The sequence below is a fragment of the Streptomyces sp. STR69 genome (genome assembly GCF_024519455.1).
GTDB lineage: Bacteria > Actinomycetota > Actinomycetes > Streptomycetales > Streptomycetaceae > Streptomyces.
Window position 1 is genome coordinate 1 of record NZ_JALJRY010000033.1, and the last position, 111,652, is coordinate 111,652.

Annotated in this window: 107 protein-coding genes and 1 pseudogene; 45 read left to right on the forward strand and 63 right to left on the reverse strand. The window is 70.4% G+C overall.

What is annotated here, in order from left to right; all coding sequences use genetic code 11:
- Positions 1 to 647 precede the first annotated feature (647 nt).
- The gene (gene trpS / locus OC490_RS40570) at positions 648 to 1,643 is read left to right on the forward strand and encodes a tryptophan--tRNA ligase (protein ID WP_262063061.1); all 996 of its coding nucleotides are present in this window, start codon (positions 648 to 650) and stop codon (positions 1,641 to 1,643) included.
- A 292-nt stretch (positions 1,644 to 1,935) separates the two neighbouring features.
- Here trpS and proC read toward each other — a convergent pair whose 3' ends face one another.
- From proC to OC490_RS40585, 3 genes are all read right to left on the reverse strand, one after another.
- Positions 1,936 to 2,745 (reverse strand): pyrroline-5-carboxylate reductase, encoded by an 810-nt coding sequence (proC, locus tag OC490_RS40575; protein ID WP_262063062.1) that lies wholly within the window; start codon positions 2,743 to 2,745, stop codon positions 1,936 to 1,938.
- A 109-nt stretch (positions 2,746 to 2,854) separates the two neighbouring features.
- Complete coding sequence (locus tag OC490_RS40580; protein WP_262063063.1) at positions 2,855 to 3,634, reverse strand: ABC transporter permease; 780 nt, start codon at positions 3,632 to 3,634, stop codon at positions 2,855 to 2,857.
- Positions 3,631 to 4,434 (reverse strand): ABC transporter ATP-binding protein, encoded by an 804-nt coding sequence (locus tag OC490_RS40585; RefSeq protein WP_262063064.1) that lies wholly within the window; start codon positions 4,432 to 4,434, stop codon positions 3,631 to 3,633. Before OC490_RS40585 ends, OC490_RS40580 begins: the two co-directional genes overlap by 4 nt.
- 271 nt (positions 4,435 to 4,705) lie before the next feature.
- Between OC490_RS40585 and OC490_RS40590 the strand changes: the two genes are divergently transcribed.
- Positions 4,706 to 6,223 carry a SulP family inorganic anion transporter gene (locus OC490_RS40590; RefSeq protein WP_262063065.1) on the forward strand — a complete coding sequence of 506 codons (1,518 nt, stop codon included), beginning with the start codon at positions 4,706 to 4,708 and terminating at the stop codon, positions 6,221 to 6,223.
- 642 nt (positions 6,224 to 6,865) lie between these two features.
- Here OC490_RS40590 and OC490_RS40595 read toward each other — a convergent pair.
- The 4 genes from OC490_RS40595 to OC490_RS40610 all read right to left on the reverse strand — a co-directional run bounded on the left by OC490_RS40595 (position 6,866) and on the right by OC490_RS40610 (position 9,128).
- The gene (locus OC490_RS40595; protein WP_262063066.1) at positions 6,866 to 7,648 is read right to left on the reverse strand and encodes a class I SAM-dependent methyltransferase; all 783 of its coding nucleotides are present in this window, start codon (positions 7,646 to 7,648) and stop codon (positions 6,866 to 6,868) included.
- A 218-nt stretch (positions 7,649 to 7,866) separates the two neighbouring features.
- Positions 7,867 to 8,394, reverse strand: a complete 528-nt coding sequence (locus tag OC490_RS40600) for an EamA/RhaT family transporter (protein ID WP_262063067.1) — start codon at positions 8,392 to 8,394, stop codon at positions 7,867 to 7,869.
- 46 nt (positions 8,395 to 8,440) lie between these two features.
- The gene (locus OC490_RS40605) at positions 8,441 to 8,731 is read right to left on the reverse strand and encodes an SH3 domain-containing protein (RefSeq protein WP_262063068.1); all 291 of its coding nucleotides are present in this window, start codon (positions 8,729 to 8,731) and stop codon (positions 8,441 to 8,443) included.
- Between the two features lie 85 nt (positions 8,732 to 8,816).
- Positions 8,817 to 9,128, reverse strand: coding sequence for an SH3 domain-containing protein (locus OC490_RS40610; RefSeq protein WP_262063069.1), 312 nt, complete (start codon positions 9,126 to 9,128; stop codon positions 8,817 to 8,819).
- Positions 9,129 to 9,310: 182 nt separating this feature from the next.
- On the opposite strand from OC490_RS40610, the gene OC490_RS40615 reads away from it, so the two are divergent.
- A complete protein-coding gene (locus tag OC490_RS40615; RefSeq protein ID WP_262063070.1) occupies positions 9,311 to 11,419 on the forward strand; it encodes a serine/threonine-protein kinase in 2,109 nt (702 codons plus the stop codon).
- Positions 11,420 to 11,684: 265 nt separating this feature from the next.
- Here OC490_RS40615 and ilvD read toward each other — a convergent pair whose 3' ends face one another.
- From ilvD to OC490_RS40635, 4 genes are all read right to left on the reverse strand, one after another.
- Entirely contained in the window at positions 11,685 to 13,538 is a 1,854-nt protein-coding gene (gene ilvD / locus OC490_RS40620) for a dihydroxy-acid dehydratase (RefSeq protein WP_262063071.1), read from the reverse strand.
- 109 nt (positions 13,539 to 13,647) lie between these two features.
- Complete coding sequence (locus OC490_RS40625; protein ID WP_262063072.1) at positions 13,648 to 14,253, reverse strand: TetR/AcrR family transcriptional regulator; 606 nt, start codon at positions 14,251 to 14,253, stop codon at positions 13,648 to 13,650.
- On the reverse strand, positions 14,250 to 15,074 hold the full coding sequence (locus OC490_RS40630) for a sugar phosphate isomerase/epimerase family protein (protein WP_262063073.1): 825 nt from the start codon (positions 15,072 to 15,074) through the stop codon (positions 14,250 to 14,252). The genes OC490_RS40625 and OC490_RS40630 overlap by 4 nt, the downstream gene beginning before the upstream one ends.
- Positions 15,075 to 15,877: 803 nt before the next feature.
- On the reverse strand, positions 15,878 to 16,810 hold the full coding sequence (locus OC490_RS40635) for a Ppx/GppA phosphatase family protein (RefSeq protein WP_262063074.1): 933 nt from the start codon (positions 16,808 to 16,810) through the stop codon (positions 15,878 to 15,880).
- A gap of 83 nt (positions 16,811 to 16,893) precedes the next feature.
- Here OC490_RS40635 and OC490_RS40640 point away from each other — a divergent pair, with 83 nt between their 5' ends.
- The gene (locus OC490_RS40640) at positions 16,894 to 17,760 is read left to right on the forward strand and encodes a hypothetical protein (RefSeq protein ID WP_262063075.1); all 867 of its coding nucleotides are present in this window, start codon (positions 16,894 to 16,896) and stop codon (positions 17,758 to 17,760) included.
- A 4-nt stretch (positions 17,761 to 17,764) separates the two neighbouring features.
- On the opposite strand, the gene OC490_RS40645 is transcribed toward OC490_RS40640, so the two are convergent.
- Positions 17,765 to 19,465 carry a BACON domain-containing protein gene (locus OC490_RS40645; protein WP_262063076.1) on the reverse strand — a complete coding sequence of 567 codons (1,701 nt, stop codon included), beginning with the start codon at positions 19,463 to 19,465 and terminating at the stop codon, positions 17,765 to 17,767.
- Positions 19,466 to 19,662: 197 nt separating this feature from the next.
- Here OC490_RS40645 and radA point away from each other — a divergent pair, with 197 nt between their 5' ends.
- Positions 19,663 to 21,072 carry a DNA repair protein RadA gene (gene radA, locus OC490_RS40650; protein WP_262063077.1) on the forward strand — a complete coding sequence of 470 codons (1,410 nt, stop codon included), beginning with the start codon at positions 19,663 to 19,665 and terminating at the stop codon, positions 21,070 to 21,072.
- 82 nt (positions 21,073 to 21,154) lie between these two features.
- The gene (gene disA / locus OC490_RS40655; RefSeq protein WP_262063078.1) at positions 21,155 to 22,279 is read left to right on the forward strand and encodes a DNA integrity scanning diadenylate cyclase DisA; all 1,125 of its coding nucleotides are present in this window, start codon (positions 21,155 to 21,157) and stop codon (positions 22,277 to 22,279) included.
- 15 nt (positions 22,280 to 22,294) lie between these two features.
- Here disA and OC490_RS40660 read toward each other — a convergent pair whose 3' ends face one another.
- Complete coding sequence (locus OC490_RS40660) at positions 22,295 to 23,095, reverse strand: hypothetical protein (RefSeq protein ID WP_262063079.1); 801 nt, start codon at positions 23,093 to 23,095, stop codon at positions 22,295 to 22,297.
- 321 nt (positions 23,096 to 23,416) lie between these two features.
- Here OC490_RS40660 and OC490_RS40665 point away from each other — a divergent pair, with 321 nt between their 5' ends.
- The 5 genes from OC490_RS40665 to cseC all read left to right on the forward strand — a co-directional run bounded on the left by OC490_RS40665 (position 23,417) and on the right by cseC (position 28,038).
- Positions 23,417 to 24,337: an A/G-specific adenine glycosylase gene (locus OC490_RS40665; RefSeq protein WP_262063080.1), complete on the forward strand. Its 921-nt coding sequence runs from the start codon at positions 23,417 to 23,419 to the stop codon at positions 24,335 to 24,337.
- A gap of 299 nt (positions 24,338 to 24,636) precedes the next feature.
- Positions 24,637 to 25,176, forward strand: a complete 540-nt coding sequence (locus OC490_RS40670; protein ID WP_019064956.1) for a SigE family RNA polymerase sigma factor — start codon at positions 24,637 to 24,639, stop codon at positions 25,174 to 25,176.
- A complete protein-coding gene (locus OC490_RS40675) occupies positions 25,164 to 25,823 on the forward strand; it encodes a hypothetical protein (protein WP_410099241.1) in 660 nt (219 codons plus the stop codon). Before OC490_RS40670 ends, OC490_RS40675 begins: the two co-directional genes overlap by 13 nt.
- 158 nt (positions 25,824 to 25,981) lie before the next feature.
- Positions 25,982 to 26,686 carry a two-component system response regulator CseB gene (gene cseB, locus OC490_RS40680; protein WP_262063081.1) on the forward strand — a complete coding sequence of 235 codons (705 nt, stop codon included), beginning with the start codon at positions 25,982 to 25,984 and terminating at the stop codon, positions 26,684 to 26,686.
- Between the two features lie 44 nt (positions 26,687 to 26,730).
- A complete protein-coding gene (gene cseC / locus OC490_RS40685) occupies positions 26,731 to 28,038 on the forward strand; it encodes a two-component system sensor histidine kinase CseC (protein WP_262063082.1) in 1,308 nt (435 codons plus the stop codon).
- A 91-nt stretch (positions 28,039 to 28,129) separates the two neighbouring features.
- Here the strand turns inward: cseC and OC490_RS40690 are convergent, their stop codons facing one another.
- The 4 genes from OC490_RS40690 to OC490_RS40705 all read right to left on the reverse strand — a co-directional run bounded on the left by OC490_RS40690 (position 28,130) and on the right by OC490_RS40705 (position 31,802).
- The gene (locus tag OC490_RS40690; protein WP_262063083.1) at positions 28,130 to 28,987 is read right to left on the reverse strand and encodes a class I SAM-dependent methyltransferase; all 858 of its coding nucleotides are present in this window, start codon (positions 28,985 to 28,987) and stop codon (positions 28,130 to 28,132) included.
- The gene (locus tag OC490_RS40695) at positions 28,984 to 29,418 is read right to left on the reverse strand and encodes a VOC family protein (protein WP_262063084.1); all 435 of its coding nucleotides are present in this window, start codon (positions 29,416 to 29,418) and stop codon (positions 28,984 to 28,986) included. The genes OC490_RS40690 and OC490_RS40695 overlap by 4 nt, the downstream gene beginning before the upstream one ends.
- The gene (locus tag OC490_RS40700) at positions 29,415 to 29,900 is read right to left on the reverse strand and encodes a helix-turn-helix transcriptional regulator (protein ID WP_262063162.1); all 486 of its coding nucleotides are present in this window, start codon (positions 29,898 to 29,900) and stop codon (positions 29,415 to 29,417) included. Before OC490_RS40700 ends, OC490_RS40695 begins: the two co-directional genes overlap by 4 nt.
- A 309-nt stretch (positions 29,901 to 30,209) precedes the next feature.
- On the reverse strand, positions 30,210 to 31,802 hold the full coding sequence (locus tag OC490_RS40705) for an MDR family MFS transporter (RefSeq protein WP_262063085.1): 1,593 nt from the start codon (positions 31,800 to 31,802) through the stop codon (positions 30,210 to 30,212).
- Between the two features lie 138 nt (positions 31,803 to 31,940).
- On the opposite strand from OC490_RS40705, the gene OC490_RS40710 reads away from it, so the two are divergent.
- A complete protein-coding gene (locus OC490_RS40710) occupies positions 31,941 to 32,549 on the forward strand; it encodes a TetR/AcrR family transcriptional regulator (RefSeq protein ID WP_262063163.1) in 609 nt (202 codons plus the stop codon).
- Here the strand turns inward: OC490_RS40710 and OC490_RS40715 are convergent.
- Positions 32,546 to 33,127, reverse strand: coding sequence for a M23 family metallopeptidase (locus OC490_RS40715; RefSeq protein ID WP_262063086.1), 582 nt, complete (start codon positions 33,125 to 33,127; stop codon positions 32,546 to 32,548). The genes OC490_RS40710 and OC490_RS40715 overlap by 4 nt on opposite strands.
- A 443-nt stretch (positions 33,128 to 33,570) precedes the next feature.
- Here OC490_RS40715 and OC490_RS40720 point away from each other — a divergent pair, with 443 nt between their 5' ends.
- A complete protein-coding gene (locus OC490_RS40720; protein WP_262063087.1) occupies positions 33,571 to 34,179 on the forward strand; it encodes an HAD family acid phosphatase in 609 nt (202 codons plus the stop codon).
- Between the two features lie 47 nt (positions 34,180 to 34,226).
- Positions 34,227 to 37,268, forward strand: a complete 3,042-nt coding sequence (locus OC490_RS40725) for an NACHT domain-containing protein (protein ID WP_262063088.1) — start codon at positions 34,227 to 34,229, stop codon at positions 37,266 to 37,268.
- A 75-nt stretch (positions 37,269 to 37,343) separates the two neighbouring features.
- Here the strand turns inward: OC490_RS40725 and OC490_RS40730 are convergent, their stop codons facing one another.
- On the reverse strand, positions 37,344 to 39,872 hold the full coding sequence (locus tag OC490_RS40730; protein WP_262063089.1) for an ATP-dependent Clp protease ATP-binding subunit: 2,529 nt from the start codon (positions 39,870 to 39,872) through the stop codon (positions 37,344 to 37,346).
- 442 nt (positions 39,873 to 40,314) lie between these two features.
- On the opposite strand from OC490_RS40730, the gene OC490_RS40735 reads away from it, so the two are divergent.
- Positions 40,315 to 40,974, forward strand: a complete 660-nt coding sequence (locus tag OC490_RS40735) for an SCO3374 family protein (RefSeq protein WP_262063090.1) — start codon at positions 40,315 to 40,317, stop codon at positions 40,972 to 40,974.
- On the opposite strand, the gene OC490_RS40740 is transcribed toward OC490_RS40735, so the two are convergent.
- The 10 genes from OC490_RS40740 to OC490_RS40785 all read right to left on the reverse strand — a co-directional run bounded on the left by OC490_RS40740 (position 40,953) and on the right by OC490_RS40785 (position 49,080).
- Entirely contained in the window at positions 40,953 to 41,288 is a 336-nt protein-coding gene (locus OC490_RS40740) for a histone-like nucleoid-structuring protein Lsr2 (protein ID WP_019075461.1), read from the reverse strand. The two genes, OC490_RS40735 and OC490_RS40740, sit on opposite strands and share 22 nt — an antisense overlap.
- Positions 41,289 to 41,512: 224 nt before the next feature.
- The gene (locus tag OC490_RS40745; RefSeq protein WP_200715432.1) at positions 41,513 to 42,046 is read right to left on the reverse strand and encodes an amino-acid N-acetyltransferase; all 534 of its coding nucleotides are present in this window, start codon (positions 42,044 to 42,046) and stop codon (positions 41,513 to 41,515) included.
- Between the two features lie 9 nt (positions 42,047 to 42,055).
- A complete protein-coding gene (locus OC490_RS40750) occupies positions 42,056 to 42,469 on the reverse strand; it encodes a BlaI/MecI/CopY family transcriptional regulator (RefSeq protein ID WP_262063091.1) in 414 nt (137 codons plus the stop codon).
- Between the two features lie 121 nt (positions 42,470 to 42,590).
- Positions 42,591 to 42,770, reverse strand: coding sequence for a hypothetical protein (locus OC490_RS40755; RefSeq protein ID WP_262063092.1), 180 nt, complete (start codon positions 42,768 to 42,770; stop codon positions 42,591 to 42,593).
- A gap of 48 nt (positions 42,771 to 42,818) precedes the next feature.
- The gene (locus OC490_RS40760) at positions 42,819 to 43,466 is read right to left on the reverse strand and encodes a hypothetical protein (RefSeq protein WP_262063164.1); all 648 of its coding nucleotides are present in this window, start codon (positions 43,464 to 43,466) and stop codon (positions 42,819 to 42,821) included.
- A gap of 191 nt (positions 43,467 to 43,657) precedes the next feature.
- Positions 43,658 to 44,455, reverse strand: a complete 798-nt coding sequence (locus OC490_RS40765; RefSeq protein WP_043685374.1) for a type III pantothenate kinase — start codon at positions 44,453 to 44,455, stop codon at positions 43,658 to 43,660.
- Positions 44,456 to 44,457: 2 nt separating this feature from the next.
- Positions 44,458 to 45,435 (reverse strand): carboxylating nicotinate-nucleotide diphosphorylase, encoded by a 978-nt coding sequence (gene nadC, locus OC490_RS40770; RefSeq protein ID WP_262063093.1) that lies wholly within the window; start codon positions 45,433 to 45,435, stop codon positions 44,458 to 44,460.
- Between the two features lie 5 nt (positions 45,436 to 45,440).
- A complete protein-coding gene (locus OC490_RS40775) occupies positions 45,441 to 47,159 on the reverse strand; it encodes an L-aspartate oxidase (protein WP_262063094.1) in 1,719 nt (572 codons plus the stop codon).
- The gene (panC, locus tag OC490_RS40780) at positions 47,156 to 48,163 is read right to left on the reverse strand and encodes a pantoate--beta-alanine ligase (RefSeq protein WP_262063095.1); all 1,008 of its coding nucleotides are present in this window, start codon (positions 48,161 to 48,163) and stop codon (positions 47,156 to 47,158) included. The genes OC490_RS40775 and panC overlap by 4 nt, the downstream gene beginning before the upstream one ends.
- On the reverse strand, positions 48,160 to 49,080 hold the full coding sequence (locus tag OC490_RS40785) for a Rossmann-like and DUF2520 domain-containing protein (RefSeq protein ID WP_262063096.1): 921 nt from the start codon (positions 49,078 to 49,080) through the stop codon (positions 48,160 to 48,162). The genes panC and OC490_RS40785 overlap by 4 nt, the downstream gene beginning before the upstream one ends.
- Positions 49,081 to 49,264: 184 nt before the next feature.
- Here OC490_RS40785 and OC490_RS40790 point away from each other — a divergent pair, with 184 nt between their 5' ends.
- Positions 49,265 to 50,461: a threonine aldolase family protein gene (locus OC490_RS40790; RefSeq protein WP_262063097.1), complete on the forward strand. Its 1,197-nt coding sequence runs from the start codon at positions 49,265 to 49,267 to the stop codon at positions 50,459 to 50,461.
- Positions 50,462 to 50,493: 32 nt separating this feature from the next.
- Here the strand turns inward: OC490_RS40790 and OC490_RS40795 are convergent, their stop codons facing one another.
- The gene (locus OC490_RS40795) at positions 50,494 to 50,709 is read right to left on the reverse strand and encodes a hypothetical protein (protein ID WP_262063098.1); all 216 of its coding nucleotides are present in this window, start codon (positions 50,707 to 50,709) and stop codon (positions 50,494 to 50,496) included.
- A gap of 98 nt (positions 50,710 to 50,807) precedes the next feature.
- On the opposite strand from OC490_RS40795, the gene OC490_RS40800 reads away from it, so the two are divergent.
- On the forward strand, positions 50,808 to 51,917 hold the full coding sequence (locus OC490_RS40800) for a DUF5937 family protein (protein ID WP_262063099.1): 1,110 nt from the start codon (positions 50,808 to 50,810) through the stop codon (positions 51,915 to 51,917).
- 16 nt (positions 51,918 to 51,933) lie between these two features.
- Here OC490_RS40800 and OC490_RS40805 read toward each other — a convergent pair whose 3' ends face one another.
- A complete protein-coding gene (locus OC490_RS40805; RefSeq protein WP_262063100.1) occupies positions 51,934 to 52,605 on the reverse strand; it encodes a response regulator in 672 nt (223 codons plus the stop codon).
- A 116-nt stretch (positions 52,606 to 52,721) separates the two neighbouring features.
- Positions 52,722 to 53,927 carry a sensor histidine kinase gene (locus OC490_RS40810; RefSeq protein WP_262063101.1) on the reverse strand — a complete coding sequence of 402 codons (1,206 nt, stop codon included), beginning with the start codon at positions 53,925 to 53,927 and terminating at the stop codon, positions 52,722 to 52,724.
- Positions 53,928 to 54,045: 118 nt separating this feature from the next.
- On the opposite strand from OC490_RS40810, the gene OC490_RS40815 reads away from it, so the two are divergent.
- Entirely contained in the window at positions 54,046 to 55,065 is a 1,020-nt protein-coding gene (locus OC490_RS40815; protein WP_262063102.1) for an SAM-dependent methyltransferase, read from the forward strand.
- 7 nt (positions 55,066 to 55,072) lie between these two features.
- On the opposite strand, the gene OC490_RS40820 is transcribed toward OC490_RS40815, so the two are convergent.
- On the reverse strand, positions 55,073 to 56,224 hold the full coding sequence (locus OC490_RS40820; RefSeq protein ID WP_262063103.1) for an NADH-quinone oxidoreductase subunit D: 1,152 nt from the start codon (positions 56,222 to 56,224) through the stop codon (positions 55,073 to 55,075).
- Positions 56,225 to 56,255: 31 nt separating this feature from the next.
- On the opposite strand from OC490_RS40820, the gene OC490_RS40825 reads away from it, so the two are divergent.
- Both OC490_RS40825 and OC490_RS40830 read left to right on the forward strand, forming a co-directional pair.
- Positions 56,256 to 56,756, forward strand: coding sequence for a PH domain-containing protein (locus OC490_RS40825; RefSeq protein WP_262063104.1), 501 nt, complete (start codon positions 56,256 to 56,258; stop codon positions 56,754 to 56,756).
- A complete protein-coding gene (locus tag OC490_RS40830) occupies positions 56,753 to 58,108 on the forward strand; it encodes a PH domain-containing protein (RefSeq protein WP_262063105.1) in 1,356 nt (451 codons plus the stop codon). Before OC490_RS40825 ends, OC490_RS40830 begins: the two co-directional genes overlap by 4 nt.
- Before the next feature lie 44 nt (positions 58,109 to 58,152).
- On the opposite strand, the gene OC490_RS40835 is transcribed toward OC490_RS40830, so the two are convergent.
- Both OC490_RS40835 and OC490_RS40840 read right to left on the reverse strand, forming a co-directional pair.
- Positions 58,153 to 59,442, reverse strand: coding sequence for a hypothetical protein (locus OC490_RS40835; RefSeq protein ID WP_262063106.1), 1,290 nt, complete (start codon positions 59,440 to 59,442; stop codon positions 58,153 to 58,155).
- Between the two features lie 94 nt (positions 59,443 to 59,536).
- Positions 59,537 to 60,667, reverse strand: coding sequence for an alpha/beta hydrolase (locus tag OC490_RS40840; protein WP_262063107.1), 1,131 nt, complete (start codon positions 60,665 to 60,667; stop codon positions 59,537 to 59,539).
- Positions 60,668 to 60,891: 224 nt separating this feature from the next.
- Between OC490_RS40840 and OC490_RS40845 the strand changes: the two genes are divergently transcribed.
- From OC490_RS40845 to OC490_RS40870, 6 genes are all read left to right on the forward strand, one after another.
- Entirely contained in the window at positions 60,892 to 62,703 is a 1,812-nt protein-coding gene (locus tag OC490_RS40845) for a phosphatidylglycerol lysyltransferase domain-containing protein (protein ID WP_262063108.1), read from the forward strand.
- Positions 62,704 to 62,822: 119 nt separating this feature from the next.
- Complete coding sequence (gene folP / locus OC490_RS40850) at positions 62,823 to 63,731, forward strand: dihydropteroate synthase (RefSeq protein ID WP_262063109.1); 909 nt, start codon at positions 62,823 to 62,825, stop codon at positions 63,729 to 63,731.
- Complete coding sequence (locus OC490_RS40855) at positions 63,728 to 64,231, forward strand: nuclear transport factor 2 family protein (protein WP_262063110.1); 504 nt, start codon at positions 63,728 to 63,730, stop codon at positions 64,229 to 64,231. Before folP ends, OC490_RS40855 begins: the two co-directional genes overlap by 4 nt.
- Positions 64,232 to 64,499: 268 nt before the next feature.
- Positions 64,500 to 64,859, forward strand: a complete 360-nt coding sequence (gene folB / locus OC490_RS40860; RefSeq protein ID WP_019070215.1) for a dihydroneopterin aldolase — start codon at positions 64,500 to 64,502, stop codon at positions 64,857 to 64,859.
- Positions 64,856 to 65,467: a 2-amino-4-hydroxy-6-hydroxymethyldihydropteridine diphosphokinase gene (gene folK, locus OC490_RS40865; protein ID WP_262063111.1), complete on the forward strand. Its 612-nt coding sequence runs from the start codon at positions 64,856 to 64,858 to the stop codon at positions 65,465 to 65,467. The genes folB and folK overlap by 4 nt, the downstream gene beginning before the upstream one ends.
- Positions 65,468 to 65,558: 91 nt before the next feature.
- On the forward strand, positions 65,559 to 66,047 hold the full coding sequence (locus OC490_RS40870; protein WP_262063112.1) for a DUF3180 domain-containing protein: 489 nt from the start codon (positions 65,559 to 65,561) through the stop codon (positions 66,045 to 66,047).
- A gap of 83 nt (positions 66,048 to 66,130) precedes the next feature.
- Here the strand turns inward: OC490_RS40870 and folE are convergent, their stop codons facing one another.
- The 6 genes from folE to dacB all read right to left on the reverse strand — a co-directional run bounded on the left by folE (position 66,131) and on the right by dacB (position 73,854).
- The gene (gene folE / locus OC490_RS40875; protein ID WP_262063113.1) at positions 66,131 to 66,736 is read right to left on the reverse strand and encodes a GTP cyclohydrolase I FolE; all 606 of its coding nucleotides are present in this window, start codon (positions 66,734 to 66,736) and stop codon (positions 66,131 to 66,133) included.
- Positions 66,737 to 66,868: 132 nt separating this feature from the next.
- Positions 66,869 to 68,902 (reverse strand): ATP-dependent zinc metalloprotease FtsH, encoded by a 2,034-nt coding sequence (ftsH, locus tag OC490_RS40880; protein WP_262063114.1) that lies wholly within the window; start codon positions 68,900 to 68,902, stop codon positions 66,869 to 66,871.
- Between the two features lie 186 nt (positions 68,903 to 69,088).
- Positions 69,089 to 69,649: a hypoxanthine phosphoribosyltransferase gene (hpt, locus tag OC490_RS40885; protein ID WP_019070220.1), complete on the reverse strand. Its 561-nt coding sequence runs from the start codon at positions 69,647 to 69,649 to the stop codon at positions 69,089 to 69,091.
- 65 nt (positions 69,650 to 69,714) lie between these two features.
- On the reverse strand, positions 69,715 to 70,755 hold the full coding sequence (gene tilS, locus OC490_RS40890; protein WP_019070221.1) for a tRNA lysidine(34) synthetase TilS: 1,041 nt from the start codon (positions 70,753 to 70,755) through the stop codon (positions 69,715 to 69,717).
- A gap of 193 nt (positions 70,756 to 70,948) precedes the next feature.
- The gene (locus OC490_RS40895) at positions 70,949 to 72,070 is read right to left on the reverse strand and encodes a zinc-dependent metalloprotease (RefSeq protein WP_262063115.1); all 1,122 of its coding nucleotides are present in this window, start codon (positions 72,068 to 72,070) and stop codon (positions 70,949 to 70,951) included.
- An 80-nt stretch (positions 72,071 to 72,150) separates the two neighbouring features.
- On the reverse strand, positions 72,151 to 73,854 hold the full coding sequence (dacB, locus tag OC490_RS40900) for a D-alanyl-D-alanine carboxypeptidase/D-alanyl-D-alanine-endopeptidase (protein WP_262063116.1): 1,704 nt from the start codon (positions 73,852 to 73,854) through the stop codon (positions 72,151 to 72,153).
- Between the two features lie 79 nt (positions 73,855 to 73,933).
- On the opposite strand from dacB, the gene OC490_RS40905 reads away from it, so the two are divergent.
- On the forward strand, positions 73,934 to 74,425 hold the full coding sequence (locus OC490_RS40905; RefSeq protein ID WP_019070224.1) for an inorganic diphosphatase: 492 nt from the start codon (positions 73,934 to 73,936) through the stop codon (positions 74,423 to 74,425).
- Positions 74,426 to 74,531: 106 nt separating this feature from the next.
- Entirely contained in the window at positions 74,532 to 76,169 is a 1,638-nt protein-coding gene (locus OC490_RS40910) for a threonine/serine exporter ThrE family protein (protein WP_262063117.1), read from the forward strand.
- Between the two features lie 104 nt (positions 76,170 to 76,273).
- Here OC490_RS40910 and OC490_RS40915 read toward each other — a convergent pair whose 3' ends face one another.
- On the reverse strand, positions 76,274 to 77,167 hold the full coding sequence (locus tag OC490_RS40915; RefSeq protein ID WP_410099243.1) for a DedA family protein: 894 nt from the start codon (positions 77,165 to 77,167) through the stop codon (positions 76,274 to 76,276).
- A gap of 144 nt (positions 77,168 to 77,311) precedes the next feature.
- Between OC490_RS40915 and OC490_RS40920 the strand changes: the two genes are divergently transcribed.
- The gene (locus OC490_RS40920) at positions 77,312 to 77,677 is read left to right on the forward strand and encodes a YbjQ family protein (protein ID WP_043685301.1); all 366 of its coding nucleotides are present in this window, start codon (positions 77,312 to 77,314) and stop codon (positions 77,675 to 77,677) included.
- A 47-nt stretch (positions 77,678 to 77,724) separates the two neighbouring features.
- Here the strand turns inward: OC490_RS40920 and OC490_RS40925 are convergent.
- From OC490_RS40925 to OC490_RS40935, 3 genes and pseudogenes are all read right to left on the reverse strand, one after another.
- A pseudogene (locus OC490_RS40925) lies at positions 77,725 to 79,016 on the reverse strand (IS701 family transposase).
- Positions 79,017 to 79,094: 78 nt separating this feature from the next.
- The gene (locus tag OC490_RS40930; RefSeq protein ID WP_262063119.1) at positions 79,095 to 79,511 is read right to left on the reverse strand and encodes a DUF5958 family protein; all 417 of its coding nucleotides are present in this window, start codon (positions 79,509 to 79,511) and stop codon (positions 79,095 to 79,097) included.
- Between the two features lie 78 nt (positions 79,512 to 79,589).
- Positions 79,590 to 80,372 carry a MerR family transcriptional regulator gene (locus OC490_RS40935; protein WP_262063120.1) on the reverse strand — a complete coding sequence of 261 codons (783 nt, stop codon included), beginning with the start codon at positions 80,370 to 80,372 and terminating at the stop codon, positions 79,590 to 79,592.
- A gap of 124 nt (positions 80,373 to 80,496) precedes the next feature.
- Here OC490_RS40935 and OC490_RS40940 point away from each other — a divergent pair, with 124 nt between their 5' ends.
- Entirely contained in the window at positions 80,497 to 81,780 is a 1,284-nt protein-coding gene (locus tag OC490_RS40940; RefSeq protein WP_262063121.1) for an ion channel protein, read from the forward strand.
- 42 nt (positions 81,781 to 81,822) lie between these two features.
- Entirely contained in the window at positions 81,823 to 83,229 is a 1,407-nt protein-coding gene (locus OC490_RS40945) for a glutamate decarboxylase (protein WP_262063122.1), read from the forward strand.
- Positions 83,230 to 83,287: 58 nt separating this feature from the next.
- Here OC490_RS40945 and OC490_RS40950 read toward each other — a convergent pair whose 3' ends face one another.
- The 6 genes from OC490_RS40950 to OC490_RS40975 all read right to left on the reverse strand — a co-directional run bounded on the left by OC490_RS40950 (position 83,288) and on the right by OC490_RS40975 (position 88,873).
- Positions 83,288 to 84,049, reverse strand: coding sequence for an ABC transporter permease (locus OC490_RS40950; protein WP_262063123.1), 762 nt, complete (start codon positions 84,047 to 84,049; stop codon positions 83,288 to 83,290).
- Positions 84,046 to 85,068 carry an ATP-binding cassette domain-containing protein gene (locus OC490_RS40955; protein WP_262063124.1) on the reverse strand — a complete coding sequence of 341 codons (1,023 nt, stop codon included), beginning with the start codon at positions 85,066 to 85,068 and terminating at the stop codon, positions 84,046 to 84,048. Before OC490_RS40955 ends, OC490_RS40950 begins: the two co-directional genes overlap by 4 nt.
- A gap of 84 nt (positions 85,069 to 85,152) precedes the next feature.
- Positions 85,153 to 85,794 carry a PadR family transcriptional regulator gene (locus OC490_RS40960; RefSeq protein WP_262063125.1) on the reverse strand — a complete coding sequence of 214 codons (642 nt, stop codon included), beginning with the start codon at positions 85,792 to 85,794 and terminating at the stop codon, positions 85,153 to 85,155.
- Positions 85,795 to 85,818: 24 nt separating this feature from the next.
- Positions 85,819 to 86,367 carry a DinB family protein gene (locus tag OC490_RS40965; RefSeq protein ID WP_262063126.1) on the reverse strand — a complete coding sequence of 183 codons (549 nt, stop codon included), beginning with the start codon at positions 86,365 to 86,367 and terminating at the stop codon, positions 85,819 to 85,821.
- A 130-nt stretch (positions 86,368 to 86,497) separates the two neighbouring features.
- Entirely contained in the window at positions 86,498 to 87,958 is a 1,461-nt protein-coding gene (locus OC490_RS40970) for an aldehyde dehydrogenase family protein (protein ID WP_262063127.1), read from the reverse strand.
- Between the two features lie 90 nt (positions 87,959 to 88,048).
- Entirely contained in the window at positions 88,049 to 88,873 is an 825-nt protein-coding gene (locus OC490_RS40975) for a helix-turn-helix domain-containing protein (protein WP_051105973.1), read from the reverse strand.
- Positions 88,874 to 89,228: 355 nt separating this feature from the next.
- On the opposite strand from OC490_RS40975, the gene OC490_RS40980 reads away from it, so the two are divergent.
- Entirely contained in the window at positions 89,229 to 89,741 is a 513-nt protein-coding gene (locus tag OC490_RS40980; protein WP_410099242.1) for an ATP-binding protein, read from the forward strand.
- A 66-nt stretch (positions 89,742 to 89,807) separates the two neighbouring features.
- On the opposite strand, the gene OC490_RS40985 is transcribed toward OC490_RS40980, so the two are convergent.
- The 5 genes from OC490_RS40985 to rpmG form a co-directional block, all read right to left on the reverse strand.
- Entirely contained in the window at positions 89,808 to 90,026 is a 219-nt protein-coding gene (locus OC490_RS40985; RefSeq protein ID WP_051105974.1) for a DUF397 domain-containing protein, read from the reverse strand.
- A 290-nt stretch (positions 90,027 to 90,316) separates the two neighbouring features.
- Positions 90,317 to 90,550 (reverse strand): 30S ribosomal protein S18, encoded by a 234-nt coding sequence (gene rpsR / locus OC490_RS40990; protein WP_262063129.1) that lies wholly within the window; start codon positions 90,548 to 90,550, stop codon positions 90,317 to 90,319.
- Positions 90,551 to 90,552: 2 nt separating this feature from the next.
- Complete coding sequence (locus OC490_RS40995) at positions 90,553 to 91,683, reverse strand: CobW family GTP-binding protein (protein WP_262063130.1); 1,131 nt, start codon at positions 91,681 to 91,683, stop codon at positions 90,553 to 90,555.
- Positions 91,684 to 91,685: 2 nt separating this feature from the next.
- Complete coding sequence (locus tag OC490_RS41000; protein WP_262063131.1) at positions 91,686 to 91,934, reverse strand: type B 50S ribosomal protein L31; 249 nt, start codon at positions 91,932 to 91,934, stop codon at positions 91,686 to 91,688.
- Positions 91,935 to 91,939: 5 nt separating this feature from the next.
- Positions 91,940 to 92,104 carry a 50S ribosomal protein L33 gene (rpmG, locus tag OC490_RS41005; RefSeq protein WP_030361075.1) on the reverse strand — a complete coding sequence of 55 codons (165 nt, stop codon included), beginning with the start codon at positions 92,102 to 92,104 and terminating at the stop codon, positions 91,940 to 91,942.
- A 74-nt stretch (positions 92,105 to 92,178) separates the two neighbouring features.
- On the opposite strand from rpmG, the gene rpmB reads away from it, so the two are divergent.
- The 4 genes from rpmB (at position 92,179) to OC490_RS41025 (ending at position 93,900) form a co-directional block, all read left to right on the forward strand.
- Positions 92,179 to 92,415 carry a 50S ribosomal protein L28 gene (gene rpmB / locus OC490_RS41010; RefSeq protein WP_262063132.1) on the forward strand — a complete coding sequence of 79 codons (237 nt, stop codon included), beginning with the start codon at positions 92,179 to 92,181 and terminating at the stop codon, positions 92,413 to 92,415.
- The gene (gene rpsN, locus OC490_RS41015) at positions 92,415 to 92,720 is read left to right on the forward strand and encodes a 30S ribosomal protein S14 (protein WP_262063133.1); all 306 of its coding nucleotides are present in this window, start codon (positions 92,415 to 92,417) and stop codon (positions 92,718 to 92,720) included. Before rpmB ends, rpsN begins: the two co-directional genes overlap by 1 nt.
- 74 nt (positions 92,721 to 92,794) lie before the next feature.
- Positions 92,795 to 93,319, forward strand: a complete 525-nt coding sequence (locus OC490_RS41020) for a hypothetical protein (protein ID WP_262063134.1) — start codon at positions 92,795 to 92,797, stop codon at positions 93,317 to 93,319.
- 56 nt (positions 93,320 to 93,375) lie between these two features.
- Positions 93,376 to 93,900 (forward strand): DUF4232 domain-containing protein, encoded by a 525-nt coding sequence (locus tag OC490_RS41025; protein ID WP_262063135.1) that lies wholly within the window; start codon positions 93,376 to 93,378, stop codon positions 93,898 to 93,900.
- A 6-nt stretch (positions 93,901 to 93,906) separates the two neighbouring features.
- Here OC490_RS41025 and OC490_RS41030 read toward each other — a convergent pair whose 3' ends face one another.
- Positions 93,907 to 95,019: a DUF2786 domain-containing protein gene (locus tag OC490_RS41030; protein ID WP_262063136.1), complete on the reverse strand. Its 1,113-nt coding sequence runs from the start codon at positions 95,017 to 95,019 to the stop codon at positions 93,907 to 93,909.
- 163 nt (positions 95,020 to 95,182) lie between these two features.
- On the opposite strand from OC490_RS41030, the gene OC490_RS41035 reads away from it, so the two are divergent.
- From OC490_RS41035 to OC490_RS41045, 3 genes are read left to right on the forward strand one after another with little or no spacing between them, the layout of a single operon-like run.
- Entirely contained in the window at positions 95,183 to 95,908 is a 726-nt protein-coding gene (locus OC490_RS41035) for an ABC transporter ATP-binding protein (RefSeq protein WP_262063137.1), read from the forward strand.
- The gene (locus OC490_RS41040) at positions 95,902 to 98,064 is read left to right on the forward strand and encodes an ABC transporter permease (RefSeq protein ID WP_262063138.1); all 2,163 of its coding nucleotides are present in this window, start codon (positions 95,902 to 95,904) and stop codon (positions 98,062 to 98,064) included. The genes OC490_RS41035 and OC490_RS41040 overlap by 7 nt, the downstream gene beginning before the upstream one ends.
- Positions 98,065 to 98,095: 31 nt before the next feature.
- Entirely contained in the window at positions 98,096 to 98,812 is a 717-nt protein-coding gene (locus OC490_RS41045) for a Clp protease N-terminal domain-containing protein (RefSeq protein WP_262063139.1), read from the forward strand.
- A 2-nt stretch (positions 98,813 to 98,814) separates the two neighbouring features.
- Here OC490_RS41045 and OC490_RS41050 read toward each other — a convergent pair whose 3' ends face one another.
- Entirely contained in the window at positions 98,815 to 99,354 is a 540-nt protein-coding gene (locus OC490_RS41050) for a Uma2 family endonuclease (protein ID WP_262063140.1), read from the reverse strand.
- Positions 99,355 to 99,597: 243 nt separating this feature from the next.
- Here OC490_RS41050 and OC490_RS41055 point away from each other — a divergent pair, with 243 nt between their 5' ends.
- Positions 99,598 to 101,289 (forward strand): bifunctional 3'-5' exonuclease/DNA polymerase, encoded by a 1,692-nt coding sequence (locus OC490_RS41055; protein ID WP_262063141.1) that lies wholly within the window; start codon positions 99,598 to 99,600, stop codon positions 101,287 to 101,289.
- Between the two features lie 19 nt (positions 101,290 to 101,308).
- On the opposite strand, the gene OC490_RS41060 is transcribed toward OC490_RS41055, so the two are convergent.
- The 4 genes from OC490_RS41060 to OC490_RS41075 form a co-directional block, all read right to left on the reverse strand.
- Positions 101,309 to 104,362 carry a BTAD domain-containing putative transcriptional regulator gene (locus OC490_RS41060; protein WP_262063142.1) on the reverse strand — a complete coding sequence of 1,018 codons (3,054 nt, stop codon included), beginning with the start codon at positions 104,360 to 104,362 and terminating at the stop codon, positions 101,309 to 101,311.
- Between the two features lie 405 nt (positions 104,363 to 104,767).
- Positions 104,768 to 105,661 carry a glycosyltransferase family 2 protein gene (locus tag OC490_RS41065; protein ID WP_262063143.1) on the reverse strand — a complete coding sequence of 298 codons (894 nt, stop codon included), beginning with the start codon at positions 105,659 to 105,661 and terminating at the stop codon, positions 104,768 to 104,770.
- Between the two features lie 106 nt (positions 105,662 to 105,767).
- A complete protein-coding gene (locus tag OC490_RS41070) occupies positions 105,768 to 106,214 on the reverse strand; it encodes a DUF3052 domain-containing protein (protein WP_262063144.1) in 447 nt (148 codons plus the stop codon).
- Between the two features lie 109 nt (positions 106,215 to 106,323).
- A complete protein-coding gene (locus OC490_RS41075; RefSeq protein WP_262063145.1) occupies positions 106,324 to 106,785 on the reverse strand; it encodes a DUF5707 domain-containing protein in 462 nt (153 codons plus the stop codon).
- Between the two features lie 207 nt (positions 106,786 to 106,992).
- On the opposite strand from OC490_RS41075, the gene OC490_RS41080 reads away from it, so the two are divergent.
- The 3 genes from OC490_RS41080 to OC490_RS41090 are packed head-to-tail and all read left to right on the forward strand — an operon-like array spanning position 106,993 to position 110,426.
- The gene (locus OC490_RS41080; RefSeq protein ID WP_262063146.1) at positions 106,993 to 109,353 is read left to right on the forward strand and encodes a histidine kinase; all 2,361 of its coding nucleotides are present in this window, start codon (positions 106,993 to 106,995) and stop codon (positions 109,351 to 109,353) included.
- Positions 109,350 to 110,057 carry a response regulator gene (locus OC490_RS41085; protein WP_262063147.1) on the forward strand — a complete coding sequence of 236 codons (708 nt, stop codon included), beginning with the start codon at positions 109,350 to 109,352 and terminating at the stop codon, positions 110,055 to 110,057. The genes OC490_RS41080 and OC490_RS41085 overlap by 4 nt, the downstream gene beginning before the upstream one ends.
- A gap of 36 nt (positions 110,058 to 110,093) precedes the next feature.
- On the forward strand, positions 110,094 to 110,426 hold the full coding sequence (locus OC490_RS41090; protein ID WP_262063148.1) for an SCO4225 family membrane protein: 333 nt from the start codon (positions 110,094 to 110,096) through the stop codon (positions 110,424 to 110,426).
- Between the two features lie 23 nt (positions 110,427 to 110,449).
- On the opposite strand, the gene OC490_RS41095 is transcribed toward OC490_RS41090, so the two are convergent.
- Positions 110,450 to 110,839, reverse strand: a complete 390-nt coding sequence (locus OC490_RS41095) for a hypothetical protein (protein WP_262063149.1) — start codon at positions 110,837 to 110,839, stop codon at positions 110,450 to 110,452.
- A 186-nt stretch (positions 110,840 to 111,025) separates the two neighbouring features.
- On the opposite strand from OC490_RS41095, the gene OC490_RS41100 reads away from it, so the two are divergent.
- Together OC490_RS41100 and OC490_RS41105 are read left to right on the forward strand one after the other, a co-directional pair.
- Entirely contained in the window at positions 111,026 to 111,352 is a 327-nt protein-coding gene (locus OC490_RS41100) for a hypothetical protein (RefSeq protein WP_262063150.1), read from the forward strand.
- Between the two features lie 7 nt (positions 111,353 to 111,359).
- Positions 111,360 to 111,611: a hypothetical protein gene (locus OC490_RS41105; protein ID WP_262063151.1), complete on the forward strand. Its 252-nt coding sequence runs from the start codon at positions 111,360 to 111,362 to the stop codon at positions 111,609 to 111,611.
- Positions 111,612 to 111,652 lie beyond the last annotated feature (41 nt).

Here is a 111,652-nt window from a genome sequence, read left to right on the forward strand (position 1 = left end):
CTCAAGGAACGGACGCTTCCTTTGTACTCACCCTCTCGGGCTTTCCTCCGGGCTTCCCTTCGGTCTTGCGTTTCCGACTCTATCAGACCGTTTCCGGTCCCGATTTCCTCGGTGCTTTCCAGGTTCCCGCTTCCGCGTTTCCCTTTCCGGCGACTCCGACTCTATCAGATCCTTTCGGGCCTGACTCCCAGTCAGAGGGGGCTGCCATCCCGGCCCTTGGGCCGTTCCGACGAGTGAGACTTTAGCGGATTCCTGAGTCCCGAGCGAATCGGGGGTGCGTCCTTTCGAACGCGGATTCCTCATTTCGCAAATACGCATGCCAATACAACGCGACGACGGATCGCCGATTGTTTGTAGGTACCTGCGGAATGGCTGTCCGGGGACCGACCGGGGTCGGCGCTCACGTCGGACAACTCGGAGAACACTACGTACGCGGTAGGGGCGTGTCAACTCCGCTCCGGAGAGCACTGCGGAGGCGTACGCTGGGTGACGTGACTTCGCATACGTGCACCCAACAGTGGTGGGCCGCCTGACGGCGGCCGTACACACGTATGTACTCAACGGCCGCCGCATCGGCGGCCGTTCGCGTTTCTCCCTCCAGAGGGTCGGCCGGCCGGGTGCGGCGGTCTCGACCAGGAGGTGGAGAGATGACACGGGTCTTCAGTGGGGTCAAGCCGACCGGGCACCTGACGCTGGGGAACTACCTGGGTGCCGTGCGGCGCTGGGTCGATCTGGATCAGCGGCAGAGCGACGCCCTGTTCTGCGTGGTCGATCTGCACGCGCTGACCGTGGACCACGATCCGGCGCGGGTGCGCAGGCTCACCAGGCAGGCGGCGACACTGCTGCTGGCGGCGGGGCTGGATCCCGAGTTGTGCACCGTGTTCGTACAGAGTCATGTGGACGAGCACACACGGCTGTCGTACGTCATGGAGTGTGTGGCGACCGACGGCGAGATGCGGCGAATGGTGCAGTACAAGGAGAAGGCCGCGCGTGAGCGGGAGCGGGGCGGGAGTGTGCGGCTGTCGTTGCTGACGTATCCCGTGCTGATGGCGGCGGACATCCTGGCGTACGGGACGGACGAGGTGCCGGTCGGGGACGACCAGACGCAGCATGTGGAGCTGGCCCGGGATCTGGCGGTCAGGTTCAACCAGCGGTACGGCCATACGTTCGTGGTGCCCCGGGCCACCCGGCCGGGGGTGGCGGCGCGGGTGATGAATCTGCAGGAGCCGACTTCGAAGATGGGGAAGTCGGACGACTCCGGGCCGGGGACCGTCTATCTGCTGGACGAGCCGGACGCCGTACGGAAGAAGGTCATGCGGGCCGTGACCGACAGTGCGGCGGAGGTCGTCTACGACCGGGAGGAGCGGCCGGGGGTCGCCAATCTGCTGGAGATCCTGGCCGCTTGCGAAGGTGGGAACCCCGAGGACTTGAGCGGTGTATATGAGTCGTACGGAGCGTTGAAGAAGGACACCGCGGAGGCAGTGGTGGAACTGCTCAGGCCGATGCAGGAGCGGCACAAGGCGTTGTGCGCGGATCCCGCTTATGTGGAAGGGGTGTTGCGGGATGGGGCGGAGAAGGCGAGAGGGATGGCGAAGCCGACGGTCGATACCGCGTATCGGGCCATCGGGCTTCTGCCTGCGTAGCCGCCCGGCCGTCGGCCGGCCGTTTCGACCGGCTTGCCGCCTGTCCGGTTAGGGCCTCTCCGGCGGATCAGGGCGCAGGAAGCCAGCGGCAACTGATCAGCGCCGGTGAGCGGGGTGTGGTGCGTGCAGTTGCAAGGCGGAGGACGGAGGCGGCGCGGTGAGAGCACCTCCCGGCCGAAGGCTGGGGGATGTCAACGACCGACCACAAGGCCGCTGGGGTCCCCCACGCCTTTAAGGCAGTGGGGGAAGGCGTGCCAGACCCGCGTCTGCGACAGGATCCGCCGGACAGGTCCTAGCTGTTGCCGGAGGCCAGTTCGCGGCTGCGGTCGCGGGCTGCCTCCAGGGCTGCGATGAGGGCGGCGCGTACGCCGTGGTTCTCCAGTTCGCGGATGGCGTTGATCGTCGTGCCGGCCGGCGAGGTGACGTTCTCCCGGAGTTTGACCGGGTGTTCGCCGCTGTCGCGGAGCATGACGGCGGCGCCGATCGCGGACTGGACGATGAGGTCGTGGGCCTTGTCGCGCGGCAGGCCGAGCAGGATGCCCGCGTCCGTCATGGCTTCGACCAGGTAGAAGAAGTACGCCGGGCCGGAGCCGGAGAGGGCGGTGCAGGCGTCCTGCTGGGACTCGGGGACACGGAGTGTCTTGCCCACGGCGCCGAAGATCTCCTCGGCGTGCGCGAGGTGGGCCTCGGTGGCGTGGCTGCCGGCGGAGATGACGGACATGGCCTCGTCGACGAGCGCGGGGGTGTTCGTCATGACCCGGACCACCGGGGTGCCCGCGGCCAGCCGCTCCTCGAAGAAGGAGGTGGGGATGCCCGCCGCGCCGCTGATGACCAGGCGGTCGGCGGGCAGGTGCGGGGCGAGTTCGTCGAGGAGGGTGCCCATGTCCTGCGGCTTGACCGTGAGGATCAGGGTGTCGGCGCTCTTCGCGGCCTCGGGGTTGGTGACCGGGGTGACTCCGTGGCGGGCGCGGAGTTCCTCGGCGCGCTCGGGGCGGCGGGCGGTGACCAGGAGGTCGGCCGGGGCCCAGCCCGCTCGGATCATTCCGCTGAGCAGGGCTTCGCCGATCTTGCCGGTGCCGAGGACTGCGACTTTCTGGGTCATGGGGTCATCCTCGCACCGGCGGTGGGGAGGGGTGGAGGCTGTCCGGCTGGCGGAACACCGCCGGCATACCGCGAACACCGCCGATATACCGCCGATATGCGGAACACCTCTATGCCGTACGCCTCCTCAGGGTCGCCGCGCCCAGGCACAGGACCAGCAGGGCGCAGCCGGCCACGATCAGGGTGTCGCGGACGAAGGTGGTGGTCATGTCGGTGTGCTTGAGCACCTCGTTCATGCCGTCGACGGCGTACGACATGGGCAGGACGTCGGACACGGCCTCCAGGACGGGGTGCATGTCGGAGCGCGGGGTGAAGAGGCCGCAGAGGAGGAGCTGGGGGAAGATCACGGCCGGCATGAACTGGACGGCCTGGTATTCCGAGGCGGCGAAGGCCGAGACGAAGAGGCCGAGCGCGGTGCCGAGCAGGGCGTCGAGGAGGGCCACGAGGAGCAGGAGCCAGGGGCTGCCGGTGACGTCGAGGCCCAGGAACCAGACGGCGAGGCCGGTGGCAAGGGCCGACTGGATGACCGCGAGGAAGCCGAAGGCGAGGGCGTAGCCGGCGATCAGGTCGCCCTTGCCCAGGGGCATGGATAGGAGGCGTTCGAGGGTGCCGGAGGTGCGTTCGCGCAGGGTGGCGATCGACGTGACCAGGAACATCGTGATGAGCGGGAAGATCCCGAGCAGTGAGGCGCCGATGCTGTCGAAGGTGCGCGGGCTGCCGTCGAAGACATAGCGCAGCAGGACGAGCATCAGGCACGGGATGAGGATCAGCAGCGCGATCGTGCGGGGGTCGTGGCGGAGCTGGCGCAGGACGCGGGCCGCGGTGGCGGTGGTGCGGGCGACACTGAGGGCCCTGGGTGCCGTAGGGACCGTGGTGGTGGTCGTGCTCATCGGGTCGTCTCCTTCTGGTGGGCGGTGGCCACGGCCTCGTCGACCAGGTGCAGGAAGGCGGCTTCGACCGTGTCGGAGCCGGTACGGGTACGGAGGGCGTCGGGGGTGTCGTCGGCGAGGACCTCGCCCTCGCGCATCAGGAGGAGGCGGTGACAGCGCTCGGCCTCGTCCATGACGTGGGAGGAGATGAGGAGGGTGGCGCCGCGGGAGGCGGCGATGTCGTGGAAGAGGGTCCACAGGTCGCGGCGGAGGACGGGGTCCAGGCCGACGGTGGGTTCGTCGAGGACGAGGAGTTCGGGGGTGCCGAGGAGCGCGACCGCGAGGGAGACGCGGCTGCGCTGGCCGCCGGAGAGGTTGCCGGCGAGGGCGTCGGCGTGGGTGGCGAGGTCGACGTCGGTGAGGACGCGGTCGACTTCGTGGCGGCGGGTGGCGGCGGTGCGGCCGGGGTCGAGGATCGCGGCGAAGTAGTCGATGTTCTGACGGACCGTCAAGTCGTTGTAGATGGAGGGGGCTTGGGTGACGTAGCCGATGCGGGTGCGGAGGGTGGGGTGGCCGGCGGGGCGGCCGAGGACGTTCAGGGTGCCGGTGACCTTGGCCTGGGTGCCGACGATCGAGCGCATGAGGGTCGACTTCCCGCAGCCGGAGGGGCCGAGCAGGCCGGTGATCTGGCCGCGCGGGACGGTGAAGTCGATGCCGCGCAGGACGGTGCGGGGGCCTCGGACGACGGTGAGGGCTTCGGCCTGGACGGCGGGCTCGGGGGCGGGGGTCGTGCCGGGTGGCTCGGCGACATAATTCATCATGTGATGAATAATGCTCTCGCTGGGCGGAGCCGTCAAGCGGGTTCGGCGGCCCGGTCGCATCGGTGCGCGGGACGGCGCAGGCGCGTGTCGGCGTGATCGGAGTGGGGGGCTCCGGTATGGACGCCTCCGCGTTCACGGGGTGGTCACACGAATCGCGTGCGCAATCAACTCCCTTTCCCGACAATGGATTTCAGTTCGCCATGCCCTCCCCCGGTGCGGCGCCCACGCATCTCCCGTCCGGCTTTGTCCTGTCTACGGAGGTGCCGTTGTCATGCGTGTCATGGGTGTCATGCGCTGTGGTGTGAGCAGGGCCGATCTGTTTGCTTCTCTAGTCGTCTTTCTCGTCGCGCTCCCGCTGTGCGTGGGCGTGGCGATCGCCTCCGGGGTGCCGGCCGAACTGGGGCTGGTCACCGGGATCGTCGGCGGGCTGGTGGTCGGGGCGCTGCCCGGCAGCAGCCTCCAGGTGAGCGGTCCGGCCGCCGGACTGACGGTGCTCGTGTACGAGGCCGTGCGAGCGTACGGCGTCGAGGCGCTCGGGGTGCTGGTGTTCGGGGCCGGGGTGGTGCAGTTGGGGCTCGGGGTGCTGCGGCTCGGGCGGTGGTTCCGGGCCGTGTCCGCGGCGGTGGTGCAGGGGATGCTCGCCGGGATCGGGCTCGTGCTGGTCGCAGGGCAGGTGTACGCACTCGGCGATGTGGCCGCGCCGGCGGACGGGCTCGGGAAGCTCGCGGGGTTGCTGTCGCTGCCGGGGCTGGTGGATCCGGTGGCGTTGTCAGTGGGCGGTGCCACCATTGCCGTACTGGTGCTCTGGCCTCGGTGGCGGCGAGGGGCTCGGCTGGTGCCGGGGCCGTTGGTGGCGGTGGGGCTGGCGGCGGCGGTGACCGGGGTGTGCGACCTGTCGGTGCGGCGGGTGGAGGTGCGGGGGCTGGTCGGTGCCGTGCGGGTGCCGGAGTGGGGGGATTTCGGGCGGCTCACGGAAGTGGGGGTGATCGGGACGGTCGTCGCGTTCGCGTTCATCGCGTCGGCGGAGTCGTTGTTCAGCGCGGCGGCGGTGGACCGGCTGCACCGGAGTCCGCGGACGGACTACGACCGGGAGTTGATCGCACAGGGCGCGGGGAACGCGTTGTGCGGGGCGCTCGGGGCGCTGCCGATGACCGCGGTGATCGTGCGGAGCGCGGTGAACGTGCAGGCGGGGGCCAGGACCAAGGCCTCGCGGGTGCTGCACGGTGGGTGGCTGTTGCTGTTCACCGCGCTGCTGCCCGGGGTGCTGGGGCTGGTGCCGGTCGCGGCGCTGGCCGGGCTGCTCGTTCACGCCGGGTGCAAGCTCGTGCCTGTACGGCAGGTGCGGGGACTGTGGGCCGGGCATCGAGGTGAGGTGGTCGTGCTCGGGGTGACCGCGGTGGCGATCGTGGTGGGGAATCTGTTCGAGGGGGTGCTGGTCGGGCTGGCGCTGGCCGTGGCGAAGACCGCGTGGGACATCAGCCATGTCCACGTGGAGACGGAGGACCTCGGCGACGCGGGGATCGTCGTACGGGTCCTGGGACATGCGACGTTTCTACGGCTGCCGAAGCTGCTGGACGCGTTGGAGGCTCTGCCGTACGACCGGGAAGTGCGGCTGGAGTTGGGCGGGTTGCGGCATGTGGATCATGCGTGTGCGGCGGCGTTGGAGGGGTGGGTCATCGCGCGGGGAGGGGATGGCGGGGGCGGCGGGAGTGACGGGAGCGGTGGAAACGACGGAGGTGGCGGGAGCAGCGAGGGTGGCGCGGGGGTGATCGCGGTCAAGGGGGTGTGACGGGGGGTTAGGGGGTGGGGGCTGGGGTTGTCGGAGGTTGGCCGCCTGGGCAGCTGGCGGTTGTACCGCCGGAGCAGCCGGGGGTTGCCCCAGCGCCCAGGCTGTCGGAGGTTGGCCGCCCGGGCAGCCGACAGTCGCGCCGCCGAGGCAGCCAACGGTTGACCGCCGGAGCCGTCGAAGATCGTTTCGTTGGGACGCCGGGGGTTGACCGCTGGGCCGTCAGAGGTCGCTCCACTGAGGCAACCGGCGGCCGTCCCGCCGAGGTTGTCAGGAAAGTCGTGTCGCTGAGGCGACCGGAGGTCGCGCCGTCAGGGCCGCCAGACGTTGACCGGCCGGGCGGCCGGCAGCCAGGCCGCCGGGGCACCAGGGGTTGACGCCAGAGCCGTCAGAGGTCGCGCCGGGGGTTGACCGCCGGGGTCGCCAGAGGTCGCGCCGCTGACGCAATCAGCGGTCGACCGCTCGGCAGGCGGAGGCTGTGTGGGCTGAGGCAGGCGGAGGTCGGGGCGTTGGGGCTGTCGGAGGTCGTACCGCCGAGGCGATCAGCAGTCGTGCCGGCGAGGTCGTCAGCGGTCGTGTCGGTGACGCAACCAGCGGTTGGCTGCTCCGGCAGTCGGAGGGCGTGTCGCTGGGGTCGTCAGGAGGTCATGGTGCGAGGGCTACGACGAGTTCCACGACGTAGGTCTCCTCCACCGTGCCGTCGGGGAACGCGGTGAGCAGGTGGGTTCGCTCCTCGGTGAGGAAGGTGTTGGTGGCCTGTTCGTCCTGGACCAGGAAGACCGAGTGGCTGCTGATGTTGGCCAGGTGGGTGTCGACCGGGACGCGGCGGCTCCAGCGGACCCTGCGGTGGGCGAAGTCGAGTCGGCCGGTGGGGTCGGCGAGTGCGGTGCGCAGGCCGCTGCCGTTCTGCTCCACGACGGGGTCGATGCCGAAGTGGATCCTGATGCGTTCCGACTGCTCGGCGATCCACGGGACGTCGACAGCGCTGGTGTTCCACCACAGTGCGAGCGCGCCGCCCGGGCGCAGTACGCGCAGGGCCTCCGGGACCGACTTGGTGGTGTCGGTCCAGTGCCAGGCCTGGGCGTAGGTGAGGAAGTCGGCACAGTCGTCGGCGAGGGGGAGCGCGTCGCCGCTGCCCCGGACGATCGGGACGTCGGGGAGGGTGCGGCGGAACTGGGCCGCCATGCCGTCGCCGGGTTCGATCGCGATGACTTCGGCGCCGCGGGCGTGCAGGAGGGTGGTTGCGATGCCGGTGCCGGCCCCGACGTCCGCGACACGGGCGCCCGCGAGGGGGTGGGCGGCCAGTTCCTCGATGGCGTCGAAGAGTGCAGGTGGGTAGGAGGGGCGGTTCTCGGCGTACTGGGCCGCGGCGGCGTTGAAGGAGTGGGCTCGGGCGGTGTGCGAGGGCGGCTTCGACGAAGTGGTCATACGGCCATCGTTGCCCGGGTGAGTGCAGGATGCAGGTGGATTTTGGTGAGAAATGGGGGTGGGGAGGGGAGAGGGGCGGAGGTAGGGATGGGGACGGGGACAGGGACCGGGACGGGAGCTCGGCTCGGTCGGTTGGGGTGCGGGGCCTGGGTGGTGGGGCCGGCGTGAACCTTCTGGAAGCAACGAGGCACCGGAACGCGTGCCTGCCCCCGCCCTGGTCAGGACCGGCGGCGCTTCTTCGACGGGTTGCGGGTGCGGCGAGTTGTGCGCTTCTCGTGCTGGGCCACGGCCGTCTCGTACTCCTCGCGGTGGAGTTTCTCGCCGGGCGCCTCGGTGAGGGAGCGGAAGAAGTAGGCGACGAGGGAGCCGACGAAGCCGATGCCCAGGAGGCCGCGGAGGGAGGCCTGCCGGTCGGGGTCGGGGCGTTTCCTGAACGCTTCCCAGGTGTGGCCGAAGGCTAGGGCGCTGCAGACCGCGAACATCACGATGACGAGGAGGGTGACGAAGCTGCCGACGTCCGCGATCTGGAGGCCCTGGTAGGCGAAGCGGAGGATCAGGCAGGAGGCGACGGCGGCGGCGAGGGAGCCGGCTGCCGCGGCGATGCGGCGCGGGGCGTAGCCGTTGTCGTGGTTCACCCAGGTGGTGCCGAAGAAGCGGAGGGGCTCGGGGCGGGGGCCTGTGCCTGCGCCTGCGTCTGTGCCTGGGGAGCCCGCGGGGGCGTCCTGGGTGCCGGTCTCGTCGTTCACGGGACGATTATGGCTCTGAGGGCGGGCGCGGGCTCCCGTTGGGGGCTCAGGAGCAGCGGGCGGCTATGTAGCCGTCGCTGCCGGTGTTCACGTAGGTGTCCGAGATGTACTCGCCGTCGTCGATGTTGTCCCAGATGTTCGACGTGCCGTAGTAGCCCGAGACCGTGGTGCCCGGTGACTGGCAGTAGATCAGGACCTGCGAGCCGGCGGCCAGAACGCGGACGATGGTGTAGTTGGTGCCGGGACCGCTGCGGACGTTGACGCTGGTACCGGGCGCGATCGCGTAGTAGTGCAGCGTTGGGGCGGCGCTGGCCGGAGCCGGTGCACCCATCACCATGAGAAAAGCGCCGGCAGCACCCGCAAGCAGGACGGATCTGCGCCTTCGCGATGACATGCGTGTCCTTTGAGTCGGGGTCGTGGGATCAGGAGCAGCGGGAGGCCACGTAGCCGTCGCTGCCGGTGTTCACGTACGCGTCGGACACGAACTCGCCGTTGCTGATGTTGTCCCAGATGTTCGACGTGCCGTAGGTGCCGGTGACCGTGGTGCCCGGTGACTGGCAGTAGATCGGGACCTGCGAGCCCCCCGGCAGGGTGCCGACGATGCTGTAGCTCGTGCCGGGGCCGCTGCGGATGTTGAGACGGACGTCGGCGGTTGTGTAGTAGTGCACGGCCGCTGCCGTGGCCACGGCCTCGGACTCGCTGCCCTCAGCCTCTTGCGCGCGGTCAACAGACATGAAAAACCTCCCCCGTTGGACCCCATGACTGCCATGGGGCAACGATGATTCCCCTAAAACACGCCATGAAACACATGTACGCAACTCGCACTCGGAAGCCAGCAAGCCGTCTCTGTCCCGTACGGGTCATCGACTAGGCTCCGTGCGTCGCGCGCGCGAACGATCAGCACGGGGGTGGTTCCATGGCGCCACAGCACGACACCGGAGCGGGCGCGGAAGCGGAACTTCCCGAGTACGCCGGTCACTACCGCCTGGAGTCATGTCTGGGCTCAGGCGGCATGGGGGTGGTGCATCTGGCGCAGAGTACCTCCGGGATGAAGGTCGCCGTGAAGGTGGTTCACGCGGAGTTCGCCCAGGATCCCGAGTTCAGAGGGCGGTTCCGGCAGGAGGTGGCTGCCGCGCGGCGGGTGAGCGGGGCCTTCACCGCGCCGGTGGTCGATGCCGATCCCGAGGCCCGACGGCCTTGGATGGCGACGCTGTTCATTCCCGGATCGACCCTGTCCGAGCACGTGAAGCGGAACGGGCCCATGGCGCCCGGCGAGTTGCGCCGGCTGATGGCGGGACTGGCCGAGGCGCTGCGCGACATCCATCGGGTGGGCGTCGTACACCGGGATCTGAAGCCAAGCAACGTGCTGCTCGCCGAGGACGGTCCGAAGGTCATCGACTTCGGTATTTCTCGGCCAAAGGACAGCGAACTGCGCACCGAGACCGGGAAGTTGATCGGGACGCCGCCCTTCATGGCACCGGAGCAGTTCCGGCGGCCCAGGGAGGTCGGGCCCGCCGCGGACATCTTCGCGCTCGGGTCCGTGATGGTGCATGCGGCGACCGGGCGAGGGCCGTTCGACTCGGACAGCCCGTACGTCGTGGCCTACCAAGTCGTGCACGACGAACCCGACTTGGCCGGGGTGCCGGACAATCTGGCACCGCTCGTCATGCGTTGTCTCGCCAAGGAACCCGAAGACCGGCCCACGCCGGACGAGTTGATGCGGGAGCTGCGATCCGTGGCGGCCTCGTACGACACTCAGGCGTTCATACCGGAGCAGCGGACAAGTGGTGCACCGGCTCCCGAGCCGAACCCGGTGGAAAAGCCCGCGCGCACACCCCGGCGACGTCGGACGGTGTTGCTGGCGGCCGCGGCCGCCGGGCTGGTCGTCTGTGGCGTCCTCACCTCGGTTCAGCTGGCCGGAGGCGCTGACACCTCGCCGACCGGAGGGGCCGACGCCCCGCCGAGGAGCACCGGCACGAGGACCTCACCGGCCGCGTTCAAGGCCTGGGCGACGAAACCCGCGGCCAAGGCCGGGGGCGTGCCCCAATGCGCCTACGGCGCAGGTGAGTTGCTGTGCGCGCAGCCCGGAGTCGTCTACGCCCTCGCACCGGCCGACGGCACCCTGCTGTGGCGGCATTCGGTGACCGAGGAGAGACCCGATGGCGCACCCGTCATCGCCGGTGGGCTGGTGCACCCGTACGGCGGTGGGAGCCGGCGCCTGGAGGCGCTCGATCCGTCCTCGGGCACGCGGATCTGGCAGCGGAACACGCCGGGGTACGACTCCGTGCGCTATGTCGGCGGTATGGCCCTGCTCAGCCGTGCGGACGGCACGGTCACGGGCGTCGACGGCGCGTCGGGCGAGACGAAGTGGAGCCGCCGGATTCCTGGTGTCACGTCCTTCGTCTCGTTCGCCGGGAACCCACTGGCGTACGCGACGAGATCGTCCGACGACGGGTCGAGCACCAAGGTCACCGCGGTCGATCCGGATACCGGCGACATTCGGTGGGAAGCGCGGTTGCAGGGGATGCTGAGGCCCGTCGGCGTCCAACGCGGATCCGTGTTCTTCCTCTCCACCGACTGGAGTTCCGGCGACACCAAGGCCGTCGTCCGCTACGTCCCCGGGACAAGGGCGACGAGCCGGGTGGAGCTGCCCGTACCGCGTCAGGACCCCGTGGCCACCATGCGCGGAAACGTCATGTACGTACTGGCAACCGGCGGTTCACTGGAGGCGATCGACACGGACACCCAGAAGCGGTTGTGGCATCTGGAGACGTCCGTGAGCCGCGGTTCGGTGCCGGTCGCCGACGACAAGCACGTGTACGTGACCGCCCCTGACGGGCGCCTCTTGGCGGTCGACGCCGACAACGGGCGACTCGTCGGGCAGACGGCCGCTCGGCTCGGCACGGACTCCGGCCAGGTTGTCGCCACGCTCCCCGAACCCGTCATAGCGGACAACCGCGTCTACGCCGCCGCCCCCGACGGCACGGTCTTCGCCGTCAACTCCCTTACGCCCGGGGCCTGGTAGCCGTAACAAGGCGAACTGCCTTAGACCCGGGGCCCGGTGGCCGTAGCAAAGCGAACTCCCCTACGCCCGAGTCCCAGTGGCCGTAGCGAGGCGAACTGCCGTAGGCCCGGCGCCCGGTGGCCGTAGCAAAGCGAACCCCCTTGCGCCCGGCGCCCGGTGGCCGCAGCGAGGTGAACTCCCGTGCGCCCGCTGCCTGGTGGTGGCACGCGGAAGGGCCGCCCCCGTCGGAACGGAGACGGCCCCACGTCGGGCGACGGGCGCTACCTCAGCCGAGCTTGCTGACGTCCCGCACGGCGCCGCGGTCCGCGCTGGTGGCCATCGCGGCGTAGGCGCGCAGGGCGGCCGAGACCTTGCGCTCGCGGTTCTTCGGGGCGTAGCGGCCGTCGAGCGCGGCCTCGCGGCGGGCCAACTCGGCTTCGTCGACGAGGAGTTCGATGGTGCGGTTCGGGATGTCGATGCGGATGCGGTCGCCGTCCTCGACGAGGGCGATGGTGCCGCCGGACGCCGCCTCGGGGGACGCGTGGCCGATGGACAGGCCCGAAGTGCCGCCGGAGAAGCGGCCGTCGGTGATCAGGGCGCAGGTCTTGCCGAGGCCGCGGCCCTTGAGGAAGGACGTCGGGTAGAGCATCTCCTGCATGCCGGGGCCGCCCTTGGGGCCCTCGTAGCGGATGACGACGACATCGCCGTGCGTCACCTGCTTGTTGAGGATCTTCTCGACGGCCTCTTCCTGCGACTCGCAGACGACCGCCGGTCCCTCGAAGGTCCAGATGGACTCGTCGACACCGGCCGTCTTCACGACGCAGCCGTCGACGGCGAGGTTGCCCTTGAGGACGGCGAGGCCGCCGTCCTTGGAGTAGGCGTGCTCGGCGGAGCGGATGCAGCCCTCGGCGGCGTCCTCGTCCAGCGCGGCCCAGCGCTCGGACTGGGAGAAGGCCTCGGAGGAACGGACGCAGCCGGGCGCCGCGTGCCACAGCTCCACGGCCTCCGGGGACGGGGAGCCGCCGCGCACGTCCCACGTCTTCAGCCAGTCCGCGAGGGACGGGCTGTGGACGGAGTGGACGTCCTCGTTGAGCAGGCCCGCGCGGTGCAACTCGCCCAGCAGAGCCGGGATTCCGCCGGCGCGGTGCACGTCCTCCATGTAGTACGTGCGGTTCTTCGCGACGTTCGGGGCGACCTTCGCGAGGCACGGCACGCGGCGCGAGACCGCGTTGATCTCGTCCAGGCCGAAGGAGACGCCCGCCTCCTGGGCCGCGGCCAGCAGGTGCAGGATCGTGTTGGTCGAGCCGCCCATCGCGATGTCGAGGGCCATGGCGTTCTCGAAGGCCGCGAAGGTGGCGACGTTGCGGGGCAGGACCGTCTCGTCGTCCTGCTCGTAGTAGCGGCGGGTGATGTCCATCACCGTGCGGGCCGCGTCCTGGTACAGGCCCTTGCGAGCGGTGTGCGTGGCGAGGACCGAACCGTTGCCCGGCAGCGAGAGGCCGATGGCCTCGGTCAGGCAGTTCATCGAGTTGGCGGTGAACATGCCGGAACAGGAGCCGCAGGTCGGACAGGCGTTCTCCTCGATGTTGAGGACATCCGCGTCCGAGACGCTGTCGTTGGCGGCCTCGACCATCGCGTCGATCAGGTCCAGCGTGCGGACGGTGCCGTCCTGCAGCGTGGCGCGCCCGGCCTCCATGGGACCGCCGGAGACGAAGACCGTCGGGATGTTCAGGCGGAGCGCCGCCATGAGCATGCCGGGCGTGATCTTGTCGCAGTTGGAGATGCAGATCAGGGCGTCGGCGCAGTGCGCCTCGACCATGTACTCCACGCTGTCCGCGATCAGGTCGCGCGACGGCAGGCTGTAGAGCATGCCGCCGTGGCCCATCGCGATGCCGTCGTCGACCGCGATCGTGTTGAACTCGCGCGGGATGCCCCCGGCCGCGGTGATCGCCTCGCTGACGATCCGGCCGACGGGCTGCAGGTGGGTGTGGCCGGGCACGAACTCGGTGAAGCTGTTCGCCACCGCGATGATCGGCTTCCGGCCAATGTCCGCACCGGGTACACCGGAGGCGCGCATAAGGGCGCGTGCGCCCGCCATGTTGCGGCCGTGGGTGACTGTGCGGGACCTCAGCTCGGGCATCGTCGCTCGCTCCTTCAGACAGATAGGGCTGCTATTGAGCGTACGCCGGTCATCCAGGGGGCGGACACGGTGTCCGCATCGCGGGATGCCCGTCTCGGGGTACGGCGGCTCAGGGCCCCGTCAAGTGCCCCTGCACCACGGGGGCCACCCGCGCGATGATCTGCTCCGGGTCGGCCGAGGCCAGCGGCTCCACCTTGATCACGTAGCGCAGCATCGCCGTACCCACCAGCTGCGCCGCCGCGAGCTCGGCGCGCAGTTCCGCGTCCGGGAGGTCCAGCCGGGCGGCGACCCGGCTCAGCACCTGGGAGACCACGAGCCGGCGGAAGACGGCCGCGGCGGCCTCGTTGTTGACGGCGGACCGGACGATCGCCAGCAGCGGCGTGCGGGTGGCCGGGTTCTCCCAGACACCGAAGATGAAGCGGGTCAGCCGCTCGCCGACCCCGTCCAGCGGCCCCTCGGCGACCGCGTCCGGCGCGTTCGCCGCCGGGGCGAAGGCGACCTCGATGGACGCCTCGAAGACCTGCTCCTTGGTACCGAAGTAGTGATGAACGAGCGCCGAGTCGACCCCTGCCGCCTTCGCGATGCCACGCACGGACGTCTTCTCGTACCCCCGCTCGGAGAACTCCTCCCGGGCCGCGGCCAGGATGCGGTCGCGGGTGTCGGCGGACTCCGTACGAGGGGGTCGGCCCCGGCGCTTGGCGGTGGCGTCGGTCACAGCCGGGGCACCTTCACGGCCGAGGCCAGATGCAGCCGCGTGAAGGCGAGCGCCTCCGCGAGATCGGCCTCTCGTTCGGCGCCGGACATCGCGCGCCGGGTGTTGACCTCGATGACGACATGGCCGTCGAAGCCGGTCGTCGCGAGCCGTTCCAGCAGCTCGGCGCAGGGCTGGGTGCCGCGCCCGGGGACGAGGTGCTCGTCCTTGTTCGAGCCGTTGCCGTCCGCGAGATGGACATGACCGAGACGATCACCCATCCGCTCGATCATCTCGGTCGCGTCGGTGCGGGCGGTCGCGGTGTGGCTGAGGTCGATCGTGAAGTGCCGGTAGTCGTCCTGCGTGACGTCCCATTCGGGGGCGTAGGCGAGCATCTCGCGGTCGCGGTAGCGCCACGGGTACATGTTCTCTACGGCGAACCGCACATCCGTCTCGTTCGCCATCCGCCAGATCCCGCTGACGAAGTCCCGCGCGTACTGGCGCTGCCAGCGGAAAGGCGGATGCACGACGACCGTGCTCGCGCCGAGCTTCTCGGCGGCGGCCTGGGCGCGCTGGAGCTTGATCCACGGGTCGGTGGACCACACCCGCTGCGTGATGAGCAGGCACGGCGCGTGCACGGCGAGGATCGGGACCTGGTGGTAGTCGCTGAGTCTGCGCAGCGCCTCGATGTCCTGGCTGACCGGGTCGGTCCACACCATGACCTCGACGCCGTCGTAACCGAGGCGCGCGGCGATCTCGAAGGCCGTCGCCGTCGACTCCGGATACACGGACGCCGTGGACAGCGCGACCTTCGCATCCGGGATGCGCACGACTGGTTCTGCCACGGAGGACAGACTACGGGGCGGCGCTTTGCGCGGGGGAGCCGGTTGCTGTGCCCGCCCTGTGCGGGGTACTGCAACCGGCCATCTCCGGCGCGGGGCCGCGTTGTGGCGATACTTCATGCGGGTCTGATACGTCGGGTGCCGGGTGGGTGTTCAGTCGGGGCGGGCGTGGGGGGAGTTGGCGCGGGCGGGGGCGCGGGCCATGGGTGGCGCGTGCGCGGGCGTTCGGCAGCGCCGGACGTGTGGTCCAGCAGCGGGTACGCGCGCGTGCACTGTGGACGCGGAAGGGGAAGCGGAAGGGCCGGGCGCCACGGCCAAGCGGGCGCCGCGGATGGCACCACGCGCGGGCACCGTGCACGCGGAAGGGCACGGGCGCCACGGCCAGGCGGCGCCGCGGATGGCACCGCGGATGGCCCTGCGCGCAGGCACCACGACAGAGCGGGCGGAGGTTCGACCAGCGCTGTCGGACAGCCACGCGGGTACGTCACGACCACCACGCGCGCGTGCACCACGGACAGCCACGCGCGCGTGCACCACGGCTACGCGCTCGCCCCGCCGCTACGGCCACGCGCGCGTGCGTCGCGGCCGGGACCTGCGGGGGTACGGCCGGCCCCGACGCTGTGCGGACCCGCAGCCCCACCCGCGTACGGCACGGCCGAGCCGGCGGGTCTACGGCCGGCGCCCGACACCTCGCCGACCGGCAGCCGCGCGGGCACGTGACGGCCACACGCCCTCCCCCCGCCCGCTGCCCCGCCTACGCCCACGCCCACGCCCACGCCCACGCCCACGACAGCCGGTGCGGCCGTCTACGCCGAAGGCATCTGATCCAGCCGCCGCAAAATCACGCCCTCCCGCAGCGCCCACGGGCAGACCTCCAGCGTCTCCACCCCGAACAGATCCATCGCGCCCTCGGCCACCATCGCGCCGGCCAGGAGTTGCTCGGCGCGGCCCTCGGAGACGCCGGGGAGGACGGCGCGCTGGGCGGTGGTCATGCCGCCGAGGCGGGGGACCCAGGCCTCCAAGGACTCGCGCTTCAGTTCGCGCTGGACGTAGAGGCCGTCGGCGGAGCGGGCGGCACCGGCGAGGCGGGCCAGCTGCTTGAAGGTCTTCGACGTGGCGACGACGTGGTCGGGGGCGCCGAAACGGCTGAACTCCCCCACCGTACGGGCGATCTGGGCGCGCACATGGCGGCGCAGGGCCCTTATCGCGGCCGGTTCCGGCGGGTCCCCGGGCAGCCAGCCGGCGGTGAGGCGGCCCGCGCCGAGCGGCAGTGACACGACCGCGTCGGGCTCCTCGTCGATGCCGTACGCGATCTCCAGGGAGCCGCCGCCGATGTCGAGGACGAGAAGCTTGCCCGCCGACCAGCCGAACCAGCGGCGGACGGCGAGGAAGGTCAACCGGGCCTCCTCGGCGCCGGTGAGGACCTGGAGTTCGACGCCGGTCTCGGTCTGCACGCGCGCGAGGACCTCGTCCGCGTTGCTGGCCTCGCGGACGGCGGAGGTGGCGAACGGGAGGAGCTCCTCGACGCCCTTGTCCTCGGCGGCCTGCAGCGCCTCGTGGACGACGCCGATGAGTTTGTCGACCCCTTCGGGTCCGATCGCGCCATCGTCGTCGAGGAGTTGGGCAAGGCGGAGTTCCACCTTGTGCGAGTGCGCGGGCAGGGGGCGTGCGCCCGGGTGTGCGTCCACCACCAGCAGATGCACCGTGTTCGATCCCACGTCGAGGACACCGAGTCTCATATACGGAACGCTACTGCCACCTGCGCCGATCTCCGTCTTCGGTGCGGTTCCTGGGGCCGCCTCGGGCGACTTACCCTGGACGCGTGCCAAAGACGAAAAAGGCGAAGAACGACAAGGCGGCCAAATCACCCGGCGATTCTTCGCCGGTGAAGTCGGCCAGCTCCCCGAAGACGTCTCTGATGTCGAAGAAAGCCCTGAAGGCCGACGAGAAGGGGCTCGACTTCGCGCGCGCGTGGGTGGAGTTCCCGGATCCGGCGGACGAGGAACAGCTCTTCCGCTGCGATCTGACATGGCTGACCTCTCGCTGGAACTGCGTCTTCGGAAGCGGCTGCCAGGGCATCCAGGCGGGCCGCGCGGACGACGGATGCTGCACCCTGGGCGCGCACTTCTCCGACGAGGACGACGAGAAACGGGTCGCCGGGCATGTGGCGAGGCTCACGCCGGACATCTGGCAGCACCACGACGAGGGCGTGGCGAACGGCTGGACCTCGGAGGACGAGGACGGCGACCGCCAGACCCGCCCCTACAAGGGCTCGTGCATCTTCCAGAACCGCCCCGGTTTCGCGGGCGGCGCGGGCTGCTCGCTGCACATCCTCGCCGTGAAGGAGGGTCGCGAGCCCCTGGAGACCAAGCCGGACGTCTGCTGGCAGCTGCCGGTGCGGCGGACGTACGAGTGGATCGACCGGCCGGACGACACGCGGGTGCTCCAGGTGTCGATCGGCGAGTACGACCGCAGGGGCTGGGGTTCCGGCGGTCACGACCTGCACTGGTGGTGCACGTCGGCGACCTCGGCGCACGGCGCGGGCGACCCGGTCTACGTGTCCTACCGCCCGGAGCTGACCGAGCTGATGGGCAAGGCCGGCTACGACCGGCTGGCCGAGCTGTGCGAGGAGCGTCTGGCCTCGCAACTCCCGCTGCTGGCACCGCATCCGGCGGACCCGGTCGGCTGACCGGTCAGGACGGGCCCGGGCCGCCGCCGCCGTCGGACGGCGGCGCCGAGCCCCCCGGGTCGGCGGAGGACGAGTCCGTCGGAGTGGGATCCGGATCGGCGGACGAGGGCGGCGGGTCGCTCGGCGTCGGGCCGGTGGGAGCCGTCTCCGTGGGTGTCGGGTCCGGACCGGACGAGGGCGTCCCGCCGGGATGCGACGGATCACTCGGCGCGGTCGGCTCGGTCGGGACGGGCGCGGTGCCGTAGCCCTCGATCGAGACGACGGCACCGGCCGGCGAGACGGCCACGCGCGCGGTCCAGTGGCCGGAGGGCTCGCGCAGATGGTCGACGTACACCTTGATCGTCAGCGATTCGCCCGGGGCGAGGGTTCCCGAGGACTGGCTGAAGTAGAGCCAGGGTGCCGTGGTGGTCGCGGACCAGCGGACCGGGGCCGCGCCGGACGCGGTGAGGGTGACGAGCGTGGTGTCGGCGCTGTTGGCGGCCGAGACGGCGAGGTGCCCGGCCCCGTTGCCGCCGGTGCCGACGACGCTGATGACCTCCACGGAGACGTCGTTCTTGCCGCCCTTGCCGACCCGCGCGCGGGGCCCGGCACTGGCATCGCCGGTGTTCTCGTAGCCGCCGCTCGCGACCTCGCCCTCCAGGCTGCCGGAACCGTGCTGCTCGCTCGCGGAGGCGGCCCTTCCGTCGACGCCCTCGCCGGTCGGCGTGGACCGGTAGGCGGCCCACAGGGCGAGGACGGGGGCCGCGATGACGGTGGCGACGACGGTCGTCGTGACGGCACGCGCGCGTAGCCGGTCCCTGCGGGCCGCGCGGTCCTTGGGGTCCAGTGGGAAACCGCGCCGGTCGAAGCGCGGCGCCGCGGCTCCACGCGCGCGCGGGAGGTGCGCCATGGCGACATGCAGGGCCGCGCGGGGCGCCTCCAGGACGGGCAGTTCGGCGGGCGTGACACCGGCGCCGGGCCAGGTGCCGGGCACCGCACACTCGGCCGTACGGCGGCAGCGCGGGCAGTCGTCGACGTGCCGGACCAGTTCGCGGCGCAGCGCGCTGCTGAGCACGAGCTGATGGTCGCCGGTGAGCCGGGCGACGCTCGGGCAGATCCCGGTCTCCACGACGGCAAGGGCGGCACGCGTGCGTTCCACCTCACAGGCGGCGGAGGCCAACAGCTCCCGCGCGGTGGCGAGATCCATCCCGAGGACGGCGGCGACCTCGTGGGCGGCGAGCCGGTGGCGCACGGCGAGTTCGAGCGCCTCGCGCTGCTCCGGGGTGGTCCCGGCGGCCTCCGGCCAGGCCAGCAGCCCGAGTTCACGCCGCCGCGACTCACGCAGTTCCTCGGATACGGCAGGTTCCTCGGCCTCGACCCGGCCCACAGCGTGGGTGCCCTGACGTTTCTGCTTGGCCTCGGCCAGCTTGCGCAGGCACGCCCAGCGGGCCAGCGCGTACAGCCAGGCCCTGCGGTCCCCGGCCGCCTCCGGCACGCGCGCACCCCGGCGCTCGGCGAGCGCGAGCACGTCCCCCAGGGCCGCCGTCGCCGAGCCGTGGTCGCACAGCACGGACAGGCAGTACGTGAACAGGCCGTCCAGATAAGGCTCGTAGCGCGCGGGCGGGCGTTGCGCCAGCGTGCGCGCCGCAGCGCGGTCGCGCGCCTCCCGGTGCGCCCGGTGCGCGCCGGTGGTGCGGGTCGAGGTCTCCGGGCTGCTGCTCATCACCCGTGCGACCGTAGGCGGCGGGCGATGCCCCCTTCCGCCCCCTTGAGCTCTTTTAATCCGTACGGGTGAAACGATCCCTCAATAGGGGACAGGAACCCCCGCGTCCGTGGCTCGATCCCGACTTCGCTGGCCGGATACCGAACCACACCCCTCCGTCCCCCGACCGCGTTGTCAGTCCCGCCGGTTACGGTTCACGCATGGCTGCCCGTACGAAGACCACCAAGGACCGTCCGTCCTATCGCTGCACCGAGTGCGGCTGGCAGACGGCCAAGTGGCTCGGCCGCTGCTCCGAGTGCCAGGCCTGGGGCACAGTCGAGGAGTACGGCACGCCCGCCGTCCGTACGACGGCCCCGGGCCGCGTCACCACCTCCGCGGTGCCCATCGGCGAGGTCGACGGCCGCCAGGCCACCGCCCGCTCGACCGGCGTGCCCGAGCTGGACCGGGTGCTCGGCGGCGGACTGGTCCCCGGCGCGGTCGTCCTGGTCGCCGGCGAGCCCGGCGTCGGCAAGTCGACCCTCCTCCTGGATGTGGCGGCCAAGGCGGCGAGCGACGAGCACCGCACGCTCTACATCACCGGCGAGGAGTCGGCGAGCCAGGTCCGCCTGCGCGCCGACCGCATCAAAGCGATCGACGACAACCTCTACCTCGCCGCCGAGACCGATCTGGCCACGATCCTGGGCCACTTGGACGCGGTGAAGCCCTCACTCCTGATCCTGGACTCCGTCCAGACGGTGGCCTCCCCGGAGATCGACGGCGCCCCCGGCGGCATGGCCCAGGTCCGCGAGGTGGCCGGCGCCCTGATCCGCGCCTCCAAGGAGCGCGCCATGTCCACCCTCCTGGTGGGCCACGTCACCAAGGACGGCGCGATCGCGGGCCCCCGCCTCCTGGAACACCTGGTGGACGTAGTGCTGTCCTTCGAGGGCGACCGCCACGCCCGCCTGCGCCTCGTACGGGGCGTCAAGAACCGCTACGGCACCACGGACGAGGTCGGCTGCTTCGAGCTGCACGACGAGGGCATCACGGGCCTGGCCGACCCGAGCGGCCTGTTCCTGACCCGCCGCGCGGAGCCGGTTCCCGGCACCTGCCTCACCGTCACCCTGGAGGGCCGCCGCCCCCTGGTGGCCGAAGTCCAGGCGCTCACGGTCGACTCCCAGATCCCTTCCCCCCGCCGAACGACCTCGGGCCTGGAAACCTCCCGAGTCTCGATGATGCTCGCGGTCCTGGAACAACGAGGCAGAATCAGCGCACTGGGCAAACGGGACATCTACTCCGCAACGGTCGGCGGAGTAAAACTCTCCGAACCGGCGGCAGATCTGGCCATCGCCCTGGCCCTGGCCTCCGCGGCGAGCGACACCCCCCTCCCCAAGAACCTGGTCGCGATCGGCGAAGTGGGCCTCGCGGGCGAGGTCAGACGGGTCACGGGCGTCCAGCGCAGACTCTCCGAAGCACACCGTCTGGGCTTCACCCACGCCCTCGTTCCGAGCGACCCGGGCAAGATCCCGCCCGGCATGAAGGTCCTCGAAGTGGCCGACATAGGAGACGCCCTCCAGGTCCTTCCGCGCTCCCGTAAACGAGAGGCCCCACGGGACGGCGAAGACCGCCGGTAGACTTTGCCCTGGTCTCGCCCGTCCGTACGAACCAACTGTGCGAAACGGGAGCGCCTGAAGAACCTGCGACCCGAGGAGTGCAGTGGCAGCCAACGACCGGGCGTCAGCTCCCGGAAAGTCCGGCGGGAGCTCCGCGGCCGATGGCCTGATGCGCGCCTCACTGAGCGCCGTGGCACCCGGCACGGCCCTGCGCGACGGCCTGGAGCGAATTCTCCGCGGCAACACGGGCGGACTCATCGTGCTCGGCTCCGACAAGACCGTCGAAGCGATGTGCACAGGCGGTTTCATCCTGGACGTGGAGTTCACGGCCACCCGCCTACGCGAACTCTGCAAGCTGGACGGCGGCATCGTGGTGTCGTCCGACCTCTCCAAGATCCTCAGAGCGGGCGTCCAGCTGGTCCCGGACCCCACGATCCCCACAGAAGAGACGGGCACCCGCCACCGCACAGCGGACCGAGTGAGCAAGCAGGTGGACTTCCCCGTCGTATCGGTCTCCCAGTCCATGCGCCTGATCGCCCTCTACGTGGACGGCCAGCGCCGCGTCCTGGAGGACTCGGCGGCGATCCTGTCCCGCGCGAACCAAGCACTCGCCACCCTGGAGCGCTACAAACTCCGCCTGGACGAAGTGGCGGGAACCCTCTCCGCCCTGGAGATCGAGGACCTGGTAACAGTCCGAGACGTCTCAGCAGTGGTCCAACGCCTCGAAATGGTCCGCCTGATCGCCACCGAAATCGCGGAGTACGTAGTCGAGTTGGGCACGGACGGCCGCCTCTTGTCCCTCCAACTCGAAGAGCTGATCGCGGGCGTACACCCGGAACGCGAGTTGGTGGTCCGCGACTACGTCCCCGAACCCACGGCCAAACGCTCCCGCACGGTGGACGAGGCACTGGCGGAACTGGACGCCCTCTCCCACGCCGAACTCCTCGAACTCCCCACCGTGGCCCGCGCGTTGGGCTACACCGGCTCCCCCGAGGCCCTCGACTCGGCGGTCTCCCCCCGAGGCTTCCGCCTCCTGGCCAAGGTCCCGCGCCTCCCCGGCGCGATCATCGACCGCCTGGTGGAACACTTCGGCGGCCTCCAAAAGCTCCTGGCGGCAAGCGTCGACGACCTCCAGACGGTCGACGGCGTAGGCGAGGCAAGGGCAAGAAGCGTACGAGAGGGCCTCTCCCGCCTGGCAGAGTCCTCAATCCTGGAACGCTACGTCTAGAAAGACGAACTGCCCTCAGTCACTGGCCAGAACGAACGAGGTCTGCGCCTTGGCGAACCCGGAAGCAGCCGCCTCCACCAGATAGGTCCCCGCACCGGCCGAACCGGCCGGAGGCGTCGCACACTCGGGCGCACTCGGCTTGCGGTCCCACTTCAGCGTGTACGTGACGCTCCCCCCGGCGGACACCCGGTAGTACACACTCCCAGCACTCTTCGGGCAGTCGGCGGAGGACCAGTAGTCGGCGGCACCCCCCGCCTCAGTGATCGTCAACACCGCACTCTTGGGCCCGAGATCAACCTTGCAGTCACTGCTCGACGAGTTCTTGGCGGTCAGCACAAAAGTCGGCGTCTGATCCGGCGAGTAGGAGTTGTGCAGACTCCGCAGACTCAACTGCACAGCACTGGCAGTGCAGTTGGGCAAGGTCGAATCGGCAGGAACCGTAGTCCCCGTACCACTCCCACCACTACCGTCCCCACCGGCGGAACCACTACCACCCGCCCCGGCACCGGAGGACCCACTACCCCCGCCACTAGCACCACCACTCGCCCCACCGCTCGCACCGCTGCTCGACTCATCGCGCCCGCCGGGGTGTTGACTGATCGCGGGCCCAGTACCGGACGGACCGGCAGTGATCGTGGGCGCGGGAGTCCTCCCGTTCTTCGCCCCATCGGCACCGTTCTTGCTGCCCCCGCCACCCGACGTGACGATCCAGGTGATCAGCAGCGCCAACAGGGCGACCACGGACACCATGAGGACCCTCCGTCGCCAGTAGATGGAGGAGGGAAGCGGCCCGACCGGATTGCGCAGAGATCCCACGGCTCAAACCTTACGAGACAACGGGGAGTTACCTCGCCCCACCCGCCGCGCCGGCCCCAACTTTTCCGGATCATCATCCCGGCAACCCCGCCTGGAATCAGGCGGAATGGACCACGAGCCCGCACCCGCCGACGCACGGGAGCGGGTCGTTGCGGTACGGCGCAGCCCGCCGCTTGGCTGGTCCCCACGCGTTGGACTGTGGCAACACCAGAGGGGCGCAACCGCGGCGGGCTGCGCCGTACCGCCACGACCCCGACCCCACCCACCACCCGCGGGCGAAAGCACCGCAACCACCCACGACCATGGCAGGATCGAAACGCCATGACTGCGCCCACGAACCCCCCGCACACCACGTCCACCAACGGCGAGCACCTCCACGCTCCCGTCATCGACTGGTTCGAAGACAACGCCCGCGACCTTCCCTGGCGCCACCCCGACGCCGGCCCCTGGGGCGTAATGGTCAGCGAGTTCATGCTCCAGCAGACCCCGGTCAACCGAGTCCTCCCTGTATACGAACAGTGGCTCGCCCGCTGGCCCCGCCCCGCCGACCTCGCCGAGGACGCCCCCGGCGAGGCGGTCCGCGCCTGGGGCCGCCTCGGCTACCCCCGCCGCGCCCTGCGCCTGCACGGCGCGGCCACCGCCATAACGGAACGGCACGGCGGCGACGTCCCCACCGACCACGCCCAGCTCCTCGCCCTCCCCGGCATCGGCGAGTACACGGCCGCCGCCGTCGCCTCCTTCGCCTACGGCCAGCGCCACGCCGTACTCGACACCAACGTCCGCCGAGTGTTCGCCCGCGCCGTCACCGGCGTCCAGTACCCGCCGAACGCCACCACAGCCGCCGAACGCAAACTCGCCCGCGCCCTGCTCCCCCCGGACGAGCAGACCGCCGCCCGCTGGGCCGCCGCCTCCATGGAACTCGGCGCACTGGTCTGCACGGCAAAGAACGAGACCTGCCACCGCTGCCCGATCACCGCCCAGTGCGCCTGGAACCTGGCCGGCAAACCGGACCACGAGGGCCCGGCCCGCCGCGGCCAGACATACGCGGGCACGGACCGCCAGGTCCGCGGCAAACTCCTGGCCGTACTCCGCGAAGCGCACACCCCCGTCCCACAGGCAGCACTGGACCGCGTATGGCACGAACCGGTACAGCGGGCCAGAGCACTGGACGGCCTGGTCGCGGACGGCCTCGTAGAACCCCTCCCGGAGGGCCTGTACCAACTCCCCGCGACCCGTACCTGACACACGGTCAATTCACAGCGATCCACCTCACCCCAAGCCACGTCACAGCGAACACCCAGCCCCCGCAACACTCCGGCAACGACCAAACCACCCCATACCCACCCCAAAAACCCCGCCCCCTTACCCCGGACCTACTTCCGTTACACAACCGACGGACAGCCGAGCGCTCCCCGCAGGCTGCTCCGCACAGTGCCGTGACAACCCCTCCGTAGCTTCATTCCTGTGCCGCAGACCGGCGGGACGCAGCAAAGGACAACCGGCAGCAGGTGGGTCGGAAACGGGGATGGAGGCGGTTGATCATGGCGCAGGGCGAGGTGCTCGAATTCGAGGAGTACGTCCGCACCCGACAGGACGCGCTGCTGCGCAGCGCCCGCCGGCTGGTGCCGGACCCGGTCGACGCCCAGGACCTGCTGCAGACCGCGCTGGTGCGGACGTACGGCCGCTGGGAGACCATCGAGGACAAGCGCCTCGCGGACGCCTACCTGCGCCGCGTCATGATCAACACCCGCACCGAGTGGTGGCGGGCCCGCAAGCTCGAAGAGGTCCCCACCGAGCAGCTGCCGGACGCGAGCGTCGACGACGCGACCGAACAGCACGCGGATCGGGCGCTTCTTATGGACATCATGAAAGTTCTCGCTCCGAAACAGCGCAGTGTTGTCGTCCTGCGACACTGGGAGCAGATGTCCACAGAAGAGACGGCCGCGGCCCTGGGCATGTCGGCCGGTACGGTCAAGAGCACGCTGCACCGGGCGCTCGCCCGGCTCCGGGAGGAGCTGGAAGCCCGCGATCTGGACGCACGCGCGCTGGAGCGTGAGGAGCGGGAGCGTTGCGCGGCCTGAGCGACACCCCAGGACCCAGCAGGGTCCGCGGCGGCTTCGAGGCGGCGTTCACGGCGATGGCCGTGCTCGCCGCCCTCGCCCTGTTGGTGTCCGGCTGCGCCACGGGCGGCACCGGCGCCCGTGACGAGGGCCCGGCGCACTCCGACTCGGTGGGTGTCGCCGAGGTGCCCTCCCCCACCCCGTCCGCGACGGTCGACGACCACGTGGACGCGGTGAAACTCGTCAAGGACGACCCGAAGGTCTCGGCGGCGGTCAAGCACGAACTGAAACCGTGCGTCGCCGACGAGTACGCGGTCGACGTGTCCTACGGCGAGCTGACCGGCGGTACCGTCAACGACGTCGTCGTCAACGTGATGACCTGCGGCGACGCGGTCGGCATCGGCTCGTACGTGTACCGCGCGACGGGTGGGACGTACGAGAATGTCTTCAAGGCCGAGGAACCCCCGGTCTACGCGGAGATCGACCGCGGCGATCTGGTCGTCACCAAGCAGGTGTACGAGAAGGGCGACCCGGTGTCGAGTCCGTCAGGCGAGAACGTGATCACGTACCGCTGGACGTCGGGCCGTTTCGTCCAGGAGTACAGCACCCACAACGAGTACAGCAACGCGGTCGGAGGCGACGCCTCGCCCGCACCGAGCGGAAACTGAACGGAACAGATCCGAGCGGGCCCGGACCGAAACCGAACGGAATCCGATCGGGGGCGAACCGATCGGCCCCCCCCCGATCCGATGCTTCAGTGAACGCGGACGCCCCTTCGGGCGTCCCATGCTTGAGAACGACCCACACGAGGACTGAGAGCACCGGGATGGCAGACCAGACCCACGTCCTGTTCGTCGAGGACGACGACGTCATCCGTGAGGCCACCCAACTCGCCCTGGAGCGGGACGGCTTCGCGGTCACGGCGATGCCCGACGGACTGTCGGGCCTGGAGGCGTTCCGGGCGAACCGCCCCGACATCGCGCTCCTGGACGTCATGGTCCCCGGCCTGGACGGCGTGAGCCTGTGCCGCCGCATCCGGGACGACTCGACGGTTCCGGTGATCATGCTGTCGGCACGCGCCGACTCGATCGACGTGGTGCTGGGCCTGGAGGCGGGCGCGGACGACTACGTCACGAAGCCCTTCGACGGCGCCGTCCTGGTCGCCCGCATCCGCGCGGTCCTGCGCCGCTTCGGCCACGCGAGCGGCGGCGACCGTACGGACGCGGACACAACCCCGGTCGACGGCGGGGTGCTCACCTTCGGCGACCTGGAGATCGACACCGAGGGCATGGAAGTGCTCCGGGCCGGACAGCCGGTGGCACTGACGCCGACCGAGATGAGGCTGCTCCTGGAGTTCTCCTCGGCACCGGGCACGGTCCTGTCCCGCGACAAACTGCTGGAGCGGGTGTGGGACTACGGCTGGGGCGGTGACACCCGGGTCGTGGACGTCCATGTGCAGCGGCTGCGCACGAAGATCGGCCAGGACCGGATCGAGACGGTCCGCGGCTTCGGCTACAAGTTGAAGGCCTGAGCAGGGGTATGCGGGGGAATTCACGGCGCAGGGTCCCGTCGTTCATGGACAGAGCGGGCATCCGTACCGGCCTGAGATGGAAGCTCAGTGCGGCCATCGCACTGGTCGGCACGCTGGTCGCTATCGCGCTCAGCCTGGTCGTGCACAACGCGGCCCGGGTCTCGATGCTGGACAACGCGCGCGACCTCGCGGACGAGCGGGTCCAGATCGCCCAGCGCAACTACGAGCTGTCCGGGCGGCCCAACTTCCCCAGCATCAAGATCGACGACCCGAGCCTGCCGCCGGCGCTGCGCCAGAAGGTCGAGGAGGGCCGCAGGGCCACCTACGTCACCGACCGGCCGCACGGCATCCCGGACATCTGGGCGGCCGTACCGCTCAAGGACGGCCATGTGATGTCGCTGCACACCGGGTTCACCGACCGCAGCACGGACATCCTCAAGGATCTCGACCAGGCCCTGGTGATCGGTTCGATCGCGGCGGTGCTGGGCGGCAGCGCGCTCGGTGTGCTGATCGGCGGCCAGCTCTCGCGCCGACTGCGCAAGGCGGCGGCTGCGGCGAACCAGGTCGCGAAGGGCGAGACGGACGTACGGGTACGGGACGCGATCGGCGGGGTCGTACGGGACGAGACCGACGACCTCGCGCGCGCGGTGGACGCGATGACAGACGCGCTGCAACAGCGACTTGAGGCCGAACGCCGGGTCACCGCGGACATCGCACACGAACTGCGCACCCCGGTGACCGGCCTGCTGACCGCGGCCGAACTCCTCCCACCGGGCCGCCCCACCGAACTCGTCCTGGACCGCGCGAAGGCGATGCGCACTCTCGTCGAGGACGTCCTGGAGGTCGCCCGTCTCGACGGGGCCTCCGAGCGGGCCGAGCTGCAGGACATCATGCTGGGCGACTTCGTGAGCCGCCGGGTGATCGCGAAGGACCCGGACGCGGTGGTACACGTCGTCCACGAGTCGGCCGTCACCACCGACCCGCGCCGGCTGGAGCGCGTGCTGTTCAACCTGCTGGCCAACGCGGCCCGGCACGGCAAGCCGCCGATCGAGGTCTCGGTCGAGGGCCGGGTGATCCGGGTCCGCGACCACGGCCCCGGCTTCCCCGAGGAACTCCTCGCGGAGGGCCCGAGCCGCTTCCGCACCGGCAGCAAGGACCGCGCGGGCCACGGCCACGGCCTGGGTCTGACCATCGCGGCCGGCCAGGCCCGGGTCCTCGGCGCCCGGCTGACCTTCCGCAACGTCCGCCCCGCGGGCGCGCCCGACCACATCCCGGCGGAGGGCGCGGTCGCGGTGCTGTGGCTGCCGGAACACGCACCGACGAGCACGGGCAGCTATCCGGTGCTGCCGTAGATCTTCAGGAAAAAACCTACAGGGCAAGGTCGATAGAGAGGTCTAGAGGGAGAGATCTACAGGGAAGGTGCCCACCCCCCTGAACCACCTCTCACGTGCTCGCCACCATCACCTCCTCCCCCCGAGACGGCCCCACCCCGTCCGTCCTCCCCCCGAAGTACCGCTCGGCGAGATCCGTGGCCGACACATGCCGCACCTCCCGGAACCCGCACTCCCGCCCCAGCGCCAGCACCTGCTCCGGCGTGAAGAAGCTCAGGAACGGCGTGCCCGCGGCACGAGCCCCCCGCACCGCGACCTCCAACTGCGCGCGCTGCTCCGGCTCCACCTCCTCGACCGGCCGCAGGAAGGTCGTGACCAGGGTGGAGCCAGGGGCAAGTCCGGCGACAAGGCGGAACATGGTGGTGATCGCGTCCAGGGTGAGATACATCGTGACGCCGGTCGCGGCCACCACGGCGGGCCGCCCGGTGTCGAGGCCGGCGGCGGCCAGTTGCCCCCACCAGTCGCCCTCGAAGTCCACCGGAACGAACCGCAGCCAGTCCGGCGCGTCGTACCCGAGCTCGGTCAGCCGCCGCCGCTTCCAGGCCTGGGTGCCGGGCCGTTCGACCTCGAACACCCTTAGTTTCGCGCCCAGTTCGGGCCGCCGCTGGGCGAAGGTGTCCAGCCCGGCGCCGAGCACGACGTACTGTTCCACGCCCTTCGCGGCCTGTTCCACGACCACGTCCTCGACGAACCGGGCCCGCGCCACGATCGACGCACGGATCCGGCGCGTGGCCTCGACGTCCATGTCGGGACGCTTCCGCCAGTCGTCCCCGGGGTCCACGAGCCGCAGCCCGACCTCGTCCTCGATGACATGCGGTGACGGATCGACCTGGGCGTGCAGGGCCCGCCACAACGCGACCCGCACCGCCGTGTGATCCGGCTCGACCTCCGCCACCGGTCCCCCGCTCACCCGAAGTCCTTGGAGAAGTCGAGCTCTTCGCGGCGCTCGGTCAGCGAGTACCAGTTGCCGCTGTCGTCGCGGAAGATCGCCTCGACGCCGTACGGCCGCTCCGTCGGCTCCTGGATGAACTCGACGCCACGTGCCTTGAAGGTCGCGTAGTCACCGCGGCAGTCGTCCGTACGGAACGCACCGGCGCCCAACACCCCCTTGCCGACCAGCTTCTTCAGCGCCTCGGCGGACTCGGGGTCGAGGCCGGGACCGTCGAGGCTCATCAGCGCGAGCTCGACGCCCGGCTGGTTCTTGGCACCGACGGTGACCCACTTCATGTCCCCCATCGAGATGTCGTCCCGGACCTCGAAGTCCAGTTTCTCGGTGAAGAAGGCCTTGGTGCGCTGTTGGTCGAAGGTCCACACGGTGGTGATGCCCAGCCCTTGGATCATGGCTCCGCTCTCCTGTCGGACGAGGTAGAGATCGAGGTGGCTTCCTGTTCCTCTTCCTCACCGTAGGCAGGGCGGGCAGCGGCACGCTTCTTCAAAGTTGCGGAGGGGAAACCGCCGGCCCAGAGCATCGCGTAGCACCCGGGGATGAGGGCAGCCCCGCGGCCCACGTGTTCGGTCCGGTACTCGCTCGGGGTCAGCCCGGTCCGTGCCTTGAACCGGGCCGAGAAGGTACCGAGGCTGCTGAAGCCGACGAGATGACAGATCTCCGTGACCGAGAGATCGGCGCTGCGGAGCATCTCCTCGGCCCGCTCGATTCGGCGATGGGTCAGATACTGGCCCGGCGTCTCGCCGTAGGCCTCCTTGAAGGCGCGGATGAAGTGGTACCGCGAATATCCGGCATGCGCGGCCACCGCGCCCAGATCGAGCTCCGGCTCGGCCCAGTCGCGGTCCATGGCGTCCTTGGCAAGACGCAACTGCCGCATTTTGTCCATGCCCCCGATGGTGACACGCCCCACTGACAACGACCCCGCCGATACTTCTGGACACCGGCAGCCACCCACCGACTCGTCCGGTACTTCCGGACACCGGCCGCCATCAATCAGCCCGTCCGGCGTTTGAGGACGAGGCCGTCCAGGCCGAAGCGGGGGTCTGGGGGCGGCAGCCCCCAGGGACGGGACGGGTAGGGGCGGCGGGGGCGAGAACCCACAAAGAAGGCCCCCCGGGGCGGACACCGACCGGGGGACCTTCAGTTCATGACCAGCGGATCATGACCAGCGGAAATGACCAGCGGATCAGACGGCCTCGACGACCGACACCGGCGCCGCAGCCTCCGTACCCTCACCAGGCTTAGGCGCAGCCGACCCCGCCCCCTTCAGCGGAACCTCCTTCACGAACACCGCCGCCACCAGCGCCAGCACCGTCACCACGGCCCCCAGCAGGAACGCCGAGTGGACACCGGCCGACACCGCGTGCTGATACGCCTCACGCGCCACCGCCGGCAGCTTCGCCAGGCTCTTCGCGTCCAGCTGCGCGGACTGCTCGGTCACCTTGGCCCCCAGCGCCCCGGCCTTCTGGCTCATGACGTCCTGGACCCGGTTGTTGAACAGCGCGCCCATGATGGCGACACCGAACGAGGAACCGAGCGTCCGGGACAGCGTGCTCGTGGAGGACGCGACGCCCATGTCCTTCATCTCGACGCTGTTCTGCGCGACCAGCATGGTGATCTGCATCAGGCAGCCCATGCCGAGACCGACGACGGCCATGTACACACCGGACATGAACCGGGTCGTGTCGACGTCCATCGTGGAGAGCAGGTACAGACCGACACCCATCAGAACGCTGCCGGCGACCGGAAACACCTTGTAGCGGCCGGTGTTGGTGGTCACCCGCCCCGCGACCATGGAGGTCACGAGCATCGCGCCGAGCATCGGCAGGAGCAGCAGACCGGAGTTGGTCGCGGACGCGCCCTGCACGGACTGCTGGTAGAGCGGCAGGAACAGGGTCGCGCCGAACATCACGAAGCCGGTGATGAAGCCGATGACCGCCATCAGGCTGAAGTTGCGGCTGCGGAAGATGTGCAGCGGCACGACCGGCTCGGTGGCCTTGGTCTGCCAGAACACGAACCCGACGAGCGCGGCCACACCGAGCGCGATCAGCTCCATGATCCGCACGGAGCTCCAGGCGTACTGCGAACCGCCCCACGTGGTCACGAGCACGATGGAGGTGATGCCGACGGTGAGCAGTCCGGCGCCCAGGTAGTCGATCCGCGCCTGCGAGCGCTTCTTCGGCAGGTGCAGTACGGCGCTGATCGCGGCGAGCGCGATCACACCGAGGGGGAGGTTGATGTAGAAGGACCAGCGCCAGCCCCAGTTGTCGGTGATGGTGCCGCCGACCAGCGGTCCGCCGATCATCGCGAGCGCCATGACGCCGACCATCATGCCCTGGTACTTGCCCCGCTCACGCGGCGGGATGAGGTCGCCGATGATGGCCATGACGCCGACCATCAGACCGCCGGCGCCGAGGCCCTGGATGGCGCGGAAGCCGATGAGCTGGCCCATGTTCTGTGCCATGCCGCTGAGCGCGGAGCCGGCCAGGAAGATCACGATCGACGTCATGAAGGCGCCCTTGCGCCCGTACATGTCACCGAGCTTGCCCCACAGGGGAGTCGAGCTGGCGGTGGCGAGCGTGTACGCGGTCACGACCCACGACAGATGCTCGAGCCCGCCCAGCTCACCGACGATCGTCGGCATGGCCGTACCCACGATCATGTTGTCGAGCATCGCGAGCATCATGGTGATCATCAGGGCGAGCAGGACGACCCGCACACTCCTGGGCTGTTTCTCGGTCTCTCCCGACCCCTTGTCGACCGTCTGTGTGTCCGCCATCGTTCCCACTCCCCTAGCTACCGCTGGATACCGCTACCGTCCGGCTACTTACTTGCCGCCCGGCTAGTTGACTACACTCAGGGAAAGTAGACCCGCAACTAGCCGGGCGTCAAGTAAGTTTGCTGGGGCATGAGACGAATGGGCGGCACCATGGACGGCACCAAGCGGCAGCGTCGGGGAGACACCCGCCAGCGCATCCAGGACGTGGCGCTCGAACTCTTCGCCGAGCAGGGCTACGAGAAGACCTCGCTGCGCGAGATCGCCGAGCACCTGGACGTCACGAAGGCCGCGCTCTACTACCACTTCAAGACCAAGGAAGAGATCCTGGTCAGCATCTTCGAGGACCTCACGAAGCCGATCGAGGACCTGATCGAGTGGGGCCGCGACCAGCCGCACACCCTGGAGACCAAGCAGGAGATCGTACGGCGCTACGCCGACGCGCTCGACGGCGCGACCCCGCTGTTCCGCTTCATGCAGGAGAACCAGGCACAGGTACGGGACCTGCGCATCGGCGAGCGCTTCAAGGACCGCATGCGCGGCCTGCGGGAGATCGTGATCGACCCCGAGTCGCGACTGGTCGACCAGGTCCGCTCGCTCAGCGCCATCTTCACGCTGCACGCCGGCATGTTCGCCGTACAGGACCTCGAAGGCGACCCCGAGGACAAGCGCAAGGCCGTCCTGGAGGTCGCCACCGACATGATCACCCAGGCCCACGCGGGCACGAAACCCGCGCGGAACGAGTCCTAGACGGTCACACCCTTGCCCCGCAGGAACGCGACCGGGTCTATGGCAGAGCCGTAGTTGGCGGTCGTGCGGATCTCGAAGTGCAGGTGGGGGCCGGTGGAGTTGCCGGTGTTGCCGGACAGCGCGATGTGCTGGCCGGTGCTGACGACCTGGCCGACCTTCACGTCGATGCGCGAGAGGTGGGCGTACTGCGAGTACGTGCCGTTGCCGTGCTTGATGACGATGGCGTTGCCGTACGCGGCCCCGTCACCGGCGCCGTTGCCGCCGGCCTTGACGACCGTGCCGCCGTGCGCGGCGACGACGTTGGTGCCGCTGGCCACGGCGAAGTCCTGACCGCTGTGGGTGGACTGCCACAGGCCGCCGGCCTGGGCGAAGCTCGCGGACAGCGTGTACTTCTTCACCGGGTCGACCCAGGAGGCGGCGGTCTTCGCGCTGACCGTCTTCGGCGCCACGCTCGCGGTGGCGGCGCTCGCGACCCCGGTGCCCAGAACGGCGGTGGCTCCCAGTCCGACGGCCAGGACGGCCACCCGGGTGCGGAGCGGAGTCGTACGGGAAGAGCGGGAAGCGGAGCGCTGGAACATCGGAACCTCACGGGGGACGGGGACAGAAAAGCCACCCGGCGCACAGACGGCCACCGGATGACACGTCCCTTGGTAACCCCCGGACGCCCCGACCCCCAAACAGCCCATCTACGACGGAAGCTAGTACTTCACCGCAAAACTTCCGACTCCTTGACAGGGCACCCGTTCGCCATAAATCGCCCCCCTGATGGCAAAATCACCCATCTGGTTCCATGTAAAAAGTCCTTTTTGCCCCGAACGAGGCTTACGACTACCCGCCCTAGTAGGGGTCGAATCACCTGTGCGGCTTGTCACCGGCCGGCGCGATCACCGACCGCGGGAATGTGGCGCAGACCTCTATACACCTACCGTCCAGTAACCTTACGGTTCCCCTCACGCCACCCTCGCCCGCGATCATGCCTTCCGCACCGGCACCGCACAGACGTGAGAGGACCCCCACCCCCATGACGAGACGACGCCCCTGGGCCCGCCGTACCGCCACCGTCGCCGTAACCGCGATCGCCCTCGCGGCGCTGACCGGTCCCGCGGAAGCCGCGACGACCACGAGCACCACCGCGGCCGTCGACTACACCACCTGGCAGCAGGACTGCCAGACGGTCATGAACCAGGCCCTGCCCTACCTGGAGCAGCGCATCGCGGCGACCAGGCCCGGTGAGAAGCAGGCGATCGTCTTCGACATCGACAACACCACCCTGGAGACCGACTTCGGCTTCAGCTGGCCCCAGCCGGCCAACAAGCCGGTGCTCGCGGTCGCCAAGTACGCCCAGGAACACGGCGTTTCGCTGTTCTTCGTCACGGCCCGCCCCGGCATCATCTACCTGCCGACCGAGTACAACCTCGAACACGACGGCTACGACGTCGACGGCCTCTACGTCCGCGGCCTCTTCGACCTCTTCGAGGACGTCGCAACCTACAAGACCGCGCAGCGCGCCGACATCGAGTCGAAGGGCTACACGATCATCGCGAACATCGGCAACAGCGCCACCGACCTGTCGGGCGGCCACGCCGAGAAGACCTTCAAACTGCCGGACTACGACGGCCAGTTGTCGTAACCGGTTAGGCTCCGTCCGTTCGCGCGACGACGGGGGTGAGGCGGCCGATGGAGCCCGCGGTACTCGGTGGCAAGCTGGCATCCGGCCTGATCACACCGCTGCTGAAGAAGCTGTTCGTACCCGACGCCCCCGGTGCGGGCCTGGTCGACAGACCGATCCGCCTCTCCTCCCTCGTCTCCTTCAAGGGCGAGAAACGCATCCTGACGGAGAAGGACGTCCACAAGCTCGCCGACCGCCTGGTCGCGCGGGCGGTGGACTCTCCCGGTGAAGCGCCCTTCCCGCCCGACGAACAGACCGCGGTGGCCGACGCGTTGGCCCGCCGCCTGCTCGCCCTCGGCGACCTGGACATGGACGACGTACAGGCCGTCCGCCTCGGACACCGCGAACTGGCACGGCAGTTGGAGTACGACGCCCCGCCCCCCGCCGGACTGTCCACCGACGCGCGCTACTTCCTCGACAACGCCACCGAGTGGGCCTGCCTGCAGATCCTGGAGTTCTTCACCCGCCGGTCCACCTTCGTGGCCCGCACGCTCGTCGAGCAGACCCGGTCCCAGGCCGAACTCATCGCACGCATCGACGAGTTGATCGCCCGCACCCCACGCCCCGGCACCCAGGACCGCGCCTTCGAACGCCGCTACCTGTCCCACGTCGCCGAACGCCACAACCACATCACCATCTACGGCATCGACCTGCGCGACTCCCCGGACCGCTGGCCCCTCGAAGTGGCGTACCTCAGCCTGGAGGCGACGGAGGAACACCCCCTGTCCGAGGAGCACCCCGGCGCCCGCTACGATCGCCAACTCCCCGCCGAGGAAGCCCTGTCGACCCACGACCGGGTCCTGCTGCGCGGTGACGCGGGCTCCGGCAAGACGACCCTGGTGCAGTGGCTGGCGGTGACGGCGGCCGGGGACGGCGACCGCGTCCCGTACGTCCTCCCCCTGCGCACCCTGCTCCGCACCGGCCAACTCCCCTCCCCCGCCGCCTTTCTGACGGCGACCGACTGCCCCCACTCCCCGCCCGAGGGCTGGACCGAGCGCGTCCTGACCGCCGGCCGGGGCCTGATCCTGGTCGACGGCCTGGACGAGATCCCCTCCGCCGACCGCCACCGCACCCGCGACTGGCTCCTCGCCCTGATCCGCGCCTTCCCCGGCAACCGCTGGCTCCTGACCTCCCGCCCCACCGCGGTACGCCCCGACTGGCTGGCCTCCGAGGGCTTCCACGAACTGACCCTGGCCCCGATGCGCCGCCCCGAGGTGAGGACCTTCGTCGAGCGCTGGCACAGGGCGGCGCAGGCCCCGGAGTACGAGGGCCCACTCCTGGACTCCCTGCACACGAAACGGGACTTGGCCCGCCTCGCCACCAACCCCCTGATGTGCGGCCTGATCTGCGCCCTGCACCGCGAACGCCGGGGCTATCTCCCCACCGGCCGCAAGGAGTTGTACGACGCCGCCCTCACGATGCTGCTGGCCCGCCGGGACCGCGAGCGGGGCACGGGGGCACTGGAGGGGGCGGAACTGGGCGAGGAGGCCCAGCTGGAGATCCTTCAACGCCTCGCGTACTCCCTGGTGTTGAGCGGTCGCACGGAGATGGACGCCGAGACGGCCGAGGGCATCGTGGAACGGTGTCTGCCCACGGTCGCCTCGGCCGCGGGCCAGGGGAACGCGAGGACGGTCCTGCGGACGCTGCTCCTGAGAAGCGGCCTGCTGCGCCAACCCGCCGTGGACGTACTGGACTTCGTGCACCGCACCTTCCAGGACTACCTGGGCGCGCGGTACGCGGTAGAGGAGGGTCACCTCGGCGTCCTCGCCTCCCATGCGGACGACGCCCAGTGGGAGGACGTGATCCGCATGGCCGTCGCCCATGCCAGACCGCGCGAACGGGTCGTACTGCTGCGGGACTTGCTGGCCCAGGACGAGCCCCGGCTGACGCTGCTCGCACTGGCGTGCCTGGAACACGCGACGGCGTTGGATCCGAGGGTGCGCGGGGAGGTCGAGACCCGCGCGTCCACACTGATTCCGCCGCGTACGACGGAGGACTCGCGCGCGTTGGCGGAGGCGGGACCGCTGGTTCTGGAACTGCTGCCGGGGCCAGACGGACTGACGGACGCGGAGGCGAGGGCCGTCACGGTCACCGCCTCGGTCCTGGGCGCGGAGGAACCCGATGGCGCACTGGCGGTACTGCGCCGCTTCCGCGGCCATCCGTCCCTCGACGTACGGCGTCAACTCGCGGGCACCTGGGACCGGTTCGACGCCCGGGAGTACGCGGTCGAGGTGCTCGACCATCTGCTCCGGGACGACGATCTCTTCCTGCGTTGCTCGACCCAGGAACAGTTGGACGCACTGCGGTTGATGCGGCCCTGGCACGGGCTGACGATCGAGGGTTCACCCACGTGGGCCGAGATCGTCGAGGTCATCGACGATCCGGACGCGGTCACCGTTCTGGGTCTTGAGCGGAACATCAGTCTCCAGGTCCTGGACGGGCTGCCGGCCTTCCGGTCCCTGAGCGGACTGCGGCTCCAGGACTGCCACAACATCCAGTCCCTCGAACCACTGTCCGAACTGCCCCTGACCGAGCTGACGTTCAACGACCTCGCCGGGACGAAGGGCCTGCGAACCCTGCACGAACTCACCCGCCTCTCCCTGGACCAGGTGTTCCCGGGCGGGCACCTGCACGCCCACCTGCCGTTGAACGCGCGCCTGGAGTATCTGCACCTGGGCCGGAACACCCTCGTTTCCGCGGACCTGCGCGATCTGGATCAGTGGCCGACCCTCACCACCCTGAGCCTCGGCCGGACGGACGGCGCCCTGAGCCTCGGGGACTGGCAGGAAGTGGGCCGCCTGCCCGCCCTGCGGAACCTCGTCCTCACCACGTCTCTCGACCGCTATGCCGTGGACGAGATGCCTGTCATCCCCTCCGTCGAGTCCCTCCGCCTGCCGGCCCAGGGCGCCACCCGGGACCAGCTCCTCACCCTGGCCTCGCGCCTCCCCGGCCTGCGGACGGTCAGGGTCAAGACGTACGGCCTGAAGGCCCCGGTCGACCGCTTCGCCGCCGCGTTCCCCACCGCCGAAGTAACCGACGACCGCCGCTGATCCGTGCCCGGGCACGCGAAAGGGGCCGGTGCCAGAAGGCACCGGCCCCTTTCCGAGTCGTAAAGCCCTGAAGCCTTACGCCTCCTTGCTCAGATTCGGACCCGCGCCACCAGCAGCGGCATCCTCGATCGGCGGGACGTCCGGCAGTGCCGACTTCTCCTCACCCCGGAAGGTGAAGGTCTTGGTCTCGCCCTCGCCCTCGACGTCCACGACCACGATGTGACCGGGACGCAGCTCGCCGAAGAGGATCTTCTCCGAGAGCGTGTCCTCGATCTCGCGCTGGATCGTGCGACGCAGCGGACGCGCGCCCAGCACCGGGTCGTAACCCTTCTTGGAGAGGAGCTCCTTGGCGGCCTGGGAGAGCTCGATGCCCATGTCCCGGTCCTTGAGGCGCTCGTCCACCTTGCCGATCATCAGGTCGACGATCTTGAGGATGTCCTCCTGGGTGAGCTGCGGGAAGACGACGACGTCGTCCACGCGGTTGAGGAACTCGGGGCGGAAGTGCTGCTTGAGCTCGTCCGAGACCTTGTTCTTCATGCGCTCGTAGTTGGACTTCGTGTCACCCGTGGCCGCGAAGCCCAGGTTGAAGCCCTTCGAGATGTCCCGCGTGCCGAGGTTGGTCGTCATGATGATGACCGTGTTCTTGAAGTCCACGACCCGGCCCTGGGAGTCGGTCAGGCGACCGTCCTCCAGGATCTGCAGCAGCGAGTTGAAGATGTCCGGGTGGGCCTTCTCGACCTCGTCGAAGAGGACGACCGAGAACGGCTTGCGGCGGACCTTCTCCGTCAACTGGCCGCCCTCTTCGTAGCCCACGTATCCGGGGGGCGAACCGAAGAGACGCGACACCGTGTGCTTCTCGCTGAACTCCGACATGTCGAGGGAGATCAGCGCGTCCTCGTCACCGAAGAGGAACTCGGCGAGCGCCTTGGACAGCTCCGTCTTACCGACACCGGACGGGCCGGCGAAGATGAACGAACCACCGGGACGCTTCGGGTCCTTGAGGCCCGCACGCGTACGACGGATCGCCTTCGAGAGCGCCTTGACGGCGTCCTTCTGGCCGATGACCCGCTTGTGGAGCTCGTCCTCCATGCGCAGCAGACGCGAGGACTCCTCCTCGGTCAGCTTGAAGACCGGGATGCCGGTGGCGGTCGCGAGGACCTCGGCGATCAGCTCGCCGTCGACCTCGGCGACGACGTCCATGTCGCCGGCCTTCCACTCCTTCTCCCGCTTGGCCTTGGCGGCCAGGAGCTGCTTCTCCTTGTCGCGGAGGGAGGCGGCCTTCTCGAAGTCCTGCGAGTCGATCGCGGACTCCTTGTCGCGGCGGACGCCGGCGATCTTCTCGTCGAACTCGCGCAGGTCCGGCGGCGCAGTCATCCGGCGGATGCGCATCCGGGAACCGGCCTCGTCGATCAGGTCGATCGCCTTGTCCGGCAGGAAGCGGTCCGAGATGTACCGGTCGGCCAGCGTGGCGGCCTGCACGAGCGCCTCGTCCGTGATGGAGACACGGTGGTGCGCCTCGTAGCGGTCGCGCAGACCCTTGAGGATCTCGATGGTGTGCGGCAGGGACGGTTCCGCGACCTGGATGGGCTGGAAGCGGCGCTCGAGAGCGGCGTCCTTCTCCAGGTGCTTGCGGTACTCGTCCAGCGTGGTGGCGCCGATGGTCTGCAGCTCACCGCGGGCCAGCATCGGCTTCAGGATCGAAGCGGCGTCGATGGCGCCCTCGGCGGCACCCGCACCGACCAGCGTGTGCAGCTCGTCGATGAACAGGATGATGTCGCCGCGGGTGCGGATCTCCTTGAGGACCTTCTTCAGGCGCTCCTCGAAGTCACCGCGGTAACGGGAGCCGGCGACCAGCGCGCCGAGGTCCAGGGTGTAGAGGTGCTTGTCCTTGAGGGTCTCGGGCACCTCGCCCTTGACGATGGCCTGGGCGAGGCCCTCGACGACGGCGGTCTTGCCGACGCCGGGCTCACCGATCAGGACCGGGTTGTTCTTCGTACGACGGGACAGCACCTGCATGACCCGCTCGATCTCCTTCTCGCGCCCGATGACCGGGTCGAGCTTGGACTCACGAGCGGCCTGGGTGAGGTTCCGGCCGAACTGGTCGAGGACCAGGGACGTCGAGGGGGTGCCCTCCGCAGGGCCGCCGGCGGTGGCGGTCTCCTTGCCCTGGTAACCGGAGAGCAGCTGGATCACCTGCTGCCGCACACGGTTGAGATCAGCGCCCAGCTTGACCAGGACCTGGGCGGCGACGCCCTCGCCCTCACGGATCAGGCCGAGCAGGATGTGCTCCGTGCCGATGTAGTTGTGGCCCAGCTGAAGGGCCTCGCGGAGCGACAGCTCCAGGACCTTCTTGGCACGGGGAGTGAAGGGGATGTGACCGGACGGCGCCTGCTGGCCCTGTCCGATGATCTCCTCAACCTGCTGGCGGACCGCCTCAAGCGAAATGCCGAGGCTCTCCAGGGCCTTTGCGGCGACACCCTCACCCTCGTGGATGAGACCCAGGAGGATGTGCTCGGTGCCGATGTAGTTGTGGTTGAGCATCCGGGCTTCTTCCTGAGCCAGGACGACAACCCGCCGCGCGCGGTCGGTGAACCTCTCGAACATCGTTAATCGCTCCTCAGAGCGGTCAGGCAGTAAGGGGACGCTCCCCTCCCTGTCCTTCCGCAGCTTAGTCCCGCAAGCGGGGACCGCTCATTCCAACTGCCGACACCGGACCGAGAACCAACACTGCCTCCTGAACCGTAACGCCGACATCTGCTCCAACCTGATGGTGCGAGACGATGTTCCCGCAGGCCAGGCAGTTACCCTCACCATGAGTACGCCGATGGCGAACGTGAGACGCCCTTTTCTGCGTGTCGCCCCCTCCCACTAGGGATTGTCTTACCCGTACGGACCGACACTCCATGCCGAGCGCACCGGTTCCCTCCGCTACGGGCGAACAACCCTTGCGCGGTCCGGCGCCCCGAACGCCCCCTTTTCCAGGACCCTGCGCAATCACCTGACCACCCAGCGTAACTCCCGGGCCGGTTCGGCGGTTGCACTTGGCATGGTTGGCACAGTCCCCCCGGTCACCACGGTCCCCTCCCCCCGTCGCCCGCTCGATCCGGACGACCGGCGGCGGCACTGGTACGAGAACGAACTCGGGTGGCGGACGGTGCCCGGAGAGCCGCTGCGGCTCGTCACGGGGCTGCGTTTCGACGTCCTGGACGTGCCGGTCGAGGCCGGCGTCGCGGCGCTGTGGCGGCTGGGGCCGGACTCTCCGGTGGCCGTACGGGGCGACCGGATGCGGCTGCTGGTGGCCGCGGGCAGCGCGGAGGAGCTGCCGGGGCTGCTGGACTGGCTGGAGTGGGGCGCTCTGGCGTCGGCGCTGGATCTGGTGGCGCTGGGCGACGGCGGGCACATGGAGGCGCCGCCGGTTCCTGGCGCGGGGCCCGTGAAAGTGCCACCGCTCTCTGGCGCGGGGCCCGCGAAGGGGCACCCCGGGAAGTCGCTTCCCGCGGGTCGCCCGGATCCCTTGCAGGGGGCCGCCGTATGGCTGCGGCCCCCCGAGCCGGGATGCGAGGTCGAGGCCTCGCTGCCGACGCTGTCGGCCCTGGGGGGCGCTGGGGGCGCCCCTGATCTCGTACGACTGGTGGACACGGTGGCCACACAGTGCCACCGGGTCCGGCTGCGGCGCTCGTGCGCTCAGCCGTTGGCCTTCTCGTAGGCCTCGCGAATGGACGCGGGAACACGGCCGCGGTCGTTGACCTCGTAACCGTTCTCCTTGGCCCACGCGCGAATCTGCGCCGTGTCCTGGCTGCCACCGGTAGCGGCGCGCGCCTTTCCACGACCACCCGAAGCACGGCCGCCGGTACGGCGTCCGCCCTTCACGTAAGCGTCGAGAAGACCACGGAGCTTGTCCGCATTCGCGGTGGTGAGATCGATCTCGTACGTCTTGCCGTCCAGTGCGAACGTCACCGTCTCGTCCGCCTCGCCGCCGTCGAGGTCGTCGACAAGAAGGACCTGAACCTTCTGTGCCACCGGATTTCCTTTCATCGATAACTTGCGGGCCTGGGGTCTGCGGCGTCCGCCGTTTCGCCGTCCCCTGTTATATGCAGTACTGCAGTACGTCGGAAAGCAAACCGCTTTTGCTGGAAAAACACAAACCCCTGGGAGAGACCGAGTGACCTCCCCGGTCCGGAAAGATGCGCGTTTCGGACATAGGGAACCTGGGCAGGGCCTCCGGGCCGAATTGAGCGCAGCGATCACAGATGCAGAAGCATCCGACTGTTGCCCAAGGTGTTCGGTTTCACTCGTTCGAGACCCAGGAACTCCGCCACGCCCTCGTCATAGGAACGCAACAGCTCCGCGTAGACATCGGTGTCAACAGGTGTCTCACCGATCTCCACGAAGCCGTGCTTGGAGAAGAAGTCCACTTCGAAGGTGAGACAGAAAACGCGACGAACGCCTAGCCAACGGGCCGTGTGCAGCAACTTCTCCAGCAACTGATGACCTACACCGGCACCCTTCAACCCGGGCTTCACGGCGAGAGTACGGACTTCCGCGAGGTCTTCCCACATGACGTGCAGTGCGCCGCAGCCGACGACCTCGGCGTTGTCGTCGCGTTCGGCGACCCAGAACTCCTGTATGTCCTCGTAAAGAGTCACGGTCGCTTTGTCGAGCAGGATGCGACCGCGAACGTAGGCGTCAAGGAGTCGGCGCACCGCCGGGACATCACCGGTCCGGGCCCGCCGGACGGTGATGGCTTTCGCGGTGACTTCTGGGTGCTCTGCTGACATGAGCGGACGCTATCGCCCGCCGCCGGAGGGCGGGGAGCCGGGGTTCTCGACGCGATCCGCGGGTTCGGGTGTTTCCGGTCCCTGGACGATGCGTACGGCGCTGCGCAGGGCCTCACGCTGTTCGTCGCTCATCATCCCGAAGAAGGCGACGAGAGCGGCTGCGGGGTTGTCGCTCTGGGACCAGGCGTCGTTCATCAGGGCCGCCGAGTAGGCCGCCCGCGTGGAGACCGCCTCATATCGATACGCCCGGCCTTCCGCCTCGCGACGCACCCAGCCCTTCTGATGGAGATTGTCCAAAACGGTCATCACCGTGGTGTACGCGATCGACCGTTCCTGCTGAAGGTCTTCCAGGACTTCTCGAACGGTCACCGGACGGTTCCACTTCCACACCCGCGTCATGACCGAGTCTTCGAGTTCTCCCAATGGGCGAGGCACAGCTCAGAACCATAGTGGAAAAGGCACAAAAAGGGCGTACGACTCGGAAAGCACGCGCATGCGTGAGGGAGTCGTACGCCCTTGAAGGCGCCGCCGAAAAGGCGGGGGGTCAGGCTTCGGTGGTCGGAGAGGCCTGGCGGGCACTCTCCGCGCGCGCGATGGCGGCGTCGACGGCCGCGTCCTCCTTGGCCTTCATGGCCCCGCCCTGGGTCTTCACGATGACCCGGATCAGTCCGATGAAGAACACGGCCATGACGACCGGGGGCACGAGCGCGGAGACATAGTCCATGTCCTCCAGAGTAGCCACGGGCCCTGGAGGGGACGGGGCGGGGTCGGTTCAGCCGGCGGCGAGCTGCTGCGGCGGGTTCGCCGGGGGCGGTGCCGGTTTGCGCCGGGGGAAGACCTCGCCCGGGGTGGGGATCGGCCGGGACGGCTTCGGGGCCGCGGGCGCGGGTGTGGGCGCCGGCCGCTCCACGGGCTTGCGTACGGGCTCCTTGGCGTCCTCCCCGGCCGGATGCCCGGCCGTCACGGAAAGGCCGCCGGAGCGGCCTCCGGGGAGCGCCAGGAGGCGGGTGCGGGACGCGGGGACGGTCGGGGCGGGGCGGGCGGTCGTACGGCGGGCGAGGCGGGCGCGTACGTCCTGTTCGGCGAGCGTGAGGCAGCGGTCGAGGAGGGCTGCGGCGGCCGGGTTCCCGCGCAGCGCACGCAGCGCGGAGAGGTCGTCGACGTCCGGGCGGTACCCGGCGCCGAGCGCCTCCTCCAGGAGCGTGAGGTAGCCGGCGGTGGTGCCGGGCAGGGCGGCGCGGTACCGGGCGAGGTCGGCGACCAGGAAGGCGCGCAGCCGGACCCCCTCGCATACCGCTTCGTCGAGGGATTCGGCGAGCCGTAGACAGTCCTTGACGTCCTCGGCGGAGGCGGTTCGGGGCTGGAGGGCGAGGGCGAGGGCGCGACGGAGCACACGCAGCTCCTCCGCACCGAACGCCATGCCGCCGCGGGATCCGTATGGCGTGGGCATGCGGCGACGATACGCGCTAATCAGACAAATTCGACATAGGGGGCGGGTGTGGCGCGGAGGTTTCCGCAGCGGCTGCCGTCGGTGCGGCGGCATCTCGTGGGCACGCGCGCGTGCGACACCGCCCTGCGCCGGGAGGTCTCGTCCCGGCGCAGGGCACCGGCTCACATCCGCGACACGTTCCGCTCGTAGACCAGCCGCAGGCCGATCAGGGTCAGCCAGGGCTCGTGCTCGTCGATCACCGACGCCTCGCCCAGGACCATCGGGGCGAGGCCGCCGGTCGCGATCACCGTCACGTCCTCCGGGTCGTCGGCCAGCTCCTTGGCCATCCGGGTGACGACTCCGTCGACCTGTCCTGCGAACCCGTAGACGATGCCCGACTGCATCGCCTCGACGGTGTTCTTGCCGATCACGCTGCGCGGCCGGGCCACCTCGATCTTGCGCAGCTGGGCGCCCTTGACGCCGAGCGCCTCGACCGAGATCTCGATACCGGGGGCGATGACACCGCCGACGTACTCCCCGCGCGCGGAGACCGCGTCGAACGTGGTCGCCGTACCGAAGTCGACGACGATCGCGGGGCCGCCGTAGAGCTCGACCGCGGCGACCGCGTTGATGATGCGGTCCGCGCCGACCTCCTTGGGGTTGTCGGTCAGGATCGGCACGCCCGTCTTGACGCCGGGCTCGACGAGGACTGCGGGCACGTCTCCGTAGTAGCGGCGCGTCACCTCGCGCAGCTCGTGCAGGACGGACGGCACGGTGGCGCAGATCGCGATGCCGTCGATGCCGTCGCCCAGTTCCTCTCCGAGGAGCGGGTGCATGCCCATCAGGCCCTGGAGGAGGACGGCGAGTTCGTCGGCGGTGCGGCGCGCGTCCGTGGAGATGCGCCAGTGCTCGATGATCTCTTCGCCGTCGAACAGGCCCAGAACGGTGTGGGTGTTGCCCACGTCGATCGTGAGGAGCATGACTACTGCGCCTCACGGAGGTCGAGGCCGATGTCCAGGATCGGCGCGGAGTGGGTCAGGGCGCCCACGGAGAGGTAGTCCACCCCGGTGTCGGCGTACGCCTTGGCGTTGTCCAGGGTGAGCCGTCCCGACGCCTCCAGGGCGGCGCGACCGTGGACGATGCCGACGGCCTCCGCGCACTCGCCGGGCGTGAAGTTGTCGAGCAGGATCAGGTCGGCGCCGGCGTCCAGGACCTCGCGGAGCTGGTGCAGGGTGTCGACCTCGACCTCGATCGCCACGTCCGGGAAGGCCTCCCGTACGGCCTTGAAGGCCTGGGCGACGCCGCCCGCGGCGACCACGTGGTTGTCCTTGACGAGGGCCGCGTCCGACAGGGACATGCGGTGGTTGACACCGCCGCCGCAGCGGACCGCGTACTTCTCCAGGGAGCGCAGTCCGGGCGTCGTCTTGCGGGTGTCGCGGACCTTCGCCTTCGTGCCCTCCAGGGCGTCCGCCCACGCGCGCGTGGCGGTCGCGATGCCGGAGAGGCGGCACAAGAGGTTGAGCGCGCTGCGCTCGGCGGTCAGCAGGTCACGCGTGCGCGTGGTGACCGACAGGAGCTTCTGCCCGGCCTCCACGCGGTCGCCGTCCTCCGCGTGCCGCTCGACCTCGAACTCGTCGGTGCAGACCACGGAGATCACCGCTTCGGCGACCCTGAGGCCCGCCACGACACCGGCCTCGCGCGCGGTGAAGTCGGCGGTGGCGACGGCCTCTTCGGGGATGGTCGCCAGGGTCGTCACGTCGACACCGCCGTCGAGGTCCTCCTGGACGGCGACGTTGGCGATGTCCTCGACCTCCACGGGATCGAGGCCCGCGTCGGCCAGGAGCTCGGCGAGCGCGGGGTCCAGGCCGCACTCCAGGTACTCCGCGTCGGCGCCCGCGCCACAGGCACAGCCGTCGCCGCAGCCGCCGCTGTCGGCGAGGGGAAGGTCGGGGGTGCTCACTTCTGTCACTGCTCCTGGGGACGGTGCTGCCGGGTCGGGGGGAAGTCTGCGGTGTCCGTGGTGTGCACGGCCAGCGTGCGGTCGGGATTCAGCCGTACGACGATGTGGCGGCGCCAGGCGCTGTCGTCGCGCTCGGCGTGGTCCTCGCGCCAGTGGCAACCGCGGGTCTCCTCGCGCAGGGCGGCGGCGGTGACCAGAGCGCGGGCCACGCACAGGAGGTTGGTGGCCTCCCAGGTGTCGACGCCGGGCTCGGCGGTCTTGCCGTTCTCGTCGAGCGCGTCACGGGCGTCGGTGTGCAGCTGCTGGAGCTGTCCGGCGGCCCTGGCGAGGGAGTCCGCTGAGCGCAGGACGCCTGCGCCCTCGGTCATGATCCGCTGGATCGCGAAGCGGGCCTCGGGGGCGAGCAGCGGGTGCGCGGGCTTCTGGGGGTGCGGGACCGGTTCGGGCACGCGCGCGTGGAGGGCGTTCCCCGCCTGGCTCGCGGTGATGTCGGCGACGATGCGCTCGGCGTAGACGAGGCCTTCGAGGAGGGAGTTGGAGGCGAGCCGGTTCGCGCCGTGCACTCCGGTGCAGGCGACCTCGCCGCACGCGTAGAGGCCGGGGACGGTCGTACGGCCCCGGGAGTCGGTGCGGACGCCGCCGGAGGCGTAGTGGGCGGCCGGGGCGACCGGAACGGGCTCGGTGACCGGGTCGATGCCGTGGCTGCGGCAGGCGGCGAGGATCGTCGGGAAGCGGTGCTCCCACATGTCGGCGCCGAAGTGCCGGGCGTCGAGGAACATGTGCTCGGCGTCCTGCTCCAGCATGCGCCGCGTGATGCCCTTGGCGACGATGTCCCGGGGCGCGAGCTCGGCCAGTTCGTGCTGGCCCACCATGAAGCGCACGCCGTCGGCGTCGACCACGTGGGCGCCCTCGCCGCGCACCGCCTCGGAGACGAGGGGCTGCTGGCCCTCCGCGTCGGCACCGAGGAACAGCACGGTCGGGTGGAACTGCACGAACTCCAGGTCGGAGACCTCGGCACCCGCGCGGAGCGCGAGGGCGACCCCGTCGCCGGTCGACACGGACGGGTTGGTGGTCGCCGAGAAGACCTGCCCCATGCCGCCCGTCGCGAGGACCACGGCGGGCGCGTGCACGGCGCCCACACCGTCGTGCTGCCCCTCGCCCATGACGTGCAGGCTCACGCCCGCCGTACGGCCCTCGGCGTCCGTCAGGAGGTCCAGTACGAGCGCGTTCTCGATCGTGCGCAGCCCACGCGCGTGCACGGCCTCGACGAGCGCCCGGGAGACCTCCGCACCGGTCGCGTCGCCGCCCGCGTGTGCGATGCGGCGCCGGTGGTGACCGCCTTCGCGGGCCAGCTCCAGTCCTCCTTCGGAGGACTCGTCGAAGTGGGCACCGGTCTCGATGAGGCGGCGTACCGCGTCGGGGCCTTCGGTGACGAGGATCCGGACGGCTTCCTCGTCGCACAGGCCGGCGCCCGCCACCAGGGTGTCGTCCAGGTGCTGTTCGGGGGTGTCGCCCTCCCCCAGGGCGGCGGCGATGCCGCCCTGGGCCCAACGGGTGGAGCCGTCGTCGAGGCGGGCCTTGGTGACGACGACCGCCCGCAGACCCGCCGCCTCGCAGCGCAGGGCCGCGGTCAGACCGGCCACTCCGGAGCCGACGACCACGACGTCCGCGTCGATGGACCATCCGGGGGCGGGTGCGTGCAGTCGTATGCCTGTGCTGGTCACGAGGCGGCTCCGAGGGTTCCGAAAGCGAGTGGGATGTTGTCGATCAGCCGGGTCGTCCCGACCCGGGCGGCGACGGCGAGGACGGCCTCGCCGGTGAAGTCCTCGTCCACGTCGGTGAAGTCGGACGGGTCGACCAGGGCGAGGTAGTCCAGGGCGAGCGGCGGGTCGAGGCGGGCCGCGGCGTCGAGGACCAGGCGGGCGGCGGCGCGGATGGACGCCGGACCGCCGGGGCCGGGGGCGGCCTTGGCGACGGCGTGGGCGTCGGCCGCCGCGCGGGACTCCCCTATGGCGCTGAGCGCCTCGGCACGCGCGTGCGTGGCGGGCACCTCGCGGGCCCGCGCGCGCAGCGCCTCCTGGGCCGCGTGCCGGTCGCGGCCGGCGAACAGGGCCTGGGAGAGGGCGAGCGCGGTGCGCCTCTCCTGGGGGGACAGATAGCGGTTGCGGCTGGACAGGGCCAGGCCGTCGGCCTCGCGCACGGTCGGCACGCCGACGATGTCCGGGCCGAAGTTCAGGTCGCGCACCATGCGGCGGATCAGGGCGAGTTGCTGGGCGTCCTTCTGGCCGAACAGGGCGGTGTCGGGGCGGGTGAGGTGCAGCAGCTTGCCGACGACGGTGAGCATGCCGTCGAAGTGGCCGGGGCGGACCGCGCCCTCCAGGCGTGTGCCCATGGGGCCCGCCGAGATGCGGACCTGGGGTTCGCCGCCCGGGTAGACCTCGTCCACGGAGGGGGCGAACACGACGTCGGCACCCGCCTGTTCGGCGATCTTGAGGTCGGCGTCCAGGGTGCGCGGGTAGCGGTCGAGGTCCTCGCCCGCGCCGAACTGCAGCGGGTTCACGAAGACGGTGACCACGACCTCGCCGTCCGGTCCGACGAGTTCGCGCGCGGTGCGGACCAGGGTGGCGTGGCCCTCGTGCAGGGCGCCCATCGTCATCACGACGGCGCGGCGGCCCGCACGCGTGCGTGCGTGCAGTTCGTCGGCGGTGCGCAGCAGGGCGGTGGTCATCCGGCATCTCCCTCGGTGCCGTTGGCGAGTACCCCGAGGAGGTCCTCGGCGAGTTCCGGCTTGAGCAGCCCGTGGGCCAGGGCCCGGTCGGCGGTCGCGCGGGCCATCGCCAGATAGCCGGCGACGGTCTGCGGGGCGTGCTTGCGCAACTCGGTGACGTGCGCGGCGACGGTGCCCGCGTCCCCGCGCGCGACGGGGCCGGTCAGGGCCGCGTCGCCGGAGCGCAGGGCGTTGTCCAGGGCGGCGCCCAGCAGCGGGCCGAGCATCCGGTCGGGGGCCTCGACGCCGGCCGTGCGCAGCAGCTCCATGGACTCGGCGACCAGGGTGACCAGGTGGTTGGCGCCCAGGGCGAGGGCCGCGTGGTAGAGCGGGCGGTTCTCCTCGGCGATCCACTCGGGCTCGCCGCCCATCTCGATGACCAGTGCCTCGGCGGCCAGCCGGAGTTCCTCGGGCGCGGTGACCCCGAAGGAGCATCCGGCGAGCCGCTGGACGTCCACAGGAGTGCCCGTGAAGGTCATCGCGGGGTGCAGGGCCAACGGCAGCGCGCCGACGCGCAGAGCGGGGTCCAGGACCTTCGCGCCGTACCGCCCGGAGGTGTGCACGAGGAGCTGCCCGGGGCGTACGGCCCCGGTCTCCGCAAGGCCCTCCACGAGGCCGGGCAGGGCGTCGTCCGGGACGGTGAGCAGCACCAGGTCGGAGCGCTCCAGGACCTGGGCGGGCGTGAGCACCGGCACCTCGGGGAGCATCAGCGCGGCCCGTCGCCTGGAGGCGTCGGAGACCCCGGAGACGGCCACCGGGCGGTGCCCGGCCAGCTGGAGGGACGCGGCCAGTACGGGGCCCACCCGGCCGGCGCCGACGACGCCGACGGCGAGCCGCGCGGGGCGGTCCTTGGGCTCTGGCTGTTGGAATGTACTCACGCGAGTGCGGCCTTCCCGTTCCAGTCCGCTCCGGGTACCGGACGATTTCTCGTCATGTTAACGCGATCGGTTCGGGAGGCGTCCGGTTGTCCACAGGCTGTGGGTTGTCGCACACCCCGGAGGACCGGAGAGCCGGCGGAAACCCGGATGCTCGCACACACGTGCGCCAGGCATCATCCGGAGCATGAGCGATGCGGCGGAGCAGAGTGACCAAAAGGCAGAGTCGGCAACCGATGAGCAACGGAACCTGGAGCACCGTAGACGGCGTATCGCCGCGAACCGGAGCGCCGAGCGGTCCCTCGCGCACCTCGGGTTCCTGGACCCCCTCCGGGAGCGGCTCGCCTTCGTGCAGGAGGCGGCCGAGCTGTACGACCTGGACGAGGCGTCGGACATGTACGGCACCGAAGTCGTCGAAACCCTGGAGAAGCGGGTCGCCGAACTGCTCGGCAAGGAGGCCGCGGCCTTCTTCCCCACGGGCACGATGGCGCAACAGGTGGCCCTGCGCTGCTGGGCGGGTCGTACCGGCTTCCAGACAGTCGCCGTGCACCCGCTGGCCCACCCCGAAGTGCACGAACGGAACGCCTTCAGCCAGGTCAGCGGCTTGCGCCCGGTCCATGTGACGAGCGAGCCCCGGCAGCCGACCGCCGACGAGGTGCACGACTTCCCGGAGCCCTTCGGGGCGCTGATGCTCGAACTGCCCCTCCGGGACGCCGGCTTCGTCCTGCCCTCCTGGGAGGAGCTCTCCGCCCTCGTCGACGCCGCGCACGAACGCGACGCGGTGGTCCACTTCGACGGCGCCCGCCTGTGGGAGTCCACCTCCCACTTCGGCCGCCCGCTCGACGAGATCGCGGGCCTGGCGGACAGCGTCTACGTGTCGTTCTACAAGTCCCTCGACGCCCTCGGCGGCGCCGCGCTCGCCGGCCCGAAGACCCTGATCGACGAGGCGAGGACCTGGCGGCACCGCTACGGAGGCATGGTCTTCCAGCAGTTCCCCACCGTCCTGACGGCACTCGCGGGCCTGGACCGGGAGCTGCCCCGGCTGCCCGCGTACGTGGCCCACGCGCGCGTGGTCGCCGAGGCGCTGCGCGAGGGGTTCGCCACTGCCGGGGTGCCGTGGACGCGCGTCCATCCCGAGCAGCCGCACACGCACGACTTCCAGGTCTGGCTGCCGTACGACCGCGACGCCGTCACGGAGGCCGCGATCCGGCAGGCGGAGGAGACCAAGACCGCTCTGTTCGCCAATCCCTGGGACTCGAAGGGTCCGGGGCTGGCCGTCACGGAGGTCTGCGTACGGGCCGCCGCCCTGGAGTGGACGGCCGAGGACGTGAAGGCGGCGGTCGCGGACTTCGTGGTCCGTCTGAGGGAGGAGACCGGGGGCTGACAGGCGTCAGGGAGTGAGATGGGTGACGGGCGTCAGCAGGTGGGGCGGGCCTGTCGGTGCAGCCATCGGCCCAGGGTCTCCCGCAGCCGGCCGCGGGCCGGACGTTCCGCGACGACCGCGCGGAACCGCCAGTAGCCGTGCAGCTCGCGCGCGGTGCGCCAGTCGTGGGCACCGGGTGGGGGCGGCAGGACCTCGCCGAGCCGCCGGGCGCGGTAGGTGTCCAGGAAGTACTGCTGGGTGACGCTCATGTCTCCAGGCTGCGCCGCCGCCCGGCGGCTGTCGCGCCGATTGACGGGCGCCGTCAATCGAGGGTGGCGTTGTCAGTGGCGGGGTGCACGATGGGGACATGAGCGTGCACATCGACATCACGGGGCTGCGGCAGGAGCAGGTCGTCTTCGCGCCCTCACCCCTGGGCGAGCTGTGCATGGCGCTGCACGCGATGTCCGAGCCCGGTCACCATCCCGGCCTCCAGGGGTGGGTGACCGGCGTCACCGCCCGGCTCGACCCGCATCTGGCCGACAGGATGTGCGAGGCGGACTTCCTGTGGCGGTCGACGTTCTCCGACCTGTTCCTGCCGTACGCGGGCATCCCCGGCCGCAGCACACTCCCCGGGGCGACCCTCGCCGAGGAGCTGGACCTGGTGGACAAGCTGACGGACGAGCAGTTCGTGGACGCGGCGCTGGAGTTCACCACCTGCACGCTCACCTACAGCACCGGCGGACCCGGCCCGCTCTCGGACACCACGATCAGGCTGCACGCCCTGGAGCAGGCCGCGACCCGCGGTCCGCGTCAACTGGCGTTCACCGAGCGGCTGTTGGCCGACCCGCCGCGGACCAGGGCCTGGCTGCGGCAGTTCCTGGAGGACTGCGACGAGGCGTTCTTCGCGGAGACCTGGTCCCGGATGCAGCACCAGCTCGCGGCCGACGCCCGCCACAAGACGGACCTCCTGCGGCACAAGGGCCTGGCGGAGGCACTGACGTCGATATCCACCGCCGTGACGCTCGACGAGAGCGCCACCCGCATCACGGTCGACAAGCTCGGCAACGGCCGTACGGCGACCCAGGACGGCGGCCTCCTCCTGGTTCCCACCAGCCTGGGCTGGCCGCATCTGACGGTCCTGTACCGCTACGGCTGGCAGCCCGTCGTGCACTACCCCGTCGGGTCGCCCAAGCTCGCCGCGCCGACCTCCCTGGAGCAGCTGACCCTGCGGATGACCGCCCTGTCCCACCCGGTCCGCATGCGCCTGTGCCGCAGCCTGGCCCGCACCGCGTTCACCACCAGCGAGCTGACCCAGGTGCACGGCATGACCGCCCCCGAGATATCCCGCCACCTCGGCGTCCTGAAGAGGGCCGGCCTGATCACCACCCGCCGCCGCGGTCGCTACGTCCTGCACCAGCTGGACGTCACGATGGTGGCCCGCCTGGGCAGCGACTTCCTGGAGGGCATCCTCAGGTAGCCGCGGTCACCGTGCCTCAGCCGTGCCCGCCGGCCCGCACCAGCCCCGTCTCGTACGCCAGGACGACCACCTGGACCCGGTCCCGCAGCCCGAGCTTGGTCAGGATGCGGCCGACATGGGTCTTCACGGTCGCCTCGGACAGCACCAGGTGGGCCGCGATCTCACCGTTGGACAGCCCCTGGGCGACCAGGATCATGACCTCGCGCTCGCGCTCGGTGAGCCGCTCCAGCTCCTTGTGCTGCGGCTCCTTGCCGGCGGAGGGCAGCATCGGGGCGAAGCGGTCCAGGAGTCGGCGGGTCGTCGAGGGCGCCACCACCGCGTCCCCGCTGTGCACGGAGCGGATCGCGGTGAGGAGTTCACCGGGCGGCACGTCCTTGAGCATGAACCCGGAGGCGCCGGCCTTCAGCCCGGAGAAGGCGTACTCGTCCAGGTCGAAGGTGGTCAGGATCAGCACCTTGGGCGGGTTCTCGCCCTGGCAGATGCGGCGGGTGGTCTCCACCCCGTCCAGCTTCGGCATACGGACGTCCATCAGCACCACGTCGACCGCGGTCGCGGCCAGCACCTGAAGGGCCTCGACACCGTCGCCCGCCTCCGCGACGACCTCCATGTCCGGCTGGGCGGCGAGCACCATCCGGAAACCGGTGCGCAGCAGCACCTGGTCGTCGACGAGCATCACGCGGATCGTCATCGGGTCCTCTTCCGTTCCGTCAGCAGGATCGTTCAACAATTCATTCAACAGGTTGAGGCCGTGCAACAGGTCGTTCAACAATTCCTTACAGGTGTCAGTACTCGGCGTACGAAAGATCAGTGGGCGGGTTTCAGCGGCAGCAGGGCGCTGATGCGGAACCCGCCGCCCGGGCGCGGGCCCGCGTCCAGGGTGCCCCCGACCATGCCGACCCGCTCGCGCATACCGATCAGACCATGCCCCTGACCGTCGGCGCCGCCCTCCTCGTACAGCTCGTGCGGGGCGCCCTTGCCGTCGTCCTCGACGAGCAGCCCCAGACCGTCGTCGAAGTACACCAGCCGCACGCTGGCGCCCGTGTTCGGCCCCCCGTGCTTGCGGGTGTTGGTGAGCGCCTCCTGCACGATCCGGTACGCCGTCAGCTCGACGCCGCTGGGCAGCGGGCGCGGGGTGCCCTCGACCTTGAAGTCGACGGGCAGTCCGGACGTACGGCACTGCTCGACCAGGTCGTCGATCTGCTCGACGTCCGGCTGCGGAACGTACTCGCCGGCCTCCTTGTGCTCGCCCGTGCGCAGCACTCCCAGCAGGCGGCGCATCTCGGCGAGGGCCTGGCGGCCGGTGGAGGAGATCGTCTCCAGGGCCTTCTTCGCCTGGTCCGGCGCGGAGTCCAGGACGTAGGCGGCGCCGTCGGCCTGGACCACCATCACCGACACGTTGTGCGCGACCACGTCGTGCAGCTCGCGCGCGATCCGGGCGCGCTCGGCGGCGACCGCGACCTTCGCCTGGGCCTCGCGCTCCTTCTCCAGCCGGGCGGCCCGCTCCTCCAGCTGCGCGAAGTACGCGCGCCGGGTGCGCATCGAGTCGCCCAGCACCCAGGCCAGCGCGAACGGCACCGTCTGGAAGACCGCGATCGCGACCAGCCCGGCGGAACTGGTGTGCTCCTGGGGCCAGCGGATCTGCGACAGGGTCGCCGCGACCAGACCGGTGACCAGGGCGAAGCGGGAGGCCCAGCGGGCCCCGATCGCGGCGACCGTGTAGACGATCACCAGCATGGCGAAGTCGGCCACCACGGGCTCGATGTCGAGGACCAGCTGCGCGAGCCCCGTCGCCAGGATCAGGACGAGCATCTTCTCCGGCCAGCGGCGGCGCAGTGCGATCGGCACACACATGACGGCGGACACCGCCAGCGCGCCCGGGGCCGTCCCGTGCCGGCCCGACTCGTAGCTGGTACTCGCGATGCTCACGCCGCTCAGCCCCAGCAGGAAGACAGCCCAGAAGGTGTCGACCCATGTCGGGTGTCTGCGGAGGAAGTCGTAGAGGCGCTGCACGTAACCCAGCGTAGGGAAGCGGGAAGTGTGCGGGGGTCAACCGGAGGATCGATCCGTATACGCCCGGCGTACTCCCCAAGGTGGAGGCCCGGTTGTCCTGTGCACTTAATCTGGCTCCGTGACGGACGACACTGCGGCCGGCTGGCGCGGTTGGCGGGCGGCGGCCGAGGAGGCGCTGTACGGGCCCGAGGGGTTCTACCGGAGGCCCGAGGGGCCCGCCGGGCACTTCCGTACGTCCGTGCACGCGTCGGCGCTCTTCGCCGGGGCCGTGGCACGGCTGCTGTGCCGGGTGGACGAGGCGCTGGACCGGCCGGCCGCGCTGGACCTCGTGGACCTTGGCGCGGGCCGCGGCGAGCTGGTGACCGGCGTGCTCGCCGCGCTGCCCGCCGAAGTGGCGGCACGCGTGCGTGCCTACGGCGTCGAGATCGCCGACCGCCCCGAGGGACTGGATCCCCGCGTCGAGTGGCTGAGCGACTCCCCGAAGGGGATCACCGGGTTGCTCTTCGCCAACGAGTGGCTGGACAACGTGCCGGCGGAGGTGGCCGAGGTGGACTCGGCCGACCTGCCGCGGCTCGTGCTCGTACGGGAGGACGGGACCGAGCGGCTCGGGGAGCCGGTCGCCTCTGCGGAGGCCGAGTGGCTCGCGCGGTGGTGGCCCCTGGCGCCCGAGGAGGGGCTGCGCGCCGAGATCGGGCTCCCCAGGGACACGGCCTGGGCGTCCGCCACCGCCACCGTCGACCGGGGACTCGCGGTCGCCGTCGACTACGCGCACACCGTCGACACCCGCCCCCCGTTCGGCACGCTCACCGGCTTCCGCGAGGGCCGCGAGACGGCACCCGTGCCGGACGGCTCCTGCGACATCACCGCGCATGTCGCGCTGGACGCCTGCGCGACGGCCGCGGCTTCAGCGGGCGCGCTCCCCGGCGCACGCCTGCTCACCCAACGCGCCGCCCTGCGCGCCCTCGGCATCACAGGCACGCGCCCCCCGCTCGCGCTGGCGTCCACCGACCCGGCGGGGTACATCCGCGCCCTCGCGAGCGCCGGAGAAGCCGCCGAACTCACCGCACCGGGCGGCCTGGGCGACTTCGGCTGGCTCGTGCATTCGGTTGGAATTCCGGACCCGCTGGACGAGCCGTAAAACGCCCCTACTTGTCGATGTCCCCGACCACGAAGAACAACGACCCGAGAATCGCCACCATGTCCGCCACCAGCGTTCCCGGCAGCAGCACCGCGAGCGCCTGGATGTTGTTGTAGGACGCCGAGCGCAGCTTCAGCCGGTACGGGGTCTTCTCGCCCTTGCTGACGAGGTAGTAGCCGTTGATGCCGAGCGGGTTCTCGGTCCACGCGTACGTGTGTCCCTCGGGCGCCTTGAGGACCTTCGGGAGCCGCTGGTTGATCGGCCCCGGCTCCAGCTCGGCGAGCCGGTCGAGACAGGCGTCCGCGAGGTCGAGCGCGTTGTGGGTCTGCTCCAGAAGCACTTCGAAGCGGGCGAGACAGTCGCCCTCCTGGCGCGTGACGACCTTGAGGGTGTCCTGGAGCTCGCCGTACGCGAGATACGGCTCGTCGCGCCGCAGGTCGAAGTCGACGCCCGAGGCGCGCGCGATGGGCCCGCTCACTCCGTAGGCGTGCACGGCCTCCGCGGACAGCGCGCCGACTCCCCGGGTGCGCCCACGGAAGATCTCGTTGCCGAGCACCAGGTCGTCGAAGCGGTCCATCCGGGAGCGCACGGCGGCGACTGCTTCACGCGCGCGGGAGGCCCATCCGGCGGGCAGGTCCTCCTTGAGGCCGCCGACGCGGTTGAACATGTAGTGCATACGCCCGCCGGAGACCTCCTCCATGACGTTCTGGAGGACCTCGCGCTCCCGGAACGCGTAGAACACCGGGGTGATACCGCCCAGTTCCAGGGGGTAGGACCCCAGGAACATCAGGTGGTTGAGCACCCGGTTCAGCTCGGCGAGCAGGGTGCGCGTCCACACCGCGCGCGGGGGCACCTCCATGCCGAGCATGCGCTCCACCGCGAGGACGACGCCCAGCTCGTTCGAGAACGCCGACAGCCAGTCGTGGCGGTTGGCGAGCATGATGATCTGGCGGTAGTCGCGCGCCTCGAAGAGCTTCTCGGCGCCGCGGTGCATATAGCCGATCACCGGCTCCGCGTGCTGGATGCGCTCGCCGTCCAGCACGAGCCGCAGCCGCAGCACTCCGTGCGTGGAGGGGTGCTGGGGGCCGATGTTGAGCACCATGTCGGTGCTCTCCGCGGCGCCGCCGATCCCGACCGTGGTCTCCGTCGTGGGAGTCATGGACACAGTCTCTCGTACGTACGCTTGCGCCATGGAAACGGGGACTGCCGCTCAGGACGACGCGGCGCGCGAGCCGGTGTGGACCGGGCTGCCGCCGGGGCTGCTGAAGATGCGACGGATGCTGCTGGTGGTGTGGCTGGGGGTGCTGGCCATGGCCCTGGGAGTGCCGCTGGGCCTGTTGGCCGGCCCGGGGTGGGCGGCGTTCGCGCTGCTGCCGCTCGGCGTCATGGCGTGGGGCTGGGTGGTCCTGGGCCGCAACTGGCGCTCCTGGCGGTACGCCGAGCGCGCCGACGACCTGCTGATCAGCAAGGGCGTGCTGTGGCACCACGAGACGATCGTGCCCTACGGGCGGATGCAGCTCGTGGAGGTGACCTCGGGGCCCGTGGAGCGGCATTTCGGGCTCGCGAGCGTGCAGCTGCACACGGCCGCCGCGGCGACCGACGCGACCATCCCGGGCCTCGACCCGGCCGAGGCCGAACGGCTGCGCGACCGGCTCACCGAGCTCGGCGAGGCCCGATCGGCGGGGCTGTGACGACGCCGGGCGCCGACAAGGACGTGCCCGGGGCCGCAGCGGTCGTACGGGAACAAGTGCCCGTGGTGGAGCGGCGGTTGCATCCGGTGACGCCGTTGCGCCGGGCGTGGGCGCCGGTCGCCGTCATCATCGGGTGGGCGGTCCACGACCCCAACCAGGCGCAGGAACAGCTGACCCGGCTGACCACCATCACCCTGCTGATCGCGCTGGCCGTGATCGTGCCGGCCGCCGGGCTGTACGGCTTCCTGACCTGGTGGTTCACCCACTTCGCGGTGACCGACACCGAACTGCGCATCCGTACCGGCCTGTTGTTCCGGCGCACCGCGCACATCCGGCTGGAGCGCATCCAGGCGGTCGACGTGACACAGCCGCTCCTCGCGCGCGTGGCGGGCGTCGCCAAGCTGAAGCTGGACGTCGTAGGGACGGACAAGAAGGACGAACTCGCCTTCCTCGGAGAGGGCGAGGCGCGGGCGCTGCGGGCCGAACTGCTCGCGCGGGCGGCCGGGTTCGCGCCCGAGACCGCCCACGAGGTGGGCGAGGCACCCTCCCAGCAACTGCTGCATGTGCCGGCCGGGGTCCTCGCGGTGTCCCTGGTGCTGACCGGCGCCACCTGGGGGTCGCTGGCCGCCGCACTCGTCGTACCGCCGCTGCTGTGGCTCGCCACCCACAGCGTGTGGACGGTCCTCGCGACCGCGCTGCCGCTGCTGGGCGCGGCGGGCGCGAGCAGTGTGGGGCGGTTCGTCGGCGAGTACGACTGGACGGTGGGCGAGTCCCCGGACGGGCTGCGCATCGACCACGGGCTGCTGGACCGCACGCACGAGACGGTGCCCCCGGGGCGGGTGCAGGCCGTGCGGATCGTGGAGCCGTTGCTGTGGCGGCGGCGCGGGTGGGTGCGGGTCGAACTGGACGTGGCCGGCTCGTCCAACTCCGTGCTGGTGCCGGTCGCGCCCCGCGAGATCGCCGAGTCGGTCGTCGCGCGCGTGCTGCCCGGTGTGACGGTGCCGTCGCGCCCGGAGCTGTCCCGGCCGCCGCGCAGGGCGGGTCGCTGCATGCCGCTGTGGTGGCGGGGCTACGGCCTCGCGGTCACCGACACGGTCTTCGTGGCCCGGCACGGGCTGCTGCGCCGCAGCACGGCGCTGGTGCCGCACGCGAAGGTGCAGAGCGTACGGCTCACGCAAGGGCCCTGGGCGCGGCTCTGGAGGCTTGCCGAGGTGCATGTGGACACCGGGGCCAACGCGACCGTGACAGCCCGTCTGCGGGACGCCGACGAGGCAGCGGAGCTGCTCCGTGCCCAGGCCGAACGCTCCCGGACGAGCCGCAGGGACGCCCGCCCGGACCGCTGGATGGCCTGACGGCCTGGTCCCCTGCCTTGGCCCGACGCCCGGTCAGGACCCGGTCAGGAGGCCGCGCTGCGCAGTCCGGGAAGGTTGATCTGCTCGGTCTCGTCGTGCGCCGTCAGGTCGATGACCTGGACCGCGCCGACACCCCGGGACCGCTCGTCGGCCGGCTTGAACTGCGCCTCGGCCTCCGCCTTGTGCACCGCCAGGGCCTCCTGGCCCACGACGTCGGCGAGATCCTCGTTCTGTACGGCGTCCATCTCGGCGGACGCCGCGCCCTTCTGCATGCCGAAGAAGTCGAACCCGCCCTCGATCGGCCGCCGTACGGGAGATGCCGGTACGACCGCCACCGCGGTCGGCACGGTGAAGTGGCCCGCCGGATGCGCGGGTTGGGCGGACTTTGCGGCCGGGGGGACGGCGGCCGCGTGCTCATGCCCGTCGACCGCCTCGGGCTTCCCCTCCGCCTCGTCCTCCTGCGCGGCCTCCGACTCGGCCGCGGGGCCGCCGGTGGCCTCCACCGGGGCGGGCTCGGCCGACGCGGAGTCGTCGTCCTTCGGCGCGGGCGCCGCGGACTCCGAGTCGTCGTCGAGGCGCACCAGCGCCGCCTGCGCCCGCAGGAACAGCTTGGACCCCTCCGGGGAGAACACCGGTGAAGCCGCCGGCTTCTTCTCCGCGACGGCCCCGGTCTCGGACTCCTCGTCGGCGTCCTCGGTCCCGTCGGTCTCGTCCTCGGCGTCCGTCCCGGACTCGACCGGGGCAGCCACAGCCTCGGTGTCGTCGGCATCGTCGTCCTGGAGATCCACGAGGTCCAGGTCCAGGTTCAGGTCCGCGTCCGCCGGGATCTCGGCGTCGCCGTCCTCCGGAACCGGCGGCAACGCGCGCGTGCCGGGTTCCGCGGCCTCTATCTCCAGCAGGCGGCGGCCCTCCAGGGCGCTGGCGCGCTCGGTCTCCGCCGTGGCGTACCGGCGCAGCAGCGCCGCGTGTTCGTTGCGCAGACCCGCGAGCTCCGTGCGCTTGGCGCGCAGCTTGTGCTCCAGCTTGACGCGCAGTTCGCGCGACTCGTCGAGGTCGGACTCAAGTTCGGCGAGCCGCTCCTCGTAGCGCCACTCGTCGCTCGTACGCGCGCGTACCAGGTCGGCGACCTGCTTGCCCGCCTGAGTGTCCCAGCGGCGCATGACGGCCGCCCCGACGAGCGCGGTCGCGGCGGCTATCGCGGCGACTATGCGCAGCGCGGCGGCTTGCGAGAAGACCCACGGCCCGAAGGCGCAGACGAGCGACACGCCTGCGATCGCCGAGGGAGGCAACAGCCGGTGCAACGGCGGGGAATGGCGGTGACGTCCACGTGGCATGGCCAGAAACTTACCGCGCGTAGGCGAATCATGGTGCCCCGCCCGGTAAAAACACAGCCACTCCTATTCTCTCGCCTCAGTCGAACGGTCACTTTCAGCCGTTACCGAGCCGTCCGCTCAACCACTCCAGGGTCGCCGGGATCTCCCGTCGCCAGGTGTTGAAGTTGTGACCGCCGCTGTCCAGGATGATCGACGCGATACGGGTGGAGTTGTTGGCCCGCACCTTGTCGATGAATTTCAGGGTGTCCTTGTAGTTGTGCTCCCCGGCCTTGCTGCTGGTGACGAGCAGTGAGGTGTCGGGCGCGGGCCGGTGCTTGAGGTACCACCACAGGTTCGCCTCGTTCCGCAGCGTCTCGTCTCCCTGGAAGAGGTCACCGGTGGTGGGGTCGATCGGCGCCTTGTAGTACGGCGAAAGGCCTGCGCCCGCCGCGTACACCCCGGGGTGGTGCATGGCGAGTTTCAGGGCGCAGTAACCGCCCGTGGAATCACCGACGATGCCCCAGGTCCCGGGTTTTTTGCCCACCCTGTAGTGGGCCGTCACGGCATCCGGGAGGTCCTTGGCGAAGAAGGACTCGGTCCGCGGTCCGCCCGGGACGTCCACGCACTCCGTGTCGCGCGGCGGCGCCACCGTGGGCCGCAGCATCACCAGGATCATCGGCTGCATCCGGCCGTTCTTGGCCAGCTGCAGTGCCGTGCGCGGGTAGTTGAGCTTGTCGACGAGCGCCTGGGCGGTGCCCGGGTACCCCGTGAGGACGACCGTCGCCGGGAACGTGCGCGTGCGGTACCGCGGCTGGAAGTACTCCGGCGGCAGATAGACGTAGGCGGGGGTGGCGATGTGGGTCGTACGGCCGACTATGTCGACGCGCTGCACCTGGCCCACGCTGCTCGGCAGGGAGGCGCCGCCCGGGGCGTCCACCCGCCGGGTGCCGACCACCTGGAGCGGGCCGTCGGCGCCGCGGAGCGCCGTGTGGTCGACGACCACGCCCTGGCCGGTCTCCCGGCCGAACAGGTCGGACCAGCTGGCGTAGAACCCGAAGGCCTGGTTGGCGCCGAGGCCGACCGAGACGAAGAGCACCAACTGCGTTGCCAGCAGCAGGCCCACGCGCCCGCTGACGGCTCGCCAGTTGCGCCGCGCCAGCCTCGGCCACAGCCATACCGTGCCGACGAACAGCAGCACGGCGCACACGAACGCCAGTGCCAGCACTTTGTTGCTCGTGAGTCCCATGAACTGTCCCCGCCTGCGCTTTCCGCCCTGGCGACACGCAACCTTCGCGCGCGTTTGCCCCGGGCTTTCCACTGCCTTTGAACCGGCTTTCCGGTGAGGAAGGAACCTCCTTCCCCTAGACACCGTCCTAGAGGGCGCAATGTCGCCGGATGCCCGAATCGGGCCCGGATCCAAGGTCTCTCGCAGAACTACGGGATGCGATGTCTGTCAGGATAGATGGGGAATTGTCGGGTGGGGTTCCGAGCCGGTCAGGCCGGGTCCGGCGCATAGTCCGAGGTCCGCGCCCCGAGGTCGTTCCCACGCTCGTCGCCAGGGCCTGCGCCCTTGTCGGCCTGCTGGACATCGCCGCGGGGGTGTTCCCGCGCTTCCGGCACAGCCGTATGCACACCATGGCGGAGGTGCTGCCGGGTGCGCTCGGCCCCTTCGCCGCGGCGCTCTCGCTCAGCGTCGGTGTACTGCTGCTGCTCCTCGCGCACGGGCTCAGGCGGCGCAAGCGCCGGGCCTGGCGTGCCGCGGTGGCATTGCTGCCGGCGGGCGCGGTGGCGCAGTTCGCGTACCGGCACTCGGTCATAGGAGTCGTGATCTCGGCCGCGCTGCTGGCGCCGCTGCTGATGCACCGCGACGAGTTCCGCGCGCTGCCCGACCCGCGCAGCAGGTGGCGTGCGCTCGCCAACTTCGTGCTCATGGGCGCCGGTTCCCTGGTTCTCGGACTGGTCATCGTCAGCGTCCACTCCAAGCGCATGGTCGGCGACCCGAGCCTGGCCGACCGGATCAGTCACGTCCTGTACGGCCTGTTCGGCTTCGAGGGCCCGGTCGACTACGTAGGGGCCACCTCCTGGACGGTCGCCTTCTCGCTGGGCGCGCTCGGCCTGCTCACCGCCGTGACGACGATCTACCTCGCCTTCCGGCCCGAACACCCGGCCGCGCGGCTCACCCCGGAGGACGAGACGCATCTGCGCGCCCTCCTGGAGAAGCACGGCCGCCGCGACTCGCTCGGCCACTTCGCGCTCCGTCGCGACAAGGCCGTCGTCTTCTCGCCCAGCGGCAAGGCGGCGGTGACGTACCGCGTCGTGTCCGGGGTGATGCTCGCCAGTGGTGACCCCATCGGTGACGTGGAGGCCTGGCCGGGTGCCATCGAGCGGTTCATGGACGAGGCGAAGGCCCACTCCTGGACGCCGGCCGTCATGGGCTGCTCCGAGACCGGCGGCGAGGTGTGGACCCGCGAGACCGGCCTCGACGCCCTCGAACTCGGCGACGAGGCGGTGGTGGACGTAGCGGATTTCTCGCTCGCCGGGCGCGCGATGCGCAACGTGCGCCAAATGGTGAAGCGCATCGAGCGGGCCGGCTACGAAACCCGGGTACGGCGTGTACGTGACCTCGGCGAGGGCGAGCTGGAGCGGATCCGGCTCGCCGCGGAAGCCTGGCGCGGCACCGACACCGAACGCGGCTTCTCCATGGCGCTCGGCCGCATCGGCGACCCCGCCGACGGCGACTGCTTCATCGCGACCGCCCACAAGGCCGACGAACAGCCGGGCGAGTACGGCGACCTGAAGGCGATCCTGCACTTCGTGCCCTGGGGCACCGACGGCATGTCCCTGGACCTGATGCGCCGCGACCGCGCGGCCGACCCGGGGATGAACGAACTGCTGATCGTCGCCTCCCTCCAGGCGGCGCCCAAGCTCGGCATCACGCGCGTGTCGCTCAACTTCGCGATGTTCCGCGCGGCCCTCGCCCGCGGCGAGAAGATCGGCGCGGGCCCGGTGCTGCGCGCCTGGCGCGGGCTGCTGGTCTTCCTGTCGCGCTGGTTCCAGATCGAGTCCCTGTACAAGTTCAACGCCAAGTTCCAGCCCCGCTGGGAGCCGCGCTTCGTCGTCTACCGCGCCTCAGGCGACCTCCCCCGCATCGGCTTCGCCGCGATGCAGGCCGAGGGCTTCGTCAACCTCGCCCTCCCCCTGCCCCGCTTCCTCCGCCGCCGTACGGCCATGGCTCCGGCCTGCGCCCACGGTCTCGCGGAACGGGATGTGCGGGCCGCTTGACCGATCGGGCCGGTCCGGGCGAGCACCCCGCCTCCGGGCGGGGCGCGACCGCCCGGACCGGCCCCTTCGCGTTCGGCCCACAGGACCGTCACCCCTCCCCCAAGGCCTACGCTGAACGCATGAGCAAGCAGAGCGGGCGCGGGCGCGTCGCGGGCCTCCCGGAATGGGACCGGTGCGCGGTCATGGGGGTCGTGAACGTCACCCCTGATTCCTTCTCCGACGGCGGTCGCTTCTTCGACACCACGGCAGCGGTCAAGCGCGGCCTCGGCCTGGTCACCGAGGGCGCCGACCTCGTGGACGTCGGCGGGGAGTCCACCCGCCCCGGCGCCACCCGCGTCGACGAGGCCGAAGAACTCAAGCGCGTCATCCCCGTGGTGCGGGGCCTCGCCTCCGAGGGCGTCACCGTCTCCGTCGACACCATGCGCGCCTCCGTCGCCGAACAGGCCCTCACCGCCGGCGCCGTCCTCGTCAACGACGTGAGCGGCGGTCTCGCCGACCCCGCGATGATCCCGGTCGTCGCCGCTTCGGGCGCCCCCTTCGTCGTCATGCACTGGCGCGGCTTCCTGGAGGGCGGCAACGTCAGGGGCGTCTACGACGACGTCGTCACCGAAGTCGTCGACGAACTGCACGCGCGCGTGGAGGCCGTTCTCGCCGGAGGCATCGCCCCCGACCGTGTCGTCGTCGACCCGGGCCTCGGCTTCTCCAAGGACGCCGAACACGACCTCGTCCTCCTCGCCCACCTCGACCGGCTGCTCGCCCTCGGCCACCCCCTGCTCGTCGCCGCCTCCCGCAAGCGGTTCCTCGGCCATGTCCTCGCCGGCCCCGAGGGAGCGCCCCCGCCCGCGCGCGAGCGCGACGCCGCCACCGCCGCCGTCTCCGCGCTCGCGGCGCACGCCGGCGCATGGGCGGTGCGCGTCCACGAGGTGCACGCCACTGCGGACGCCGTACGCGTCGCACGCGCCGTCGAGGGAGCGCGCGCCCTCGGCGCCCGCACGGCTTCGCGCATCAGCTCCGAGGGAGCCCGGTGAGCGCCCCCCACACCGACGTCGAACAGGTCGAACTCGCCAACACGGCGTTCTACGAGACCCTGGAGCGCGGCGACTTCGACGAGTTGTCCGACCTCTGGCTCACCCCGGCCGACCTGGGCGTCGACGAGGAGTACCACGACCCCGCGGACACCGGCGTGATCTCCTGCGTGCACCCGGGCTGGCCGGTGCTCACCGGACGCGGCGAGGTCCTGCGGTCGTACGCGCTGATCATGGCGAACACCGAGTACATCCAGTTCTTCCTGACCGACGTCCACGTCTCGGTGACCGGCGACACCGCGCTGGTCACCTGCACGGAGAACATCCTCAGCGGCGGCCCGGCCCCCGACGACAGCGACGAACTCGGCCCGCTCGTCGGCCAGCTCGTGGTCGCCACGAACGTGTTCCGGCGCACCCCCGAGGGCTGGAAGCTCTGGTCGCACCACGCGTCGCCGGTCCTGGCCGAAAACGACGAGGACGAAGGCGACGAGTCACCCTCCTGAGCGGGTAGGCGGCTCCAGAGGAGTCGGCCGGAACCCATCAGGACCAAGAAGTGGTTGGAATCACGAACCGGCGGGTAGGGGCGGCTACCGACCCATGAGCCGCCGGGTTCCCCGGGGGAAACGGTCGGCGAAACCTGCGGGCCCGGACGGCGCCCACGCCCTCGCGGCCCGGCACTGTCAGTGCCCGCAGGTAGATTCGTTCGAGGCCGGTGTACCGCCCGCACCCGGTACGAACCGGCCACCACCGACGATTGCAGGAGTGATTCGCGTGGATCGTGTCGCGCTGAGCGGCCTCAAGGCCCGCGGGTACCACGGCGTGTTCCCGAAGGAGCGCGAGGAGGGCCAGACCTTCATCGTGGACCTCGTCCTGGGCCTGGACACCCGGCCGGCCGCCGCCGACGACGACCTGACGAAGACCGTGCACTACGGCATCGTGGCCGAGGAGGTCGTGGCCGTCGTCCAGGGCGAGCCGGTCAACCTCATCGAGACCCTCGCCGAGCGCATCGCGCAGACCTGCCTGAAGCACGAAGGGGTGGAGGAGGTCGAGGTCCGCGTCCACAAACCGGACGCCCCGATCACCGTCCCCTTCGACGACGTGACCGTCACCATCACCCGGAGCCGAGTATGACCTTCTCGTTCACCGAGGGTCACAGCGACCCGACCGTCCAACCGGTACCCGCATCCGTAGTACGGCAGGTGGACGCCGCCGACACCACCCTCAGCAACCCCAGGCGTGCCGTCATCTCCATCGGCGCCAACCTCGGCAACCGCCTGGAGACCCTCCAGGGCGCCATCGACGCCCTGGAGGACACCCCCGGCGTCCGCATCAAAGCCGTGTCACCCGTCTACGAGACGGAGCCCTGGGGCGTCGAACCCGGCAGCCAGCCCTCGTACTTCAACGCGGTCGTCGTCCTCAAGACCACTCTGCCCCCGTCGTCCCTCCTGGAGCGGGCGCACGCGGTCGAGGAGGCCTTCCACCGGGTCCGCGAGGAGCGCTGGGGCGCGCGCACGCTCGACGTCGACATCGTCGCGTACGCCGATGTCGTCTCCGACGACCCCGTGCTGACGCTCCCCCACCCGCGCGCCCACGAACGGGCCTTCGTGCTCGTCCCCTGGCACGACGTGGAACCCGAAGCGCAGTTGCCCGGCCGCGGCGCGGTCGCCGCCCTCCTGGACGACATCACCCGTGACGGGGTCGCGCCGCGCAAGGACCTGGAACTCCGGCTGCCCGAGTAGTCGTTAAGGTCGAGACGACCACAAACGCCGAACGCCCGCCCCGGCGGACGGACGGGCAGGCCCATCGGGCCGGGGGAGCTGAAGGGACACCGTGAGAGAGCTGCGGATCAGGATGCTGGCCGGCGTGTTCGTCGTCGCCGGAGTGCTGTCCTGGGCGGGTGCGCGACTGTGGAGCGCTGTGGGGACCCTGCCCAGCGTCCCGCTGGCCGCCCCCGTCGTCCTCGCCGTGATCGCCGTCGTCCTGCTGGCCACGGCGCTCTCCCTGCGCGCCCGCCTCAAGGCACAGCGCGAGCGCCGCCCCGGCGCCAAGGGCGTCGACCCCCTGATGGCCGCCCGCGCGGTCGTCTTCGGTCAGGCCAGCGCCCTGGTCGCCGCCCTCGTCGCCGGCATGTACGGCGGCACGGGCGCCTACCTCCTGGAGTCCCTGGACATCCCGGCCCGCCGCGACCAGGCCATCTACGCCGGCTTCTCGGTCCTGGCGGGCATCGCGGTCATAGCGGCGGCGATGTTCCTGGAGCGCGTCTGCAAACTCCCGGAGGACGACGACAACAACACGGCGGGGGCGACACCGGTCACCTGATCGCACCGTTCACGAGAGGCGCCCCACAGGGGCGCGGGGAACTGCGCGATCAGCCACGACGGACCCGCACCCGAAGTGAACCGTCAGCGAGCCATGATCAAGCTCATCGCCTCATTACGGGTAGCCGAATCCCGCAGCTGCCCCCGCACAGCCGACGTGATGGTCTTGGCCCCCGGCTTCCGCACCCCCCGCATCGACATGCACATGTGCTCGCACTCGACGACGACGATGACACCGCGCGGTTCCAGGATCTCCATCAGGGAGTCGGCGATCTGCGTGGTGAGCCGTTCCTGCACCTGCGGCCGGCGGGCGTAGACGTCCACCAGCCGGGCCAGCTTCGACAGCCCCGTGATCTTGCCGTCGGCGGACGGGATGTAACCGACGTGGGCGACCCCGACGAACGGCACCAGATGGTGCTCACAGTTGCTCAGGACCTCGATGTCCTTCACGAGGACCATCTCGTCGTGCCCCAGGTCGAACGTCGTCGTCAGCACGTCCTCGGGCTTCTGCCACAACCCCGCGAATATCTCCTTGTACGCCCGCGCCACCCGCGCCGGCGTCTCCCTCAGCCCCTCACGATCCGGGTCCTCGCCGACCGCGATCAGGAGTTCTCGTACGGCGTTCTCGGCGCGCTTCTCGTCGAAGACGCCGATCGTTCCCTCGCCGTCCAGCGTCACGGGGTCGGTCATGTCGTGCCTCGTTCCTGTGCGGGTCACGCGTGTGCGGACACACGCCTCAGTTGCGGGCATATGGAAAAGCCGCGCCCCCCAGGCTAAATCCAGGGGGGCGCGGCTTCCATTTCGGGCCGTGTGAGACTCGCGTCAGTTCTCGGGGCGGTCCTCCGGGGCCTTCTCCAGCGTGGGAGAGGACTCGGCGGTCGCACCGGCGGTGATCGCGGGACCCGCGCCGTTCGACCCGTTCGTCAGTGACAGCTCCTTGGGGGAGAGCACCGGCGGGCGGGTGGACGGCGTACGGCGGGAGGAGCCGGTCCACGAGGGGCGGGCCGGGCGCTTCACGATGGGAGTGAAGACCTCGGCGATCTGCTCCTTGTTCAGCGTCTCCTTCTCCAGCAGCTGGAGCACGAGCGCGTCGAGCACGTCACGGTTCTCGACCAGGATCTCCCAGGCCTCGTTGTGCGCGTTCTCGATGAGCTTCTTGACCTCTTCGTCGACGAGCGCGGCGACCTCTTCCGAGTAGTCGCGCGGGTGCGACATCTCCCGGCCCAGGAAGGGCTCGGTGTTGTCGCCGCCGAACTTGATCGCGCCGAGGCGCTCGGTCATGCCGTACTGCGTGACCATCGCGCGGGCCGTGGCGGTGGCCTTCTCGATGTCGTTCGCGGCACCCGTGGTCGGGTCGTGGAAGACCAGTTCCTCGGCCGCGCGACCGCCCAGCATGTAGGCCAGCTGGTCCAGCATCTCGTTGCGCGTGGTCGAGTACTTGTCCTCTTCGGGCAGGACCATCGTGTAGCCCAGAGCACGGCCTCGGGAGAGGATCGTGATCTTGTGGACCGGGTCGGAGTTGGGGGAAGCCGCCGCGACCAGGGCGTGTCCGCCCTCGTGGTACGCGGTGATCTTCTTCTCCTTGTCCGACATGATCCGGGTCCGCTTCTGCGGGCCCGCGACCACACGGTCGATCGCCTCGTCCAGCATGGAGTTGTCGATCAGCTTGCGGTTGCCTCGGGCGGTGAGCAGGGCGGCCTCGTTGAGGACGTTGCTCAGGTCCGCGCCGGTGAAGCCCGGCGTACGGCGCGCGACGGCCGACAGATCGACGTCCGGTGCGACCGGCTTGCCCTTCTGGTGGACCTTGAGGATCTCCAGACGGCCCTGCATGTCCGGGCGGTCGACCGCGATCTGGCGGTCGAAGCGGCCGGGGCGCAGGAGGGCCGGGTCGAGGATGTCGGGCCGGTTCGTCGCGGCGATGAGGATCACGCCGCCCTTGACGTCGAAGCCGTCCATCTCGACGAGCAGCTGGTTCAGCGTCTGCTCGCGCTCGTCGTGACCGCCGCCGAGGCCGGCGCCGCGATGGCGGCCGACCGCGTCGATCTCGTCGACGAAGACGATCGCGGGGGCGTTCGCCTTGGCCTGCTCGAACAGGTCACGGACTCGGGAGGCACCGACACCGACGAACATCTCGACGAAGTCGGAACCGGAGATCGAGTAGAAGGGCACCCCGGCCTCGCCGGCGACGGCGCGGGCCAGCAGGGTCTTGCCGGTGCCGGGGGGGCCGTACAGGAGTACGCCCTTGGGGATCTTGGCGCCGACGGCCTGGAACTTCGCCGGCTCCTGGAGGAACTCCTTGATCTCGTGCAGTTCCTCGACGGCCTCGTCGGAGCCCGCGACGTCCGCGAACGTCGTCTTCGGGGTGTCCTTGGTGATGAGCTTGGCCTTGGACTTCCCGAAGTTCATGACTCGGGAGCCGCCGCCCTGCATCTGGTTCATCAGGAACAGGAAGACGACCACGATGAGGACGAAGGGGAGCAGGGACAGCAGGATCCCGACGAAAGCGTTCTGCTTCGTCGGCGACACCGTGTAGCCGTCCGGAATCTGCTTGTCCTGGTATTTGGTCTGCAGCGTGGACGCGAGGTCCACGCCCTGGTCGCCGATGTAGCTCGCCTGGATCTTGGAGCTGCCCTCGACCTTGGCGCCGCTCTTGAGCGTGACCTTGATGGTCTGCTCGTCGCCTGTGGTGATCTTGGCCGACTCGACCTTGTTGTCATTGATCGCCTGGACGACCTGGCCTGTGTCCACCGTCTTGTAGCCGCCGGACGAGCCGACGACCTGCATCAACACGACCACGGCAAGGACGGCCAGCACGATCCACATGACCGGCCCACGGAAGTATCGCTTCACGTCCATCCATACGGAGCGAATTCGCTCCGTCCCTCCTGCCATAGTGAGTTTGATAAAGACAGTTCTTCTGACCGTACCCCAGCAATGTTGCCCGAAGTCGCACGGGACGGCTGGGAGACGTGTCTGCATGCTCCAACGGCGCGAAACCCGCTGGGGTTCCCGATCGTCTTACAGGGCTTGGGCCGAGTGGCCCTAGCCGCCGTAGACGTGCGGCGCGAGCGTACCGACGAACGGGAGGTTGCGGTACTTCTCGGCGTAGTCGAGGCCGTATCCGACGACGAACTCGTTCGGGATGTCGAAGCCGACCCACTCCACGTCGATGGCGACCTTGGCCGCCTCCGGCTTGCGCAGGAGGGTGCAGATCTTCAACGAGTCGGGCTCGCGGGAGCCCAGGTTGGAGATCAGCCAGGACAGCGTCAGACCGGAGTCGATGATGTCCTCGACGATGAGGACGTGCTTGCCCTTGATGTCGGTGTCGAGGTCCTTGAGGATCCGCACGACACCGGAGGACTGGGTGCCCGCGCCGTACGACGACACGGCCATCCAGTCCATGGTGACGGGGGTGGACAGTGCCCGGGCGAGGTCCGCCATGACCATCACCGCGCCCTTGAGGACGCCGACGAGCAGCAGGTCCTTGCCCGCGTACTCCGCGTCGATCTTCGCGGCGAGCTCCACGAGCTTCGCGTCGATCTCTTCCTTGGTGATGAGCACCGACTGGAGGTCGTCACCCATGTCTTTCGCGTCCACCCGCATCACTTTCGGTCGTCCAACCGGCTACTACCTGGCCCCGCCCCCGGAGGCCCGGAGGGGGTGTCGATTCAGCCTTGCCGAATCACCAGTCTGCCACCCTGGCGCTGGGCGACGACCTTGCCCGGGAGATTGATGGCTCCCTGGCCGCGCCAGCCGGTGATCAGGCGGTCGACTTCCTCGATGTGCCGGGCGAACAGCGAACCGGCCGGGGCGCCTGCCTGGATGGCGGCGCGGCGCAGGACGCGGCGGCGCACGGCGGGCGGCAGGGCGTAGAGCTTGGCGCACTCCAGGAGGCCGGTGGCGTCCCGTACGGAGGCCTCGGCCTGGCTGGCCCAGGTGTCGAGGGCGTCGGCGTCGTCCCGGGAGAGCTGCGCGGTACGGGCGAGCGCTTCTACGACCCCTTTGCCGAGCGCCTTCTCCAGGGCGGGCAGGCCTTCGTGGCGCAGCCGGGAGCGGGTGTAGGCGGGGTCGGCGTTGTGCGGGTCGTCCCAGACGGGCAGCGACTGGACCATGCAGGCCTTGCGGGCGGTCTGCCGGTCGAGCTGGAGGAAGGGGCGGCGGTAACGGCCGTCGGCCCCCGAGACCGCGGCCATTCCGGACAGGGAGCGGATGCCGGAGCCGCGGGCGAGGCCCAGCAGGACGGTTTCCGCCTGGTCGTCGCGGGTGTGGCCGAGCAGGACGGCGGCGGCGCCGTGGCGGGCGGCGCAGGCGTCGAGGGCGGCGTAGCGGGCGTCCCGGGCGGCTGCCTCGGGGCCGCCCTCGCGGCCCACGGTCACGGCGGTGGCCTCGACGGGGTCCAGGCCCAGTTCGCGCAGGCGCAGGACGACCTCGTCGGCGCGCAGGTCGGAGCCTGCCTGGAGGCCGTGGTCGACGGTGATGCCGCCGGCCCGGATGCCGAGTTTGGGTGCTTCGAAGGCGAGGGCGGAGGCGAGCGCCATGGAATCGGCGCCGCCGGAGCACGCCACGAGCACGAGCGGCGAGGGCGGGCGCTCGTGCGGGGTGTGCCGGGAGGCGCCGACGGTCTGCAGGGCCTCGTGGTCGGTGAGGATGTCGTGGAGGACGCGGCGGACCGCCAGGCGTATCGCCGCGACCGCAGGATGGGGACCCATGTCCGGTTCCCTTCATGAAGTTTTCGGGGGGTTGGCCCGAGATTCGGTCACTCAGAGTGTGTAGATGGTGACAGAACCGGGGCGTTCCCCGAGCATCGCACGCCTACCCATCGCTCACGGTCCCTCGGACGGGTGATTGCGGGGGCGTTCGCCTGCCGTCGGCCGAATCCGTTTCACCACATCCGCGACCGGTTCACGACTCGGCCTTGCGGTGCACCCGCGCGACCCAGTCCGCCGGTTTGGCGATCTCCGTCTTCGTCGGCAACGTGTTCGGGGAGGTCCAGACACGGTTGAAGCCGTCCATGCCCACCTGTTCGACGACCGCGCGTACGAACCGCTCGCCGTCCCGGTACTGCCTCAGCTTGGCGTCCAGGCCCAGCAGTTTGCGCAGCGCCGAGTCCAGCCGGGAGGCGCCCTTGGCGCGCCGCTGCTGGAACTTCTCGCGGATCTCCGCGACGCTCGCCACCACGTCCGGGCCGACGCCGTCCATCACGAAGTCGGCGTGCCCCTCCAGGAGGGACATCACGGCGGTGAGCCGGCCGAGGATCTCCCGCTGCGCGGGCGTCTGCACGATCTCCACCAGGGACCGGCCCTCGTCGTCCTCCTCGCCCTCGGGCCGGCCGCCGGCCAGCGACTGGGCGGCCTCCCGGATGCGCTCCAGGACGGTCATGGGGTCGACCTCGGTCTCCCCCAGGAACGACTGGATCTCGCCCTCCAGGTGGTCACGCAGCCAGGGCACGGCCGTGAACTGCGTGCGGTGCGTCTCCTCGTGCAGACACACCCACAGACGGAAGTCGTGGGGCTGTACGTCGAGTTCGCGCTCCACGTGCACGATGTTCGGCGCGACCAGCAGCAGCCGCCCGCCCTTCGCCCCCGCCGGCAGTTCGCGGGTGGCCGGGGCGAACGTCTCGTACTGGCCGAGCACGCGCGAGGACAGGAACGACAGCAGCATGCCCAGCTCGACACCGGTCACCTTGCCGCCGACCGCGCCGAAGACCGCGCCGCCCGGGGTGTTGCCCCGCCGCTCCTGCATCTTGTCGAGCAGCGGCTTGAGGATCTCCCGGAACCCGGCGACGTTCGCCCGCACCCAGCCGGGGCGGTCGACCACCAGGATCGGGGTGTCGTGGATGTCGTCCGTACCCATCCGGGTGAATCCCCGGACGTGTTGCTCCGAGGCCTTCGCATGCCGGCGCAGCTCCGCGACGACGGCCCGGGCCTCGTCACGGCTCACCTCGGGGCCCGGCCGCACAAGTCGGGTCGCGGTCGCCACCGCGAGATTCCAGTCGACCATCTCGGCACCACCGATGCTCGTCATGCGTCAACCGTACGTGAGCGCTGCCGCTTGGGGCAGGGCACGACGGTCGGCAGGTGTGACGGCCTGTCCGAACGGCGCCGTCAGCGGTCCTGACTGCAGCCGCAGGCCGCCAGCGCCGTTGCCGTGTGGTCCAGGGCTGCCTGGGCCTCCAGGGTGTTCGTCGTGTCGGAGGCCAGGAAGGCGAAGGCCAGGAGTTGGCCGTCCTTGTCCACGACCGTGCCCGCCAGCGTGTTGACGCCCGTCAGGGTGCCGGTCTTGGCGCGTACGACACCTGCCGCGCCCGTGGCGTCCGTGTAGCGGGTCGTCAGGGTGCCGGTGAAGGCGGCGATGGGGAGGCCGGTGAGGACCGGGCGGAGTTCGGGGTGGGCCGGGGCGCCGGCCTTGACGAGGAGGGCGGTGAGGAGGTCGGCGGTGAGACGGTCGTCGCGGTTCAGGCCGCTGCCGTCGTTGAACACCGCTCCCTTGACCGGGAGTTGAAGCTTCGTCAGCTGGGCGGCGATCGCCGCGGCGCCCCCGTTGAAGTCGGCGCGCCTGCCCGTCGCGACGGCGGTCTGGCGGGCCAGGGCCTCCGCGATGTCGTTGTCGCTGTTGGTCAGCATCCGCTCGACGATGTCGGACAGGGGCGGCGAGGAGACCGAGGCGAGGGTGTCCGCGCGGCCGGTCGCCTTCGAGGGACCCGGAGACGTGGTCCTGATGCCGTGCTCCTCCAGGAAGCCCGCGAACTTCTTGGCCGCGTCCGTCGCCGGGTCCGTCACACGCCGCACCGGACCGCTGGAGGAGTCGTCGGTACGGCCCTCGTCGGCCGTCAGGGCGCTGACCGGGGCGAGGTTGTCGTTGGCCCCGATCGGGTGGAGTTCGGAACCGGCGTACAGGGTCGTGTCGTACGACAGCGTCACCTCGCGCACGCCGCGCTTCTTCAGGGCGGCGGCCGTGTCGTCGGCCAGGGTGCGCAGGCTGGCCCAGCCCTCGGCGTCCTTGTGGGCGGTCAGGGTGGGGTCGCCGCCGCCGACCAGGACGAGTTCCTTGGTGTCGGGCTCCAGGGCGGTACGGGTGGTGAAGCGGTGGTCGGCGCCCATCGCGGAGAGCGCGGCCACGGCGGTGGCGATCTTCGTGGTCGAGGCCGGGGTCAGGGCGTCGTCGGCGCCCACTCCGTAGATGCGCTTTCCGGTCGACACGTCCACCACGGCGGCCGTGTGGCGGGTGCCGAGCGCCGCGCTGTCCAGGAGGGGGTTCAGGACGTCCGCGAGGGCCGTGCCGGTCGGCGCGGACTTCACCGTGCTCGCGGAGCCGCCGAGGGCGACCAGGACGGATGCGGCGCTGGGCGCGGGTCGGGGTGCCTTGGCGGACGTATCGGAAATACGGCCGTGATCTACGCCACCTGAACGTTCCTGTGCGACTGCGTGGTCCCGCTCGGCCGTACGCTGACCGGAGGAGTCCCAGGGACCGGCGGCGGTCACCACGACGGCGGCCAGCGCCATCCCTGCGGTGGTGGCGACGGCGGTGAACCGCCAGGTTCTGTCGGGCCGCGGCAACTTCGCGATCCGCGGTGACACGGTTCGGACGAGCCGGGCGACCTGCGGTGACACTGCGTCAGTGAGTCGCGTGACCCGGGGTTTCACGGCCTGGTTGATCCGTACGACCTGGGGCTTCACGGCTTGCTTGACCCGTGTGACCTGCGGTTTCACGGATTGCGCGGCCCGCTTGAGACGGGGCCGGACGGCTCGCGCGACCCGCGCCACTTGCGGTCTCGCGGCCCGCCAAGGCCTCAGCTCCGGCACGACCACCAGCCCCTTTCGCGATCACACACCTGCGTGAGGGACACTTAACCACCAGAACTATGTGCTGATCATGGAGGAGCCACCGGTGGAGTTCGACGTCACGATCGAGATCCCGAAGGGTTCGCGGAACAAGTACGAGGTGGACCACGAGACCGGTCGGATCCGCCTGGACCGTCGACTCTTCACCTCGACCAGTTACCCGGCCGACTACGGCTTCGTCGAGAACACTCTCGGCGAGGACGGCGACCCGCTGGACGCGCTGGTCATCCTGGAGGAGCCGACCTTCCCCGGCTGCCTCATCAAGTGCCGCGCGATCGGCATGTTCCGGATGACCGACGAGGCCGGCGGCGACGACAAGCTGCTGTGCGTCCCGGCGTCCGACCCGCGTGTGGAGCACCTGCGTGACATCCACCACGTGTCGGAGTTCGACCGCCTGGAGATCCAGCACTTCTTCGAGGTCTACAAGGACCTGGAGCCCGGCAAGTCGGTCGAGGGTGCCAACTGGGTGGGCCGTACGGACGCCGAGGCGGAGATCGAGCGCTCGTACAAGCGACTGAAGGAGCAGGGCGGCCACTGAGCCCCCTGTCCGTAGACGGGCCGCACGCACACACGCGTGCGGCCCGTTTGCATGTCTGTGCGCATACTGAGGATCACCGGAGGTGTCGTACAGGGAGTGCTACGGAGTGACGGAAGCGGAGGACCGCAAGCCGCAGTCGGACGAGGCCAAGAGCGCGTTCACGGCGCCCTCGGGCGTCACGGCGGCTGACGGGGAATCGTCCACGACGTCCGAGTTCGCCGTTCCGCAAGGGCTCGACGTGACGGCACCGACCGCCGACGAGTCCGAGGGATCGGCGTTCAGTCCGCCCAGCACCTACAGCGCCAGAGAGGCGCCGCCCGCCTTCACCCCGCCGACCGGGATTCCCCTCGTCAGCCTCACCAAGGACGTGCCCTGGCAGGACCGGATGCGCACGATGCTGCGCATGCCGGTGACCGAGCGGCCCGCGCCGGAGCCGGTGCAGAAGCCGGACGACAGCGGCCCCGCCGTACCGCGCGTGCTCGATCTGACGCTCCGCATCGGCGAGTTGCTGCTCGCGGGCGGGGAGGGCGCGGAGGACGTCGAGGCGGCGATGTTCGCGGTCTGCCGCTCCTACGGCCTCGACCGCTGCGAGCCGACGGTCACCTTCACCCTGCTGTCGATCTCTTATCAGCCCTCCCTGGTCGACGATCCGGTCACCGCGTCCCGGACCGTACGGCGACGGGGCACCGACTACACGCGGCTCGCGGCCGTGTTCCGCCTGGTCCAGGACCTCAGCGACCCGGAGACGGCACTCTCCCTGGAGGACGCCTACCGGCGGCTCGCGGAGATGCGCCGCAACCGGCACCCGTACCCCGGCTGGGTGCTGACCGGGGCCAGTGGGCTGCTCGCGGGCGCCGCCTCCGTACTCGTCGGCGGTGACATCGTCGTGTTCTTCGCCGCCGCGCTCGGCGCGATGCTCGGCGACCGGCTGGCGTGGCTGTGCGCGGGGCGCGGGCTGCCGGAGTTCTACCAGTTCACGGTCGCCGCGATGCCGCCCGCCGCGATAGGAGTCGCCCTCACGGTCGCGGACGTCGATGTGAAGGCCTCCGCGGTCATCACCGGCGGGCTGTTCGCGCTGCTGCCCGGGCGGGCCCTGGTGGCGGGCGTACAGGACGGACTGACCGGCTTCTACATCACCGCGGCGGCCCGGCTCCTGGAGGTCATGTACTTCTTCGTCGGCATCGTGGCCGGCGTGCTGACCGTCCTGTACTTCGGCGTGAAGTTCGACGCCCAGCTCAACCCGGACGTGGCCCTGGGCAACTCCAATCGCCCCCTGTGGCAGATCGGCGCGTCCGTCCTGCTGTCCCTGACCTTCGCCGTCCTGCTCCAGCAGGAACGATCCACCGTCCTGCTCGTGTCCCTCAACGGGGGCGTCGCCTGGACGGTCTACGGCGCGATGCACTACGCCGCCAAGATCTCGCCGGTCGCCTCTACGGCCGTCGCGGCGGGGCTCGTTGGACTCTTCGGGCAGCTGCTGTCCCGGTACCGGTTCGCGTCGGCGCTGCCGTACACGACCGCGGCGATCGGGCCCCTGTTGCCAGGGTCGGCCACGTATTTCGGGTTGCTGGCAATCGCTCAGAACGAGGTCGACAAGGGGCTGGTGTCGTTGGCCACGGCGGCATCGCTCGCGATGGCCATCGCGATCGGTGTCAATCTGGGGTCGGAGATCTCGCGGTTGTTTCTGCGGGTGCCGGGGGCGTCCGCGGGGGCTCGGCGGGCCGCCAAGCGGACTCGGGGGTTCTGAGCGCCTAGTAGCGCGGGGAGCCTCGTGCGCTGGCGGGTGCGGGTCCGTTGTGGCTGGTCGCGCAGTTCCCCGCTCCCCTTTCGGGCGCGTTGCAGCTGGGTCTGCTAGTAGCCCTGGTTCTGGTTGTCGTACGGCGGGTACTGCTGGTTGCCGTACTGCTGATTGCCGTACGGCTGCTGCTGGTACGTCTGCTGCTGTTGGGGCTGGGCGTAGTACTGGTCGTAACCGTTGTTCTGGTCGTAGCCGTTGTTTTGCTGCTGGGGCTGCGGCTGGGGCTCGTCGATGCGGCGGAGTTGCGTCGTCGAGTCGTCCATGATGACCGGGAACGGCTGGGTCGCGGCCGGGTCGGCAGGCTGCTCTTCGCGCCCCTGGGGGGCCTTCTTCGCCTTGGAGCGGGCGCGCAGGAACTCGATGATGATCGGGACCACGGAGACGAAGACGATCAGGATCAGGATCGCTTCGATGTTCTTGTGGACGAAGTCGATGTTGCCGAGCCAGGAGCCGAGCAGGGTCACGCCCGCGCCCCACAGGACGCCACCGATGATGTTGAACGTGAGGAACGAGCGGTACTTCATGCCGCTGACGCCGGCGATGATCGGCGTGAAGGTGCGCACGATGGGCACGAAGCGGGCCAGGACCAGGGACTTGGGGCCGTACTTCTCGAAGAACTCGTGCGCCTTGACCACGTTCTCCTGCTTGAAGAGGCGTGAGTCCGGGCGGCTGAAGAGCGAGGGGCCGACCTTCTTGCCGAAGACGTAGCCCGCCTGGTCGCCGAGGATCGCGGCGACGCAGATCAGCGCCACGGCCGCCCACAGCGGGAAGTCCAGGGTCCCTGCGGTGATCAGCAGGCCGCAGGTGAACAGCAGCGAGTCACCCGGCAGGAAGAACCCGATGAGCAGGCCGGACTCCGCGAAGACCACGAGCAGGAGGCCCCAGATCCCGAACCGGTCGAGCATGGTGTTCGGGTCGAGCCAGCTCGGGCCGAGGGCGAGCGTCATCACGGTTCCGGGCTCCTGAGGGGTGGAGGGATACGGCGTCGTCCAGGCAAGGCCGCACAAAGCTATCAACGCAATGTGTCCGCCCCAGGTTCCACCGGTGTCTCCAGGATGCACTGTGCGCCGCATAGGACAAAGCTGTGAGCCATGGGTATCGACGAATACGGCGGCGGCCAGGGGCCGCAGGCCGATGTGCTGGTCGTCACGACGAACGACGTTCCGGGGTACCGGGTCGAGCAGGTGATCGGCGAGGTGTTCGGGCTGACCGTGCGCTCACGGCATCTCGGCAGCCAGATCGGCGCCGGTCTGAAGTCGATGGTCGGCGGTGAACTGAAGGGGCTCACCAAGACCCTTGTGCAGACCAGGAACCAGGCCATGGAGCGGCTCATCGAGCAGGCACGCGCGCGTGGCGCCAACGGCGTCCTGGCGTTCCGTTTCGACGTGACCGAGGCGGCGGACGTGGGCACCGAGGTGTGCGCCTACGGGACGGCGGTGGTGCTGGCCCGGGTGTAACGAGTGCTCCCGGCACTCCTCCTAGTACTCCAGTGCGACTTCGTGATCTACGTCTCTGAGCTGCTGGTGAGTCGTCGTCGGTAGTGGCAGCGTCTGGCCTGTGCTTGGTGGAGTCTGCGCCAGATCGACCAGGCCAACAGGCTGCCGGAAGGTGCGGTCGGCCGCCTGAAGAATGTGGCGATGAGGTGACGTATCTCCGGGATGGTCAGGTCGATCGGGTCACTGCTGCGGACTGGACGGTCCGGGTCCGTGGTGCCCGGGTTGGGCTTCGCGCTGACGGCGACAGCGGTGAGGAAGGCCAGTGCGAGCATGGCCAGGGTGATGTGGCGGTGCCAGGAGGTCCAGTGACGGACCTGGTAGTGGTCCAGGCCGACCTGGCCTTTTGCGGCTTGGAAGCACTCCTCGATGCACCACCTGATCCCAGCGACGCGCACGAGCGCGGACAGCGCCACCTCGCCTGGTGACCAGCACAGGTAGAAGGCGAGTTCGCCGGTTGCGGGGTTGCGGGGTTGCGGCGGATCAACAGGCACCGGTTCCTGTCGGCGCCGGTCTGCACCCACGCCCAGTCGTAGTAGCGCGGGCCCTTCGCTCCGGCGCCGGCGCTCTGCCGGTGCCAGGCGTCCCGGGGCAGGGTGGCAGCCACACCGTCGGCCCGCGCCACCGTGCGGTCCTGGTTGATCCGCACCCTGGTGGTGCAGGCGACCGCCAGGACGTAGCCGATCCCGCGCGCCTCCAAGGCGGAGCGAAGCTGGGGGTCCTGGCCGTAGACCTCGTCTCCCGTCACCCAGGAGGAGGCGCACCCGGCGTCCAGGGCCGCTTCGATCATCTGGAGGGCCAGGCGGGGCTTGGTGGCGAACTCGACCTGCTCGGGAACGCCGGAGCCCGACCGGAGCTCGGGATCCCGGCACCAGGTGTGCTCAGGGAGGTAGAGCCGACGGTCGATCAGGGCCCGTCCCCGCGACGACGCGTAGGCGAGGAACACTCCGACCTGGGCATTTTCGATCCGTCCGGCAGTGCCGGTGTACTGCCGCTGCACGCCCGCCGAATGGAGGCCCTTCTTCAAGAACCCCGTCTCGTCCACGACCAGCACACCGTCATCGCCGAAGTGGTCCAGCACGTAGGAACGGACCTCGTCGCGCACCTCGTCGGCGTCCCAGCGTGAGCTTCGCAGCAGTCGCTGCATCGCGCCGGGGCGGGCATGGCCGGCTTCCTCGGCCAACTGCCAGCAGTTCTTGCGTTCGACGCCGGACAGTAGTCCGAGGACGAACGCCCGTGCCGTCGCCCTCGGTTCCACTCGTCGGAAACGGCCCGCGATGCGAGCCATGGCCTGGTCGAACATCACCCGCCAGCGGGCCGGGTCTACGCTTTGGCCCGCGGCCATCGCACCATCTTCAGAAGTCCACACAACCTCTGATGATCACGCGGTGGCCGCTTCCGTACCGGCCCCTGCCGCCAACTGGTGCCAGGCATGGCTGCATCCGCCGGCGCAGAACCGCTCCCGGCGGCGCTTGTCCGCCACCCCCAGCAGCGCGACCAGCAACCGAAACGCCTTCACGCGTTCGTCCTGCGGCAGATTGATGATCTTTGTGAGCTGCCCGGCCAACTGCCCACGCGTGATCAGCACCGCCGGGGTGTGCGTCGGCCGGATACCGGCGACTCGCACGCTCTCGGGCCCGTCCTCCACCGTCGCGCGCGCCTGAATGCAGTGTCCGCCCAGATCCCGAAGGACTTCAAACTGGTCCTCGGAGGGCAGGGCTTCGAACCACTCGACACCCTGCCCGAGCGGGCGCAGCCCCTGCGCGAGTTCGTTCAACATGACCGTGCGCTCGTCCATCCGCCCACCTCCGCGACTCGGCTGAGGCCCATAGACCCCGTGGGTCATCGAACCAGATCGCGAAGTATGACTGGAGTACTAGGAGGAGTGCCGGGACGCGTTCGCCAGGATCGCGTCCCTGAGGTGTTCGGCCAGACCCGGGGCCATGGAGTCGTAGAACGCCTTGAAGCGCTCGTCGGAGACGTACATCCCGGCGAGGCAGACGTGCATCTCGTAGGAGCACGCGTAGAACCAGCGGTCGATGTGGAGCCTGTGTTCCTCGGCCAGGTCCAGGGCCTCCTCGGCGGTGGGTGGTTGGCCGACGGTCACCAGGGTGGCGTAGCGCTCGCTCCAGTCGTCGACCTCGGCCTGGAGTCGTTTCCAGTCGGCCTTGGTGTAGCGGGCGGCCCGGCGCTGCGACTCGGCATAGGAGTCGGTGCCGCCCCAGCGCTGTTCGGCCTCTTCGGCGTACTGCTCGGGGTCCTTGTCGCCGAAGACCTCGAAGCGTTCCTCGGGGGTGAGGTTGATGCCCATAGTGCGTGCCTCCATGGCGTGTTCCACGGCCTCGGCCATCTTCTGGAGCTTCTCGATCCGGGCGGTCAGCAGCTCGTGCTGCCGGCGCAGGTGTGCGCGCGGGTCCGTCTCCGGGTCGTCGAGCAGGGCCGCGACCTCGTCGAGCGGGAAGCCGAGTTCCCGGTAGAACAGGATCTGCTGCAGCCGGTCGAGGTCCGCGTCGCCGTAGCGCCGGTGGCCCGCGTGGCTGCGCCCGCTCGGGACGAGCAGGCCGATGTCGTCGTAGTGGTGCAGCGTTCGCACGGTGACCCCGGCGAACCCGGCGACCTGCCCCACGGAGTAGGAGTCCTGTCCTACGGAGTGGCTCATTTCCGCTCCTTTCTCTGTCGCGCTCCACGGTGGGGCCTCACGCCACGTGAGGTGCAAGCCTTCACGCTCCCCAGACGTTCGACCTCAAGATGTTGGGTCCGTTTTGCCCGCTTATGGTGAGCGCGTGGCCCAGGACAGCGCGCAACAGGCACCCGTTGCCCCTACGACCCCGGCGCGCGCCCTGCTGCCGTTGATCGTCCCCGCCCTGGTCGTGGGCGTGCTCGCGAGTCTGCTCTTCCTCGGGGTGAGCGAGGCGGCGGAGCGGCTCCAGCACGTGCTGTGGAAGAACCTGCCCGACGCGCTCGGCATCGGCCGCTACTCGGTGCTGTGGATGCTCGTCATGCTGACGGCGACCAGCATCGTGGTCGGCATCGTGGTGTGGAAGGTGCCCGGTCACGCCGGTCCCGATCCGGCCACGACCGGCCTGGAGGCCGTACCGCTGCCGCCCAGGGTGCTGCCGGGCCTGCTGCTGGCGACCGCGCTGATGCTCGCGGGCGGACCGAGTCTCGGCCCGGAGAACCCGATCATCGCCGTGAACGTGGGACTCGCCCTGTGGGCCGGACGCAGGCTTGCACCCCGGGTGCCGGGCGGGGTGTGGGGTGCGCTGGCCGAGTCGGCGACGATCGGGGCGCTGTTCGGGACGCCGGTCGCGGCGGCCCTGCTCATCTCGGAGGCGCTGGCCGGCCGGAACACCAAAGGCGCCCTCTGGGACAACGTGTTCGCGCCGCTCGCCGCGGCCGGGGCGGGCGCCATGACGACCACCCTGGTGGCCCACCCGAGCTTCGACCTGCACCTGCCCGCGTTCGGCAGACCGGGATGGGGCGATCTGCTCGCAGCCCTCGTACTGGCACCACTGGCCGCACTGCTCGGAATGACGGCGGTCTACCTCTTCCCATACGTCCACGGCGCCTTCTCCCGCCTCCGACACCCCATGCTGGCGCTTCCGGCCGGCGGACTGGTCCTGGGCCTTCTGGCAGCCGTGGGCGGCCATCTGACGCTCTTCAAGGGACTGGACGAGGTCGGGGCACTCGCAGCGGATCCCGAGGGCTGGTCGGCCGGACGGTTCGCGACGATGACGGCGGTGAAGCTGGCCGCGCTGGTGGTCGCCGCGTCCTGCGGCTTCCGGGGCGGCCGGATCTTCCCGTCGGTGTTCATCGGCACCGCGTTCGGCCTCTTCGCCCACGCGGTCGTGCCCGCGGTGGATCCAGCACTCGCCGTCGCCGCAGGCGTGCTGGGCATGCTCCTCGCGATCACCCGGCAGGGCTGGGTGAGCCTGTTCACGGCCGCCGTCCTGGTGGCCTCGCCGGCGATCCTCGCCCTGCTCTGCATCGCCTCGCTGCCCGCCTGGCTGCTGGTGACCGGGCGACCGCAGATGCAGTTGCGCCCGGACGGAACTCCGGTCCGCTGATACCCGTTGATCCTTTTGATTCTTTCCGCAGGAGGCACGAGCATGCCGTTGCACAAAGGTCCCGAGCAGCCCGACGAACGCCCCATGTCGGTGAACCCCTTCTACGGGGAGGCCAATCCGGTCGGCGGCATGACCGAGGCGCCCCCCAAGCACCGCCTCCCGGACGCGCCGCTGCCGCCGATGACGGCGGCTCAACTCGTGCACGACGAGCTGATGTTGGACGGCAACTCCCGCCTCAACCTGGCGACTTTCGTCACCACCTGGATGGAGCCGGAAGCCGGCGTCCTGATGGCGGAGTGCCGGGACAAGAACATGATCGACAAGGACGAGTACCCACGCACGGCCGAGCTGGAAAAGCGCTGCGTGGCGATGCTCGCCGACCTGTGGAACGCCCCGGACCCGTCGGCCGCCGTCGGCTGTTCGACGACCGGTTCCAGCGAGGCCTGCATGCTCGCCGGCATGGCCCTGAAGCGCCGCTGGATGCAACGGAACAAGGACCGCTACCCGGCCGCCCGCCCGAACCTGGTGATGGGTATCAACGTCCAGGTCTGCTGGGAGAAGTTCTGCAACTTCTGGGAGGTCGAGGCCCGCCAGGTCCCCATGGAGGGCGACCGCTTCCACCTCGACCCACAAGCAGCGGCCGAGCTGTGCGACGAGAACACGATCGGCGTCGTCGGCATCCTCGGCTCCACCTTCGACGGCTCCTACGAACCGATCGCCGACCTGTGCGCCGCCCTGGACGCACTCCAGGAGCGCACGGGCCTCGACATCCCGGTACACGTGGACGGCGCGTCCGGCGCCATGGTCGCCCCCTTCCTGGACGAGGACCTGGTCTGGGACTTCCGCCTCCCGCGCGTGGCCTCGATCAACACCTCGGGCCACAAATACGGCCTGGTCTACCCGGGCGTCGGCTGGGCCCTGTGGCGCGACAAGGAGGCCCTCCCCGAGGAACTCGTCTTCCGCGTCAACTACTTGGGCGGCGACATGCCCACCTTCGCCCTCAACTTCTCCCGCCCCGGCGCCCAAGTAGTGGCCCAGTACTACACGTTCCTCCGCCTCGGCCGAGAGGGCTACCGAGCCGTACAACAGTCGACCCGCAACGTGGCCCAAGGCCTGGCAGACCACATCGAGGCCCTGGGCGACTTCAAACTCCTCACCCGGGGCGACGAGTTGCCGGTCTTCGCCTTCACCACCGCCCCCCACGTCCAGGCCTACGACGTGTTCGACGTCTCCCGCCGCCTCCGGGAACGCGGCTGGCTGGTCCCGGCCTACACCTTCCCGGCAAACCGCGAGGACCTCTCAGTCCTCCGCATCGTCTGCCGCAACGGCTTCTCGGCGGACCTGGCGGAACTCTTCCTGGACGACCTGACGCAACTACTCCCCCAACTACGGAACCAGCCGTACCCCCTGACCCGCGACAAGGGAGCGGCAACGGGCTTCCACCACTGAGGAGACAAGGCCGCCCCGGCCCGCCACCGACCCACGACGAACCACAGGCGAAGCCGGCTCACCCCCCAAGCGCCCGAAACCGCCGCACCGCAAGCGGAAAGAACACCGCGAGCAGCGCCAGCGGCCACACCACGGCCGCCCACACATGCCCCGCTTCCCCGCCGGGACCACCGAAGAGATGGCGTACGGCCGTGGCGGTCTGGGACATCGGATTCCACTGGACGACCGTGCCCAGCCACCCCGGCATGGCAGCAGGCGTGGCGAGCGCGTTGGACAGGAACCCGACCGGCCAGACCAGGATCTGCACGGCCTGCACCAGTTCGGGCCGGCCCGCCACCAGCGCCAGTTGAATCCCGACCCACAACATGGCGAACCGAAAAAGCAAAAGCAGCCCTACGGCACCCAGAAAGCCCCCGGGACCGCTCTGAGGCCGCCAGCCGAGCGCCAGCCCGACCCCGATCAGCACGCCCAGCCCGATCGCCGACTGAAGCATGTCCGCGGCCGAACGCCCCACCAGGACCGCTTCATCGGCCATCGGCATCGACCGGAAGCGGTCGATCACCCCCTTGTTGAGGTCCTGCGTGACGGCGACCATCGTGCCCTCCAGGCCGAAGGCCATGGTCAGCGCGAGCATCCCGGGAACCAGGTAGTCGACGTAGGCACCCTCGACCGCCCGGCCACCGCCGATCAGATAGCCGAACATCAGCAGCAGCATCACCGGGAAGACAAGACTCACCACGACCTGCACGGGCTGCCGCGCCCAGTGGGCGAGTTCACGCCGGGTCATGGTCCAGGAATCGGTAAGGGCGTAGGCGCTCACACTGCCTCCTTCACGTTCGTACGGTCGTCGTCTTCCGCTCCCGTGAGGTGCAGGAACACCTCGTCCAGCGTCGGCCGCCGCAGCGCGATGTCCTCGGCGTCGATCCCGGCCTCCTCCAGGGCCCGTACGACCCCGGAGAGCGCCGTCATCCGGTCGGTGACCGGAGCGCTGAGCAGTCGGCGGTCCGTGTCGACCCGGATGTCGGCCGCGGGGAGCGGCAACAGGGCCACGGCGGCGCCCAGTTGGCCCGCGTCGCGCAGGACGACGTCGATGCGGTCGCCGCCCGTGCGGGACTTCAGCTCGTCCGGGGTGCCGTCGGCGATGACCCGCCCCCGGTCGACCACCGAGATGCGGTGGGCGAGTTGGTCGGCCTCCTCCAGGTACTGGGTGGTAAGCAGGACCGTCGTCCCGCCGCCGACCAGGGAGCGGACCGCCGTCCACACCTCGGCCCGCCCGCGTGGGTCGAGGCCGGTCGTCGGTTCGTCCAGAAAGAGGATCTCCGGGTCGGTGACGAGCGAGGCGGCGAGGTCCAGGCGGCGGCGCATGCCCCCGCTGTAGGCGCGGACGGGTTTGCGGCCGGTGTCGGCGAGGCCGAAGCGCTCCAGGAGTTCATCGGCGCGCACGCGCGCGAGGCGGGCGCCGAGGTGGTGGAGGCGGGCGAACATCTCCAGGTTCTGCCGGCCGCCCAACTCCTCGTCGAGGGCCGCGTGCTGGCCGAGCAGCCCGATACGGAAGCGGACCGCGCGGGCCTCGGTCAGCACGTCGTGCCCGGCCACCTCGACGCGGCCGGAGTCGGGCCGCAGCAGGGTGGACAGGATGCGGACCAGGGTGGTCTTGCCCGCGCCGTTGGGCCCGAGCACACCGTGCACGGTGCCGCGCGCCACCTGGAGATCGAGCCCGTCGAGCGCCTTCTTGGCACCCTTGGCCGTCTCCCCGTCCCTGGCCGTCTTCGCGTCCTTGGCCTTCTTGCCGCCGTATGTCTTGTGTGCGTCCTCGACGGTGATCGCCGTGTCGGCCACGTGAGCACTCCCTTGCTAGTCAAGTTTGACTACTTACTCGAAGGCGTCGAAGGTAACGCCGTCGAGCGCATTAGTCAAACTTGATTAGCGGGCATCCCCGGGATGCCGTTCCCCCGTCGCGTACGGGTTCTCCACACCGTCCGCCAGGATGCCGACGAAGGGCTCGCCCTCTCCCACGAAGGTGTACGCCCCGCCCTCGATGCGGTCGATCAGCCCCTGGGTCCACGCGGCCTCGGCGTCGGCCGTGTGGATCCAGAGGTTCATGATCTCGCCGATGTGGCCCAGCAGTTCGGGGCCGTCCTCGGGGATGTAGTGCTCGGTGACCGAGGCGCGCCACTGGGCGATGCCCCGGGTGCGTTCCTTGAGCAGGGCCACCGCCTCGGCCCTCGGCAGCTCGACGACGAAGCCGATGGCGGCGGACTTGACGTCCATCTGCTGGTCGTACGACGTCAGCGCCTCGCGCAGCAGCCGGAAGAACTCCTCGGTGCCCCAGTCGGTGATCTCGTACTCGGTGCGGGGCGGACCCCCGGCCGTGGACGGCGCGACCTCGTGGGCGTGCAGCAGTCCCTGCTTGGCCAGTTGCTTGAGCGCGTGGTAGATCGAGCCGGGCTTGGCGTTGGACCACTCGTGCGCGCCCCAGTATTCGAGGTCGTTGCGCACCTGGTAGCCGTGGGCCCGCCCGTGCTGGCGCACCGCGCCGAGCACGAGGAGACGGATCGCTGACATGGGCCCAGCGTAGGACCCGGCAGGTCAGCCCCAGCTGCTGCCCTGCTCCTTCGCGACCAGCTCGTACGCCGTGGCCCCGTCGAGGGACTCGCGGATGATGTCGGCGTGGCCGGCGTGCCGGGCCGTCTCTCGGATCAGGTGCAGACAGAGCCAGCGCACGGAGACACGGCCCTCGGGCGGGAACCATGGGTCGTTCGGGAGCGGGAAGGTGTCGTCGAGGCTGGGCACCGAACGAACGTAGGCCTCGGTCTCGGCGGCGACCTTCTCCCAGTAGGCGAGCTGCGACTCGACGGTCTCCCTGTCGACGAGCTGGAACGTCTCGTGCCAGTTGGTCTGGTCCCGCTGGATGGCCGGCGGCTCCTGCTTGGCCCGCGCGATCCAGGACTGCTCGACCTCGGCGACATGCTTGAGCAGACCGGAGAGGGAGAGCCCACTCGCGCTGGGCTTACTGGCAGCCTGCTCCTCCGTCAGTCCGAGCAGCGCCCGGCGGACACCACCCCGCTGCTCCTCGATGAACGCGAGCAGCGCCCCGCGCTCGTCGCCCCGCCCCTCTGCCGCTACATGCGTGACCATGACCGTCGCCTTTCGCCGGTGCCGGCGGGGAGCCCGTCTCCCTGCCCGACACCGACGAAGCTACGGGCCATTGAGGTCAGGTTCCGTCCTCAATGGCCCGGCTCACGGCGACGCACTCAGGAAAGACGGATCAGAACGGGAACCCGCTCCGCCCGTGCTGCACCGAGATCCACTTCAGGGTGGTGAACGCGTCCAGCATCGTGTCGCCGTTGAGGCGGCCGAGGCCGGAGGACTTCTCGCCGCCGAAGGGGACGATCGGCTCGTCGTGGACAGTGCCGTCGTTGACGTGGAACATGCCCGTGTCGATCTGCTTGGCGAAGTTGACGCCCCGCTCGATGTCACCGGTGTGCACCGCGCCGCTCAGGCCGTACGGCGTGTCGTTGACGATGCTCACCGCCTCCTCCTCGCCGTCGAACGGGATGAGGAAGGCGATGGGTCCGAAGACCTCCTGGCGGAGCAGTTCCGAGTCGGCGGGGAGGCCGGTGAGGACCGAGGGCGCGACCAGGTTGTCGGTGGTCGTGCCGTGGACCAGGGCCGTCGCGCCTTCCGCGATCGCCTGCTCGACGACACCCGAAAGGGCGTCCGCCTGCGAGGAGTTGATGACCGGGCCGATCACGGTCTGCGGGTCGCGAGGGTCGCCGACCTTGAGGGACTTGACCTTGGCGACGAACTTCTCGGTGAACTCGGGGGCGATCGAACGGTCGACGAGGACCCGGTTCGCGGCCATGCAGACCTGGCCCTGGTGGACGTAGCGGCTGAAGACCGCCGCGTCGACCGCGTAGTCGATGTCGGCGTCGTCGAGGACCACGAGGGCGCTGTTGCCGCCGAGTTCGAGCACCGAGCGCTTGAACTGCGAGGCGCAGACGGTCGCGACGTGGCGGCCGACCTTGTCGGAGCCGGTGAAGGAGATGACCTTCGGGATCGGGTGCTCGATGAACGCGTCGCCGATCTCCGCGATGTCGGTGATCACGACGTTGAGCAGACCGCCCGGCAGACCCGCGTCCTCGAAGATCTTCGCGACCAGGGAACCGCCCACGATCGGGGTGTTCTGGTGCGGCTTGAGGACCACGCCGTTGCCCAACGCCAATGCGGGGGCTACCGACTTGAGGGAGAGCAGCAGCGGGAAGTTGAAGGGGCTGATCACGCCGACCACGCCCACCGGGACGCTGTAGACGCGGTTCTCCTTGCCGTCGACCGGCGAGGGGATGATCCGGCCCTCGGGCCGCAGCGCGAGATGGACCGCCTCGCGCAGGAACTCCTTGACGAGGTGCAGTTCGAAGCCGGCCTTCAGGAACGTGCCGCCGAGTTCGGCGACGATCACCTCGGCGATCTCCTGCTCGCGGTCCTCGATGATCCGCAGGGCCTTCTCGAACACGGCGCGGCGGGCGTAGGGGTTGGTCGCGGCCCACTTCTTCTGGGCACGGGCGGCGGCCTTGTACGCCTCGTCGACCTCGTCGATCGTGGCGATCGTGATCGACGCCAGCTTCTCGCCGTCGTACGGGTTGAAGTCGATGATGTCCCAGGAGCCGGTGCCCGGGCGCCATTCACCGTCGATGTACTGCTGAGCCAGGTCGGTGAAGTAGGACGACATGTGTGATCCCTCAATCGCTAGCAGACACGATCAACAGCAGACCCGATCATCGATCATCACGGTCTGATCACACGTCATCGTACTTGTGTTTCAAGAGAGTTGAAGGAGTCCCCGAAGAAGATCCCGGCTCTCGTCCGGGCCCGGACTGTCCTGCTGGAGCTCCTTCAGCGCCTTCTCGTACTGGGCCACGTCCTCGGCCTTGTCGAGGTACAGCGCGCTGGTGAGCTGCTCCAGGTAGACCACGTCGGAGAGGTCGGACTCGGGGAAGGAGAGGATCGTGAAGGCGCCGGACTCGCCGGAGTGGCCGCCGAAGCCGAACGGCATGATCTGCAGCCGGACGTTGGGGTGTTCGGAGACGTCGATCAGGTGCTGGAGCTGACCGCGCATCACCTCGCGGTCGCCGTAGGGGCGGCGCAGGGCGGCCTCGTCCAGGACGATGTGGAAGTCCGGGGCGTTCTCGTTCACCAGGTACTTCTGCCGCTCCAGGCGCAGCGCCACCCGCCGCTCCACGTCGGCCTCGCTCGCGCCCTTCATGCCGCGCCGGACGACCGCGCGGGCGTAGGCCTCGGTCTGCAGCAGTCCGTGCACGAACTGCACCTCGTAGGCGCGGATGAGCGAGGCGGCGCCCTCCAGGCCCACATAGGTGGGGAACCAACTGGGCAGAACGTCCGAGTAACTGTGCCACCAGCCCGCTACGTTGGCTTCCTTCGCGAGGGAGAGGAGTGAGATGCGCTCGGCCTCGTCCGTGATGCCGTACAGCGTCAACAGGTCCTCGACATCCCGCGTCTTGAAGCTCACTCGCCCCAGCTCCATGCGACTGATCTTGGATTCGGAGGCACGGATCGAGTACCCCGCGGCCTCGCGAGTGATCCCACGTGCTTCCCGCAGTCGCCTGAGTTGCGAGCCGAGCAGCATCCGCCGCACCACCGATCCGGGCTCTCCCGCGCTCACGTTCGCCAAGCCTCCCCAACCGTCTTCAGGGGCCGCAGTCTGCCACTAAAACACTTCGAGCAGTACTCGTTCGATTACAGAAATGGAAAGAAGAGACTCCTGTTCACAGGAAGTTGTCAGGAAGACGTCAGCAAGATGCAAGGTCAAGGCCCGAGATCGGCGTGAAGTTGGCGGAAAAAATGGCCAACAAGCGGTACGGGAGGGTCCAATTCGGTCAGCTGCACGTGCATCTGCCCTTGCATCTGCCCTACGCATCCGAAACCATGGTCTCGCGCCACCGCTGCATCGCAACGACCGCGAATTCCCGGGAGTGCCTCGCATGGGGACGAATGGATCGACCATGCTCGAGCCGTTACGGCAGGGCCTTCCGCCGCTGGACCCCTCGGCCGTGTCCAGCGCCGCATCGTGTTCTCTGCCCGCCCGCTACGAAGCGGTGCGCGAGGCACGGCAGTTCACCCGTCGCACGCTCGACCAGTGGGACATAGGCGACCGCTTCGACGACGTCTGTCTGGTGGTCTCCGAACTGGTCACCAACGCGCTGCGGCACGCACTGCCGGCCAACACCCCGCGCGCCGTGGAGCAGGGACCGCCGGTGCGGCTGCATCTGATGCGGTGGACCGAGCGGCTGGTGTGCGCGGTGCGCGATCCCAGTCACGACAGTCCCGTCGCACGCGACTCGAAGGACTTCTCGGCGGAGTCGGGCCGCGGCCTGTTCCTCGTCGACTCGTTCAGCGACGGCTGGGGCTGGCACCCGCTGGCGGGCACGCTCAGCGGCAAGGTGGTCTGGGCGCTGTTCCGGCTGCAGCCGGACTGTCTGCGCAACGAATCGTGAGAACCGCGGCGCTTTTTCGCGCCGCGGTTCTACGCGCGTTGTGGGCCCGGTGTCCTGCGGTGACCGCTATCCCGCTATCAAGTGGTCGAACTCGCCGTCCTTGATGCCCAGGAGCATCGCCTCGATCTCGGCGCGCGTGTAGACGAGCGCGGGACCGTCGGGGAAGCGCGAGTTGCGCACCGCGACGTCGCCGCCGGGCAGCCGCGCGAACTCCACGCAGGAACCCTGCGAGTTGCTGTGCCTGCTCTTCTGCCAGGCCACTCCGTCCAGCTGCGTGGCAGCCATGCCGTTGTGCACGTCGTACCCCAAGTACACGCTGTCAACGCGGTGGTCCACAGGTCGCTCCCGGTTGTGCACTGGCTGGTGTGGCCATTGATGCAGTGGTCAACTGTTCCGGATCATAGCCCTGTTCATGTGCAGATGCATGGGCAGATGCACGTGCACGCCGGGTGGTCCTCCGGTTACAGCTTTGACGACTGCTTTACCGATGCCGTTCCAGCGTCTGCCCCGGTCCCCGCAGGACATGTACTAGTGAAGACGCGTACCGGGGCTCTTGTGTTCCGGGAACGGGACGGCTATCGGGTCGCGTAGGGCAACAATGCCATCTCCCTGGCGTTCTTGATCGCGGCGGCCAACTCCCTTTGCTGCTGGGCGTTTACGCCAGTGACGCGGCGGCTGCGGATCTTGCCGCGGTCGGAGACGAACTTCCGCAGCAGGTCGGTGTCCTTGTAGTCGATGTAGGTCACTCCGGCCGCGTCCAGGGGATTGCGGCGGGACTTGGCAGCCTTGCGCTCGGGCTTGCGGGGCACGGTCAGATCTCCAGGAGGGTGTCGAAGGCGGGCGGGAGGCGCTTCCAGGCGGCGCGGCCGGCGGCGTACTCGGTGTCGGTCAACAGGCAGTGGTCCAGGAGCCGTTCGAGGCCGTCGCGGTCGAGGGCGGGGGACGTGAAGACGAGGTGCTGGCAGCGGTCGCCGTGCTCCGGGTGCCAGTCGAGGGCGGCGGCGGCACGGCGCACCGGGGGCACCAACTCCCAGGCGGCGTCGGGCAACGAGGCCAGCCACGGGCCCGCGCCCTCCACGCACAGGGCGCCGCCGGCCGCGTCCCAGTGGAGCAGCGCGTCGGGTTTGTCGGCGAGCCAGAACCGGCCCCGGCTGCGGGCCGCGGCACAGGTCAGGTCCTCCAGCGCCGCGTACAGCCGCTCCGGGTGGAAGGGCCGGCACCGGTGCCAGACGAAGGTGCTCACCCCGTGGGCGTCGGCCTCGACGGGGAGCAGGGCACAGGCGGGATGCTGAGCGGCGGCAGCGGCCTCGACGTCGAAACCGGCGAGGGCGGCGGACGCCAAGTCGCCTCCCCCCAGCGGTATTTGCAGGGCCGTCGGATGCAACTGCCCCAGCAGTTCGCGGTCCTCGTCGTCGGTCTCCTCGGAGTCGAGGATCGCGAGGACGGGGGCGTACTCCAGTTGCCGGGCGAAGGTGTCGGCGACCGTGCGCTGGTCCGTGGCCGCCGCCGCGAGGCCGGCGTCGGCGAGGTCGTCGCCGTTGCCGAGGCAGGGCAGGAGCAGGGCCGGGTCCACGGCGGTGATGACGCCGGTGACCGTGAGGCCGCCGGAGGTGATCACCTCGGCCATCGCCTTGGGTTCGACGGAGTCCCACAACTCGACGACCGCGAGCCGGACTTGACCGGTCGCCGCCAGTCGGCGCAGTTCCGGGACCAGGTCCTCGCGGAGCGCGCAGCAGGCGCAGTCGTCGACGAGGGGAGCCTCGCCGGCGTCGACGATGCCCGTGGCGTCCCTGATCGTGCGGACGACCGTGCCGACGGCGGCCGTGGCGAGGTCGTGGTGGAGCACGACGGCACCGGGGACGTCGTGCAGGAGTTGGGCGACGGTCGCCCGGCGGGCGTCGGAGTGCAGGCCGGCGACGATCACGACGGAGAGATCGGGCACGGTCAGTCCTGCTTCCCGTACCGGCGCTCGAAGCGCTCCACGCGGCCGGCCGTGTCCAGGACGCGGGCGGTGCCGGTGTAGAAGGGGTGGCTGACGTTCGAGATCTCGACGTCGACGACGGGGTAGGTGTTCCCGTCCTCCCATTCGACGGTCTTCGCGCTGGTCATCGTCGAGCGGGTCAGGAAGGCGTGGCGTGCGGCGCGGTCCCGGAAGACGACGGGGCCGTAGGGCGGGTGGATGTTCTCGCGCATCGGGGTCAGCGCTCCTCTCGGAAGTCGACGTGGCGGCCGGCGACCGGGTCGTACTTGCGCAGGGTCAGGCGGTCGGGGTCGTTGCGGCGGTTCTTGCGGGTCACGTAGGTGTAGCCGGTGCCGGCGGTGGACCGGAGCTTGATGACCGGGCGGAGTTCGTTGCGAGCCATGCTGATACCTTACTGAAAATGAATTCCATTAACAGCATCGGCTACGGCCCCGATCGAGGAGAGGTACGTCACCCGTGTCCGCCCACTGCATGCTGACCGGCGCACAGCCCGGCTTCGGCAACCGCATCTCCCACTCCCACCGGCGCACCTCGCGCCGTTTCGACCCCAACATCCAGTCCAAGCGCTACTGGCTGCCCGGCGAGGGCCGTTACGTACGGCTGCGGCTGAGCACCAAGGGGATCAGGACCGTCGACGCGATCGGCGTCGAGGCGGCCGTGGCCCGGATCCGTGCCCGGGGGGTGCGGATCTGATGGCGAAGAAGAGCAAAATCGCGAAGAACGAGCAGCGACAGCGGGTCGTCGCGCGGTACGCGGCGAGGCGGGCCGAGCTGAAGGAGACCATCCGGCGGCCCGGCTCGACCGAGGCCGAACGGGCCGCCGCCCAGCGGGAGTTGCGGGGCCAGCCGCGCGACGCCAGCGCCACCCGGATCCGCAACCGCGACCAGGTGGACGGGCGGCCCCGCGGCTACTTCCGCGCGTTCGGACTGTCCCGGGTGAACCTGCGCGGGCAGGCTCACAGCGGATACCTACCCGGCGTCCGCAAATCCTCCTGGTAGGCCCTGGTAGCTTGCTGCGGTCGTCCGGCCAAGGCCGACCGGACGGCCGTCCGGCTACAGCTTGGGAGCTACCAGTGACTACGGCGATTTCGACGGTGTCGACGGTACGGATCGCGGCGGCTGCCGCCGGTCTGGCGGGCGCACTCGTCCTGACCGCGTGCAGCGGCGGCGATTCCCAGGACGACTCCTCGTCCACGCCGAGCGCGTCCGCGACCTCGACCCCGACCGCCACCGCGACCGCGGACACCGGGGGCGCCACCGGCAGCAGCCCGTCGGCCGCCTCCGACGAACTGCAGGGCAGCTGGCTCGCCACGACCGACGGCAAGGCCGTGGCGCTGGTGGTCACCGGCAAGCAGGCCGCCCTGTTCACCACCGGCGGGAGCATCTGCAGCGGGACCGCCGGCGAGGAGGCGGGGATGCAGATGATCCACCTCAAGTGCACGGACAAGAGCACGACCCGGGCGACCGGAATGGTCGGCTCCGTCAGCAAGTCGGGCCTCGCGGTCACCTGGTCGGGCAGTCTCGGCAAGGAGACCTACACCAAGGCGGAGGGCGGAAAGCTCCCGTCCGGACTGCCCACGGCGGGTCTCGGGTCCTAGGCCCCGTCGTCACGGTCGTGGCGGCGGACCGGCGTCAGGTGCGGGATGATCCCCTCATGCGCACCATTCCCCTCGCCGTCACCGCCGTCGCGTCGGCCCTGCTCCTGACCTCGTGCAGCGGCAGCGGCTCCTCCTCTTCCTCCTCCGACGGCAAGAACGGCTCGGCCTGCTCCTTCGACGGAGTCGCCGTCCAGGTCGGTCCCGCCAGCACCGCCCCGTCCGCCGGCGACACGGGCGAGGTTCCCGTCTCGCTCACCAACCAGAGCAAGCCGTGCACCCTGGACGGCTTCGCCGGCGCCTCGCTGGAGGGCGGCGGCACCAAGGTCGCCCTCACGACCCAACAGGGCGCCAAGGCACAGAAGTTGAAGCTCGCCAAGGGCGACGCGGCATCCTTCACCATCACCTATGTGCGCGGCAGGACGGGCGACAAGCTGAGCCTGGCCGCCACGAAGCTGGTCATCACCCTGCCCGGCAGCAGCGACAGCGCGAGCTACAAGTGGTCGTACGGCCCCGTCCAGGGCAAGGGCTCCGTGAGCGACTCGGACGCCTCGGTCAGCGCCTTCACCCAGGCCGGCGACTGACGCCCGTCAGTCCAGCCGCGGCCGGGCCCCGACCTGGGCCCGGTCCGCCGCCTCGGCGCCCTGCGTCCAGCCCGCCTCGTCGCTGACCCCGCGCAGCCGGGTCGTGGTCGTCTCCGGGAACATCTCGTCGAGCCGGCCCGCGACGGCGACCTCGCGGGTGGCGAGCACCGGCAGCAGATCGTCGCTCACCTGCGTCCGAGCGGCCTCGGCCAGCCGGGTCCCGATGCGGTGGGCGTAGGCCGCGAGGAAGGACTGCCGGAAGGTCTTGGTCCGCCGCCGCCCGCCCGCGCGCTGGGCCGCCTCCGCCTTCGTCATCGCGGTCGTGGCCTGCACCAGCAGCGAGGTGTACAGCAGCTCGACCACCTCCAGATCCCCCTCGAACCCGACGACGGTCGAGAAACCGAAGGCCTCGCTCCACACCGCCCGGCATTGGTTCGCCCCGGCGACCGCGTCCAGCAGCACCGCCTTCGCCTGCTCGTACGGCGCCTCGACCCCGATCCGGCACGCGCCGGGCGCGTCCTTCGCCGGCGCCTGCGCGTCGAGCAGCGCCTCGTCGATACTGTGCCGCGCCATCAGCTCCTGCGCCTTGGCGCTCAGCGCCTCCGCCTCCTCCGGAAACCCGGTCGCCTCCGCCTTCGCGAGCAGCGCGCGGATCCGGGTGAGCATCCGGGACGCGGGCCGCCCGCCACCGTGGCGCCGTGCCGGCTCGTCCAGGGCTTCGAGACTCGGCAGCCGCAGCAGCAGCCGGTACAGCTCCAGCGTGGTGGTGGCGTGCGTGAAGCGGTCGGCGCGGGCGGGTGGCGCGGCGGCCAGGTCGTCCAGCTGCGCGGACCAGCGCGGGCCGCGCGCCCGGTCGTCGGGTGCCTGCGCCCGGATCAGCTCGGACACGAGTCGTACGTGTACGTCGTCCAACTCCCGCCGCACCAGCCGTACGACATCTGCGGGCTGCCAGCCGCGCCGCCAGGCCGCCGCCACGAACTCCCGCCCGCGCCGGTCGAGTTCGGCGTCGGCCGCGGGGTCGGCGGCGAGGATCGAGGCGCCCGTGTCGAGGGCGTCGTGGGTGTCGGTGTAGAGGGCGGCCTCGAAGGCGCGCTCGACGGTGTCGGTCGTGCTGCTCACCCGTCGATCGTGTCATGGGGCGGCGGGGAGGGGTGACTCCGAAAAAGTGTGACGCTTTTCCGCAAAAGTGTCACACTTTTTCGGAGCAGGTAGTGCTGGACCCACCTCCGGGACGCCCACTGGTGGTCGTGTCCGCGCGGGCCGGACGCGGTGCGATGGGGGCATGACACAGACAGTCGTACGGATTCGGGGGCTACGACGGCACTACGGCGACGTGCGCGCCCTCGACGGGGTCGATCTGGACTTCGGCGCCGGGACGTTCACGGCCGTGATGGGGCCGTCGGGGTCGGGGAAGTCGACGCTGCTGCAGTGCGCGGCGGGGCTGGAACGGCCGGACGCCGGGACGGTGACCGTGGCCGGGGTGGAGCTGGCCGACCTGAGCGAACGACGGCGGACGCTGCTCCGGCGCGAGCGGATCGGCTTCGTCTTCCAGTCCTTCAACCTCCTCCCCTCCCTCACCGCCGCGCAGAACGTGGCCTTGCCCCTACGACTGGCCGGGCGCCGCCCCTCACGCGCGGCGGTGCGCGAGGCCCTGGAGCGGGTGGGGCTCGCGGAGCGGGCCGGGCACCGGCCGTCGCAGTTGTCGGGCGGGCAGCAGCAGCGGGTGGCGCTCGCACGGGCGCTGGTCACCCGGCCCGCGGTGCTGTTCGGGGACGAGCCGACGGGAGCGCTGGACACCACCACCAGCCGCCAAGTGCTCACCCTGCTGCGGGAGTTGGTGGACCGCGAGGGCCGGACGACGGTCATGGTCACCCACGATCCGGTGGCCGCGTCGTACGCCGACCGGGTCGTCTTCCTCGTCGACGGCCGGGTGGGCGGGGAGTTGCCCGCGCCGTCCGCGGCCGAGGTGGCGGCGCGCCTGACGGACCTGGAGGGGGTGCCGTGCTGATCCTGTCCTCGCTGCGTACGCGGTGGGCCTCGCTGCTCGGTTCGTTCGTGGCCGTGGCGCTGGGGGTCGCGGTGTCGGCGTCGACGCTCGCGGGACTCGCCTCGGCGGTGGGCGCACCGGCTCCGGCACCGGTGCGCTTCGCGTCCTCGCCCGTGGTGGTGATGGGCCGCGACACGCTCACGGTGGAGGTGCGACGCGGCCCGTCGGTCGCCCGGGTGTCGAAGAAGCTCGCTCATCCACACCCTGTGGACAACCAACTCCTCGCCGACTTGCGGACGTTGGGCCCGGTCCGCATGGACGGCGGCGGCCGGCGGGACGCGGTCGGAATCGACGCACCGGTCGCGGCGGTGCGGGCAGTCGTCGACGGTCGGGCACGCGTGCTGACGGGAGACGACCGCCGGCTCGCCGACCCGGCCACGGCGCGCGACGCCGAACTGCTCGTCTCCGTCGTCGCGCTGCTCGGCACGGCCGCCGGGGTCACCTCCTTCGTGTCCGTGTTCGTCACGGCGTCGACCTTCGCCTTCGTGATCGCCCTGCGCAGAAGGGAGTTGGGGCTGCTGCGGATGGCCGGGGCGACGCCGGGGCAGATACGGCGGACGCTGCTCGGGGAGGCCGGGGCGGTGGGGCTCGTGGCGTCGGCGGCCGGGTGCGCGCTGGGGACCCGGGCCGCACCCCGGTTGGTGCGGGCGCTGGTGGAGGGCGGGGTGGCACCGTCGTGGTTCGCACTGCGGGCGGAGGTGCGCTGGCCGTACGAAGTCGCCTTCGGGGTCGGGGTGTTGGTGGCGCTGACCGGGGCGTGGACGGCCGCGTGGCGGGCGGGACGGGTCGGGCCCGCGGAGGCGTTGCGGGAGGCGGCCGTGGACACGGGGGTGCTGCCGTGGTCGCGGAAGCTGATCGGCGGGCTGCTGCTGGCGGCCGGACTGGCCCTGCTCGCCCGGTCGTTGTGGACGGACCCGGCGGACCTGCTGAAACGGAAGTCGTACACGACCCGGCCGATGCTCCTCATCACGGCGGTGGCGACCCTGACACCGGCCTTGACGGGCCCAGTCGTCAGGCTGCTGGTCCGACTGCCGGGTGCCGCCGGACTACTGATCCGCGAGAACTCGGCGGCATCCGTACGGCGAACCGCCGCCGTTGCGGCGCCGGTTCTGGTGACGGTCGCGCTGGCCGGTTCGCTGCTGGGGTCGGCGTGGACGGTCACGGAGGCGAAGGCGACGGAGGCACGGGAGCGGACACGGGCCCAACTCGTGGTCACGGGCGATGGGTTGAGGGTCCCGGTGGCGCAGGGGGCGACGATCTCCGCGTCCGCCTCGACGGCGGTCTTCGTGCGGGAGGACGGTACGGCGCTCATCCGGTCCGACGCTCGTGCCGTACGGGATGTGCGGGCGTTCACGGAGGTCACGCGGTTGCCGGTGATCGCCGGTGACGCAAGGGAGTTGGACGACCGGTCGATCGTGGTGAACGAGGAGTGGCGGCAGCACACGGTCGGCACGTGGGTGCGGGTGTGGCTCGGGGACGGACGGCCGGCCCGGCTGCGGATCGTGGCGGTACTGGCGCGGGGCACCGGGGACAACGGCGTGTACGTGACGGCGGCGAACGCGGCGGGGGCGGGGGTGGACCGACTGGAGGTACGGGTCGCGGGCGGCGCGGCGGAACGGGCCCGGGTGGCGGGCGAGTTGAAGGCGTCCGGGGGCACGGTGCGCAGCGCGGGGGCGTGGCTGGCGGAGACGTCTCCCCGGGCGGGACTCCGGGACGGCGGAGGCGGGGCCCGGACACGACTCGGGCTGTTCGTCGTCCTGGGCATCTCCCTTGTGTACGCGGGGATTTCACTCGCGACGACCCTGCTGATGGCGACGTCCGCACGGGGCGCCGAACTACGGACACTGCGGCTCACGGGAGCAACTCGCGGACAGGTCCTCGGAGTTGTGACGGGCGAGGCGCTGGTGGCCGTCGGGGTGGGGGCCGGGCTCGGGACGGCGGTGAGCGCACTCGAACTCGGCGGACTGGCCGGGGCGTTGGGAGTGTTGGGGGCGCCTGTGGGGGTGGGGGTGCCTTGGGGGGTGATGGGGGCGTGCGTGGGGGCGTGTGCCGTGATCGGGGTGGTTTCGGCGGGAGTTGGTGGTGCGATCTCGGCGCGGGTGTCAACTCGGGGTTGACGGTCGCACCTTGTCAACCTACGGTTGACACATGACGACCGATCCGAACGTCACCTCATCCGTACGTCTCGACGACCTCATCGCGGCCATCAAGAAGGTCCACCCCGCCCCGCTCGACCAGCTCCAGGACGCGGTCATCGCCGCCGACCACCTGGGCGACGTGGCCGACCACCTGATCGGCCACTTCGTGGACCAGGCCCGGCGCTCGGGCGCCTCCTGGACCGACATCGGCAGGAGCATGGGCGTCACCCGGCAGGCCGCGCAGAAGCGCTTCGTCGCCAAGGAGTCCGCGGACCTCGACCCGAGTCAGGGGTTCAGCCGGTACACCGTACGGGCCCGCAACGTGGTGATGGCCGCCCACAACGAGGCCATCGCCGCCCGCAACCCCGAGGGCCGTCCCGAACACCTCGTCCTCGGTCTGCTCGCCGAACCGGACGCCCTCGCGGGCAAGGCGATCACCGCACAGGGAATCCTCCTGGACGCCGTGCGCCAGGCGGCGACCGCGGCGCTTCCGCCGGCCGCCGAGGAGGTCCCGGACCTCGTCCCCTACGGCCCCGACGCCAAGAAGGTCCTGGAACTCACCTTCCGCGAAGCCCTGCGCCTGGGCCACAACTACATCGGCACCGAACACATCCTGCTCGCCCTGCTGGAGCACGAGAACGGCGAGGGCGTGCTCAACAGCCTGGGCATCGACAAGCCCACGTCCGAACGGCACATCGCCGAGATGCTGCACCCGCTCCAGAGCTGACCTCAGAACTGGCTCGTGTCGAGGTCGAACCCGAGCGGCTCCGGCAGCGCCACGGTCTTGGAGATCTCGATCTCGGCGGCACGCGTGTAGCGGTCCTCGGAGGGCTCGCTGTAGACGATGACCGTGCCGGCCTCGCGGTCGATCAGCAGGTAGCAGGGGATGCCCGCCCGGGCGTAACCGCGGAGCTTGGGCCCGCGGTCGTTGTCGGCGGTGGACTCGGAGGTCACCTCGCCGACGAGCACCACGGGCGCGGGGTCGTGATAGCGCCGGTCGTCGGCGAAACTGCCCTTCGGAGCGATCACCAGGTCCGGGATGACCTTGCCGGTGTCGGACGCTCCCGGAACGTGCAGACCGAGGCCGGTGTAGCGACCGTAGTCCTTTCGATGGTCCCGGACCTGGCCGGTGACCTCGGACACGATCTCTTCATGCTCCCCATTGGCCGGAGGCACCACGTGGATCTTCCCTTCGATCAACTCCACGCGCCAGCCCTCCGGGGCGGCAGCGTCGAACGCATCGAAGGCGGCCTCGACGGACGCGTCCATGCGCCTCTCCTCCGTCGGACTCGGATGAGGGCTCAGTCGGCGTTCCGGGGCGGTCAGTGCCACGGCGGACCTCCTTCGTACGGAGCGACCCTGCCAGCGTAGGCGAGAAGGCCGCCCGCGATCTCGCGATGCGTCACTCGTACGAGTGTGCGCGTGACGTTTCTTCGCTCGGGGACGCTTCGCCCGCGAGCCGGTTCGCGCAGGTCGGGGCCGCTGTCAGACCTGCGTGCCACACTCGCGAACATGACCGATCGCTGGGCGCTCGCCCCGGCCGAGGGTGGTGGTGTCGAGGTCGCCGCCCTCGGTCCCGACGGGCTGCCCGGGCCGGGGGCCGTGCGGTGGGAGCCGGATCTCGTCGAGGCCGTGCGCGGGCGGCCGGAGGTCGGCCGGTGGGTGTGGCGGTCCACCGCCGAGGTGTATCCGGCGCTGCTCGCCGCGGGGGTGCGGGTGGAGCGGTGCTACGACGTGGAGGACGCCGAGACCCTGCTGCTCGGCCACGAGGGACGACACGGCGAGCCGCGGTCGGCCGCCGCCGCACTGGCCCGGCTGCGCGGCGGACCCGTACCGCCGGATCCGCCGCAGCGGGCCGCCGAACCCGGCTCGCAGTCCTCGCTCTTCGAACCGCAGAGCGTCCATCTCCCCCTCGCCGACCTCCTCTCCGTGTACGCCGAGCAGCAGCGGCGGCACGACACCACCGCGCACCCCGACCGGATGCGGCTGCTCACCGCCTCCGAGTCGGCGGGCATGCTGGTCGCCGCCGAGATGAACCGGGCGGGGCTGCCGTGGAGCGCCGACGTGCACCGGGAGCTGCTGCACGAGCTGCTGGGCGAGCGGTACGCGGGAGGAGGCGAGCCACGGCGGCTCGCCGAGCTGGCCGACGAGGTGTCGGCCGCCTTCGGAAGGCGGGTGCGGCCGGACCTGCCCGCGGATGTCATCAAGGCCTTCGCGCAGGCCGGCATCAAGGTCAGATCGACCCGGCGCTGGGAGATCCAGTCCCTCGACCACCCGGCGGTGAAACCGCTGCTGGAGTACAAGAAGCTGTACCGGATCTGGGTGGCCCACGGCTGGTCCTGGCTGCAGGACTGGGTGCGGGACGGGCGGTTCCGGCCCGAGTTCCTGGCCGGCGGAACCGTCACCGGGCGCTGGGTCACCAACGGCGGGGGCGGGCTGCAGATCCCCAAGGTCATCCGGCGTGCGGTGGTCGCCGACCCGGGCTGGCGGCTCGTCGTCGCCGACGCCGACCAGATGGAGCCCCGGGTGCTCGCCGCGATCTCCCGCGACCCCGGGCTGATGGAGGTGGCCGGCCGCCCCACCGACCTCTACCAGTCCGTGTCCGACCGCGCCTTCTCCGGCGACCGCGACCAGGCCAAGATCGCGGTGCTCGGCGCGGTCTACGGCCAGACCTCCGGCGACGGCCTCAAGAACCTCGCCGCGCTACGACGCCGGTTCCCCAAGGCGGTGGCGTACGTCGACGAGGCCGCGCGGGCCGGTGAGGAGGGGCGGCTCGTGCGGACCTGGCTGGGGCGGACCTGCCCGCCGGTGGCCGGCGGCGAGGACGCCACGGAGGAGGCGGGCATCCCCCAGGACGAACCCGCCACCACCCCGGCCGACCAGGGCTGGGTGCCGGGCTACGCCTCCACCAACTCCCGCGCCCGGGGCCGCTTCGCCCGCAACTTCGTCGTCCAGGGCAGCGCCGCCGACTGGGCCCTCATCATGCTCGCCGCGCTCCGGCGGTCCTGCGCGGAACTGGCGGCCGAGCTGGTGTTCTTCCAGCACGACGAGGTGATCGTGCACTGCCCGAAGGAGGAGGCGGAGACCGTGGCCGCCGCGATACGGGAGGCGGCCGACCTGGCCGGACGCCTGACGTTCGGCGAGACACCGGTCCGCTTCCCGTTCACCGTCGCGGTCGTCGAGTGCTACGCCGACGCCAAATGAAGAACGAGCGCTACGACGGTCAACGCGCGTCACCCTGCGCCAACAGCTTGCCCAGCTCCTCCACGACGGCCTTCTCGTCCGTCCCGTCGAGCGCGGCAAGGGCGGTCCGCCACTCCTCGTACGCCTCCTCCGCGCGGCCCTGTTCCCGTAGCAGCAGGCCGAGTTGGTGCCGAGCGAGACCGCCCATGTAACGGTCGGCGCGGGCGTCGGCGCGGCGCAGCAGTTCCGCGCACTCGGCGCCGGCGGCGTCCGTCCGGCCGAGCAGCCGCAGCGCCCGGACCAGTCCGAGCCGGGTCTGCGACTCGCCGTGCCAGTCGCCGAGGTCGCCGAGGATGCGCAGGCTCTCCTCGAAGTGCGGTACGGCGGCGGCCGGTTCGCCGAGGGCGAGGTGGGCGTAACCGATGTTGCAGTGCGCGGAGTGCTGCACGATCACCGCGCCGATCTCGACGCCGATGGCCAGCGAACGCCGGTGCTGCTCGATGGCGGCGCGCGGGTCGGTGTGCTCGTACAGGTTGCCGAGATGGCTGTAGGTCACGGCCTCGCCGTGCGGGTCGTCCAACTGCCGTGAGTACGCGAGGCTCTGGCGCAGCGCGACCCCGGACTCGGCGTGCCTGCCCAGGCCTTCGAGGAGGAGACCCCGGTTGTTGAGACACCGGCGGATCCAGGAGGTCGCGTCGAGCCGCCACCAGATCGCCAGCGCCTGGTCGTTGAGACCGAGGGCCTCGCTCTGCCGGCCGGTCAGAAAGTGCAGCCCGGCGAGATCGCCCAGCGCGTACGCCTCCGCCGCCGCGTCCCCGAGCCGCCGCGCCGCGCCCAGACCGACCCGGCCGAGCACCTCCATCTCGGCGACCCGCCCACCGCGCAGCACATACGGGAAGAGCAGCCGGACGAGGGTCGAGACGTGGGCGGTTCTGCGGTGGTCGGGGCTGTCGCCGTACCGGCTGACGAGCGTCACCACGTTCTCCAGCTCCAAGTCGCCCCAGGCGAAGCCCTCCTGGGAGTCCCGGAAGGGAGCGACGGCTGCCACCTCCGCCGCATGTCCGGGGAGCTGGGCGGAGGTCGGCCGACGCCGGTCGTCCTGGTCGAGGCCCGGTTCGACGATCGCGGTGAGCGTGCGCTCGGCAACGGCGGCGTACCAGGCGAGCGCTACGTCGACGAGGTCGCCCTTCCCGTCGCCCTTCCCTTCCATGTCCCCCTCCCGCTGCGCCAGTTCGCGGGCGAAGTCTCGGACCAGGTCGTGGGGGGCGTAGCGGCCGTATGCCGTCTCCTCCAGGAGGGCTACGTCGACCAGGCGGTCGAGGGCGGCCTCGGCGCGGCGTTCGTCGGTGGCGGTGAGGCGGGCGAGCAGGGGGGCGCCGTACGCCGGGAGGTCGAGGGCGCCGATGTGGTGCAGGGCGAGGGCCGCGTCCCGGTCGGTCTCGCGGTCGGAGGCGGCGAGCGCGTCGTGGGCCACCGCCAGGGAACGGCGGACGCTGAGGTCGTCGTACTCCAGGTGATGCAACCGGCCCTCGGTCGCTGCCAGTTGACCGGCCAGGACACCCGGGGTGAGCGCCCTGCGCGCGGCGAGGCGGGCGGCGACGACACGCAGCGCGAGCGGAAGGCGGCCGGTGAGTTCGACCAGCGGGTGGGCCGCGTCGAGACCCTCCCGGCCCGACACCGCGCGCAGCAGTGCCGCGCTGTCCTCCCCGGACAGCGGCGCGAGCGGGAAGCGGCGGGCGCCGTCCAGGGCGGTCAGCGGCGAACGGCTGGTGACGAGGACCGCGCAGCCGGTGCCGCCCGGCAGCAACGGCCGTACCTGGGCGGCGTTCCCGGCGTCGTCCAGCACCATGAGCGTGCGGGTGGGGGCCAACAGGGAGCGCAGCAACGCGGCTGCCGCGTCCGGGTGTTCGGGGATGTGCCGGGGTTCGGCGCCGAGGTCGCGGAGCAGCGCGTGGAGGGCCTGGCCGGAGGTGAGGGGGGCCATGCCCGGGGTGGCGCCGTGCAGGTTCACGTACAACTGCCCGTCGGGAAAGCGTTCCCGCAGCTCATGGGCGGTGTGCAGGGCGAGGGCGCTCTTGCCCACGCCGGCCATGCCGCTGATGACGACCAGCGGGTGCGAGCCGGGCTCCGCGGAAGGCCGCGCGAGGATGTCGCGCAGGGCGTCGAGGGTGTCGCCGCGACCGGTGAAGTGGGCGGGCGGGGGCGGGAGTTGGGCGGGGTGGGGCGACGGGGGCGAGTGGGCGGCGGGCGCACCGGCCGCGGCGGGTACGTCCACCGGCTCGTCCGCGCCGGCACCTCCACCGGCCTCGACGGGACCGGGGTCCCCGTCCCGAATCTCGACCACCCCCCGCAACACCTCCACATGCGCCTCCCGCACCCCCGCCCCCGGCTCGATGCCGAGTTCCTCGATCAGGCGGTTGCGCAGGTCGCGGTGGACGGCCAGGGCCTCGGGCTGGCGGCCGGTGCGGTGGAGGGCGAGCATCAGCTGGCGGTGATAGCCCTCCCGGAGGGGATGGTCGGCGACCAGCGCGGCCAACTCCGGTACCAGCGCGCCGAGTCGTACCCCGCCGAGGGCGAGCTCCGCGTCGTAGCGCCATTCGAGGGCGAGGAGGCGGGCCTCGGTGAGGCGTTGGGCGAAGGCGTAGCCGCCGAGTTCGGGGGGCAGGCCGCTGAGCGGGGTGCCGCGCCACAGCGCGAGGGCCGCCGTGCACGCGCGGACGGTCCGGGGCCAGTCCCGGTCGGCATGTGCGGTGCGGGCCTCGGCGACCTGGGCCTCGAAGACGTGGACGTCCAACTCACCCGCGTCGACGTGGAGTTGGTAGCCCGGCGGGACGGCGCGCAGCCGGTCCGGGTCGTCGAGGAGGCGGCGCAGCCGGGTCACGTGGTTGTGCAGGGAGGCATGCGCGGAGGCCGGCGGTGAGCCGCCCCACAGGGCGTCCTTGAGGGCGTCGACGGAGACGACCCGGCCGGGTTCCAGGAGCAGCGCGGCGAGCAGGACCCGCACCTTGGTGCCGCCGATGGGCTGCACCAGCTCGCCGTCACGGCCGTAGAGGACAGTCGTGCCCAGCAGTCCGAACCGCAGCTCGCACCGCATCACGCCGACCCGTCGCCCTTCCGCGCGGCCCCGGCGGCCGTGCTCCGCGGCGGAGTCCTCCGCCGTCCCTGGCGGATTTCCGCCCTGTGTCCGGCGGTTTCCCGCCAGCCTGTCCCGGTCGCAGAGGGCCGGGATCCGCTACCGTACCCGCCCTCTCCCGCTGCCGCGCGGCGACTTCAGGCCAACCGTCCCCGGGGCCTCGGGCGCACCGTTGGCCACATGTTAGCGATTCGTTGGCGCGACCTGATGTGATCACTTCATCGGATCTGGCCCGACGGCGCGCGCGTACGACGCGCAACTCGGGGGAGTGTCGCCGTCGTGGCCGGGTCCGGGGACGCGAGAGGGCCCCGGTCGGCGGAGGTGAACGACCGGGGCCCTCGTCCCTTATGTCTACGGTTCGACGGATCAGATGACGGGCGGGCGGCCCAGCCGTGTCAGCCGCCACACCGTCCGCCAGCGCATGGCCCGCCGCTCCCCCGCCGGCTCGCGCACCCCCTCCACGAACCCGCCGAACCACGCCCGCAGTCCGCCGAGCGACCGCGTCCGTATGAGGGTCAGCAGCGTCCACACACCCAGGTGCACCGGGATCAGCGCGATCGGCAGCCGGCGCCGGACCAGCCAGACCCGGTTGCGGGCGGTCACCCGGTAGTAGATGGCGTGCCGGGCGGGCGAGGTCTTGGGGTGCTGGAGGAGCAGCTCGGGGGCGTAGCGGATGCGCCAGCCGGCGTCGGCGGCCCGCCAGGCGAGGTCGGTCTCCTCGTGCGCGAAGAAGAACTCGGCCGGCCAGTCCCCCGTCTCGGCGAGCATCGCCATGCTCAGCGCGTGCCCGCCGCCGAGGAACCCGGTGACGTATCCGCCCTGCATCGGGTCCCCCGCGCCGACCCGCGGCACATGGCGGCGCTGGGTCTCGCCGTGCTCGTCGGCGATCCGGAACCCGACGATGCCGAGGCGGGGTTCGGCCGCGTACAGGTCCCGCACCCGGCGCAGCACATCGGCGTCGACGAGGAGTCCGTCGTCGTCGAGTTCCACTACGACGTCCACGTCCCCGAACTCGCGCAGCCGGGCCAGGCCCACGTTGCGTCCGCCGGGACAGCCGAGGTTCTCGTCGACGTCGATGGTGGTGACCTCGCCGGGCAGGGAGAGCCGGTCGGCGAACTCGGGGAGCCGGCAGCCGTTTCCGACGATCACGATGCGGGTGGGCGGGAGGTCCTGCTTGGCCACGGACTCAAGGAGCGCATCCACCTCGGCGGGCCGGTTTCCCATGGTCACCACGGCGACGGCGATCCTCGGCTGCACCACGTCCCTCACTCCATCCGGCCATCAGGCGATGTCCGCACGCTGACCGCGCAACACTCGCCGTTCACCAAGATGTTGCCTCATGTCGGCAGGTGGCTACGACTCAAGTTCATTTTGCGGGACCTTTGTTGTGGCTTTGCCGGTTTTCCCTCCGCCGCACGAACTTCAGCCCCGACCAGTCATCGCCCAGCGCCGCGACCTTCACATCCACCACCCCCAGGGGGAGGAAGAGGTCGCGGAGACCGTTCTCGGTGATGTCACTGACGTGGCCCGCGGCCTTGCGGGGCCAGGCGATCCACAGCATGGCGGTGTCGTCGAGACCGAGGACGAGTTCCATCCCCTCCGCGTCCAGTTCCTTCCACTCCCGGTAGAAGGCGACGGTGACATCCGCGCCACGCGTCCCGCCGTCGGCGACCTCGCAGTCGTCGGGCAGCCCGGGAATGTCCCAGCCGTCGGGCGCGTGCCGCAGCCGGACCGAGTGCCCCGGCTTGACGCCGATCTTCTTGGCGAGGGGCGTGGCGGAGTAACCTCCGGCCGACGCGGGGGAGTTGCTCATGCCCTGATCTCCATTCACACCGTGACTCCGGCTGTTTCCACCACGACCTGCTACGACAACGGCGCCCCGCCTCGGTCGAGGCGGGGCGCCGTACCTGTATACGTGAGTGTCAGCCCGCGACCTCGAACGTGGCGGCCTTGGACACGAACGTCGTGCCGCCGTCCTTGGCCGTCGCCAGCGTCGAGACGTTCCAGGTGCCCTTGGGCGCCTCGGCCTCCTCCTTCTTGGTGACCTTGAACGTGTAGGTGCAGCGCGAGGTGTCGCCCGAGGTCTTCTTGCACGTGGCGGAGTCGACGTGGCGCAGGTCCGCCTTGGTCGGCTCCAGCTTCGAACTCGCGGGCCACGCAATGACCTTGAGGCCGCGGATGCCCGAGTCGTCGGTGACGTCCACGGTGTAGGTGAACGAGCCGGCGGTGCTGCCGGTCGGGGCGGCATAGCGGGCGGAGCCGTTCGTGAGGGTCGGCTCGGTGGGCGTGGAGGCGGCCGACGCGGCGAGACCGCCGGCGACGACTCCGCCGACCGCCGCGACACCGACGAGCGAGGAGACGAGAGCGCGCTTGGACATGGACATGGGAGATCCCCCTGAGTGGTGTGGATGGTGTGGGAGGCGGTGGTCGACCGCTTCCCTCGATGTGATCGAGCCTAGGAGCGGGGCGGGGCGCGGTCCTCCGGCTGGAGGACGGTTGCCGCCTTGAACCAGAGATAGAGAGTCCCGGGGCCGTAATCCCCCTTCAGCCTGAGCCGGGCCCCTCACCTGCGCCCATAGCCTTTGAGTGTCATGAAACGAACCGACGACCGGCTGCTCCCGGTCCTGCTGATCTGCGCCCAGGCCCTGGTGTGGCCGGGGACTCCGCTGCTGCGCGGCACCGTGCCGACCGCGGCCGACCTGCTCGTGGCCGCCCTGGTCGCCGGACCGGTGACGGCCGCGCTCGCGCTGCGCCGCAGCCGTCCGGTGACCACTCTCGTCGTGGTCGCGGCGGCCTGCGCGGTGGGCGCGGGACCCCTGCCCACCGGCGCGATGGCGGTCTTCGGCACCGCGGGCGTCGCACTCGCCCTGTTCTCGGTGGCGGCCGAGCGCGACACCTTCACCACGGTCCTGTGCGTGGTCACGCTCGCCCTCTGGCAGCTGCTGCAGAACATCAGCCTGAACGGCCTCAGCGACAACAACGGCCTCGACCTCGTCCTGACCGCCCTCCTCTACGCCACCGCGTGCGGCGCGGGCATGTTCGTACGGCGCACCCGTCGCGCCCGCCGAGCGGCCGAACTCCTCCTGAACCGCGCCGAGACCGAGCGCCACCGGCTCCCGGCGGCCGAACGCCGCCGTATGGAACGGGAGTTGCACGACGTCAGCGCCCACCACCTCACCGCCGTGGTCGTCACGGCCGGCGCCGCGCTCGGCCTGCGCGAACGCCGCCCCGAACTCGCCGCCGAGGCACTGGAGTTCGCGACCGAGACCGGCCGCGAGGTCACCCGCGCACTCGGCGCGGTACGCGCCCCGGCCCCCTCCCGCGAGGAACTCCCCTCCCCCGAGGAGCGGTTGAGGGCCCTGATCGCCGGCTTCCGCCGCCTCGACCAACCGGTGGACGCCGAGATCGACCCCCTTCCGGACGGCGCCGTCGCGGACGCGGCCTACGGCATCGTGCGCGAGGCCCTGACCAACGTGGCCCGGCACGCGCCGGGCGCACGGACCACGGTGCTCTGCCGCTACGGCGACACCCGCACCGACGTCGTGATCACCAGCGCGGCACCGCCGTCCGGCACCCCGGCCCACGGCGCGGGCCTCGGCGGCGGTCGCGGCCAGGGCTTCCTGCGCTCCCGCGCCCGGGAGGCGGGCGGCACCCTGACCACCGGCCCCACGACGGAGGGCGGCTGGGAGGTACGGGCGACCCTGCCCGGCCGCACGGCGGGCCCGGTGGAACAATCCGTCCCACCGAGCTACCGCGTGGCCCAGGTCGTCGCCGCGTTCGGCCTGTGCGTACAGCCCCTGCTGCCGATCCTGATCATCCGGACGGAGTCGGCGCCGACCGGTAATCATGTCTCGGCGGGCGTGTTGTTCGCCCTGCTGGCGGCTGCGCAGGCGGTGTCCTTGCTGTGGCTGAGGAGGGCGCGAGTCTTCGCACAGGGTGCCTTGTTGGGCCTGGCGCTGTTGTGGCCGGTGGCGATGGAGGTGGGTAACTACACGGGCCCGGTGTGGCTGCCACCAACGCTGAGTGCCGTGGCAACATGCGCGTCACTGGTGGCCTTCAAGGGGCGCGGGGCTGTATCGATCAGCGGCTCCGCCGCGGGGCGCGACCAGCCCCCACCGGCCCGCGCCTACCGACTACCTCAAGTCCCCGTCTTTCTCTTTCCAATTGCAGCAACAGCCGTACACGCAACAGCGTTGACGATCGCCGTACTGCACCGCGGCACAACCATCCCCGGTTGGGCGCTGATATTGACCACAACTGCCTGTACCGCCTTTGTAGTTGGCGCGGCCTACTACGTCGGATCCCTGCTCGGCAGACGTAACAAGGCAGCCCAGGACACACAAACCCAACGCCTGGCCACCTGGACCGAGGAAGCCGTACGAGACGCCTGGGCGGAACGCCGCCGTATCGCCGCCGGCCTGGAATCCACGGTGCTGGCCCGCACCGCCGACATGATCGCCGAAGCACAGGCGGGCCGGCTGGACGCGACAGCGACCCGCGCCCGCGAGGCACTCAGCGCGATGCGCGCCCTCCTGGACGCGGTCCGCGACGGCGACACGGCAGCCGAACTGACCCCGCAGCCCACCCTCCAGGCCCTCGACCTGCTCGCCCACCAGTGCCGGGCCACCGGCCGTGACGTGGAGATACGGCTCACCGACCGGGTACCGGAACGCCTGCCCACCGAGGTCGACCTCACCGCGTACCACGTCGCCGAGACACTCCTCGCGACCGGCGACGACGAACCCGCCGTCCTCGAACTCGACGCGGTCGACGGTACGTTGACGATCACGGCCACCGGTGTGCCCCGCGCCACCGACCCCGCCGTACGGGACCGGTTGACGGCGCGGATCGCGCCGCTCGGCGGGACCCTGACGACCGGCCGGCCGCCGGGCACGGTCCACCTCCGGCTGCCGTTCACCGCGGTGCCGGACGACGAGGAGAGACAACGATGAGCCTCAGGGTGCTGGTCGTCGACGACCAGGGCATCGTCCGGGCGGGCTTCGCCGCCGTGATCGACGCCGAGGAGGACATGACGGTCGTAGGAGAGGCCGCGGACGGCGCGACCGCGGTGGTGCTCGCCGCCGAACTGGCCCCCGACGTGGTCGTGATGGACGTACGGATGCCGGAACTCGACGGTATCGCAGCGACCCGGATCATCACCGGAAAGGAGAACGCGCCCCGAGTCCTGGTGCTCACCACCTTCGACCTGGACGCGTACGTCTTCGACGCCCTGCGCGCGGGGGCCTCCGGCTTCCTCCTCAAGGACGTGCACGCCTCCGAACTCCTGGACGGCATCCGGGTGGTGGCGAGCGGCGAGAGCGTGTTGGCTCCGTCGGCGACCCGCCGCCTGATCGGCCACTACGCGTCAGGAGCGGGGGCCGGATTCCACTCCAACTCCGGTTCTGATTCCCCTGGTTCCGGTTCGCGCGAACTCGACAGCCTCACCGACAGCCAGCGCAACGTCCTCGGCCTGCTCGCCTCCGGCCTCAACAACGCGGAGATCGCCGGGGAGTTGGGGATCACCGTCGGCACCGTCAAGTCCCATGTGAACGCCCTGCTCCGCAAACTCGGCCTGCGCGACCGCGTCCAGGCCACGATCCTCGCCTACGACCTCGGCATCACCCGCCCGAACCCGCCGGGCGCGGACCACCTCTGACGTTCTCGTCCCCTCCTCGACTCAGGAGCCGATTCCATGACCGGTACCGATGCTCACGCTGCCCGTTCACCTCTGCACCGGGTGGGCCGGAACCTCCGCAACCCCTTCGCCCTCGCCTACCTCGCGCTCTGCGCGGTGCTGCTCGTCTGGGCGATCGTCGTCAACATCCCCGACGACTCGGACGCGGCCCTGGCCGGCGTCGTCCCTCTCATGGCCACCGCCCCGGCCAGCCTCGTCCTTCTCGCACTGCCGGGCGGCGCCTGGGTGTTGATCGTCGCGGTCGTCCTCGGGGCGCTGGTCAACGCGTCGGTCATCGGCTGGTGCGCCCGGGCGCTGACCCGCGGCAACCGCCCGGACGCGACGCGCTGACCGCACGGGGCGCAGGTGGGGGCTCAGGCGCCGCCGTAGCCGGCCGAGTGGTCGTCCCGGTCCTCGGTCGCGTACAGGGCGGGCCCGAGACGGGCGGCCAGTGCGTCCCCCGCGATGTGTGTGACGGTCACCGTCCCGTCGTCGTTCGACGTCAGCTCCGCGTAGTAGCCCAGGGCCATCCAGTCCATCGGCCGGTGGAAGAAGAACTCGACGGTGTCGTCCGGGTATTCGGCACGCAGCAGGGGAAGCAACGTCTCCGGGTGGTACTCGGCACCCTTGCCACTGAGCACCACGACCACGTGCCCCACGTCCACCCGCCACACCCGCACATGCGCGTAACCGTTCCAGCCCTCCGCGGACTGCCAGGGCTCCTCGTCGCGGACCAACTCGGGATAAACGCCCTCAACTGCCATACGACACCCCGTTTCCAGCCACAGCGGCTATCAGAACAACCATGCTCAGCACGGCCCGCACGGAACCCTCCGCGAGGATGAACGCTTCTTCTGGTCAGCCGGTCGTTCGCTGATCACACACGGCGGTGAAAAGCCGGCGCGATCGGGTCAACTCCCGTGCGTACTTTCGAGTACAGCGTGGGCGGCATGACAGTGAAGATTCCGACGGGCTGTGTGTTCACGCACATCATCCGAGGCGGCGGCCGGAAGATCAGCTACCAGAACGCCGGAGTCGACTGTGCTTTCGTCGGCGCGCTGAGCAGCGGTTTCTGCAACTGGCGTATCGACTTCACCTATGCCGACACCGAAAACCGGACGTACCGTACATCCCGCGGCACGACACACACCGAGTGCAAGATCGACCCGATGCGGAACAACTCTCCCCAGACGCTGCCTCGTTACGGAAAGGCGTGCGCCCGCCTCTACGTCGGCGGAACGCGTCGCGTGAGCCAGTGCCACAACATCACGAAGTGAGTTGTTCATGATCGAGCAGAACAAAGACCAGGATCCGGACCAGGCGTGGAGAGCACGGCGGCACCGCGCGGGTGTCACCGCGTTCCTTTCGGGTCTCCTCGCCGCGCTCGCCTTCTTCGCCTTCTTCCCCGGGCTGCCGCACGTCATCGACTGGGGAGCAATCCTCGTGTCCCTCGCCGTGGGCGGACTCGCCCAATGGTGCTGCCAGTCCTGGATCAGCAGAGCGGCAAAGGCGAAAGCGAAAGCCGAACACATGTGACCGGCTGCACCAGCGGCCCCGGCACTGAGCGTTTTCCATCC

Excerpts from the sequence above, each read along its gene's own strand:
- OC490_RS40745 (WP_200715432.1), bottom strand. The coding sequence starts at position 42,046 with ATGTCAGCAGAGCACCCAGAAGTCACCGCGAAAGCCATCACCGTCCGG.
- OC490_RS41045 (WP_262063139.1), top strand. The coding sequence starts at position 98,096 with ATGACGACCGATCCGAACGTCACCTCATCCGTACGTCTCGACGACCTC.
- folE (WP_262063113.1), bottom strand. The coding sequence starts at position 66,736 with ATGACCGACCCCGTGACGCTGGACGGCGAGGGAACGATCGGCGTCTTC.
- OC490_RS40760 (WP_262063164.1), bottom strand. The coding sequence starts at position 43,466 with ATGGCGTTCGGTGCGGAGGAGCTGCGTGTGCTCCGTCGCGCCCTCGCC.
- OC490_RS40735 (WP_262063090.1), top strand. The coding sequence starts at position 40,315 with ATGGTTGGCACAGTCCCCCCGGTCACCACGGTCCCCTCCCCCCGTCGC.
- hpt (WP_019070220.1), bottom strand. The coding sequence starts at position 69,649 with ATGCGGGTGGACGCGAAAGACATGGGTGACGACCTCCAGTCGGTGCTC.
- OC490_RS40730 (WP_262063089.1), bottom strand. The coding sequence starts at position 39,872 with ATGTTCGAGAGGTTCACCGACCGCGCGCGGCGGGTTGTCGTCCTGGCT.
- tilS (WP_019070221.1), bottom strand. The coding sequence starts at position 70,755 with ATGGGTCCCCATCCTGCGGTCGCGGCGATACGCCTGGCGGTCCGCCGC.
- OC490_RS40895 (WP_262063115.1), bottom strand. The coding sequence starts at position 72,070 with ATGACGAGCATCGGTGGTGCCGAGATGGTCGACTGGAATCTCGCGGTG.
- OC490_RS40670 (WP_019064956.1), top strand. The coding sequence starts at position 24,637 with ATGGCGCAGGGCGAGGTGCTCGAATTCGAGGAGTACGTCCGCACCCGA.
- OC490_RS41055 (WP_262063141.1), top strand. The coding sequence starts at position 99,598 with ATGACCGATCGCTGGGCGCTCGCCCCGGCCGAGGGTGGTGGTGTCGAG.
- OC490_RS41000 (WP_262063131.1), bottom strand. The coding sequence starts at position 91,934 with ATGCGCGAGAACATCCACCCGCCCTACGGCCCCGTCGTCTTCCGGGAC.
- OC490_RS40820 (WP_262063103.1), bottom strand. The coding sequence starts at position 56,224 with ATGACTCCCACGACGGAGACCACGGTCGGGATCGGCGGCGCCGCGGAG.
- OC490_RS40615 (WP_262063070.1), top strand. The coding sequence starts at position 9,311 with ATGGCGCCACAGCACGACACCGGAGCGGGCGCGGAAGCGGAACTTCCC.
- ilvD (WP_262063071.1), bottom strand. The coding sequence starts at position 13,538 with ATGCCCGAGCTGAGGTCCCGCACAGTCACCCACGGCCGCAACATGGCG.
- OC490_RS40930 (WP_262063119.1), bottom strand. The coding sequence starts at position 79,511 with ATGGACGAGCGCACGGTCATGTTGAACGAACTCGCGCAGGGGCTGCGC.
- folP (WP_262063109.1), top strand. The coding sequence starts at position 62,823 with ATGAGCAAGCAGAGCGGGCGCGGGCGCGTCGCGGGCCTCCCGGAATGG.
- OC490_RS40635 (WP_262063074.1), bottom strand. The coding sequence starts at position 16,810 with ATGAGACTCGGTGTCCTCGACGTGGGATCGAACACGGTGCATCTGCTG.
- OC490_RS40805 (WP_262063100.1), bottom strand. The coding sequence starts at position 52,605 with ATGACGATCCGCGTGATGCTCGTCGACGACCAGGTGCTGCTGCGCACC.
- OC490_RS41090 (WP_262063148.1), top strand. The coding sequence starts at position 110,094 with ATGACCGGTACCGATGCTCACGCTGCCCGTTCACCTCTGCACCGGGTG.
- OC490_RS41070 (WP_262063144.1), bottom strand. The coding sequence starts at position 106,214 with ATGAGCAACTCCCCCGCGTCGGCCGGAGGTTACTCCGCCACGCCCCTC.
- OC490_RS40725 (WP_262063088.1), top strand. The coding sequence starts at position 34,227 with ATGGAGCCCGCGGTACTCGGTGGCAAGCTGGCATCCGGCCTGATCACA.
- OC490_RS40755 (WP_262063092.1), bottom strand. The coding sequence starts at position 42,770 with ATGGACTATGTCTCCGCGCTCGTGCCCCCGGTCGTCATGGCCGTGTTC.
- OC490_RS41080 (WP_262063146.1), top strand. The coding sequence starts at position 106,993 with ATGAAACGAACCGACGACCGGCTGCTCCCGGTCCTGCTGATCTGCGCC.
- trpS (WP_262063061.1), top strand. The coding sequence starts at position 648 with ATGACACGGGTCTTCAGTGGGGTCAAGCCGACCGGGCACCTGACGCTG.
- OC490_RS40700 (WP_262063162.1), bottom strand. The coding sequence starts at position 29,900 with ATGCGGCAGTTGCGTCTTGCCAAGGACGCCATGGACCGCGACTGGGCC.
- OC490_RS40610 (WP_262063069.1), bottom strand. The coding sequence starts at position 9,128 with ATGTCTGTTGACCGCGCGCAAGAGGCTGAGGGCAGCGAGTCCGAGGCC.
- OC490_RS40695 (WP_262063084.1), bottom strand. The coding sequence starts at position 29,418 with ATGATCCAAGGGCTGGGCATCACCACCGTGTGGACCTTCGACCAACAG.
- OC490_RS40915 (WP_410099243.1), bottom strand. The coding sequence starts at position 77,167 with ATGACGCTCGCCCTCGGCCCGAGCTGGCTCGACCCGAACACCATGCTC.
- folK (WP_262063111.1), top strand. The coding sequence starts at position 64,856 with ATGACCTTCTCGTTCACCGAGGGTCACAGCGACCCGACCGTCCAACCG.
- OC490_RS41050 (WP_262063140.1), bottom strand. The coding sequence starts at position 99,354 with ATGGACGCGTCCGTCGAGGCCGCCTTCGATGCGTTCGACGCTGCCGCC.
- OC490_RS41060 (WP_262063142.1), bottom strand. The coding sequence starts at position 104,362 with ATGCGGTGCGAGCTGCGGTTCGGACTGCTGGGCACGACTGTCCTCTAC.
- OC490_RS40590 (WP_262063065.1), top strand. The coding sequence starts at position 4,706 with ATGCGTGTCATGGGTGTCATGCGCTGTGGTGTGAGCAGGGCCGATCTG.
- cseB (WP_262063081.1), top strand. The coding sequence starts at position 25,982 with ATGGCAGACCAGACCCACGTCCTGTTCGTCGAGGACGACGACGTCATC.
- OC490_RS41095 (WP_262063149.1), bottom strand. The coding sequence starts at position 110,839 with ATGGCAGTTGAGGGCGTTTATCCCGAGTTGGTCCGCGACGAGGAGCCC.
- OC490_RS40800 (WP_262063099.1), top strand. The coding sequence starts at position 50,808 with ATGAGCGTGCACATCGACATCACGGGGCTGCGGCAGGAGCAGGTCGTC.
- OC490_RS40825 (WP_262063104.1), top strand. The coding sequence starts at position 56,256 with ATGGAAACGGGGACTGCCGCTCAGGACGACGCGGCGCGCGAGCCGGTG.
- OC490_RS40765 (WP_043685374.1), bottom strand. The coding sequence starts at position 44,455 with ATGCTCCTCACGATCGACGTGGGCAACACCCACACCGTTCTGGGCCTG.
- OC490_RS40720 (WP_262063087.1), top strand. The coding sequence starts at position 33,571 with ATGACGAGACGACGCCCCTGGGCCCGCCGTACCGCCACCGTCGCCGTA.
- OC490_RS40710 (WP_262063163.1), top strand. The coding sequence starts at position 31,941 with ATGGGCGGCACCATGGACGGCACCAAGCGGCAGCGTCGGGGAGACACC.
- OC490_RS40985 (WP_051105974.1), bottom strand. The coding sequence starts at position 90,026 with ATGGCTGCCACGCAGCTGGACGGAGTGGCCTGGCAGAAGAGCAGGCAC.
- OC490_RS40585 (WP_262063064.1), bottom strand. The coding sequence starts at position 4,434 with ATGATGAATTATGTCGCCGAGCCACCCGGCACGACCCCCGCCCCCGAG.
- OC490_RS40795 (WP_262063098.1), bottom strand. The coding sequence starts at position 50,709 with ATGAGCGTCACCCAGCAGTACTTCCTGGACACCTACCGCGCCCGGCGG.
- OC490_RS40705 (WP_262063085.1), bottom strand. The coding sequence starts at position 31,802 with ATGGCGGACACACAGACGGTCGACAAGGGGTCGGGAGAGACCGAGAAA.
- proC (WP_262063062.1), bottom strand. The coding sequence starts at position 2,745 with ATGACCCAGAAAGTCGCAGTCCTCGGCACCGGCAAGATCGGCGAAGCC.
- ftsH (WP_262063114.1), bottom strand. The coding sequence starts at position 68,902 with ATGGACGTGAAGCGATACTTCCGTGGGCCGGTCATGTGGATCGTGCTG.
- OC490_RS40975 (WP_051105973.1), bottom strand. The coding sequence starts at position 88,873 with ATGCTGCTCGGCTCGCAACTCAGGCGACTGCGGGAAGCACGTGGGATC.
- rpmG (WP_030361075.1), bottom strand. The coding sequence starts at position 92,104 with ATGGCTCGCAACGAACTCCGCCCGGTCATCAAGCTCCGGTCCACCGCC.
- OC490_RS40920 (WP_043685301.1), top strand. The coding sequence starts at position 77,312 with ATGGGTATCGACGAATACGGCGGCGGCCAGGGGCCGCAGGCCGATGTG.
- OC490_RS40580 (WP_262063063.1), bottom strand. The coding sequence starts at position 3,634 with ATGAGCACGACCACCACCACGGTCCCTACGGCACCCAGGGCCCTCAGT.
- OC490_RS41025 (WP_262063135.1), top strand. The coding sequence starts at position 93,376 with ATGCGCACCATTCCCCTCGCCGTCACCGCCGTCGCGTCGGCCCTGCTC.
- OC490_RS40835 (WP_262063106.1), bottom strand. The coding sequence starts at position 59,442 with ATGCCACGTGGACGTCACCGCCATTCCCCGCCGTTGCACCGGCTGTTG.
- OC490_RS41085 (WP_262063147.1), top strand. The coding sequence starts at position 109,350 with ATGAGCCTCAGGGTGCTGGTCGTCGACGACCAGGGCATCGTCCGGGCG.
- radA (WP_262063077.1), top strand. The coding sequence starts at position 19,663 with ATGGCTGCCCGTACGAAGACCACCAAGGACCGTCCGTCCTATCGCTGC.
- OC490_RS41105 (WP_262063151.1), top strand. The coding sequence starts at position 111,360 with ATGATCGAGCAGAACAAAGACCAGGATCCGGACCAGGCGTGGAGAGCA.
- OC490_RS40960 (WP_262063125.1), bottom strand. The coding sequence starts at position 85,794 with ATGTCAGCGATCCGTCTCCTCGTGCTCGGCGCGGTGCGCCAGCACGGG.
- panC (WP_262063095.1), bottom strand. The coding sequence starts at position 48,163 with ATGACCACCGCCCTGCTGCGCACCGCCGACGAACTGCACGCACGCACG.
- OC490_RS40715 (WP_262063086.1), bottom strand. The coding sequence starts at position 33,127 with ATGTTCCAGCGCTCCGCTTCCCGCTCTTCCCGTACGACTCCGCTCCGC.
- OC490_RS41100 (WP_262063150.1), top strand. The coding sequence starts at position 111,026 with ATGACAGTGAAGATTCCGACGGGCTGTGTGTTCACGCACATCATCCGA.
- OC490_RS40965 (WP_262063126.1), bottom strand. The coding sequence starts at position 86,367 with ATGGTCACGCATGTAGCGGCAGAGGGGCGGGGCGACGAGCGCGGGGCG.
- rpsN (WP_262063133.1), top strand. The coding sequence starts at position 92,415 with ATGGCGAAGAAGAGCAAAATCGCGAAGAACGAGCAGCGACAGCGGGTC.
- OC490_RS40665 (WP_262063080.1), top strand. The coding sequence starts at position 23,417 with ATGACTGCGCCCACGAACCCCCCGCACACCACGTCCACCAACGGCGAG.
- OC490_RS40980 (WP_410099242.1), top strand. The coding sequence starts at position 89,229 with ATGGGGACGAATGGATCGACCATGCTCGAGCCGTTACGGCAGGGCCTT.
- OC490_RS40840 (WP_262063107.1), bottom strand. The coding sequence starts at position 60,667 with ATGGGACTCACGAGCAACAAAGTGCTGGCACTGGCGTTCGTGTGCGCC.
- OC490_RS41035 (WP_262063137.1), top strand. The coding sequence starts at position 95,183 with ATGACACAGACAGTCGTACGGATTCGGGGGCTACGACGGCACTACGGC.
- OC490_RS40605 (WP_262063068.1), bottom strand. The coding sequence starts at position 8,731 with ATGGTGATGGGTGCACCGGCTCCGGCCAGCGCCGCCCCAACGCTGCAC.
- OC490_RS40595 (WP_262063066.1), bottom strand. The coding sequence starts at position 7,648 with ATGACCACTTCGTCGAAGCCGCCCTCGCACACCGCCCGAGCCCACTCC.
- OC490_RS41075 (WP_262063145.1), bottom strand. The coding sequence starts at position 106,785 with ATGTCCATGTCCAAGCGCGCTCTCGTCTCCTCGCTCGTCGGTGTCGCG.
- OC490_RS40970 (WP_262063127.1), bottom strand. The coding sequence starts at position 87,958 with ATGTCGTCCTACTTCACCGACCTGGCTCAGCAGTACATCGACGGTGAA.
- OC490_RS40945 (WP_262063122.1), top strand. The coding sequence starts at position 81,823 with ATGCCGTTGCACAAAGGTCCCGAGCAGCCCGACGAACGCCCCATGTCG.
- OC490_RS40935 (WP_262063120.1), bottom strand. The coding sequence starts at position 80,372 with ATGAGCCACTCCGTAGGACAGGACTCCTACTCCGTGGGGCAGGTCGCC.
- OC490_RS40790 (WP_262063097.1), top strand. The coding sequence starts at position 49,265 with ATGAGCGATGCGGCGGAGCAGAGTGACCAAAAGGCAGAGTCGGCAACC.
- cseC (WP_262063082.1), top strand. The coding sequence starts at position 26,731 with ATGGACAGAGCGGGCATCCGTACCGGCCTGAGATGGAAGCTCAGTGCG.